Here is a 99,545-nt window from a genome sequence, read left to right as displayed (position 1 = left end):
CATCCTAAACTGGAATCGCGGGGAGAAGGCATTCGCCAAAGCAGATCAACTGCGCGCCCAAACTAACCTGGACCTGATCGTCAAGAAAACTACATCTGAGAGAGCCTTACAGCTCAAGCGCTACCAGGCCTCTCTCAAGGCTTTGCGTTCAACCCAACAGGTCAGTGGGTTGGCGGCTGAACATCAAAATATTGAGGACTTTTTTGAAAAAGGTCTCGTGACGAGCACCTTGGTGATTGAGACGCACCGACAGCTCTATGACATCACCCGCACCCGTAATGAACAAGAGCTAACGGGAGTGGACGCCCTCTGGCGGCTCTACATCCTCGACGGAACATTCATGGAGGGCAAGATATGATTATTCGAATTTTAACTTTCTTATGTGTTGTTTTAACGATCCAAGGTTTCGCTGTGGCTGAAGATCATCACGAACATGACGAAAAGTCGGAGCATGAACAAAAAGCGGGTAAAGAACATCAGGATGAACACCAAGACAAAGAGCATGAGGGCGAACATAAGGACAAAGAACATCAGCATGGCGATCATGGGGAGAAGGGATCCAAAGAAGAAGAACATGGTGACGATGAAGAAGAATCTACAGGCGGTGTTGGCCCCAACAACGCGGTCACCGCCGCTGATGAACATGAAGGAATCAAGCTATCACCAAAGGCAACGGAATTTATCGGACTCAAAACAGAAGCCTATGACGGGCAGATGATTCCAAAAGCCGCCTTGGTCTTTTATCAAGACAAGGTTGGTATCTACCGGTTACGGGATGGCTGGTTCAAGCTGGTGCCGGTCGCTTTCAGTTTATCTGAGTCATCTATCCCACAATCAGCCGACCTTCGTCCCGGGGACCAGATTGTGGTCCAGGGAACAGGTTTATTGCGAGTGGCGGAGCTGGACGCCTTCTCGGGAGAAGTTGGCCATAGCCATTAAAAAGGATTGAAACCATCATGATCAATAAAATTATCCATTTTTCCGTCTATCGAAGAAATATCGTGTTCTTTTTGGCCGCTGTGCTCGCCATCGCCGGCTGGGTCACCTTTGAAAACCTACCGATCGACGCTGTGCCGGATATCACCAACGTCCAGGTTCAGATCAATACCACGATTGAGGGCCTGGCTCCCGAGGAGATCGAACGAAACATCACGGTACCTGTCGAAACTACGATGAACGGCATTGCGGGAGTTACCCAAGTACGTTCGATCACTCGCTTCGGACTGTCGCAGGTCACGGTCGTCTTCGAAGACGACATGGATATCTATCGGGCAAGGCAGCTGATTTCGGAGCGATTGCAATCGATCAGTGGAGAACTGCCAGCGGGCGCGCAACCCAAACTGGGGCCCATTTCCACAGGTTTGGGAGAAATTTTTTATTACTCGGTAGAAGCCACCGATATCAAACAGGGCCCGGAACGCCTGGCCCAACTCATGGAGCTCAAGGCGATTCAGGATTGGTACGTGAAGCCCAGGCTTCTGACAGTCAAGGGCGTTGCCGAAGTCAACGCCATCGGAGGGTTTGAAAAGCAGTACCATATCCAGCCTATCCCAGAGCGGATGTCATTTTATGGTCTCCATTTCGACGATATCGAAGAAGCGATTGAAAACAGTCACAAAAACGTCGGGGGCGGTTACATCCAGCAAACCGGCGAGCAATTCGTCGTTCAGGCTGTGGGGCTCTTGCAGAATATCGACGATATCAAGGCAGTCACCGTTAAATCTCTTGAGAATTTCAAGACCGTCACGATCGGGGATATCGCTGACGTGGGACTTGCCACGGAATTACGCACCGGGGCCGCCCTGGTCAATGGCCGGGAGACAGTCGTCGGTATCGCGTTCATGCTCATGGGGGAAAACAGCCGGACCGTTTCTCAAAGAGTCGCCGAGAAACTGGAGGAGATCAAGAAGGGACTGCCGGAAGGAGTCATGATTCAAACCCTCTATGACCGTTCGGAGCTGGTCAATGCCACTTTGGGGACCGTTGAACACAATCTCCTCACGGGGGCCGCTTTAGTCGTGGTGGTCTTGTTGCTTTTAGTCGGTAACATCCGGGCCGCGCTGATCACGGCTGTGATGATCCCACTCTCCTTGCTTTTCACGTTCATTGTCATGAAGTGGTATGGCATTTCAGGGAACCTCATGAGCCTGGGAGCCTTGGATTTCGGTATCATTGTGGATGGCACAGTCATCGTGCTGGATAACTGCGTGCGGATCGTCCACGAGAAAACGCAACACCTCAAACGGGCTCTTTCAAAGGAGGAACTGAAAGCGACCATTGTCGATGCCACCATAGAGATTCGGAAGGCGGCCGGTTTTGGCGGGCTCATTATTATGGTTGTCTTCATCCCGATTTTTGCGCTGACCGGGATTGAGGGGAAGATGTTTATCCCAATGGCTGCGGCATTTGTTGCTGCACTTCTGGGTGCTTTGGTTTTTTCGTTTACCCTGGCTCCGGCACTGGCAAGCCTATTTCTCTCGGCGAAAACAGAAGATAAGGAACCCTGGCTGATGAGGAAAATCACCCGGTTCTATGTACCTATTTTAAATAAAAGTCTTGGAGCCAAAAGGATTGTTGTCGGCATCGCCGGTCTTGCCATCTTGATAGGGGGTATCCTGTTTTCCCTGCTGGGCGGTGAATTTCTTCCCCAGCTCAATGAAGGTTCCACAGCACTTCACATGATTCGTCCAGTCAACGTTAGCATTGATCAATCCGTCAAGATTCAGGAAATGTCCGAAAATCTCATTAAAACATTTCCCCAGGTGGACATTGTTTTCTCGCGTTTAGGCACAGCAGAAATCGCAACCGATCCTATGGGGGTCAATGTCTCGGATACCTACATCATGTTCAAGCCTTTTGATGAGTGGCCCCGTGAAAAGGGAAAAATGACCAAGGACGAACTGGTTCAAGAAATCGGTAAAGCGCTCGGATCGACAATACCCGGACAGCGCCTGGTCTTCAGCCAGCCCATCCAGATGCGCTTTAACGAACTCTTGGAGGGAACGCGCGCCGATGTCTCGGTTAAAGTCTTCGGGGATGATATGGATGAGTTGGCGCGCCTCACCCAGGAAATTCAGGAAGTCGTCAAAGGGGTCCGCGGGGCGGGTGACGTGGAAACCGAGATCAAAGGCACTTCCCCCATGCTCCGCATTCTTCCTCGTAAGGACGTCCTTCATCAATACGGTGTGACTAGCGAGGAAATCCTCCAAGTCGTTGGCAGTTCACTGGGAGGTGAGGAATTGGGGCATCTATATGAGGGAGTTAAAAAGTTTCCGATCGTCTTGCGGTTGAATGAAAAAAATCGCTCTGACCTGGAACAGATCCGAAAACTTCCGGTTGCCGTTGCTGCCAATCTCACCGTGCCTCTTTCGGAGCTCGCTGAGATCAAATTTGCGGAAGGTTATAGCTCCGTCTCCCGTGAAAATTCCAAACGCCGGGCCGCCGTTCTGATCAACCCGCGTGGACGGGACACCGAAAGTTTTGTGAATGAAGCCCAACAAGCGGTTGAAGCAAAGGTAAAAATGCCCTCCGGTTATTTTGTCGAATGGGGTGGCAATTTTAAGAATCTTCAACAAGCTCGGTCCCGCTTGATGATTCTGACTCCCTTGGCGTTGATTCTTGTTTTCTTGATGATCTATACGGCCTTCAAAAACGTCAAGGAAACCGTGTTGATCTTTTTGTGCGTGCCTTTGGCCTTGGTTGGCGGTGTTCTTGGTCTGATTCTTAACGGCTTGCCATTCAGCATCTCCGCCGGTTTAGGATTTATCGCTTTATCAGGCATCGCGGTTCTTAACGGCGTGGTACTCATCAGTTACTTTCATCAGCTTCAAAATGAAGGTCTTTACGGAACAGAGATGGTCAAAAAAGGATCTTTAATCCGTCTGAGGCCGGTGCTGATGACCGCTTTAGTGGATATTTTCGGCTTTCTTCCCATGATGCTTTCAGCGGGGATTGGCGCGGAAGTTCAGAAACCGCTGGCCTCCGTGGTCATCGGAGGGATCATATCGTCCACCTTATTGACCCTGGTGGTTTTGCCGACTATCTACAGTTGGTTTGTGCAGCAGAAGGAAAAAGATGTTGAACTCTAAAATGGAGGATCAAAATGAAAGAAATTAAAGCAATCATACAACCCTTTATGCTTTCCAAAGTCATCGATGCGCTCAAAGAAATCCCTCACATGCCCGGAGTAACCGCTTCAGAAATCAAGGGTTTTGGCCGGGGCCGAGCCGAGGGGATCGAAAACAGCGTGACCGAATGGGGTGTATTATTCGTTCCCAAGGTCAAGCTTGAAACCGTCGTTACCGACGATATGGCCGATCAGGTCGTTGAGACGATTCAAAAAAATGCCCACACAGGAAATATCGGGGATGGGAAGATCTTCGTTTACGAGGTCCAAAAAGTTGTCAAGATCCGAACCGGAGAGTCAGGGAAAGAGGCGATTTAGCGATGTCGACCATTCAGTTCTCGTTGGCGAAGCACAAGCAGCGGTTATGGGTAGTCTTCAGTCTTACGGCGATCTACATGACATAAATGGAAACTTTTTTAATAGGGAGGTGCCTTATGTGGGTAGAAGCTATGCAAAACATCATGTCAAATGGATCGCGTCTTAAAAAGAGAATCCTCGGAAGTATTCTGAATGCAAAAACCCCAATCCTAAAAGCCTTGGGTATTCCCTCCAAACAGCAGTTGGCTGGCTATGAGAGGAGAGTTCAGCAACTGGCACGTCGAATCAATTCCCTGGGAAGGCGTTTGAGAAGATGATCCTAAAAATTTTCTGGGACCAGCAGGCGATCAAGGTGGAGGACCTCAAGAAATATGTGCAGGGATTGAGGCTCAAGCCCAATCCATTAAGTAGATCATCGACGAATTGATGAGAAAATGAAGAGAAGCCCCCAATATTTTTTGGCTCTTCGCGTTTTCTTCGCGGGATCTGTCCTGATCGCTTTGGTGTTCATCGGATATGAGTGTCGCCGGATTATTAGACCCGAATCGACAATTTCTTCGGCCCTGAACGAGAGCCATCAGACCATCCAGAAATTTTTTGATGCTTGGCCCAAAGATCAGTCACTCCCTGAAGATAAGGAAAATAGACTCGCACATGACGAGGAGAGACATGAAGAAGAGTTAGAACTGGAACAAATGAAAGGCTTACAATCCTTGAAGAAAGCATTCATTTTTCTGGTCGTTGGAATCGTTGGGTTTTTATTACTTGGAAAAATCATGAAAAAAGAAAAAGCGAATGAATGAAATAGATAAAAAAGAAGGCTTTGAAGGAAAATGGTATCTCCATTCTCCCATGCGTTACGTGTTGATGGCGGGTTTGCTCACGGGAATCGCCTTTGGTCTGGCCCATCTTCAGATTATTCCTTTGATGGCCGAAAGTATCTTCTACGGCATCGCCATTTTGTTGGGAGGCTATCACTGGATTTGGGAAGGCATCGAGAAGGTTATCAAAGAAAAAGAAATTGGAATAGAGATCCTGATGATGGCGGCCACCATTGGATCCGTGATTCTAGGGATGTGGGATGAGGCGGCTCTTTTAGTTTTTCTTTACGGTGCCGCCGAAGGAATCGAGGAATACACCTACGCCCGAACCAGGCATTCCATTCGCAATCTCTTGGATCTCGCTCCCAAACAAGCCCTCCTGCTTCAGAATGGGGAGGAAATCTTGATTCCGGCAGAACAATTGAAAGTGGGTGATCTTTTCTTGGTTAAACCAGGAGAAACCATTGCGACTGACGGAATCATCGTTAAAGGAGCTTCAAGCATTAACGAGGCTCCTGTTACGGGCGAGTCGATGCCCATTGAAAAAAAAGAAGGGATGAAAGTCTTTGCCGCAACTTCCAATCAAGAAGGAGCATTGCAAATTCGCGTTACTGCCACTTTCGAAGATAATACTCTCTCTAAAATCATTCATCTCGTTGAGGAAGCCCAGGAACAAAAAGGCAAGGCCCAGCTTTTCATCGAGAAATTCGGGAAAAGATATTCCCCGCTCGTCCTGTTGAGTTCCCTTCTTTTGCTGGTCATTCCTTATTTTCTGGGGTGGAATTTTTCCGAATGGGCTGTAAGGGCCGTCGTCCTTTTAGTGGCCGCAGCCCCTTGTGCTCTTATCATGTCAACACCGGTTGCCATCGCCGCCGGAATCGGAAAGGCGGGCAAAAGCGGAATTCTGATCAAAGGTGGGGCTCATTTAGAGAGTCTTGGGAAGTTGAAGGTTGTTGCGTTTGATAAAACGGGCACGTTGACCCAAGGGACGCCCGTGGTGACGGATGTATTGCCTCTAAAAGGAGACGAAAAAGAACTCTTAACACTGGCATTAAGTCTTGAAAGATTTTCTCAGCATCCTTTGGCTCAAGCCATCGTTTCCAAGGCTCAATCCATGAAACTTGAAGCCAGAGAGGCAAGCGATTTTGAGTCCCTTACAGGATCGGGAGTTCGCGCTAAGATAGGAAATCAATTTTTATACGTCGGAAAGCCGGAGTTTTTCAGTGATCGATCTTACAATTTCCAGAACATGATCGATATTGAAAGATTGAGGGATCAGGGGAAAACCGTCATTTTGGTGGGCGATGAATCGGATATTTACGGTCTCATTGGGATACGGGATGAGATTCGGTCCCATGCCAAGGAAGTGATTGTAGAACTTCACCGGATGGGGATCAAAACGGCCATGCTCACGGGAGATAATGAAAGAACGGCCCAAGTCATTGCCACCGAACTAGGCTTAGACGATGTGAGAGCGGGCTTAAAGCCGGAAGACAAAACCGCAGCCATCTCGGAGTTAGAACGTCAATATGGCCCAGTGGCCATGATCGGAGATGGTGTCAATGATGCTCCCGCATTGGCCAGAGCGAGCGTGGGTATTGCTATGGGAACAGCGGGCACCGATGCTGCTATTGAAGCGGCGGATGTAGCATTGATGGCCGATGACCTCAGAAAGGCCGTTGAAGCGATTCAACTCGGGAAGCGAGCCAGGAGGATCGGTCTTCAAAACATCATTTTTTCTCTGGCCATATTGGTCATTCTGATTCCCGCCGCACTGGCCGGAGTCATGGGCATCACCATTGCCGTTTTTACACATGAATTCTCGGAGATCTTGGCGGTCCTCAACGGGCTTCGGATGCGAAATGTTAAATAGTAAATCCACGAAGAAGATTATTCCTGCCATTTTATCTCTCTCACTCCTGGGGTTGATTGTCTCCGTCCTCATAATCCGAATCCACTATCAGATCAGCCTCAATCCAGGAGAAAAGAGCTTTTGTTACTTTTCTGATATGTTCGATTGTGATGCTATCTTGGCAAGCCCCTACGCCAAGCTCGGCCCTTTTTTCAACGCCGAACTGGCTTTTGGCTACTACCTCATTCTCATCTGGGGGTTGGTCGAGTCTTGGGGGAAAAAGAAACCTTTGCCCGCCCTCTCTTATGTCTTCACCTGGACCATCTTCGCCGCTATTTACAGCGTAACTCTCAATCTTCTTTCCACCGTGAAATTAGGCGTCATTTGCCCTCTAGGACTGATCACCACTATTATTAACCTGATAGTTTTGGTCCTCTTGCCATTAGAGATGAAGGTCCCGCTTCCGCAATTGCCTAATACAATAAAAAAGAAGCTCTTTTTGGCCCCCAAATCGCTTTTATTTTACGGCGTCGGTACCCTCATAATCTTTGGTATGGGACTCTTGTTTGCCCGCAAACTTAATCCGCAGGCTCGCTATTCTTTTGGGATCTCACCAGAGGCTTATTTGAAGAGCTTTTACGCGCTGCCTCAAAAAGAGATCCCACTTCCGGAAAGACCAATTCGGGGAAGCCCCGATGCTTCCGTAACAATCCTCGTATTCTCCGATTTTCGATCTACTGCCTGTCGACGCGCTGAGAGCACTCTGAAGCCCGTCTTAGAACAATATAGAGATCGAATCCGGCAGATTTACCTAAACTATCCGCTTAACTCCTCCTGCAATCCGATGGTGCGCCAGACGAAATATCCGATGGCTTGCATCGACTCCAAGGCGGCTCTTTGCGCTTATCAGCAAGGGAAATTCTGGGAGTACCATGATTGGGTATTTCAAAATCGGTCCATAGACTACGAATCCTTAGCAGATGCATTGGAGATGGAACGGTCTTCTTTTGAAAATTGTGTTATTTCAGAAAAAACTGCCAAACTCCTAAAAGAGGATATCGCGGCCGCAACCCAGTTCAAAGTGGACAGAATTCCTACTCTATACATTAATGGCCGCCAATTTCGGGATTGGTCGAATGCAGAGAGGCTACGGTTGGTTTTGGAGTCTGAGCTGTCTCAAACGGCTTTGCATTGAGCTCTCCCTTACGATGATTCACCCTTTACCCTTAGTCGTTCAGGCAATAACTGATCAATCTCGTTTTCGGTAAATGTCATTTCTTGATTCTGATTTAAACCAGCATGGGCGGCCTTGTAGGCAGATGAGGAGGTATCCGGAGCATGTTCATAAATTAGGCATACCTCGCCCTGAAGTTGCTCAAGTTTCTCCCTTAATATCGTCACGTCAGAACTCGGTCCTAAAATTTTTTCGATCAGGAGCAAATACCGTTCTCTGAGAGCGAGGAGTTTCTTCGCCGCATGCCGATGCTCGGCTTCGTCTTTTTCATGGTTAAAATTCAACTGATAAACGACGAAGGCAGTACTCAATGCGGCGAAGATTCCTGAAGCTATTATTGCCCATCTCTCAGAGGTCACCCCTCCCAAAAAAGCAAAGAGTGTCGTCAGACAAGAGAGAATAACCGTCGTCCATTTTGTGCATCGAACACGATCATGCAGCAACTCACGGTCCTTTTCGTGGGTTTTGTGCGTGTAACAAACCCGCCCGTAAAATTCACGAGCGAGGGCCAAAATATTTTGAAGTTCTTGGCTAGCCATTTTTCCCTTTCATCCCAACATCGCCCTTAAAAGGCCTTCAATTGCAGAAAATTGCGTCCCAAAAATCTTCTGCCATTCCTCCCCGGCATGATCCCCTTGATCGTAATACTCATATTCACAAGCCTTGAGAGCCCGCGAGTAGGCCGATTCACAGCGAGAGTACCAAGCGTCCCCCAATGGGATAATTTCCCCGGTCCCAGGAACAGTAGCGGGTGCGTTCTTAAAATTCAGAAGCCACCCAAAAAAATCACGAATCATCCAATCATACCAGAAAAGGGATTGATGCTTATGCGGCCACTGACGAACAAAACTCCAAGCGGCAATTTCAAGCACGAAGGTTTTTATTTCTACGTTGCAGGTCTTCTTCCAGACCTTGAGCATTTTAATTAAATGAGTCGCTTTTCCGGAGGTAAGAGAGTCTGTATTTCGTATCTCAAAGATTTCTGAATTTGGATCTGTGATTTTCCAACGTCCGCCCGCATTGCTATCACAGATGACGTATTTTCCATCGTCCCTTAAAAATGAGGGCACGACTTCTACCGCATAGTCAGAGAAGGGTGCCTTTATAATCTGACCATCTGCGCTCAAATCGGTTTTTGGAAAGGTATTAATCAAGACCGATTTTACTTCTTGAAGGAATTGAGACTGGACGTTGCCCGTCCTTTGATTGATCCGTGTGAATTCAGAGCTAGGTAAAACAAATAAGATATCAATATCAGATGGCGGCCTGATCGCTGTACCTTTAGCGTGAGAGCCTACAATACGAATGGTTTTCTGATCAATAAAAGGGTGACCATAATAGTGCTTGTGAAGGCAGCTCCAAACATTGGCAACCTTCTCCAGAGCATCCTTTTTCTGTTTTTCGGTCAGTTCCAGATTGTCTAAAAAATTTTGGAAATGTGGGATAACAAATCGCCAGCTCATTTTTTTACCTGTTCCTTTTGATATTGATCCGTCAACCTCGGCATCCGATCATGTCCTGTTAAAGCTTTGAACTCCGGCGTCGCAGCCTCAGTGATCATGTAGACCCGTTCCATGCCGTCTTTTTGGATGAGGACCGCCTTGATGTCCTTATCCAGATCAAACCACACTTTCTTTTCGCAACCGCGCTGGGCCGGGATGAGCACCACCTTGGGTTTGAGCCTCTCCCATTTCTTAGCCAGCAATGATTCAAGCCGCGCCCAGCCGGTCTTCGGAAGAGGCACCTTATCATCTCGGTTGCCCCAATCAAGGATACGAATCGTGTTCCCTTGGCGTATAGGCAGCAGGGGCCGCTTATCCCAATAGGCGAATACGATCTCGCCGTTCCGTTCAAATTTCTTGATCTCGTCTTCAGAAAGGAACTTGATCAATTCCTCTCTGAGGGCAGGATCATACTGAATCGAAACGGCACCACACATTTAATCTCCCTTGAGCAATTTTTGCTTTTGTTCAATTAACTCTCGTTCATGCTCCAATTCTTCAATCCACTCCTGCTCAGTTGGGAGGTACAATTTATATTTGGATGCGAAGATCTGCTTACTATCCTGAAGCACTGAATATTTTGCTACGGCCTCATTTTTCTTGGAGCAAAGAATCAATCCGATCGTCGGGTTGTCTTGCTCCCCGCGGCAATGCTGTTCGAACATGCGCACATAGCTGTCCATTTGGCCGATATCCTGGTGAGTGAGCTTTCCGATTTTTAAATCGATGAGGACAAAACACTTGAGGATGTAATTGTAGAAAACCAAATCAACATAGAAATTTTCATCTTCAAATCGCATGCGCTTTTGCCTGGCCACGAAGGAAAAACCTTTGCCAAGCTCCAGTAAAAAATTTTGCAAGTTATCGATGATGGCTTTCTCCAATTCCGCTTCACGAAGGCCGGGGTAATCTTTCAGATTAAGGAATTCCAACACGTAGGGATCACGAATGAATTGTTCGGGCTCTACTTGTGCTAATTTTCCTGATGCTTCTTTGCGGACCGATTTTTTGTTTTTGCTGGCCAGAAGACGCTCGTAGTAAAGAGCATTAATCTGGCGCTCCAATTGACGTGTAGACCAATGCCCCTCGGCGGCTTCATTCATGTACCATGCACGCGCCTGTTTATTTTCTACCCGAAGCAACAAACGATAATGTGTCCAGCTCAATTCTGAACGCAGTGCGTTCAGAATCGGGAATCCTTCGTAGAAGGAGCGCATGTACCACAGGTTGCGTTCATCAAATCCTTGGCCGAACTCTTGAGTTAAGCGCTTGGCAAGTGATCCGATGAGAAAGGAGCCGTAATCCGCCCGTTTTTTTCCATGCTGTTCTTCTTCGAGAATTAACCGGCCTACGTTCCAATAAGCCTCAACCATAATGAGATTGACGGCCCTGTATGCCTTGCCCCTTGCGTCGTGAATTACACCCCGCACTTGGGAGTAAAATCCCTGTCGGAGTATCTGGGCATCTTTTTTAACAGTTAAAGTTGTATTCTTTTTTCTCATATTCTCAAAAATGAACGCACTGCGTTCAGTATCCTATTTCGGCTTAATCAAACACACCTTATGGATAAATCTGAATCCATCCGGAACCAAAATCAGCGGCTCATAGGCCGGATTTATGGATTGCAAAATCAACATCCCGTCTGACTTGCGCAGTTTTTTGATCATGACCTCGTCGCTTCTAAGCGCCACGACGACAAGATCCCCATTTTCATAACAGTGATTTGGGCACACATAAACGATCCAGCCTTTCTCCAACATCGGCGACATCGAATCGCCTTCCACCATCAGCGCGTAGGCGTTGGGATCCTTCACATCGATCGGTCGATGAACTTTCCGAAACCCTTCTCCCACCGGGAATCCCTGGTCATCGTAGAATCCGCCACGACCAGCCCTAGTGAGACCAATAACAGGAATATCTCGCGGGATATAATTGGGAGCATCAAAAGCCTCCCTCGGTCTCGCGGGAGTTTCTTTGGGATAAAGGATGTCCTCGGGATTTACACCGAGTGCTTCGGCAAGTTTCTGGATCGTCTCGAAGCGTGGGTTACGGGAATCATCTCGTTCGATCCGTCCGATATGTCCCGATGTCAGTCCACACTTCTCCGAAAGCTCATCAATCGTTAAGCCCTTTGATTCTCTGACTTTTCTCAGCCGTTCACCGATAGTATCTAACATATATGTCATGTCTACAATAACCTGATAATAAAGCAAGTGAATTTATATGTAACTTTTTGTTTGACAGCTCATCAGCAAGACGGCATATATGTAACCTAATGAAGAATCAAAAACTCGCCGAACAAATTAAGAAGATCCGAAATGAAAAGGGAATCACCCAGGAGATGCTGGCCCGCATGGCTGGCCTTTCTGCGGGGCACGTAATTCGCCTGGAAAGCCGGCGCAAGACCAATCCGACAATAGAAACCCTGAAAAAAATCTCCAAAGCACTGGGGGTTTCCTTCGAGTCGTTCATCGGGCTCGATCAGAAAGGTGGACCGGATGCAGCCTAAGCTCAGACCCGTCGGGATCTATTATTCCCCGAGGTCGAACCTCTGGAAGAAACGAGTGACCTGGTTCCTCTTGGGATCCACGGCCGTCATACTTTTTCAAACACTCAAAGCGTGGTTTTATGCCCATTACTGAAAAACAAAGAGAGCAGAGAAAAAATTATCTTGGCGGCAGCGATGCACCAGCTGTTGTTGGCGTTGATCCTTGGAAAACAGCTGCCGACGTTTATCTGTCCAAAGTCCAGAATCTTTCAGAGCCAAACCTCGGTGAGGCGGCTCAAATCGGAAACCTCTGTGAAGATGCCGTCCTTAAATGGTTTCGCAAAGAGACCGGATTCAAAATCACGCGCAATCAGTTCCGTGTCCATGAGAACGGTTTCATGGCCGCTCATCTCGATGCTGTCATCCATCATGAGCACGCTATTGTAGAAGCCAAGACAGCCGGCATCATCACTCCTTTTGATCGGGATCAATGGGGAGAAATCGGAACGGATCAAATTCCTGAAAAGTATATCGTTCAGTGCCAGCACCAGATGGCGGTGATGGGAGCCGAAATCAAAATCGTGTGGGTGCCCGTCCTTCTGGGCGGTGTCGGTTTCCGAATGTATCGGGTTGAGAGAAACGATGATCTCATTCAATCGCTCCAACACCTCGAAGAGCAATTCTGGAAGGAACACGTTCAGAAAAATATCCCGCCTCCGGATTCTTTGCCCAGCCTCGAAATTATAAAGAGGCTGCAAAGGATCCCTAAGAAAATCGTCCCGATTGAAGATTCCCTTATTCAGGGATGGCTCGATGCAAAGGCCACGGCGAGCGCCGCAAGCAAGCTCAAAGATGAGAGCGAGCGTAAAATCCTTGCCGCTTTGGAGGATGCGGAAGCGGCCGAGTGTGGTTTCGGAACACTCACTTATTTTGAGCAGCATAGATCAGCCTACACAGTGAAGGAACAAACCTTTCGCGTCCCGCGATTCAAAAAGAATGGAGACTCACATGGAGAAAACACAAGAAACGACAGAAGTCTTACCGCCAGCGCTCAGCATTCCGATTGTTGACCGATCGGATGTCGACATCCAGATCGCTACGGCACACCGTTACCCCAGGAGTATCAGCCGTTTCAAGCAGGCGGCCCTTGCAATGGCCACATCGGATGAAGATACGGCCGCATCTTGTTTCTACAAACTCTCGCGCGGAGGCAAAGAGATCGAAGGTCCGGGTGTGAGACTTGCCGAGATCGTCGGATCCGCCTGGAATAATCTCAGGTACGGATCACGTATTGTCGGCGAGGACGACAAATGGGTCACCGCCCAAGGCATGGCCCACGACCTGGAAACCAACGTCGCCATGACCATCGAGGTTCGCCGACGGATCACCGATAAGTACGGCAAGAAATATTCTGACGATATGGTTGCGGTCACTGCCAATGCCGCCTGCGCGATCGCTCTTCGGAATGCCATCTTCAAAGTCATCCCCAAAACTTTTATCGATTCCATTTATGAGGCCGCCAAAAATGTCGCTATCGGAGATGCGACAACTCTGGCTAGTCGTCGGCAAAAAGCTCTCGAGTATTTTCAAAAGATGAGTGTCTCGCTCGATCGCATCCTAGCGGTTCTAGGGAAGGCTGGCCTCGAAGATATTGATCTCAAGGATCTTGAAACGCTCACGGGTTTGAAAACTGCCATCAAGGACGGCGACACCACTATCGAAGCCGCTTTCCCCGCTGTGAACTCAACTCCTCAGACAAATAACAACGCTTCAAAAACAGAAAACTTGGCTGAAAATCTCAAGAAAAAGGCTGCAGCAAACGCTGCATGATAATTTGAAAATGACTGATCTGGAATCCACAATTTTAAGTCTCTTGCGAGGAAAGGAAATCTCCTCTCTCTCGCTGACACGGGATGCCCTCGTTTCCGTGACGGGTTATCCAGACAGAGCCAATCGGGACGCCATTGCATCTCTTCAGGCTCAAGGATTTCCGATTGTCTCTCTCAGCAAGGGTTATTGGTTGGGAACGCAGGAAGAAGTCGAAGCGTACAAGCGTCGCGAGTGGAAGCGTCTCCGTACGCTTGCAGAAAAACTCAAAGATCTCATGCCCCAGGTGAACGAGGCTTTGAAGCAGCTCGATCTGGGTTTTTTAAAGGAATGAACGTGGCAAGACTACCGTGGATGAAACTCTATTCGGATATCATCTATGACCACAAGATCCGCCGTCTCACGGTGGAGGAACGGTGGTTCTGGATTGTTCTGCTCTGCCTCGCTTCCGAAAGTGACGCGCGTCACGCGCACCCCGGTCGGGTCTGCGTGACGGAATCGATTCCGTTCGACAACGATGACTTTGTCACCCTCTGTGGATACTCGACACTCGATCAATGTTCCGACGGAACTGACCCAAAGGAGATGATCACAAGCGCTCTGGAAAAGTTTGAGAAGCTTCAAATGATCGAAAGGCAAGATGGGATCGTCATCATCAAAAACTTTGAAAAACGACAGGATAGCTATTTGAGCGATGCCGAACGCGCATCACGTTATCGTCAGAAGAAGGCAAGTGACTCTCACGTGACGAACGTCACGCAGCCATCCAAGAAAGTCACGCTAGAGAGAGATAGAGAGGGAGATAAAGATACAAATACATCTCCTACGGAGATGGCGGCACAGCCGCCATCCTCTCGAAAGACCCATCCCCGGTTGGATGTCTTTCGGGAAGAATACAAAAACTCCACCGGGCACGACTATGTCGTCGGTAATTTCAGAGAACACGGCGGTGCCGCCAAACGCACCGTGAGCCAAATCCCTGATGATTCCGTGTACCGTCAGGCCGTCCGAGCGTACCTCGCCGCCCACGACAAGCGCATTGTCGAAGCCAGTTTCCCATACCTGTGGTTTATCCGCGACCTGAACCGTTGGATCGGCGTCGCACAAGAGCGAGGAACGCATGGAACAGACAATTACGCCAGCTTTGCCGGAAAAGATTATTCCGAAGGGACCTGGTAGCTCTCCCACTTGCGAAAAGCATGGAGTGGAGAAACAGGCCGTCAATTTTGGCTGGTATGACTCCACGCCATCATGGCGATGGTTTTGCTTGAAATGCGGAGAAGATCAGCGAGAACGGGATCGTCGGGAAGAAACAAAAAAAGAGAATCTCAGGCGTCAGGAGAGGATCAACAAGAATCTCGAAAACGCCATGATCGCCCCGCGCTTTCAGTCAAAAACCTTCGAGAACTTTCAGGCAGAAACCGACAAGCAGGCTTATGCGATGCAACAGTCCCGGGAGCTTCTCGATCATTTCGGTGAATCCCCGGGAATGATCTTCACCGGCAAGCCCGGTACTGGAAAGAATCATCTCGCCTCTGCCATTACGAAAGAGGTTGTCACAACCAAAGGTAAAACGGCCCTCATCACAACGGCCATGAAGATCGTCCGGGCAATCAAGGCCTCGTGGTCCGGAGGAAACGAATCCGAAGCCATTCGGCGATTTATTGAGCCGGATCTTCTGGTGATTGACGAACTGGGGGTTCAATTCGGTTCGGACACTGAGCGGCTCTACCTCACCGAAATCATCAACGACCGCTACGAGTGGTTAAAACCAACACTCATCCTAACAAACCTCACCATGCCGGAATTGGCAAAAGTCCTAGGAGAACGGGTCATCGACCGTTTCCGGGAAGGTGGTCAGGTGTTGGTCTTTGATTGGAAATCATATCGAGGAAAAAATTTTAAAACGTGCGGAGGCTTAAATGCATGACAATTTACTGAAAGAAGGAACCCAGAAACCTAAGAAGGATGATAAAATTCGAACGTACCAAAACGGCGAAATCGTTTTGAATTCCGAGGAGTTTGAGGCCCTAGTGGACGTTTTTAGAACCCTTTTGGAGTGGTCAAACGACCTGGAGAGAGCTAAGAACAAGGCACCCGAACTACCTGCGAGCTAAGGCTAATTTTATGGACGCTGTTATCATCAATCGAGTTTCTGACCGAAGGCAGAAAGAAGGCTATTCTCTGGATGCCCAGCAAAGGCACGGGACAGAATACGCCCGAAGCAAGGGATACAATGTTTTGCATCAATTCACGTTTCAGGAAACGGCGAGCAAGCAGTCTCAGAGAAAAAAGTTCAACGAGGTTTTGAAATTCGTCGATGATTATCCCGATGAGAAAACGCTTGCCCTCGTGGTTGAAAAATCCGATCGCTTGGGACGTAATCATCGAGACAAAGAAATTATTCAGGAGCTGTATCAAGAGGGCAAGATTGAAGTCCACCTCTACAAGGAAGGACGTGTTTTCAGTCGAACCTCCAATGCCACGGATATCTTCATCGACGACATCATGACCTCGGTAGGGAAATATGCCTCCATGAATATTGCCAGAGAAGCAATCAAGGGGATGCGGGAGAAGTCAGAGCAAGGATGGTATCCGGTCAAAGCGCCTCTTGGCTATTTGAACCACAAACCCACTGGAGAAAGACACAGCATCATTGTTCCGGATTCCAATACGCGCCACATCGTGGTGAGTATTTTTGAAATGCGGGATCAAGGGATGAGCTACGAAGCGGTCCGTCTCAAAATTTTGGAATCGCCTTCTTTACCAACGAAACTCAAAGGTCGCTTCAGACATAAAAGCTCAATCGAACAGTTGCTCAAACTTCCCTTCTATGGCGGGAAGTTTTGTTGGAAGGGTGAATGGTATGAGGGAAAACACGAATTGATTGTTCCTCAAAACCTTTTTCGACGTGTGCAGAAAACATTCAGGGAGCCCGGCCGCAGAAAAAATCAGAAAATGGGATTGTTCACGGGATGGATTAAATGCGAGTGTGGTTGCTCAGTCACATATGACCCGAAAACCAAGCACGTCAAATCTACAGGTGAAACCAAGCAATACGATTACTATCGCTGCAGCAACGCCAAGCAAAGCCACTTGAAGCTGATCTATGTTGCCGAGGACAAAATGCTCAACGATCTTGGTAATGCCGTGGACAAGATTACGATCACTGACGATTTGGCAAAGGACATCGCCAATGCGCTTGATGTCGTTCATCACAGGGTTGGAGAGGCGCGTAAAAGGGATATTGTAAGCTACATGGCAGGTCTTAAAGCTCTCGAAAATGCAGAAGACCGAATTTACGACGACCATCGCAATGAATTACTTGATGTGGAAGGTTACAAGCGCCAGATTCAACGCATTCGGGAAGAGAGAGAACGGTTTACTCTCCTCATGGCACAAGCACAAAGGGACATTGATGGCGCTTATCTCACTACTGCGAAAAAAGTTTTAGAACTGGCTACAAGCGCGAAAACATTATGGATGTCTCGTACTGCAGAGGAGAAGCGAGACTTCCTAGAAAAGATACTTTCGAACCGAGTTTTTGACGCACCAAGTGTGCGATATGAAATGAAAAAGCCATTCCGGATTCTCTCCGAAATGGCCTCTTCGTCCAATTGGTGCGCCCGGCAGGACTCGAACCTGCTACCCTCGCCTTAGAAGGGCGATGCTCTATCCAAATGAGCTACGGGCGCCTATTAAATTTTTTTGGTTGCCCTCCGCTATCGCTATGGTTTGCGCCTCTCGGCTTGGAACCACTTCATCGCCCACCTGGAGTACCAGGTACCCGGGCTTAGTCGCGGGCGCTTATTAAGTTTTTGGTATGAAAATTATTCCCTGTAACTATCAGTCCCATTGTTTATAGAACCCATCTTTAATTTTCCAGTAATTTTAATGGGAGCATGTAAAGAAACGAGTTGGAAAAGGTCTAAAAAACCACTTTTCAAGCGATTTTGGCCATGCTAGCTGATTTTAAAAGGGCCCCTTTTAAATGTAAAAGGGGTTGGTTATTTTAAATTCAAATTATTTCATAAGGAGTTTTCATCATGTCTACAGACCAAGCTAAAAAGTTCTCTCTTGAAGATAATGGGATCAAAGGGACCCGGAAGATTTACTGGGATTTAAGCGCCCCCAGGCTTTATGAAGAAGCTGTGTGCCGTAACGAAGGCTTTATTGCTGCTGATGGCCCTTTCATTGTTCATACCGGAAAATACACCGGACGTTCCCCCAACGACAAATTCATCGTTAAAGAACCCTCCTCCAAAGTGTGGTGGGGGAAGGTCAATAAATCCATCGAGCCTGCCCAATTTGATGCCCTTTATGCCAAGGTTTTACAGTATCTGCAGGGGAAAGATGTTTTTGTTCAAGACTGCTATGCCGGTTGTGACCCCCAGTTTCGTGTGCCCATCCGTGTCATCACTGAATTTGCCTGGCACAGTCTTTTTGCACAAAACATGTTTGTGCCTATAAAAGACAAAGACCAACTCAAAAATCACAAGCCGGAATATATTCTCATCAATGTTCCCAATTTTAAGGCCGATCCAGCCGTTGATGGCACCAATTCCGAGGCTTTTATCCTTCCCAATTTTGGCAAAAAAATCATTTTGATTGGGGGAACCAATTATGCGGGTGAAACCAAAAAATCCATTTTCACTCTTTTGAATTATTTGCTTCCCCAAAAAGGGGTGATGTCCATGCATTGCTCGGCCAATATTGGCCCTCGTGGCGATGCCGCCGTGTTCTTTGGTTTGTCCGGCACAGGGAAAACAACCTTGTCAGCCGACCCCGAACGTAATCTGATCGGAGATGACGAGCATGGATGGAGCGACAATGGGGTGTTTAATTTTGAAGGCGGTTGTTATGCCAAGGTGATCAAATTATCAAAATCCGCTGAACCCGAAATTTATGCGACCACGCAGCGTTTTGGCACCGTGCTCGAAAACGTTGTCTTTGACCAAGCCACACGCAAGATTGATCTTGATAGTGAGGCCCTCACTGAAAATACACGGGCTTCTTATCCCATCGGTTTCATTCCGAACACGGTTGAAAGTGGAACCGGCGGGCACCCTAAAAATGTGATCATGCTCACCTGTGATGCCTTTGGCGTACTTCCCCCTGTAGCTCGCCTGACTTCAGCGCAAGCCATGTATCATTTTCTTTCAGGATACACGGCCAAAGTGGCCGGGACAGAACGCGGCATTAAAGAACCCCAGGCCACCTTTAGCCCCTGTTTTGGAGGCCCTTTCATGGCGCTTCATCCGGGAGTCTATGCAAAATTATTGGGTGAAAAAATTGCCAAGCACAAAGTCAATTGCTGGTTGGTCAATACAGGTTGGAGCGGCGGCCCTTATGGCGTCGGCAAACGCGTGTCCATCGCCGATTCCCGCGCCATCATTAAGGCAGCCTTAAGTGGGCAGCTTATGGAAGTTTCCTTCCAGAAAGATCCCTTCTTCGGGTTGGAAGTGCCTAGCCAATGTCCGGGCATTTCTTCTCCCACTATTTTAAATCCAAAAAACACATGGGCTGACAAAGCGGCCTATGATGCCAAAGCCAAGCATTTGGCCCAGTTGTTCCACGATAATTTCAAGCAATACGCTGATGGAGTGGCAGAAGAAATCCGTAAAGCGGGACCGGTTGTTTGATTTGTTAAGGCGGTGGCATCAAGTTCAGGAAATTTTTACCACGATTATTTGTTAAAATGGAATCTCTTCCACCCTGATTCCAAGAGCCCTGTTTGCGGGAGTGACCTCGAGGCTGGCTTGAACTTCGGCGCCATGGCTATCGGTGACGACAAGGGTTACCTCCATGGGGCCTTCACCGCCATCTTCATAGAAGGTGTGGATGATTTGGGCCTCTTGGACGTTATCAACGATGACTCCATCACTGAAAATCCATTGGTAGGTAAGGGGATCGGGGGGAGTGACATCATAATTGGGATCCCAGGAAGGCAATTGGTTGGGGTCGGTCACATCGGCATAGAACTGGATGGGCTGCCCGGGTTCGAGATTATTCCCCACAAAACGCAAGTGTGAGATTTGAGGAGGAGCGTTTGCAAAAACCAACTCCGTTTCCATATCATAGGGAACTACGGGCACGTTTTCAGTTTGTATCCGTATACTTTTTTCTCCCACAAAAATGCCGTAGCCATAGGTGTGAGTCACTTCTACTCCACGAGAATAGGTTTCATAAGGAATGAGTTCCGTCAGAACTTCCTGGCCATTGCCGCCAAATCTAATGACGAATTGGAGAGGTATGCGGAGGCGGTTTTCTGCGCTGAAGACAATGTTGAAAGCTTCTCCTTGGCGCACCGTGGGCGGGACTGAAGCCTCAAGGATTTCCGTGTGGTTGTCGAAATCCGAAATGCTGATGAAATAGGGGATTTCAAAAGACCGGGTGCGATTTCCATCTTGAACGCGGATCCTAAAAGGGTTGTCCCCTAGCTCTGAAAATCGGTGCCGGATGGTGCCTAAGTCGTAATCATAACGTTGATTGGCGTGATCTTTATTTCTCCTTTGCTCCAAGATTGTCCCATCGGGAAATATCCAAGAAACGATGATCTCCCCATCTTCCCCGATCTCTGAGTTGAGAATCACCCGCTCATAGGGATCATACATCTGGGCTTGCAATTCATAAACATATCCTGGCCCCTCACCCTCCAATTGGGAGGACTGAAGTTCGATAATGGGTTGTAAACTCACTTCGGGAAAATCCCCCACCGGCTCATCAAATTCAAACGCCGCCAAGGCCCCAAAGATGGATCTTGGCCCAGCCCATTGTCTCTGGCAGACCACCCTTCCACCCGAAACATGGAGGCTGGACTGATTGCAATGGAGCATACCTTTCATCCGGTCAAGGTGTGAATCATAAATCAGGGGATGGGGGGTGAAAGAGCCGTCACGATTAATTTTGATAAGAACCCGGTCGTAAGTCGGGAACTCATAGTTCCCTTCGTCAGGGGGCCAACTATATTGGCGCCCATTCACGATCATTTCAAAGACATGCCAATCATCATCATATAAAAAAGGCCGGGATGTCGTGTGTGTCGTGGGAATTTCAAAGACTTGTCTGAAATAGATATGATTCTCATTGTTAATGCTCATTTCAAATAAGCGCGAAATGAAGCCCCGTGGGTAATTGGGAATGCCGTCGATCCATAAATAAGTTCTGTTCCTGCCTTCTGCATGGACGATCTCCATTTTTTTTGAGTTTTGAATCTGTTCCCGGATAAATTGCGGGTAAGGGATGAGATTGTTTTCCGATACAATGGGCTGGTTTGAAAAATCACCGGAATGAATCCAATACCCCTCTTGCGTTAAAAAGCTGATCCTTCCATCGATGAAACTCGTAAAGCCTTCATCATCAAATAACGATCCCGTGGCGATGTCCTGCCAGGTTGGTTCTGCAGCATTGACGCGAAGGCGACGGAAAAAACTTCCGCCATCTCCTGCTGACTTTTGATGGAAGAGGAACCAATCCCCATCATAATCGGCAACGTTGCGGTACCAATAGTTTTTAGATGTTTCTGCCCAAATTCCCGTGTAATCGGAGGCGAAGAGTGTTGTTGGGTCACTGGTTGTTCGGATTGCTTCGGCTCCGTAATTGAAATCTTGGGGAAGGGGAAGGCTCACTTGTCTCCAAGGCTGGAGACCCTCTTGAGGGATGTGGATAATCAAGGATTCCCTAGAGGTTAAGGCAAAGGCGCCCTGGCTTAGCGGATGAAAGCGTTTTTGCGAAGCATTCTCTTCTTCCACACTCACGTTTTCTCCAGATACATACAGGTCATGGGGAGCGTCGATTTGAAAAGTGAAGGGCGCTACCAGATTGCTTTCGGGGTCATTAAGAAGGATCCGGGCAAACCATTGAGCCATTTGACAGGTGGACTCGTTACCAGAATGTTTAAGAATTCCTCCCAAAGGATTTGATATGACCTTGCTAAGAGCTTCTGCAAACTGTTCGTTGAGTCGGTCGCGATAATACTCAGTAACGATGGCAATGCAGTCCTCGGGTCTATCCGGGTTGATCCAACAAAGATAATCTTTTCCCAGCAAGTAGTGGTTTGTATTGATATCGACAGTAAGATCGACAATTTCAGGGTCGTCCCCCCTGGCTAGCGCTTCTTGCCTCCATTCTTCCCTTTCCCGAATTCCCTCCTGATATTCAGGAAGATCCATGGGCGTGTCATGCGATATGTAGTGGCTCAATTCATGGGCCCAAGCATGGAGGGTTTTGTCCACATAAGCATAATGCCCGTCATAATAACCCGCGATTCCCCGTGTGGCCCGGATGTCTTCAATCACCCATCCATCGAAATTGCAGAGAATATTGGGGTTTATCAGGCGCAATGAATCTTCAGCGCTTGTTAAAAAAGAGGTGATTCTTTGTTGTTCCTCGGGTGTTGTGTAGCCTTCCTGGAATTCGATTTGTGGTGGGCCCACGGGGCATGTGAAATCTGCTTGAGAAGGGAGAGATACCCAAACTTTTTCTATCCCCTTGATTCTTGGGGTATGACGCTTTCTTGCAAGTTCAAGAAGTTTGTTTTTGATTTGGGTATACCAAACCGGACGATATCTTGGTTTGTGTGGTTTGTCGGGTTTGGGAGTGAAGGTTTTTCCTGGTTTTGGAACTTTTCCTCTTCTTTCTGGTTTTGAAATATATTTTTGTTCCTTGGATGGAGTGATTTTGTTTGCCCTGTCAGGTTTTTTGTGTCGTGCAGAATCTTTTCGTGAATCCGAAATGGTTTTTCTTTCTTGAGGATGAGGGTGATGAGTTTGCGATGAAGCAAGGAAAGGAAAAACGAGAAACAAGATTAAAAAGCTATGAAGGATTAAAGTTTTATTTTGACGCATGGCATTATTTCTGAATGTCCCTCATGTCCCCTTACAGGGGATTTATCGGTTTTAATCCTGCCAAAGTTGTTTTTTATTTTTTTACAAATATTTCAAGTCGCAAAAATCAAGGCACTTGTTGGTGTCTGGGTCGCAGACCTGATGGGTGGGCGGGTTTTCAACCTCACATTCAGAAAAATCCAGATTGTTGTCACAAACATCCCCCTGACCATCATGATCAGAATCTTTTTGATCGGCGTTTGAAACGAAGGGGCAGTTGTCAGACTTGTCCTCAAGACCATCGCCGTCATCATCGGCATCAAAGAAGTCAACAGTTCCATCTTTGTCAATATCGGTTTGTTTGGCCGGCTGGTTTTCAGGGATAAGATCGACACCACCACCTAGGAATTGCATGATCAAGGCTTGGGGCCCCCCCTGATTTTCGCGGGCAACTTCACCCAAATTGATGCTAATGCCTTCATCTCCCACAAAGAAGGAATAGGTTTGGGGCATGTTCTGGTCATTTTGAACACGTAAAGGAGATTCACTTCCATCCTTAAATTTAAAGACAAGCGTATAAACCTTGTTTGCGGGGACATCCAAGCTGAAGTTGCAGTTATCATCGGGGCTAAAAGCCAAAAGATCCACTTCATCCCAGACAAAGATGGTTTCGACTTCACAATCATTGCCAGCAACATGGCCGATGACAAGGGCGTTCCCGATTTCAGAGCCGCCAAAATTGGCCCTTGATTTGCTGCCGCCTCCTCCACCGCACGAGGCAAGGATGAACAGGAAGAAAAACACATTGAGTATATTTAAAATTGTTTTCATAAAAGGTACCTTCGACCTGGCTTAAGTATGTCCTTTTTGTAAGGGCAATTCATGAATTGCCCTTACATGGAGATGAGCCTTGGTCAAACCATCAAATTTTTCCCTACGTCACTGGAAGAAGTTGGATATTCATCAAATATACTTCTTCGGTGGGGGCTTCATTGGCCACCAGTTTTAATATTTCTTTCCTAAACTCGCGGATTTTTTCCTTGAGTTTGGAAACCTCACTTTTTTGAATTCCCAAAACAAGTGTACTGATATCCCTTTTTTCAAGATCAATTTTAGACATCACTTCCCGGGTAATCAGCAAGAGGTTGCGATGATATTCATGAATGAGAAGCGATTGGACATCCGAGCCCGTTGTTGTGAGTGGAAAGGTTTGTTTCCACTTGTTCTTGCCGATTTTGGCAATAAAGCCCAAACGCTCCAGAATGTGAAGTGAGTTTTCAACATCGGCCACACTGATGTTGGGTTTGATGCGTTTGGCAATCCAGGCAGGGGTTCCATCAAAATCCTTGGCGATGACTAATTCCCGCACAATGGGATGGTACCATGCCGAATAAAAACTGTATTTTGACTCTTTGACGGGTTTGAGAAGATTGTATTTTTGGGAAAGAAGAAGTTTTTGATAATGGAAATTTTTCTCCTCGCTGTTTTCAGCCCTGGAATAGTTGACCAGGTTTTTAAAATAATCGGCCTCCTGAAAATTAAGCTTTAGGGCGCCAATGCATTTAGTCACACTTTCATCGGCCAGATTTCGTTCCCCATCGATAACCCGTTGAAGCATGCCGGGGGAACGAAAACCAGCCAGCCTTGAAAAGCTGCGGTAAGAAAAATGGGGCCTTTTCTTTTTAATCAAATCAAACCAATCTTTTAGAAAGAGTCGATAATCCAAATATTGGAAGATATTAATGGTATCACCTAAATTCACGTTAAGTATTTTCGGCATAAACCCCCTAAAAGTTGCCTTAAAAAAGGCTTTAAAATAATTACCTTAACCGGTTGATTTTATTAACATAAACAAGCTGGATGATAAGTAGATATTCTGCGATTCATTTTTCCCTTTCTTAAAGGAGGTGGGGGAGGGGCTAGAGCCCCTCCCCCGATAATTTCCACCCTTCAGCGAAGAATGGAAATCATGTTGGAGTCTAAGGTATGCCCGCTATGTAAGGGGTATGGGCTTGTCTTGCAATTTGAATGAGGTTGAAAACGAAGGTTTTGTTCCCTTGTGGGAACGGGCTCGCTTTTCGCTTTTCCTCGAAGAACATAGAATCTTTGAAGCAGGAGAAGCTCCCTACTTGGCCCGCATGGGACAAGCGACAGAGCGTATGAATGAAAGATTAAGAGCGGGTACCCTCATTTGGGGTGGGCCGATTCCTTAAATAATTAGGTTTCTCAAAAGTTCACATCCACCATCTGAATTTCGGTCGTGCATAGTCCGAAAATTGGACGGTTTTTTTAAAGCACTCTATTTTTCTCCTTAAAATTCAAGTCTAAAAAATGGCCTTACAATTGCATAGAATAAGTTCATGAACCAAGTTATTCCATCCGAGCGAATTGAAAGTCATATTTATCTCATTCGGGGACAAAAAGTTATGTTGAGTGTGCATTTGGCGGATCTCTATCAGGTAGAGCCAAAAGTACTCGTACAAGCTGTTAAACGGAATATTGAACGATTCCCTTCCGACTTTATGTTTCAACTTACTAATGAAGAGTTTGAAATCTTGAAGTCACAGATTGTGACTTCAAGTTGGGGAGGTTTGCGTCGCGCTCATCCTTACGCTTTTACCGAACAAGGTATCGCGATGTTATCAGCGGTTCTTCGGAGCCCACGAGCCATTAAGCTAAGTACTGAAATTGTGAGAGCCTTTGTCCGTCTCCGCACTGTGGTTAGCTCTCATAAGGTTTTAGCCCGTACTCTCCACCAATTCCATGCAGGTGATTTCAGGGAGGGAATTGAACCGCGCTTTAAAGATGTGGCCCAGGCCGCGGTTGGTGTAAATCCAGCGGTTGTGCACATGGTGCAAGCCGCGGCGCAAATGCCGGTGTTTTACAGGAACAGTCAGCGGGCCGATGAAGGGAAAATTGATTTGTCCCCCGTGCACATGGCCTGAAAGCATCAAATCAAAAAAATAATCTTTCAGTTCGTCAATGCTGTCCGGATTATGTGAAAGTAAAATGGTGGGATGATCTTGTTCGTGTTTCTTTTTCAAGACATCGGCCGGCTTGAAATGTTCCGTCCAAAAATCTCCCAGCCCCGCCACATTTATTTTGTGGCCATCTTTTTCCAGGATGATTTTTTTATTATGCAACACCTGAATTTTATGGGCCTCAAAGGCGTCAATGACTTCCTTGTGATTGACGGGGTCTGTGGCTGGATGCCCTTTGTGGCACACGCCATAGTCGTGGTTTCCCAAAATGGCAAACAGCCCGAAGGTGGATTTTATTTTTGAAAGAATCTGGGCCAGGGGTTTGGCGTGGTGTGAATCCCACTGCATAAAATCCCCCGTCATGGCCACAATATCGGGTTTTAGTTCATTCATTTTGCGGATGCATTTTTCAAGGAATGAAATGGATTTGTTGGTAGGGCCAAAATGAAGATCGCTAATCTGGATGATCTTGAACCGATGAAACGGTTTGGGAAGTTTTTTGATGGGAATTCTAAGTTTGGTAATGCTAATGCGGCGGGGTTCAACAAAATGAGCATAGGCCCCGGCAAAGGGAATCCCCAGAATCATCAGTGAATAAATGGCAAACCGAATCCCTTTTTTTTGATAAAGCTTGCGTAAGAATTCTTTTATCTTGATGAATTTTTTCATATTCTCATAACTCATAACTCATAACTCATAACTCATAACTGTTTTCAAAATAGGTGCCACTACTTCCATCGGTAACCCAATCACATTACTTAAAGACCCTTCAATTTTTTCGATGAATTGGCTGCCGATGCCTTGTGCCGCGTACGCCCCAGCCTTGTCCATGGGCTCGCCGGTTTGAATGTATTTTCCTATTTGATCATCATTTAAAATTTTAAAACTCACTTTGGATTCTTCCACGCCATGTGCCGCTATTGTACCAGAACCTTCCAGTATTGTGTACCCTGTTAAAACGCTGTGGGTCCGGCCTGAAAGCAGTTTGAGAAACTGGCTGGCTTCAGCTTTGTCTCTGGGTTTCTCGAGGATGCGAGTTCCCAAAACGACGATGGTGTCGGCAGCTAAGATAAGGGTAGATGGTTCGACCACCGCTACGCGGTGATCGAAGGGTCGAGGGGTTTTTCTTGCCACATCCGTTGCCTTCTCCAGCGCGATTTTCTTCACATTCTCTTCTGGTGAAAGCTTTGGGTCCCATTTTTCATCTATGGTTGAAGGGATGATTTCAAAGGTGAAACCAGCCTCTGCCAAAAGCTGGCTGCGGCGGGGCGAAGCCGAGGCCAATATAAGCCTTCGGGATTCCACAATTATCTTATTGTCGGGCATGGTCTGTTTCAGTTATCCTTTAAAACCTATGCTGACGATTTTGCGGAGGTTGGTAAAGTGCTTTTTTGTTTTTTTCTTGCTGCCTGCCTGTTTTGGAAAAGTGGACTCCTTGGGAAGTATTGCCCGCTACAACAATGGTTTGGTTCACACAGAGGGAAACGGCCTGTTTAGGGTGGGTGTTTTGCCAACTCCCTGGCAGAAACAAAGGTTTAAATATCGGGCCCTGCTGTTTCAAAATACACGGACAAACTCAAGTATTTCATTGGATGTTTTTTGCAATGGGGCTTTTGATGATGCCCCGCTTGCCGCATTAACCAGCCAGCTTTTCTATGGGTTTACTGAGTTTAAAAATTTGGAACAGAAAATTGTCGGTTTGGACCAACGGGAAGCGCTTTATACACGTGTCAGTGCCAAACTAGATGGGGTCTCGTTAGCCTTGGAAACGGTTGTTCTTAAGAAAGACTCCTGTGTCTATGATTTTGTTCATACATCCAAACCCGTAAATTTTGAAAAAGACAAAGTGGATTTCTCAAAATTCTGGAAAAATTTCCACACGCTTAAATCACCCGGTAAAAAGTGATAACAGGTAACCATGGATCAACTCCCACATTCTATCCCTGAGACATCGGCCCTTTTTGAAAAAAGGGCCGCCCGTTTTTTTCAGGGCATTGGGAAAACGGTGATGGTCTACATGAATTACATCGGTGGAGTGGCCATGCTGTCCTACCAGGCCTGCCTCTTGGCCTTAAGGGGAAAGATTGAATGGCGGTCGGTGTTAGACCAGATGAGTCAGTTGGGAGTCAAGTCGCTGGCTCTGACCAATATTGTGGCCCTTTTTACGGGTATGGTGCTGGCGTTGCAATTCATTGTGGGGTTAAGAAGATTTGGGATTGAGCTATACACCGGCCAGGTGGTGGGGATTGCCATTGTACGTGAGTTGGGGCCGGTGCTTACAGCCATCATGATTGCCGCAAGAGTGGGGTCCGGCATTGCGGCAGAGCTTGGATCGATGGCTGTTTCAGAACAGGTGATGGCCATTCAGGCCATGGGGGCAAACCCGATTATCAAGCTTGTCTTGCCCCGTATTTTGGTGACCACCCTTATCACCCCGTTACTCACCATTATTGCCGATGTTGTGGGCATTTTTGGAGGAATGATTGTTTCGTTTCTTGAGGCAGGGGTGGGGCCCAGTTTTTATTTGGATCAAGTATTAAAGACAGTGGGTTTCGATGATTTTTTCAATGGGCTGCTCAAGACATTTGTTTTTGGTTTTTTGATTGGGGGTATTGCCTGCTTTCAGGGTTTGTCAACGACTCGAGGCACCCAGGAAGTGGGGCAATCAACAACACGCTCCGTGGTTATTTCGGCTTTGGCCGTGTTTGTTGCGGATTATTTTTTAACCAAATTCCTTATTTTGATTTTGCAGGAATAACGAAGGCCACGGGGAAATATTCATGGCGTTGATCGAATTTAAAGATGTTTCAAAAAGGTTTGGCAAAAAGGAGGTTTTGAAAAATCTCAATCTATCAGTCAAACCCGGTGAAACTCTCACCATTATCGGAGGGAGTGGCACGGGGAAAAGTCTTACCTTAAAACTTCTTTTGGGTTTGATGGAACCGGATTCCGGGCATGTGCTTTTTAAAGGGGTAGATGTCACCCAGATGCAGGACGAAGAACTCATGAAGATGAGGTCTTCGGTTGGAATGTTGTTTCAGGGCGCCGCCCTGTTTGATTCCTTAAGTGTTTATGAAAATGTGGCCTATCCGATCAGGGAACATTTTGATTATCCGGAAGAAAAAATAACCCAAATTGTTAAAATCAAGTTGGAATTGGTGGGGTTGGATGGAATTGAAGATTTGTATCCCTCCGAATTGTCGGGGGGGATGAAAAAAAGGGTGGGATTGGCCCGGGCCATTGCAACGGATCCCGAGGTCGTCTTGTATGATGAGCCCACAGCGGGTTTGGACCCTGCCAATACCAACCGGATTGGCGAGCTTATCACCCATTTGCAAGAGGTTTTAAAAGTGACCTCGGTTGTGGTAAGCCATGACATGGAGTTTGCTTTTAAGATTTCCAATCGCATGGCTTTGTTGCATAATAAAAAAATTGAATTTATTGGGACGGTTGGGGAAGTAAAACATTCCACAAATTCTTTGGTTCAAAATTTTATTCTTGGGGAAATTGGCGAATGAAACAGTCAAGAGAAATGGTTCAGTTACAGGTAGGGGCCTTTGTGGGGATGGGGCTTCTGCTTTTTATGGTGATCATGTTCATGTTGGGGGGAGAAAAAAAACTTTTTGATCCCCAATATTATCTCTACTGCCAGTTTGAAGACATTAGCGGCATCAGGTCGGGGGCCCAGGTTTCTTTGGCCGGCATTATTGTGGGTTCGGTGGCCAATATTGAAGTCAATCCTGACGCAGCTGTTAATAAAATCACTTTAAAATTAATGATCAGTAAAAGATATCAGGACCGTATCCGCCAGGATTCAATGGCTAACACGGTGACTCAAGGGTTGTTGGGGGACAAGGTGGTTCTTATTACCATGGGGAATCCAGAAAAGCCGGCGCTTAAGGAAGGAGAATTTATTCCCACACTCAAACCCGTTGATTTTGGCAAAGTGGTTCAAAAAGGGGATGAAACTTTAGTAAGGGTCAATTCCATTCTTAAAGAAATAGAAACGGGGAAAGGTCTGGTCCATGAAATCATTTATGACCCCAAAGGGGAAAAAATTGTTGATGATGTTGACGAGCTTTCCCAAAACCTCAATGTGGCCAGCAAGGATTTTGGTGAAATTTTGGGGAAAATCAATCGGGGCGAGGGCACACTCGGGGCGCTTGTCAACGATGCCAGCGTGTTTAATGACATCAAAACCCTTTTGGGGAAAGCCAATCGCAACAAGCTTGTGAAGGCGGTCATTCGTTATACTTTGGGCACTAAAGAAGAAAAACTTATCGAAAATAAAAAGGAATAATCCAAAAATTTCCTTGCGTCACAGCCTTGGCCTGTTGCGTCAAATTTCACATAATTTTTTTAAGACTTAAACGTTGCCAGCCATTAAGGATAGCTGCTACAATTCTTAAAGCAGGTTAAAGATTGGTAAGGCCTTTAAATAACAAGCTCTTTCATAACTTCACGAGCCTTAAAACATCCAATAAATTTTAAAAGGGGAGGATACCATGATGGGTACCGAAGACTTAGTCAAATGGATCAAAGATTCTGACGAAATAAAAAACTTCAAGGAACTAAACTGGAAGGGAAGTTTTCAGGAATATCTGGAGATATTCCGAAAAAATCCCAAAGTGTCACGTAATGCGTTCCAGCGTGTTTACGACATGATCCTTTCCCACGGCACCGAAGAATACAAGGAACACAAAAAAAAGATCGTTCATTTCAAGTTTTTTGAAGATCCCTATGAACAGGGGCGTGATGCCATTTTTGGTCTGGATATTCATTTGATGAAATTGGTGAATGTTTTTAAGGCGGCCTCCAAGCACTATGGGACGGAAAAGCGTGTGCTTTTGTTGCACGGACCGGTGGGCAGTTCAAAATCGACGATTGCGCGCCTCTTAAAAAAGGGATTGGAAACTTATTCGCGTACACCGGAGGGCGCTCTTTATACTTTTACGTGGATGAAGGGGGATGAAAACAACAAGGGTTTGGCAAACATTTTTGGAAGTGCGGACCGTCTTCCCTGCCCCATGCACGAAGATCCCCTGCGCCTTGTTCCTATGGCCGCCCGAAAAAAATTGTTGATGGAAGCCAACAAGCATCTTGGACTGGATGAAAGAATTGTCATCGAAGGCCAGCTTTGCCCTGCCTGCCGTTTTATCTATAACTCCCTTTTTGATCTTTACGAAGGGGATTGGGATAAGCTTATTAAGCATATTGAAGTCAAAAGACTCCATCTTTCCGAACAGGATCGAATTGGTATTGGAACATTCCAACCCAAAGACGAGAAAAACCAGGATTCAACCGAACTCACGGGGGATATCAATTATCGGAAGATTGCCGAATACGGTTCAGAATCGGATCCTCGTGCTTTCAATTTTGATGGCGAATTCAATGTGGCCAACCGCGGCATCATTGAATTTATTGAAGTGCTTAAACTGGATGTGGCCTTTTTGTACGATTTGTTGGGGGCCAGCCAGGAACATAAAATCAAACCCAAAAAATTTGCACAAACCGATATTGACGAGGTGATTATCGGACACACAAACGAACCCGAATACCGTCGCCTACAAAACAACGAATACATGGAAGCCCTTCGGGATCGTACCGTTAAAATTGATGTGCCCTACATCACCAAACTCGGGGAAGAACAGAAAATTTACTACAAGGACTACAGTGTCGACAAAATTAAAGGGAAGCACATTGCCCCTCACACCATTGAAATGGCCTCCATGTGGGCGGTGCTCACCCGTCTGGAAGAACCCAAAAAAGCCAATCTCACCCTGATGCAAAAACTGAAATTATACCAAGGCAAAACCCTTCCTGGTTTTACCGAAGACAATGTCAAGGAGCTGCGTAAAGAAGCCAAACGTGAGGGAATGGAAGGCATTTCACCGCGCTATGTTCAGGATAAAATTTCAAATGCGCTGGTCAGTGAATTGGGAGAAGGGTGTGTCAATCCTTTCATGGTGATTAACGAGCTGGAATCAGGGTTAAGGCATCATTCGCTGATTAACAGTGATGAACAGAAGAAACGCTATATTGAATTGCTGACGGTGGTGAAGGAAGAATATGAGGACATCGTTAAAAACGAGGTTCAGCGTGCTATTGCAGCCGATGAAGACGCCATTTCAAGGCTGTGTTCCAATTATGTCGACAACATCAAGGCCTATACCCAAAAAGAAAGGGTGCGTAACAAATATACGGGGCAGGATGAAGAGCCCGATGAACGCCTGATGCGCGCCATTGAAGAAAAAATCGATATTCCTGAATCGCGAAAGGACGATTTTCGTCGGGAAATTATGAACTACATCGGAGCCCTTTCACTGGAAGGGAAAAAATTTGATTACCGCACCAATGAGCGTTTGCACAAAGCACTCGAATTGAAACTTTTTGAAGATCAAAAAGACACCATTAAACTGACAAGCCTTGTCAGTTCAGTGGTTGATAAAGATACCCAGGAAAAAATTGACGTGGTCAAGGCCCGCTTAACCAAGAATTACGGGTATTGCGATATTTGTGCCACCGATGTGCTTAACTATGTTGCCTCCATTTTTGCCAGGGGGGATATTCGGGAGAAACATTGATTTGAAATCATGTAGGGGCGAATCTTGTATTCGCCCCCGTGTAGAGGCACGGCATGCCGTGTCCCTACGTTAGGGCGATCATAAGGATCGAGGGCGATCACAAGGATCGCCCCTACTACAGGGGCATTGCTGTTGTGAAGCACCTTTGATCCTCAAAATCGAACAAGACCATAGCCGTTTCAAGCAGATTGTTCGCGGCAAAATAAAGAAAGAACTTCGCAAGTTCATTACTAGTGGCGAGCTGATCGGCAAGCAGGGTAAAAAGCTTATCAGCATTCCGCTCCCTCAAATTGACATCCCCCATTTCAAATTTTCAGACAAACAGCGTGGTGGTGTGGGTAATGGGGCAGGCGATGTAGGAACCCCTGTTTCTACAGGGGATGGAGATGAAGCAGGAACGGGACATCAAGGAGGGGACCAACCCGGGCAACATATTCTGGAAGTGGATGTGAGCATGGATGAAATTGCCGAGTTGCTGGGTGAAGAATTGGAACTCCCCAAGATTTTACCCAAGGATTCCGAAAAGATTATTTCCTCCAAATATGCTTATCGGGGAGTAAGGACGGCAGGCCCTGAATCACTGCGGCATTTCAAACGTACCTACAAACAGGCCCTCAAAAGACAGATTATTTCAGGCCAGTACAATCTGGCCAAACCCATCATCATCCCTTACGGGGAAGACAAGCGGTATCGCAGTTTCAAGATTGTGCGCGAACCCACAAGCCGCGCCATCATTCTTTACATGATGGATGTTTCCGGTTCCATGGGGCAGGAACAAAAGGAAATTGTGCGCATTGAATCATTCTGGATTGATACCTGGCTTAAGCACCATTACCAGGGGCTGGAAACCCGCTACATTATTCATGATGCCGTCGCCCGTGAGGTGGATGCCGACACTTTCTATCACACGCGTGAATCGGGGGGCACCATCATTTCATCGGCCTATAAATTAGCCCGCAAGATTATTTATGATCATTACGATCCGGCTGAATGGAATATTTATCTGTTCCATTTCTCCGATGGGGACAACTGGTCGGGAAGCGACACTCTTGAATGTCTTGACATGTTGGAGAAGGATTTTTTCCCGATGGCAAACATGTTTTGCTATGGCCAGGTGGAAAGCGAATATGGCAGCGGGCAATTTTATAAAGATTTAAAAGATCGTTTTGGTGAACCCAATGACAACCTCATCCTCTCAAAGATAGAAGGCAAGGACAAGATCATCGATTCGATCAAAACTTTTTTGGGGAAGGGGAAGTAAGGGCGGGTTTATACCGCTCATAATTCGGGCAGGTCATAGACCTGCCCCTACATTGAACACCTATGTTATCACCTGAACTCGAAAATTGGCGTGTACGTATTGAGGGATATGCCCGCGAATGTGGTTTGGATTTTTTTGAAACCATTTTCGAGATGCTCGACTTCAAGCAAATGAATGAAGTCGCTGCCTATGGGGGGTTTCCCAATCGTTATCCCCATTGGCGTTTTGGCATGGAATACGAGCAACTTTCCAAAAGTTATGCTTATGGGCTTTCCAAAATTTATGAAATGGTCATTAACAACGACCCTTGCTACGCCTATCTTTTATACAGTAACTCCGTTGTCGACCAAAAAATGGTGATGGCCCATGTGTTTGGGCATTGCGATTTTTTCAAGAACAACATCTTTTTTGCACATACCAACCGGCACATGGTGGACATCATGGCCAACCATAAGACGAAGATACAGCGCTATGTCAATAAATACGGGTATGAGCGGGTTGAGTCATTCATTGACGTATGCCTTTCTATCGACAATCTCATCGATATTTATTCCCCGCTGATCAAGCGTTTCGAGACTCCAAAACCGCCGGTTTTAAACGAGGATGGTGAGGAGGAAGACCCCGAAATCCCCATTACAAGGCTTCACACCGAACATCAGTACCTTGATAAATTTGTAAACCCGAAAGATTTTCTGGATGAACAAAAGAAAAATTTTCTCGAAAAATCGAAGAAAAACGAAAAAATTCCCCTGGAACCTTACCGGGATGTCATGTTGTTTTTGCTGCAATTTGGCCCCTTGGAACGTTGGCAACAGGATGTGTTGGCCATTATTCGTGATGAAGCCTATTACTTTGCCCCCCAGGCCCAGACCAAGATCATGAACGAAGGTTGGGCCAGCTACTGGCACAGCAAAATCATGACGGGCAAGGCGCTGACCGATGCCGAGGTGATTGATTTTGCCGACCATCATTCAGGCACGGTTTCCATGCAGCCGGGCCGGTTAAACCCTTATAAAATCGGGATTGAGCTTTTTCGTGATATTGAAGACCGATGGAACAAGGGGAAATTCGGGAAGGAATATGACGAGTGTGACAACATGGTTGAAAAAGCGCGCTGGAACAAAAATTTGGGGTTGGGGCGGCAGAAAATTTTTGAAGTAAGAAAAATCTACAATGATGTTACTTTTTTGGACACTTTTTTAACCCAAGAATTCTGTGAACAGTACAAACTTTTTGCCTTCGACTACAACAAACAAAATGCCAGGCACGAAATTTCCTCCCGAGACTTTAAAATAATCAAGGCGAAACTCCTTTCTCAACTTACCAATTTTGGCCAACCCATGATTGAAGTAGTCGATGCCAACCATTCCAATCGTACTGAGCTCATGCTCAAGCACAAATACGAGGGGGTTGAGCTAGATGAACCCTACGCCAAGGAGGTTTTAAAAAATCTCCATGTCCTCTGGAAACGTCCCGTCCTCATTGAAACCCGCGCTTCCGATCGTTTCAAAATCTACGCCTTCGACGGCAAGGAACACAAGGAATACGATACGGCTGAGGGGATATAATCCAAGCTCCCCCACCGTCCTATTTTCGGACGATTGTCTTGAAGTAAAATCTCGCACTGTTCCTTCTCCACCATATTTTTCAATAGCTTATCTTTAAATCTGCTTTGGCATCTTCTTTGCTTATCGAATGTTTGCGTGAAGTTTTAAAAATAACTTGTTGAGAAATAGTACCTAAAAAGGTACTATTTAAAAAAATGGGGAAGGTCAGGAAGGGTAATTATCTTTTTGTTGATTGGATCGGCGATCATGGACATCATGTTCATGTTTATAAGGATGAAAAACAGGTTTTGAAATGGGATCTTGATGAAGGCAAGGCCATTCAAGGAAAAATCACGAAGAGAATCCTTAAGCTCATAAGGATATTGAAAAAAGAAGGAAGATTATGAAGATCAAAAAAGTGCATTACAATAACCGTAAAAAAAGTTTCGAAATTGAAACCAAGGAAGGTAAGTTTGAATACCCGTATTCAAGGCTTTTGGTTAAGCCCACCTTCGCCAATAAAATTAAAAGCGTCTTTGTCGATCAAGAATTGGGGAGGGAAGGGTTCACCTATACCTTTGAAAAAGGAGGTGAACAGACGATTTTGATGGACCAAGTCTTGGAATACAACGGTGATACGGATTATTTAAAAAACATGCTCCTCTACAAATTGACCGTGAAAGCGCAAAAAGCGCTACACTCCAAAAAAATCAGCAAAAGGGAACTTGCCAGAAGGCTTGGCACATCGCCAACGCACTTGTATCGATTGCTGGACCAGACCTTTTATGGAAAAACCATCGATCAGATGGTGAAACTTCTTTCGATGCTCGATTGCCCCGTTGATGTTGTTTTCAAAAAGGCGGCTTGATACTTAGCCCCAGTCTCATCTTTTTCATTGTCACATAAAAAAACCTTGTGCTAGAAACCCATTCCCATGCAAGAAAAATACAATCCACAAGAACTTGAACCCCGGTGGCAAAAACACTGGGAAGAAAAACAGATTTTTACCGTCACTAAAGATTCCTCCAAAGAAAAATATTATCTGCTCGAAATGTTTCCTTATCCCTCTGGTCGCATTCATATGGGGCATGTGCGCAATTACACCATTGGGGATGTTGTGGCTCGCTACAAAAAAATGAAGGGCTTTAATGTGCTTCACCCCATGGGGTGGGATGCTTTTGGGATGCCGGCTGAAAACGCCGCCATCAAAAACAAAAGCCACCCTGCACGCTGGACGGATGAAAACGTGGCCACGATGCGTGAACAGCTTAAACGTATGGGATTTTCCTATGACTGGGCCCGTGAGGTCAATACGAGCAAGCCCGGCTATTATCGCTGGGAACAGCTTTTCTTTTTGCAAATGTGGGAAAAGGGGTTGGTTTATCGCAAAGAATCGCAAGTAAACTGGTGTGAAACTTGTGCCACGGTATTGGCTAATGAACAAGTCGTAGGTGGCAAATGCTGGCGATGCGACCAGGTGGTCGTCTTAAAACCCTTGGAGCAATGGTTTTTTAAAATTACAGCCTATGCCGATGAACTCCTAAAGGGTTTGGATGAACTCAAAAATGGATGGCCCGAACGCGTGCTTACCATGCAACGCGAATGGATTGGCCGTTCCGAGGGCGCCAGCATTGATTTTCCCATTGACGGGACGGACCTTAAACTAACCATTTTCACCACCCGTCCCGATACTCTTTTTGGAACCACTTTTGTTTCCATGGCTCCTGAACACCCCTGGCTTTCCCAGTTAATTGAAGGCAAACCCCAAGAATCCAAAGTCAAAGAATTTATTAGCCGCATGGCCCAGAAAAAGGTGGAAGAAAAATACAGTGCAGAGCAGGAAAAAGAAGGCGTTTTTACGGGGGCCTATTGCATCAATCCGGTCACGCACAGAAAAATTCCCATTTATGCGGCCAATTTTGTCGTGATGGGCTATGGAACGGGGGCCGTGATGGCCGTGCCCGCCCATGACCAGCGCGATTTTGAATTTGCCAGAAAATACAATCTGCCCATCAATGTGGTCATCCATCCTCCCGGAAAGTTACTAGATCCGCGGGGCATGGATCAGGCCTTTGAAGAAGAGGGTATTTTAATCAACTCGGGCCAGTTTAACGGCATGAAGAGTTCGGTGGCCAGGCTTGCCATTACCGATTTTTTGGAACGAAAAAGAATAGGGCAAAAAACCATTCATTACAAATTGCGTGACTGGGGTATTTCTCGCCAGCGTTATTGGGGTACTCCCATTCCAGCGGTGCATTGCCAGGTGTGCGGTGTGGTTCCGGCACGTGTTGAAGATCTGCCGATTGTTTTGCCTGAAGATGTTGAATTCACGGGAATGGCCGGTTCTCCCCTGGCCCGGCATGAATCTTTTTTAAAAACAATATGCCCCAAATGTGGGGCGCCGGCCCGTCGTGAAACCGATACCATGGACACCTTCGTTGAATCTTCCTGGTATTTTCTGCGGTACACCGATCCCATCAATAATCAGGCTCCCTTTGCCGAAGACCTTGTCTGTTACTGGAGTCCGGTCGACCAATACATTGGGGGCATTGAGCACGCCGTGTTGCATCTTTTATATTCCCGTTTTTTCACACGTGTATTGCGTGACTTGGGCTACCACCGTTTAAGCGAACCTTTTAGCCGCTTACTGACTCAAGGCATGGTGATTAAAGATGGGGCCAAAATGAGCAAGTCCAAAGGCAATGTGGTCGATCCCAATTATCTCATCGAAAAATACGGAGCCGATACGGCGCGTTTGTTTACCTTGTTTGCTTCGCCTCCGGAGCGCGATTTGGACTGGTCCGATCTTGGGGTTGAAGGGGCCTACCGGTTTTTAAATCGTGTATGGGCCCTGTGCTATGAAACGGTTTCCAATCGTTGGGCCGGAAATAGTCCCCATCCGGAAATGAATTTTTGGATTCACAAAACCATTAAAAAAGTGACTGAAGACATTGAAAATTTTCATTTTAACACCGCCATTGCGGCGATTATGGAATTTGTGAATTATCTGCACAAGGTGGCTCCTGAATCCGGCCTGTCCCCTTCTTTTAAAGAAGCACTCAAAACTCTTGTTGTCCTTTTGTTTCCTTTTGTCCCCCATTTTGCTGCGGAATTGGGGAACTCTTTGTCGCCAAATCAGGACCTTTTATCCATGTCGTGGCCTTCTTTTTTGGAAGCTGAATTGAACAAGAAAGAAATTGTGATAGTGGTTCAGGTAAATGGAAAAGTGCGGGCTCAGGTCATGGTTTCCCCCGAGGCCAGTCAGGAAGAAGTGATCACCTTGGTCAAAAAAAATGACAAGATTAAAACCTATTTGGAAGGTAAACCCATTCGCAAAGAAATTTTTGTCCCCGGAAAATTGGTTAGTTTTGTGGTGTAACGTACTTGGCCCTTCGATGATTCGGCTAGGCTCATCACAGGCTCCGCTCAGGGACCGTCGAGTGGTCACCGAGCGGAGTCGAGGTGATGGGTCAAATTTTGACATATTATGTCTTCTATCCCCCTCATCACCATCCTTGTCTCTGACGACGCCTATCTGGTTCAAAAAAGACGGGGCCAATTAAAAGAGCAGATTCTTGGAAGTCAAAAAGATGAATGGAACGAGAATTCTTTTTCACTTAAAGATCATTTGCTTCATGACGTCCTTCTTGCCTGCGCTCAATTGCCGATGATGGCTGGTTACCGTTTTGTGTGGGTTTCCGATGGCGATGATTTAAAGAAAAACGATCTGGATCTTTTGTTGTCTTACATGCAATTCCCATCGCCTTCCACGTGTTTGGTACTTCATGTTTCCAAAATCGACAAACGAATCAAGGTTTGGCAAAAAGCGGTCAAAGCCGGTTTTATTGAAGAGCTTAAAGCTCCTTATCCCCGACAAATGTCTGGGTGGCTTTTCCAGGAAGCCAAAGGGATGGACCTGGCCCTGACGCCACCGGCCCTTCAGGCCTTAGTTGATATTTTAGGAAACCATCTCATGGCCCAGGTTTCAGCCCTTGAAACACTTAAAACTTATTTGGGAAGCCGGAAAGAAGTGCAAGCTAGTGATGTTGAAGCGGTGGTGGGGCAATTTTTAAGCAAAAGCATTTTTGATCTCGTGGGGCAAATTGGGGCCAAAAAATGGGCCCAGGCCCAGAGTTTACTGGAAAATATTTTAATTCAAGGGGAACCCTTGGTTCGGCTTGTTTCGATGATGGCGCGTCACTTTAAACTTTTGCTTTTGGCGCAGGAAGCTTTAAGAAAAAAATCAAGTGAACAGGAAGCGGCCTCGCAGTTGGGAGTCCATCCCTTTTTTGTGAAAGATTATCTTGTTCAGGCCCGTCAATATTCTTCTTCCCAGCTCAAGGAAATTTACCAGCGGCTGCTTATCACCGATCGTTCGCTTAAAAGCAGCCCGGTGAATCACCGGTTCTATGTTGACAAACTCATGGCGGATATTTGTTTCGGAGGAAGGTAGTCTATTTCCCTTTTTCCATCATCTCAAAAACCTTATCCATGTTTCCCGTATTTTTGTGGCTGCTTATGAATTGGGCGGCTTCCTGATTTTGGGGATCTAATTTTAAAACGGATTCATAATAGGCAATCGCTTTGTCCGTGTTTTTACCATTGGCGAAACTTCGGGCCAGTTGAAGGTATAAATCGAGCTGTTCGGGGTAGGTAATTTGCCCTCCTCCCGTAGCCAGTAATTTTTCATAATAGAAAGACGCTTTTTGGATATCTCCGCGTGTCAAGGCATGTTGTCCCAAAAGCTGCAGAACCCACGGGCTTGTATTGTTTTTGAGCGCGGCTTTTTCAAGTAAGGGGACGGCCATATCCATTTGCCCCATCATATAAAGGGCTCGTCCGTAGTTTTCATCAAAACTTTCAGCATAACGATGTCCGGGATGGATTGATTTTATTTGTGAAGAAGCCAGCTCATAATATTGGGCGGCCGAATAATAACCACCTTGTACTTCATAGGCCAAGGCCAGTTTTACATAGACCAAAGGGGACTGGCACCCAATGTTGGTGGCCTTGCGTAAAAATTCAAGGGCCGTGGGCAAATCATTTTTGTCAAAAGCTTCAAACCCTTCACGAACAAAGGGATCCCAAGCCGGGTTGGAAAAGGAGGTTTTTTGGTATTCATCAAAATCGAATCCTCCCATGGTGGTAAACTCTTTTGGAGACTGAGCCCATGCAGAAAAAAGAATGAAAAATAGAAACCAAAAAGGAATAAAATTCTTCATCGTTTATTTGTATCTCTTAGAGGTCTTTGAAAACAAGATAAATTTATGGGGGGATCCGTGTCTGAGAAAGGGCGTGTATACCCATAAACTGCCGAAATAAATAAAAATTTTAGGTATTGTCATCCATAAACCGCTATGTTATCAAAACCGCCCTTTAACAAAGGCGGCCCTGGAAAAGGGGCTTTTTATTTTTTTATTCAGATTTAAAAAGGAGAAAGCATGTCTGATATCTTGATTGAAGAAATGTTGGATGCCGGTTGCCATTTTGGGCATCAAACACGTCGTTGGAACCCCAAAATGAAACCTTATATTTATGGTGTGCGTTCGGGGATCCATATTATTGATTTGCAGCAAACCCAAGGGCTGGCTCAAAAAGCATTCAATGCCCTTGAAAAAATTGTTTCTGAAGGCCGGGATGTCTTGTTTGTCGGAACCAAAGCCCAAGCTCAGGGCATTGTTGAACAGGAAGCCATTCGTGCCAAAATGCCCTTTGTGACCAAACGCTGGCTGGGTGGCATGTTGACCAATTTTTCCACCATTCGTCACAGTGTTGAACGTCTTATTGAACTGGAAACACGTCGTGAAAAAAATGATTTCACGGGATACACCAAAAAAGAACGTTTGGGTTTTGACCGTGAAATAGCAAAACTGCAGGAAGTTTTAAGCGGTATCAAAAAAATGAACGGTTTACCCGGAGCCATTTTTGTTGTTGACCCCCATGTAGAAAAAATTCCCGTTCATGAAGCCAATATTCTGGGGATTTCTGTCATTGCCATCACGGATACCAATTGCAATCCCGACCCCATTGACCATGTTATTCCCGCCAATGATGATGCTCAGCGCAGTATTCAGGTGTTTATTACCAAAGCAGCTGATGCGTGTTTGAGTGGCCTGGAAAAACGTGAAGCCATGGCTTTGAAGGCCGGTAACGATACCGATTCCAAAAAGCCGGAGGGCAAGCGTCGCCGTTCAACGGTGGTTGAAGGAACCGGCAAGGCCTATGTCGCCAAAAAAGATTCTTTTGAGGGCGGAGCTCAGGTTGATAGTTTTTCAGCAACTGTAGAACCCACTGCGGATGCTTCGTGAGGGATTGAGAATGTCCTTATGTAAGGGCAATTCAGTAAGGGCAATTCATGAATTGCCCTTACGCAAAGGCAAAATTACCATGGAAATTTCAGCACAACTCGTTAAAGATTTACGTGAACAAACCGGTGCCGGCATGATGGAATGTAAGAAAACCCTTACAGAAGTTAAGGGTGATATCCAGGCGGCAGTTGAATATTTGCGAAAACAGGGGTTGAATGCTTTGGCAAAAAAAGCGGCGCGCATTGCTGCAGATGGGCGTGTTGCCATTGAAATTTCTGCTGATGGTCGGGTGGCTAGTCTTGTTGAAGTGAATTCTGAAACCGATTTTGTGGCCAAAAGCGAAGATTTTAAAAATTTTGTTCAACGTTTAGCTCACCTGGTTGCAAGTTTAAATCCTTCCAATATTGAAGCGCTATCATCAGCCAAATATGGTGAAGAGGGTTTGGTGGCCGATCGTCTTTCCCAACTTGTGGCCAAAATTGGTGAAAAAATGAGCTTACGCCGTTTTGTACGATTGGAAAGTAAGGCTGGGGAAAAATTGGGGGGGTATATCCATTTAGGGGATAAAATTGGTGTGTTGGTTCATTTTCAGGGGGATGCTCCTGAAGCAGTGACAAAAGATGTGGCCATGCATATCGCTGCGATGAACCCCCGTTATTTGCAAACCAACCAAATTCCTGCCGAGGTTCTTGAAAAAGAGAAAGCCATTTTTCTGGAACAAATGAAAGATTCAGGAAAACCCAAGGAAATTCTGGAAAAAATTATAAAGGGTAAAATAGCCAAGTTTTCCTCCGAAGTTTGTTTGGTTGATCAGGTCTTTATTAAAGACCCCACGGGGAAAAAATCGGTGGCTCAAGTATTAAAAGAAATAAATTCCAGCCTCAAAGTTGTTGCGTTCCAGCGTTTTCAGGTGGGTGAAGGGATTGAGAGAAAGGCCGATGATTTTGCCGCTGAGGTGGCCAAAATGGCAAAGTAGGGGCATAATTTTTCAAATGAAACCCAAATATAAAAGAATTCTTTTAAAGATTGGTGGAGAATCTCTCTCGGGGCCTGCCGATTTTGGAATTTCCATAGAACATACCCGGAAAATTGCCAAAGAAATAAAAGAAGTTGCCGCCTTGGGTGTTGAGGTCGCTTTGGTGATTGGGGGGGGGAATATTTATCGTGGGATGAGTGATGCCGAAGGGGATATCGACCGTGCTACGGGTGACTACATGGGCATGTTGGCCACGGTGATGAATGCCCTGGCCCTTCAGGGGGCCCTTGAAAAAGAGGGTGTTTTTACCCGTGTTTTGTCCGCCATTGAAATGCACCAGGTGGTGGAACCTTACATTCGTCGGCGGGCGATGCGGCATTTGGAAAAAGGACGCGTTGTTATTTTTGCCGCTGGCACAGGGAATCCATTTTTTACAACCGATACCGCTGCCGCTCTTCGCGCCATGGAAATTCATGCGGATGTCATCATGAAGGCCACCAAAGTCGATGGCGTTTACGACAAAGATCCCATCAAAGATAAATCAGCCAAAAAATTTGAAAAACTTTCATTCTTAGACGTGTTGAATAAAGGTCTTAAAGTGATGGATTCAACTTCTATTTCATTGTGCATGGATCATGGTACACCGATTATCGTCTTCAATCTTTTCCAAGCCGGCAATATCAAAAAAGTGGTGTGTGGTGAAAAAATCGGGACTTTGGTTCAAGCCTCTTAAAATTTTTTATGAGCGACAAGATTTTTAAAGATGCCCAAGGTCACATGGAAAAAGCACTGGAAGCTTTTCAGCGGGAAGTGTCCAAAATGCGTACCGGTCGGGCTTCCTTGAATTTGTTGGATGATATTCGGGTTGAGTATTATGGCCAGTATTTACCTCTAAACCAGGTGGCCACTTTGGGAGTTCCGGAGCCACGCATGATCATGGTGACTCCTTGGGAATCCAACATTATTCCCGCCATTGAAAAAGCCATTGAAAAAGCCAATATAGGGTTAAACCCCGTCAATGATGGTAAGGCGATTCGTTTGCCCATCCCTACCCTTACAGAAGAGCGTCGCCGTGATTTCGTAAAAATGCTCAAGAGCCATGGGGAGGAATCCCGTGTGGCCATCCGCCAGTCGCGTCGTGAGGCCTTAGATGTTGCCAAAAAACTCGAAAAAGAAGGAAAAATGACGGAGGATGATTCCAAAAAACTTTCCACTCAAATTCAAAAATTGACAGATGATTTTGTGGCTAAAATAGATGCTGTGGTAGCCAACAAAGAAAAAGAAATCCTCCAAGTTTAATGGCTTGACGTGTCGTCAAGGTGTCCCTTTTGCATTCACCATATCCAGTAAGGGCAATTCATGAATTGCCCTTACAAAAACAGGATAACTTTTGGATTCTTTCGTCAATCTTATGTCCCCATTGACTCGAGTCAATCTTCCTAAACATATCGCCATCATCATGGACGGCAATGGGCGTTGGGCCAAGGCCCGGGGCTTGCACCGGGTTGAAGGGCATGCGCGTGGGGTGAAGGTGTCGGAGGATATTATTGAAGTTGCCCACGATGTGGGCATTGGTTATCTGACCCTTTATGCTTTTTCCAAGGAAAATTGGCAGCGTCCCCCTGAAGAGGTCCACGCTTTGATGGGGTTGCTTAAAGCTTTCCTCCTTGAGAAAAAACAGAAAATGCTCGACAAGGGGATTCGCTTTAATACCATTGGGGATATTTTAAAACTGCCCCAGGATGTGCAAGAGACCATTGCCATGGTGAAGAAGGAAACAGCCCACGGGGAAAAAATGATGCTCACCCTGGCTTTAAGTTATGGCTCACGCGATGAAATCATAAGAGCTGTGCGTGCCATGTTTAGTGCCGGTTTGGAGACAAGTAGTGTCAATGAAGAGATTTTGGCTTCTTTTTTAGACACAGCCTTAATGCCCGACCCCGATCTTATCATTCGTACCAGTGGAGAGTCCCGTATCAGCAATTTCTTGTTGTGGCAGGGAGCCTATGCCGAGTTTATTTTTGAGGAATGCTTGTGGCCCGATTTTGATCAGCATCATTTCATGGCTGCGATTGCAGAATATCAAAAACGGGAGAGACGGTATGGGAAGACCAGTGAACAATTAATGTAGGGGCGCCGCTTGGCTAGCGCCTGTAAATGGGAAACATCCAATGAGAAGGGCGCTAGCCAAGCGAGCTGCCCCTACGGGAGAATCAATGCTACGTTGGATTTCAGGAATCATCCTTGCTTTTTTTCTTGTTTGCCTCCTTTTGTGGGGTTCCCCTTTTCTTATCAAAGGCATTGTGGTGCTGGTGGCGGCTGTGGCCATGGATGAGTTTCTTTTAATTGCAGGTTCCCGAAGAAAATTTTTAAAACATTGGGTGCTTATCGGTATCGTTTTTATTGCCACCGGCTACTTTGTTTTCTTGGCTTATTCTGCCGAGGATGTGCTTCGGGTTTTGGCCGCATCGCTAGGTTCTCTTTTTATTCTTCAGTTTGGTGGGAAGGATCCTTTTGAAAAACGCGTTGTTGGTTTGGGATATCATTTTATCGGCTTTTTCTACATTGTTCTCCTTTTTACTCATGTAGGGTGGGCTCTAGGGCTTCCTCATTATCTTTTCTGGATTTTTTTACTGCTGGCTTGCACCTTTGCCAGTGACACCGGAGCTTATATAGCAGGGCATCAATGGGGAAGACACAAATTGGCACCCCTTCTTTCTCCTGGAAAAACAGTGGAAGGTTTTGTGGGAGGGCTTGTTGCTTCGATAGTGGCGGCGTTCATTGTGAGAGCTTTTTTCTATCCAGGGTACCCACTTTCTTTACTTGTGCTGGTGGCGCTGCTTGTGGGCATTATAGGACCCGTGGGAGATTTAAGTGAGTCCTTCTTAAAAAGAGGTTTTGGTGTGAAAGATTCAGGCAATCTTATTCCCGGCCACGGAGGTATTCTCGACCGTTTGGACGCCCTTTTGTTTGCGGCTCCTGCTGTCTATTATTTTGCCAGATATTTTGGTTGAAAAATCTCCAGAGAATTCATCCCCTACGCTCGTTGGCTTCGGGGACGCGCCTTGCTGGGTCAAAACCCTCCGCCTTAGGCGGAGAATCTTGGGTCCAGGGCTTGCCCTGGGGTTCATACCATTGATGATTAAAAAAATTTCAATTTTGGGTTCCACGGGTTCAGTCGGTGTTTCTACACTCGATTTTGTGGCCAGGCATCCTGACAAATTTCAGGTTGTTGGATTGGCGGCAGGTTCCAATATTGAAGTGTTGGCGCGACAGATCAACGCTTTTTCCCCTCGTGTTGTTTCTGTTAAATCAGAAGCTGAAGTTTACAAATTAAAGAAAATTTTGGGCCCAAAATCTCCGGAAATTTTATTTGGTTCGGATGGGGTGGTCAGCATTGCCACTTTGCCCGAGGTTCATACCGTGGTTTCGGCTATTGTCGGGGCTGCGGGGCTTTTGCCCACCTTGGCGGCGCTCCAAGCTTCAAAGACAGTGGCCTTAGCCAATAAAGAAAGCATGGTCATTGCCGGTGAACTGATGAGCCGTGAAAAAAAGAAATACGGTGGGACTATTTTCCCGGTTGATAGTGAGCATTCAGCCCTGTTTCAATGTTTGCAGGCAGGAAAAAAGGAAGATGTCCAAAAACTTGTTTTAACGGCGTCGGGGGGTCCTTTTTTAAATAAACCCCGTGAAGATTTTTCGAAAATTACAGTGGAGGAAGCGCTTAAACATCCCAATTGGAGTATGGGAGCCAAAATCACGATTGACTCGGCCAGCATGATGAACAAGGGGCTAGAGGTGATGGAAGCCCGATGGTTGTTTGATATGCCCCTGGATAAAATTGATGTGTGTGTGCATCCGCAAAGCATTATTCATTCAATGGTTTCCTACCAAGACGGCTCGGTCATGGCCCACATGGGTTTACCGGACATGCGTGTCCCCATTGCGTATGCCTTAAGTTTTCCGGAACGCTTCCAAACAGGGGTGGCTCCCCTTGATTTGGCAAGCTTGGGGCAATTGACTTTTTTAAAGCCTGACATGGAAAAATTTCCTTCCCTTAAACTTGCGTTTGAGGTGGCCAAGAAAGGAAAGACCTATCCCGCAGTTTTGAATGCAGCCAACGAAATTGTTGTTGCGGCTTTTTTAAAAAAGAAAATAGCTTTTCTGGAGATGATACGGCTGATAAGCTTGGTTCTTGATGCGCATATTCCCCAAGAAGTGGCCTCTTTGGAAGTCCTTTTGGAAGCAGACCGTTGGGCCAGGGAATATTGTGAGAATTTGATTTTTGGTACAAAATTATGACAATTATTTATTTTATTGTTGCCTTGGGTATTTTGGTGGTGGTCCACGAATGGGGCCATTTTATCATGGCTCGCAGGGCGGGTATCCGGGTGGATCAATTTTCAATCGGGTTTGGGCCCAAGCTTTTTTCTTACAAAAGCAAACAAACTGAATACCTATTTTCGCTTTTGCCTTTTGGGGGTTTTGTCCGGATTCATGGCCAGGATCCCGATGAAGAATCCGAGGGAGATCCCAAAAAAGCTGAAGCCATCAGAAAATCGCCTGATGCTTATGCCTCAAAAACGGTGCTACAGCGTTTGGGAGTTGTTTTGGGTGGGCCCGTGATGAATCTTGTTTTTTGCGTGCTGATCATGCCCGTTGTTTTTATGTTGGGGAAGACAGTTCCTGCTATTCTTGAAAAACCTCCCGTTATTTTAGGGGTTAAAGAAAATTCTCCGGGTGAAAAAGCGGGATTTAAAAAAGGGGATCTTATTTTGGAAATTGATGGGAAAAAATTCTCTGAATGGGATTCGGTTTTTCAATGGGTGTTGTTACATCCGCAGGAAAAAGCCCAGGTTCTCGTCGAGCGCCAGGGGCAAAATTTCAGTTTACTGCTTGAAACAACCACTTCTCCTTACATGAAGGAAACAGTGGGCTATGCCGGCTTTGAGCCCCTCTTTTTTGTCAATAATGAACCTGTTTTGGGCATGGTCTCTGCCAATGGACCGGCTTTTCAGGCGGGGTTAAAGGAAAAAGATCAAATCCAGGCCATCGATAACAAGCCCATTAATTCCTGGGAAGAACTGACGGCGATCATTCGTTCAAGCGAAGGTAAAAAAATGCTTGTTGATTACATGCGAGAGGGGCAAGCCTTAAAGGCCGAAATTACACCCCAATATCATGAAGGTATGAAAGCCTGGGTGATTGGCATCACCAAATATTTTGATCCTTCTTCTGTGGTGAAAAAACGGTATGGTTTTTTTGAAGCCTTTAAAGAGGGGACTCAGGAAAATTTAAAATTGTTGGGGATGACCTATGATGTTTTAAAAAGGCTTTTTAGTTTTCAATTGTCTTACAAAGCCTTGGGCGGGCCCATTCAAATAGCCCAAGCCAGCGCAGCTGCCGGGAGGCAGGGATTGAGCGATTTTCTGTATTTTTTGTCCTTCTTAAGCATGCAGCTGGGTATTTTAAATCTTTTGCCCATTCCCGTGGTGGATGGGGGGCATGTTTTATTTTTGGGGATAGAAGTACTTCGAGGCAAACCGCTTTCCTACCGCATACGCCATGCAGCGGCGATTTTGGGCATGGTTTTTTTGGTGGGGCTTATGCTTGTGGTTACAGCCAATGATATTGACCGTGTATGGGGGTTGACCCAAATTTGGGAATGGGTGCGCGGTGTTTTGAGGTAGTTTTTATGATTCTTTTGGCTGTTGAATGTTCCACCAAGGTTTTGAGTTTGGCCCTGTTTGAAAACAAGGTATTGCTGGAAGAAAAAATTGTTCTTCCTTCCACAATCACTCTGGCTGAAAAAATTCTTCCTGAAATAAGTCAGATTCTTTCCAGAAACAACCTTACCCTGGGCTCGCTGACGCACGTGGCCTTATCGACAGGTCCCGGTTCTTTTACGAGTTTGCGCATCGGTTTGGCCACCATCATGGGATTAAGTGCAGGGGCCTCTTTTACTGTTTTTGGATTGTCTTCTTTAGAAAGCATGGTCCACGGTTTAAGAGAAAAAGGAGGTATCCTGGCTCCTACTTTACTTGCCGGCAGGGGGCAGCTTTATGCGGCTTTTTACAACGCCACTCAGGAAGGGGTGAACCTTCTTGAAGGCCCCTTTGTATTAAGTGCCGAGAAATTTTCAGAAAAAATCAATTATTATCGAATAGTTAGCGCTTTTGGTCCGGGGCTGGAATTGATGGCCGGGGCAAAAACTGTCCCCGTGGGAGCGGATATTATTCCTTTAGCTCGTCATTTGGGGGAATTGGCGTTCACAGGGCGTTTTCAGCCAAGCGTTGTTGATGAACTTAAAATTTCCTACCTCCTTGATCCTGATCTGGGGATAAATAAGAATTAGAACTTATTTTGTAAGGGCGGTTCATGAACCGCCCTTACAACAAAACTTAAAACACCCTTGATTGCGGACCTTAAGATGGGATATGACTTTTTTCTTAATAGTTGGTCTCATAACGCATAACCCATAACTCATAACTTTTTATGAAACATACAATTTCTGCTTTAGTTGAAAACGAATTTGGCGTTCTTACCCGCATTGCCGGTCTTTTTTCAGGTCGCGGGTATAATATTCAAAGTTTAACGGTGGCTGAAACACTCGACCCCCATGTTTCGCGTATGACCATTGTGACTTCCGGTAATGATGCCGTCATTGACCAGATTAACAAGCAGTTAAGCAAGCTGGTCAATGTGATTAAAGTGCGTGACATGACTTCAGAGCGGGCCATCAACCGGATTTTGGCATTGGTCAAAGTAAAACTGAATGAAACAAACCGCAATGAAGTCATTAAAGCCGTTGAAACGATTGGGGGCGAAGTTTTGGATGTAGAAGAAACCTACTGCGTCGTTGAAGTGAGGGGCGATGAAGAAAAAATAGGATCGACCCTTAATCTGCTCAAACCCTACGGCATTCTCGATTTTGCACAAACGGGGAATATTTGTATCCCAAGGGGGAAGGAAGAGGAGTTTTGAGAAGTCAGGAGTCAGGAGAAATTTTTTTAATTCTGACTACTGGCTACTGAATACTGACTCCTGTATTCCGCTTTAATAAATAAATGCTTCAAACCACCAACAAAGATATAATTGCCCGTGAAGGCTTTCCTTTTATTGCCTTGGGATTTGGCTTGGTCCTTGTCGGGTGGTTGATTCATCCGATTTTGTTTGTTCTTTTTTTGGCATTAACTCTTTTTGTTGTTTCTTTTTTCAGAAACCCGAAAAGGGCTTGCCCGGAAGAGCATGGTATCCTTGTTGTTCCGGCTGATGGTAAAGTACTTTCCATTGATACCGTACAAGAAGACCGGTTTTTAAAAGACAGGGTTAAACGAGTGTGTATTTTTATGTCGCCCGCAAATGTACATGTTAATCGGGCCCCTGTTTCCGGGTTGGTGGAAAAAGTAAGTTACAACAAGGGGAAATTTTTCCCGGCTTACGCCCAAAAAGCCTCCCTTGATAATGAGCAAAATGCCGTGGTTGTGAGAAATGAGGGGGGTGAAAGAATTTTGTTTATCCAGATTGCAGGGTGGCTGGCCCGGCGTATTGTTTGTTATGCCAAGGAAGGGGATGTTTTAAAGGGCGGGGCTATTTATGGGTTGATCCGTTTTGGATCCCGCATGGATGTTTATTTTCCCATGCATTACGAAGTTAAAGTTTCGATCGGACAGAATGTGAAAGCAGGGGAAACGGTTTTGGCATCAAAATAGTGTAGGGGCGCCGCTTGCCGCGCCCATCAACGGTATGAACCCCAGGGCAAGCCCTGGAAGATTCTCCGCCTAAGGCGGAGGGTTTTGACCCGGCAAGGCGCGTCCCCGAAGCCAACGAGCGTAGGGGATAAAAAATTATGCAACGACAAGGCATCAAAAAGGGTATTTATTTATTGCCCAACATTATTACCACCGCGAACATGTTTTGCGGTTTTTTTGCCATTATTCGCACCATCAATGGTGACTATGTCACAGCAGCCTGGGTGCTTATGCTGGCGGGTGTGTTTGATTTGCTTGATGGTCGTGTGGCCCGCATGACCAAAACCCAGAGTGGTTTTGGTTTGGAATATGATTCCCTGGTTGATTTGACCTCGTTTGCCCTGGCTCCGGCTTTACTTGCTTACAAATGGTCCTTGTACGAATTTTATAAGGTGGGTTGGGTGGCCTGTTTTGTCTATTTTGCTTGTGGGGCCCTTCGTCTGGCCCGGTTTAATGTGCAGTCAACCAGTGTTGAAAAAAAACATTTCCAGGGGCTGCCAAGCCCGGGAGCGGCCAGTACCATTGTGACAGCCGTTGTGTTTAACCAGTACATGAATGGGGACGTGCCCCCTCCTGGTTATTTTATTTTGGGGCTGACAGTCCTTGTGGGGTTGCTTATGGTCAGCAATATCCCCTATCGGGGGTTGAAAGTTTTGGAATTTAACAGGCGGGCGCATTTTTTTGTGATGGTGTTGGTGGTATTGGTTTTGTTTGTCATTGCCGTTGAACCCCAGGTCACCTTGTTTACACTTTCGATGCTCTATGTTTCTTTTGGTCTCCTTAAAGGAATGTTTTTAGGGGTTAAAAAAATCCGTTCATTTGCCGATTTTATGAAACATTTTTTTCAGGCGGATCCCCATGAATTGGTCATTGCAGACAAGGAAAAAAACAAGGGGCAGTTATTGAAGGTGGTGGATAAAGAGTAGGGGCGCCGCTTGCCGCGCCCGTAATTTATGAAACCAGAAATAGTCAAAATTTTTGATACGACATTGCGTGATGGCGAGCAGTCACCTGGCTGCAGCATGAACGGCGATGAAAAGCTGCGCATGGCCCATCAGCTGGCCAAATTGAATATTGACATTATTGAAGGTGGTTTCCCCATTGTTTCCCAAGGGGACTTTGAATCGGTGAACCGGATTGCCCTGGAAGTAAAAGGCCCCATGATTGCCGGGTTGGCACGAGCCAACAAAATGGATATCGAGCGTTGTGCCCAAGCTTTAGAGCCTGCTGAAAAAAAGAGAATACACACCTTCATTTCCAGTTCGGACATCCATTTGCAATATCAGCTGAAGAAAACACGGGAAGAAGTGTTGCATGATGTGGAAATGGCCGTCAAATTGGCCAAGAAACTTTGTAACGATGTCGAGTTTTCAGCCATGGACGCTACCCGCAGCGACCGTGCTTATTTAGCCCAAATGTTTCAGGTGGCCATTGACCATGGTGCGTTAACCTTAAATGTGCCGGATACGGTGGGATACACCATTCCTTCCGAATTTTATGATCTTATTTCTTATTTGAAGTCGGTTCTTAAAATGCCCAAGGGTGTGTGCATCAGTGTGCATTGCCATAATGACCTTGGCTTGGCCGTTGCTAATTCACTGGCCGCCATTCAGGCCGGGGCCCGACAGGTGGAATGCACCGTCAATGGGATTGGGGAACGGGCCGGTAATGCTTCCATGGAAGAAATTGTGATGACCTTGAACGTGCGTCAGGACAGCCTCCCCTTTAAGACGAACATCAAGACGGAGCAGATTTATCCCTCTTCCAAATTGTTGTCGTTTATTACGGGCATTAGTGTGCAGCCCAATAAAGCCATTGTGGGGGATAATGCCTTTGCTCATGAATCGGGTATCCATCAGGATGGCGTTCTTAAATTTCAGCAGACTTATGAAATCATGCGGCCTGAATCGGTGGGTATTCCGCGCAACAAGCTTGTGTTGGGGAAACATTCGGGAAGGCATGCCTTTCGCGACCGGTTGGTAGCTTTGGGCATTCCCCTTGAGGGAGCCGCTCTTGAAGCTGCTTTCAAGGCGTTTAAAGATTTGTCTGACAGAAAAAAGAATGTTTATGACGAAGATATTTTTGCCCTGGTTGAAGGCCAGGTGGAACTCAAAGACCAGAAGTATGTTCTTGATTCTCTTTCGGTCAAAAGCGGCAACAAAGAAAAACCCGAGGCCAAAGTCAGTTTGTTTGTTGATGGCAAGCCCAAGGAAGTTGTTGAAAGCGGCAGTGGACCTGTGGATTCCGTTTTTAAGGCCATTCGCACGCTTACAGGGTTTAAGGGTAATTTGGAAAAATATGTGGTCACGGCCATTACCGGTGAAACCGATGCCCAAGGGGAAGTGGTGGTGACTCTTTCAGAAGGAGATAAAACAGTCAGGGGCAGTGGGGCCCACACCGATATCATCGTGGCCTCAGCCATGGCCTTTCTGGTGGCTGTAAATCGGCTGGAATATTATCAGACAAAAAAAGATGGGAGAGGGGTTTGAATTTGTAGGGACAACCCTAGGGTTGTCCCTACGTTGGTATGTTTTGTTTTTTCTGCAAAAAAGAAGACACGATTTCGGAAAAACCCGGCTTCCGCGACGTGTGTGACCATTGTGGGCGGGATGCCCACATTTGTCTTAATTGCGGTTTTTATGATCGTGCGGCCTACAATGAATGCCGTGAACCCCAGGCTGATCGTGTGGTGGATAAAGAAAAATTCAATTTTTGCGAATATTTCGTGGGGGCGCAGCAAGCAGCGCCCCTACAACAGGATCCTGTCTCTGAAGCCAGGAAAAAATTGGAGGCGTTTTTTAAAAAAACGTAGGGGCGGGGTTACCCCGCCCGTACGCTATGACGATACGCCCGTACGTAGGGACAATCCTAGGATTGTCCCTACAGAAATTATGTCCAACAAATCATACAAAATTGCTGTTCTTCCCGGTGATGGAATTGGTGTTGAAGTCACCCGGGAAGCCGTGAAAGTTTTAAAGGTTCTTGAAAAGGCCAGTTCCCTTTTATTTACTTTTGAAGAGGCTCTTGTGGGAGGTTGTGCTTACGACCAAACAGGGCATCCTTTACCCCCGGCTACCTTAAAATTGGCCAAGCAGGCTGACTCTGTTCTTTTAGGGGCTGTGGGGGGCCCTAAATGGGAACCCCTTGATTATTCGCTTCGCCCGGAACGTGCATTGTTGGGATTGCGCTCCGAGCTTAATCTGTTTGCCAATTTGCGCCCCGCGGTTATTTTTGATGCTCTTTTAGATGCTTCAACACTTAAGCGTGAAGTGGTGGAAGGCATTGACATGATGGTCGTGCGTGAACTGACGGGCGGTGCTTATTTTGGAAAACCGCGCGGAGTGACTAAGCTCCCCAATGGTGAAGAGCAGGGGGTCAACACTCTTGTTTACACCACCAGCGAAATCAAACGTATTGCCAAGGTGGCTTTTGAGCTGGCCACCAAGCGCCGTAAAAAACTTTGTTCCATTGATAAAGCCAATGTGCTTGAATGCACCGAATTGTGGCGTAAAGTGGTCACACAAATGCATAAAGATTATCCTGAAGTGGAACTTTCACACATGTATGTAGATAATTGTTCCATGCAACTTATTCGCAACCCCAAACAGTTTGATGTGATCCTGACTGAAAACATGTTTGGAGATATTTTAAGTGATGAAGCTTCCATGCTTACCGGTTCCATTGGCATGCTTCCTTCCGCTTCACTTAATGAAACTTCCAAGGGGATGTATGAACCCATTCATGGCTCGGCCCCCGACATTGCCGGGCAGAACAAGGCCAACCCCATTGCCACTATTTTATCGGCCGCCATGATGCTTGAATATTCCTTTGGACAAAAGGAAGCCGGCGGCAAAATTCGTGAGGCTGTAAAGAAAGTCTTAAATGAGGGCTATCGAACAGGAGATATTTATACCCCCGGAACAAAATTGTTGGGAACCAAAGAGATGGGGGATGTGATTTGCAAAAATATAACGTAGGGGCCCTACCTCCCCTAACCCCTCCTTACCCCGCAAACGGGATCCCGCTTCGCGGGACAAAGGAGGGGAGATTTTTTGTTGCCTCTCCCCCTTTGTTCCGCAAACGGAATCCCGCTACGCGGTGATAAGGGGGAGTTAGAGGGGGTAGATGAATTATGCAAAAAAAATCCAAATACAACATTGCCATTGCCGGAGCGACCGGTGCGGTGGGGGAAGAATTTTTACGTGTTTTAGCCAAAAGAAATTTTCCCATCGGGGAATTACGTCTTTTGGCTTCAAAAAAATCTGTTGGTAAAAAAATGAAATTCTGCGGGAAGGAATATCCCGTTTCTCTGCTGACCCACGATTCTTTCAAAAACATTGATATCGCTCTTTTTTCTGCAGGAGGGGCCAGAAGCCTTGAATTTGCTCCATCTGCGGTGAAGGCGGGAGCCGTGGTGGTTGATAATTCAAGTGTCTACCGTATGGATCCCAATGTTCCCTTGGTGGTGCCTGAAGTCAATCCGGAAGATATAGCCAAGCATAAGGGGATTATTGCCAACCCCAACTGCACCACCATTATCGCGGCCATGGCGATATGGCCCATTCATTGCCTGGCCCCCATCAAAAGAATGACCATTGCCACCTACCAGGCCGTGTCCGGTGCCGGGGCCAAGGCCATTGATGAGTTGGAAAGCCAAACCCGTGCTTATCTGGAAGGAAAACCCGTTGCAAGGGGCGCTATTTTCAAACATCCCATTGCCTTTAACTTATTTTCCCATGATTCTGCTGTTGGCGAAGAAGGGTATTCTCAGGAAGAAATGAAGGTGGTCCATGAAACCCGCAAGATTTTTCATGACAAGGAAATCCTTGTCTCGCCAACTTGCGTGCGCGTCCCCATTTTTAGGGCGCATGCCGAGGCCATTCATCTGGAATTGGGGAAACCCGTTTCCGTTGAAAAAGTAAGGCAGGCCCTGGCCAAAATGCCGGGAGTGAAGGTGGTGGATTCCCCCAAAGAAAATTATTTCCCCATGCCCGTTGACGTTTCCGGCAAGGACGAAGTTTATGTGGGCCGCATTCGCAAGGATTTATGGATTGAAAACGGGATCAATCTTTTTGTCTGTGGTGACCAAATTTTGAAAGGCGCCGCACTAAATGCCGTGCAGATTGCGGAGAAATTGATTTCGTAGGGGCGCCGCTTGCTGCGCCCTATGGGGCGGTACCATAAATAAGGGCGCAGCAAGCAGCGCCCCTACCTCCCATGCCACGCATCAAACTTACCCTCCAATACAAAGGAACCAACTATCTCGGTTGGCAAGTCCAACCCCAGGGCCCCACGGTTCAATCTGTTTTGGAAGAAAAACTTTCCGCCATTTTCAAAAAAAAAATAATAACCAATGTTTCTGGCCGTACCGATGCCGGAGTGCATGCGCTTTTCCAAGTGGCCCATTTTGATGTTGAGCCTTTTTCAATGAAGCCCATCAATTTGTTGATGGGGCTTAATTCCTCATTGCCCGCGGATATCTCTGTTTTGAAAGTTCAAATTGTTCCTTCAAGTTTTCATGCGCAAAGGTCCGTGAAGAAAAAAGTTTATCAATACACCATTTTTAATTCATCCATCCCTTCCCCCTTTTTAACCGAATATTCCTGGCGAGTTCCTTATCCGTTAAATATTCCTGCCATGAGGCGTGCGGCCAAGGTGTTGGTGGGCAGGCATGATTTCAAGTCCTTTTGTGCTTCTGACAGCAATGTAAAGACGACAGTGAGGAGGGTGGATAATATTTTGATCCGTACGGGCGAACCTTGTGTTCGCCCATACAGCACGGGTGGGGCCATCATCACCCTCACCTTCACCGGCCCCGGCTTTTTAAAACACATGGTGCGAAACATGGTGGGGACTCTTGTAGATGTGGGCCGGGGTAAACTCACCGAAAAAGACATTCAAAAAATCCTCAAAAGCCGCGACCGAAAAAAAGCCGGAATGACCGCGCCGGCGTATGGGTTGGTGTTGAAGAAGGTGATGTACTAAACAATCCCTTTAAGGATTCTGTTGTTCTGCCCAGCCTGTGACACGAATAATTCGATTGGGTTCCCTGTCTGAATTACTGGTAATGGAAATGGCGGTGTCATGGCGACCCCATGTTCGTGGGTTGAAACTAAGGCCAAAGGTTGTTTGACTATGGGCCTCAACAATCAGTGGCCATTGAATGGGCAGATCATAGAGCTGGTATTCGGCACGGGAATCACGTGCCCCGGCGTTTGGCGGGGCCAGGGTAATGTTGGAGATACTTAAGGGTCCCGGACCCGTGTTACCGATGGTGACGGTAAAAATGTCGCTGTCTGTGTTTACAGCACGACTCCCAAAATTGATTCTGTTTGTAGAAATTTCCATGACGGACCATACCTCGGAAACTGCGGTAATCGGAATGGAAAAATGGGGTTGGTCGGGATTATCGCTGACAATGTTCAAGCTTGTATTGTAATTTCCGACAGCTACCGGGGTAAAACTGACTATAAAAGCCACATCCCTGTCATGCCCTTGAAGGGCAAAACCATCAACGGGGTTATTGTTATCATCGTCTAAATGATTATAAATGTCGTCAACATGAAGCTGAAACTGGGCGTCATCAGGGTTTTCGAAGGTAATGCTCTGCACGTTCAATGTTGCTTCTCCTATGTTAGAGATATAAATTCTTTGGTTATGTGTATTTCCTGACGAAACTCGCCTAAAATTAATATTTTCAACGGGTCTTCTCCCTCTGCCAACGGTGTAACGGTAAGAATCATAAACAACAAGATTGGCGGGTAAAGCCGCTATGGCTGAGGCTGTAACAGGGATGGTAAAAGAGGGAAAGTCGTTATCATTACTTCGTATGATAATTCCCGTATTATGTTCACCAAGGTTTTGGGGATTGTAGCTCAGACGAAATCGAATGCTGCTTCTTCGATGTCCGTTTTCAAGAACCAGCGGCCAGCTTATTTCTTGAAGAGAAATTTCTTCATATCGATTATTGATGTACACCAATCTGTATTGATCATTGGCAGGATTCAGTGAGATTCTTTGCAAAAAGAGTGGGGCTTCTCCATAATTCTGAATGTAAAGATTGACATAGCGTCTATTTGTAAGGCGCACTTCCCCAAAATTGATATTGGGGATGCGGATTCCGGCGTTTATAGGGGTGTCACGGCTTGCATAACCATCCATTGATATCCCCAACATCAAACTGGTGGGGGGTGGGGGTGGCGGGCCGGGTGGTAAATGAACCTGCACAGGGCCTGGATCTTTAAGTTGAATTTGCTGAGGAAACTTTTGGGATGGAATGGGAATACGAGATTGCCCCACGGGGCTTATTCCCACAGCCAATAGAAAAAATCCTGTAAAAATTAAGAAGCTATTTTTTCTAGGCATAAATTTTATCCCCTACGCTCGTTGGCTTCGGGGACGAGCCTTGCTGGGTCAAAACCCTCCGCCTTAGGCGGAGAATCTTGGGTCCAGGGCTTGCCCTGGGGTGCATACCATTGATTTTTCCTACAGGCCTTAAATTACTGAGGCCCTGTATTCATCCTTGCATTTCCCGTGACAGGAATTGTGACAGTGGCTTCATCAACATCATCACTTGAAATGACAATGGAGGTTTGATGATTCCCCACGGCATTGGGTCGGTAATTAATTTGAAAAGAATATTCAATGCCCACTCCGGCAGCAAGCTCAAAAGGAAATGGGGGAAGCCCCGCCAATTGATATTGATTGCTTCCATCGGCAGCAGGAGCCGCCGGTGCCGCAAGCGCAATATTGTTTATATGCAGCGGCCCGTTTCCCTCGTTACGGAGGGTAACAATCCGCGTGGCAGAACGACCTGTTGGTATGGATACGAAGGCAATGCTTAAAGGAGATACCGTGATTTCGGGAGACCCTGCTTCTGGGGCAGGTGCTGGGACTAAAGGATTTTCAGCCTGTCCCAATCCTGAATTTTCGGATGTAATATTGATTCTGCTTGTACGGATCTCAGGGTCATTACTTTCGATAACAATGCTTGTACTGAAGCTGCCGTAATTGTCTTGCGTGTAGGTCACATCAAGAGAAGTGGATTGTTGGGCTTCAAGTTCAATCGGAAAATTTCTGTCGAGCGGTGGGTTTGAACATCGCGTGGGGGAATCGGCATTGTTTACATTGGCATCAAAAGAGAATCCGCAGGTAGCTCCGCTTAAATCGTCCATTGTAATGTTGGTGATAGTGAGGACTTCTTCCCCAATATTTCTGAGAGTAATGGATTCGGTATGTGTGTAATAGGGAGCTTCTCCGTTAAAATCAGGGGCTATGAAAACCAGATTGTTTGGCTGAATGGATAAAGTAGGAGGCGCTGGAGGAGGATTGGGTATAACGGCTTCGGCACAGCCGGTGGGTAAAACACCGTAGGCACAGCCGAGAAGGATAATCATGGGAGCAGAAAGGCTCGTGTACAATAATTTGGTTCTTTCAAGTTTTTTATCCATTTGATTTTTCCTTGTTTGTTGGGGGGTAAGTCGTTTTTGGAGGTTTGGTTTTTTCTGGGGGTGGCTTTTTAGAAGGTTCATCATTTTCCTGATCTTCTTTGGATGGCCCGGTTTGGATCCGACTTGTTCCTGTGACGGGTATGTTGATGATGGGCTCATCGATATCATTGCTTGAAATGGAAATGGAAGTTACATGTTCTCCCACGATGACGGGATCATAGCTTAAGCCAAAGATGAGCTGTCCGTGAGCCGGTAATACAACGGGCCATGCAGCAGGAATATTATGGATTGTGTACTGGTTATTAATGGGATCAGCTGCCGGGGCAAGAGAGATATTCTGAAGGATGAGTGGCAAATTCCCTTCATTTTGCACGGTAATGTTTTGAATGGGTGAGTTGGCCCCTTGGTTTACTTCGCCGAAGTCAATTTGATCGGTTGAAACACTAATTTCCCGGGCATTGGCACTTCCCGAAATGGGGATTCTGATTGTGCTTTCATTTTCATCATCACTTGAAATGACAAGGAAGGTATTATGGCTTCCATAAACCTGGGGAAGATAGGTAAGGTTTAATTCAAGCTCTGTTCTAGGGGCAAGGATCAGTGGCCACTCCAGCGGAATATTATCAAGCTGATATTGGTTGTTGTTGGGGGCTGGTGCCTCGGCGGTCAGGATTATATTTTGTAAGGTCAAGGGCCCGGGACCGTCACTTCGTATTCTAATAGTATAAGGGTCGCTTGCATTGCCAGGGGTTACATGGCCAAAATTGATGCGTTGGGTGTTCACAGAAATTTCCGGCCAAATGTCCGCGTTTCCTGTAACGGGGATGGTAAAGTTTTGTCCCAAGGGGTCATTACTTACAATGGTAAGAGAAGTATTGTGCTCACCAACAATTTGCGGCCGATATCGAATGCTGAAACGAACACTGCTATCTTCTTCCAAATTACGACAGGCATCGGGGGTATTGATGAGTTCATATTGCTCGTTAATTCCCTCACCTGCTGGTGCCAGGCTAATTTCTTGTATACTCAAAACGCCAGCATCTTGATTGCGGATTGTAATTTCAATAGTTCTTGTCCAACCCACGCCAATTTTTCCAAAAGAGACTTGTCTCGGATAAACATACATCTGAGGAGCAGGTTGAGGTGGTTGCGGGTTATCACGGACCCCGGTTCCCAATATGGGAAGTCTTAACAAAGGATTGATGGGGTCATCACTGACAATTTCGATGGCTGTATTATGATTTCCTACCACATTGGGGTGATATTGAATATCAATGGGACATCTTCCAGATCCCCATCCCTGTGGTGCTGGAATGACAGAGGGTATCCAATGTACATGGAGGAATTCATATTGATTGTTGGCACCTTCCCCTTCGGGTAAAAATCTGATGCCTAGTATATTTAAAGGAGCTTCCCCACGGTTGAAGATACAAACAAGTTGGTTAATTTGATTGCCTACAAGAACATGTCCAAAGTCAAGCTGATGGTGATTAAGTACCATTCTTGGGTGGGCTTGTCTGGGTGCCGGTTCTTCGGCTCTTAAGGGGCTTTCAGCCTGTCCCAACCCTGAATTTTCAGATGTGACATTAATAGTCTGAGTAGGAAAATCAGGGTCATTACTTTCAATAACAATGCTTGTGGAGAAATTTCCGAAATTGTCCTGGGTGTAGGTCACATCAAACGCAATGGATTGTCCCGCTTCAAGATGTTGAGGTAGGCCCATGTCAATGGGTGGGTTGGAACATCGTGTGACGGAATCAGCGTCATTAACATCAGGATTAAAAGAAAATTCGCATTTGGCTCCACTAAAATCGTCCATGGTGATGTTGTTGATGGTGAGGATTTCTTCCCCAATATTTCTTAAAACGATGGTTTCGGTATGTTTATAGTAAGGGGCCTCTCCGTTAAAATCAGGGGCTACAAAACTTAAAGTGTAGTCACTCACAGCTTCCCCACTAATATTTAAAGTAGGAGGGGCGGGGGGAGGGGTTGGAACAACAGCTTCAGCACACGCTGTCAGAAGACTGATAAAAATAATGAAAGGAGAGAATAAAGAAGAAAGGGAACTTTTCATTGCAACCTCATGTTTTTAATTGGTAATTTTAATCTCCTTGTCACAAAAGATATTTTTTCATGTCTTGATGACCGGGTCAAGGACCTTCAGCTTCCCGCTCATCTTCGGCACCTTCAATGGCTTCGGCTCCACGTGGTTCTGGGGGTGGGGCTTCTTCAGGAGGAGGAGTTTGGGAACCGCCCATATTTTCCTGAGAGCGGCGTGCAGCTTCCTCACGTTCCTTGTCCATGGCTTCTTGGTCAAGGGCGGTACGGGCCCGTCTTTGTGAATCTTCAATCAGTTTATTTTCCAGCACAAGGGCCTGGATAATGTTGATCATTTCAGGAGCCACTTTACCACCCAAAGTTTGTTCGAAGGGTAAATCGTTATCATAAGGTTCAACGGTTCTTAATATTACCTGAATATCACGGACAAAACTGGGGATGCGTAACAAAGCATTCAAAAATTGGGGCTTGGTGCCATACAAGGCTTTCAAAAGGATTCCTGCAGCAGCCCTCCGCACTCCATTTACCGAACAATCCACTTCCCGGCCTTTGTCGCGGCGATCCTTCACTGTTGTTAGGTCAGGAACTTTTTTCAAGTCTTCTGTGATTAATTTTGTGATTTCGGAAGCTGTTAAATTGCCTTCCAGGATTTTTTTAAGGAGGGGTTCCAGTATTTGTCTCATGAGGTCATTAAGTTCTCCGTGGGCGTAGTCTAGCTGGGAACTTAAGGCATCATGAGCGTACTGTTTTTCGTCTCCTGCCAAACCGATGTCTCCGCCGCCATTAATCATGGCGGTTTCAATGGTCAGGGCATCCTGCATATTGGCGCTGGGTTGTTCCAAAAACTTTTCTTTTTTGATTTTAAGATAAGCATTGATGGCTAAAAGATTGGTTTCGTGATTTTCCCATTGCCCCATCACATATTCAGTGCCTTGGGCATCGGCTTTGGCTTTCATCGATTGGCCAAAGAGATAAGCAAAATCAGAATCGGTTTGTCCAAGCCCCGTTTTCATGAACAGGAGGGCCGTTTTTATTTCAGGGCTGTTTTCAAAAAGGAGAGGATATCCGTTTGCGTTGATGTCTGCTTCTTTGGCCGGTATTTCAGTCAGGATGGTTTCAAATATTGAAGCGAGTTCATTTAATTTGGGAGCGTAAGAAGGGCTGTTAAAGAAAATGGAGTAAAATAAGACAATGACAAACTGCCCTTGGTCATAGGCATTAAGTCCTGCTTCCTCCATTAAAGGTTTTATCTTTTTATTCCACAAGTCAACCAGGTTGGTGATGCCGGGAATATCTCCATTGGCAAAGTCGATCATCAAGGCAACAGCCTGGTTTCTGATATCCTTCAGTTTGGCCTTTGTTGCATCACTGGTGTCTTGACCGCCGTTAATGCCCAGTTTTAAAGCTTCTTCAAAACTGGCATCACTGGTTGCCGTATCAAAGCCGGCATACAAACCATGTTTTTGATCGGAAGTGAGCGTAGAGGCTGTTTCAATGACCGGCTTTCCACCGGCACTCACTTTTTTCCATACTTCTTCAGGGTCACCGGGGTTGTTGTTGATTTTTACAGCATTGGTGTCTACAAGGATGGAGGCATATTTGAGATTGTCAAAAGTTTTAAAACACACTTCCCCCGATTCAATATTTTCAAAACGAAAAGTAACGGCACCCGTTGCGGCATCATAACTGGCCAAGCTCATCTCAATATAATGACGGTCCCCATTCACGGCGGCTTCGGCATTTTCTAAAGTCAGTTCTTCAGCAGTATATTTTTTTGGAGGGAAGGCAATATTGATCATTTGCAGCTGGGTTTGTTCATCCGAGCGGCGGGTTTCAAGGGCATTTTCATAATCTTTGACTGTTTTGCCGGGCATGAGGTGGCCGTTTTCATCCAAAATGCCGCGTTCTTTTAAATAATCTGTATCCGATTTTTCTGTCAGCAAGGGGTTGGTGGCAAAAGGGCGCAGTTGGATATTTTGGTCCCCCATGGTGTTAATGCTTGCTGTGGATCCATCTTTATAATCGGTGCGTGGGGCTTCGGGGGTGCTTTCGGCGGTACTTGTGTCAACGCCCAAGTTTTCACTATCATTACGCAAACCGTCAATGGCGGCATTCAAGTCTTCCAAAAAGGCTTCATCGGCGGCAATTATTTTTTCAATTTCATCAATCTTGCGCTCAATTTCGCTATTGTGTTCCAAGCGTTCCAAGTCGCGCTTGTATTTTTGAAGGTCTTTTTTGTCGTTTAAGGCTTCACGCTTGGCCGCACGTAATTCTTCACGCGTTTTTCCTTGCAGGTCAATACTGTCGGCCTGTTTATAGTCGACATTAAATGTTTCGTTTCGGTTGGATGTATTTTCGATGCCCATAATTTATTTTATTGATAGTTTCTGTTTAAAATTTCCATGACGGGGTTGTAGAACTGATATGAACTGTCAAAGCCCTCAAGCCAGCCTTTCACTTCTTCCTTAAAGCCAGGGACTTTCATTAGGCTGTTCAGTATTTGGGGTTTTGAGCCATCCATAATAATTAAAAACATGGCAGCCAGAACGCCCAAAGAAGTTTTTCCATCGGTTTGAACCAGAGCGCTCATGGCCGCTTCGAGTTTGGCCACAATATGGGCGGCGGGCATGGGTTCATCCGTGATGATTGCCTGCAGGAGACTATCTATTTTTGGTTCATAGTATTCCTGGAATTTTGCGATTTGTTCATTGTTGGCGCTGGCCACTGTGTCTTCGACATCATCTTTATCCCAGCAATAATTTGCGACGTAAAGGTCAAGGTTTTCGTAAACCGATTCGTAGTCTTTTTGGTCAAAATCAACCATTTCGGAACTGGCCATGGTGTCTTCCATGGCACTGACCTTGTTAATACTGTCAGGGATCTCGCTGCCTTTTTCCTTGAGCAAGTTCTTAAATTTATCGAGGGCTGCTTTATTGGTTTGGGTATCCCACCAACGACCTCGTTGTATTTCAGATTCAGGATGGATCGGATCATCCGAGCCCAAAATATTGGTGGTGAATAGCTCGTATGCGGCTAAGGCACCCCCAAATTGCCCGCCACCGGTTTGATATTCCAGAAGCAGGATGACGGTTTTATAGCTTGCCGACTCGTGATCTTTCCAATGACGCATGACAATATTTCCTTGGGCGTCCTTTTGAGCCTTGTTGGTTCTTCCATCAATTACTTCAAAATCGGCCATGAGTTGGTTTTCAAAAAGTTCAACAAGGGGTCCTGCAAAACTGCTGAACACTTCCTTGGAAGTGGAATGGAACATGGTCATCACCATGCTAATGATAAGGTTGTTTCTATCGGCACCCAAAAGACCGGCTTCGTCCCATTTCTTCAGTATTTTATCGGTGAATTCTTTTTTCCAGTCCCCCTTGGGATTGTTTGTGTAAAACTGGTAGAAAATTTCAATGGCTTCCTTCCAATAGGGTCTTAAATCTGTACGAGAGGCCATGGTCCACATGTTTCGGCTTGCATCAAAGGCCGCATCAGAGGTGGCTGCTTTGTAGCCGTTTGAACGAGTCACATCGAGTTCTTTGCCTTCACCTTCGGATTCTTCCACATTGGCGCTAATGGTGGTCGCCCCGTTATCAATGGACATAATTTTTTTCAGATTTTCAGGAAGGGCCAATAATTCGTCACGATCCACTTCGGCATTGGACCAGATAATGGAAGCTTTGTCATAATTGACAATGGTTTGAAAAGTAATGACTCCCGTTTCAAGGTTTTCAATTCGAACCGTTAGCTGTTTATTTCCCTCATCAATGGAAGCAATACTTAGTTTGGTTTTTCCACCGCCATCAAAAGTTATTTTTTGGCGTTGTTCGAGATTGGAATTTGTATCAAGGCTGTTTTTTGCTTTATATGCTTCGATGTCAGCTTCGGTAAGAACGCCATCTCCATTTACATCTTGAATCACTTCCTTTGTTTCAGGATCAATTACTCCATCATCAATAAGTCTTTGCTCCAGTGTTTTTTGAGCTTCTTGGGGATCTTCTCCAGGCACTGGGGCAGGATCGGCTGGATTTAAAATATAGGTCCTGTCTTCGGTTGAATCAGCGGCTGTTACATGGATATCATCCCCATTGGTAAAATCCTGGGCGATTTCCCCATTGGGGCCAACAGTCACGGGATATTTTTCTTCAGCTTCGGTGGTGGTTGTGTCCACTTCCGATGTGTCCACACCACTTTCACTTTCCCGATCAGCACGCGTGGCTTCGGTGAGTTCGTTAAGAAAAGTCTCGATATCTTTTTTTAATTCTTCCAGCGCTTCACGACGGGCTTGGTCGGCTGAATCCTTGTTTTCTAATTCACGGATGGCCCGGTTTACCGTGCGTAAATCCTGGCTGGCATCTCTTCGGGCCACACGTTTTTCATCGGTACCCAGGTTTTTGATACGCGCAGAATCTGTATGGGCGTAGTCGGAATCAGTGGCGGAGTTTCTGTTTGAATCATTGTGGATGGCTTGCGTCATAAAAAATTCCCCTTTTTTTAAAAAAAATACATGCGTCCGTTATGTTTAATAGCAAACCCAGTGCCAAAAACTTAGGGAGAATTCAAATCTAAATATATGTAATTATTAAGTATTTTTTTATTATAGGAAGCTTGGCTTGCCTGGGGTTGGGGGTTTTTTGACTTCGGGGGGTACTTATTGGGGGTTTGTCTCCCCATTTGGCAAGGACGCAAAAGTGCTGTATACAAACAAAGATATGAAATGGTTTTGGATCCTTTTTTTTGTTTGGTTTTGTGGGTGTGCCCGTCTCCAAGATTGGTGGTTTGATGAAGCTCAAAACACACATCAAAAACAGGCAGAGCCGATAAAAGAAACTCCTCAAACGGTATCCGATGAAAAAATAAAAACGGATCTTGCAGCAAAATTGTTCCGGCTCTTTGTTTTTGAATTATTCCCGCTTGAAGCAAAAATAATTTTGCAGGACTCTTTGATTTCCGAAGAAGATTTAAGAAAAATGGTTTTTGAGGCTGAAGGAATTTTGTTTCCCGCTTTGACTATCCATCGGGTTGTTTTTGAAAACAAGGGCCCCCAAGGGGAAGTGATTCATGTGATAGGATTAAGAAGTGATTATGCCGACTGGTCCAAAAAACTTATTTCACAACCTGAATTAAGCCGCCGCTTTGAAATAAAAATTGAAGAAACTCTTGATTCTCTTAAATCCAAAACAATTTTGGCCAGGGAAGCAGGGAAGAACGATCAGGCCTTGAATTATCTTGCCCAATGGATAGCGCATGCTCCCACAAATCTGCAAGTGTTGGGGCTTTTGGGGAACGTGTATCGCGATCTTCACCATTATCCCCAAGCGATCGAAGTTTATAAAAAAATGCGTGCCATGGGACAGGAGAATGTTTTTGTCCTGCATAATTTGGGTTTTTGTTATGAAAAAATGGGATTGTTGGTGGAAGCCAGTGAGTCTTACCGCAAAGCCTTGGAGATGGGGGGATACAATGAATTGCTCATGAAGCAGCTAGCCATGGTCTATGCCAAAAACAATGATACCAACGGGGCCTTATTTTGGATAAATAAGGCAAGAGCGGTAAGGGATTCAAGTGATTTGTGGCTGATCGAAGGCAATTTATATCGTAATTTAAAGCAATACGAAAAAGCGGAGAATGCTTATGCGAAAGTAAGCACCCTTAATTCGGAAGAGGCTCGGGGTCTCTATAATCAAATCCTTGTTGATTTTGACCAGAAGCAATGGGCTCAAGCCAAAGTTAAATGGAACAAGCTAAAAGAGAAAGATCCAAGCTTGGCCAAGGAATTGGAGAATGTGAAAATATTTCAGGAATCGTAGGGGCAATTCATGAATTGCCCTTACCGGGACAGGTCCGTCATGAATGAATCGATATTAAAAATTATAACATTCCTTTTATTTTTAAATGGAGTCGCTCACGCCCAAGACCTTGGTCCCGTGGGGCCGCAAACAACACCGCCTTCTTTGGAAGGTGAGACTGAAGACACATCTTCCAAACAGGTTTACGATTTGCCTTACAAACCTTCGGTGTCAAATGAATCTACAAATAATTCTGATGCGGGTAGGGACAATCCTAGGATTGTCCCTACGGATTCCAAACCAATAGAACCCATTGATCCCGTTTTGGTTTATCTTCCTTCTAAATCTCCTGAACCTGTGGGAGCGTTGGATCCGGTGATGTAGGGATGCCGCTGGCTAACGCGTAGATAGGGCGCACCAAGGGGCGCCCCTACGGAACGACCAATCAATAATCCCATTGCCTAGACAAACCCCATTTGTTAGCGTTTCGTTTCTTTAAATGGAAACATCAAAATTAATCAGTTTTATCCTGTTTTTTCCTGGGTTTCTTTTTTCGCTCAGCTTTCATGAAGCGGCTCATGGATGGGTGGCTTCCAAGTTTGGAGACAACACAGCCAAAGCCATGGGGCGCGTTACCTTAAATCCCTTGCCCCATATTGATATTTTGGGCACCGTTGTGTTGCCGGCTTTGGGATTTTTTCTTGGCGGATTTATCATCGGATGGGGGAAGCCGGTTCCGGTTGACTATCGAAACCTTAAAAATTGGAAAAAAGACGGCCTTTTTATCGCCGCCGCGGGGCCTTTGAGCAATTTTTTGTTGGCTCTGATCTTGGCAGGAGTCTTACATGTCATTGCTTTTCTTAAGCCTGAATGGATGCTGCCATTAAACTATAACGGGTTCACCATTATCGGAGCCATTGTCCAGATTTTTTATCTGAACCTGGCATTGCTCTTTTTTAATTTGATTCCCATTCATCCTTTAGACGGGGGCAAAGTCATGTTTGGATTGCTTCCCCAACCTTGGGCTTCCAAGTTTGATGCGTTTGTGGGTCAGTATGGGACTCTCATTTTGTTGATGTTGTTTTTTACGGGATTTTACCGTATTTTAGTGGGCGTTCCTTTGCAGATGGTTGCGAGAATATTGCTGTAGGGGCGCCCCTTGGCGCGCCCCCCATGAAAATTATGCAAAAACAAATTATCGTCTCTGGTATGCGCCCTACGGGCTTGCTCCATTTGGGGCATTATTTTGGGGTGCTGCGCAATTGGGTTGTACTGCAAAACAAGTATCAATGTTATTTTTTTGTGGCTGACTGGCATAGTTTGACCACGGAATACGACCATGTGGATATTGTCCAGAGCTCGCTTAAGGAAATGGTGCTTGATTGGCTGGCGTGTGATGTTTCTCCAGAGAAATGCGTTTTATTTGTTCAATCCAAGGTGCCCGAGCATGCCGAATTGCATCTGCTTTTTTCGATGATCACTCCACTTGGATGGCTTGAACGAGTCCCTAGTTACAAAGAAATTCAACAACAGTTGACAGGGAAGGATTTATCCACGTATGGATTTTTAGGGTACCCTCTTTTGCAAACGGCCGATGTGGCCATTTACAAGGCCCACAAAGTTCCTGTGGGTCAGGACCAGGTGGCGCATATCGAGCTTTCACGCGAGGTGGTGCGCCGGTTCAATCATTTGTACAAAGATATATTTCCCGAACCCGAAACTTTTTTGACAACGGTTCCCAAAGTTCCTGGAACCGACGGGCGAAAAATGTCAAAAAGTTATCAGAACTGTATTTATCTTTCCGATGATGAAAAAACATTCAACGACAAACTGCTTAAACATATAACCGACCCTGCCCGTCAAAGACGCACCGATCCTGGAAATCCCGATATTTGTCCCATTTATGCTTATCACAAGGAAGTGTCTTCAAAAGAGGAGATAGGACAGGTGAATCTTGATTGTCGCACAGCCAAAATAGGATGCATTGATTGCAAAAAAATTCTCATTAAAAATATGACGGAAACTTTTAAGCCTTTTCGTGAGAAAAGAAATGAATTGAAAAAAGATCCAAAAATAATTGGTGATATTTTGGCGGAAGGGGCTAAAAAGGCCCGCATGGTGGCGGGGCAAACATTAGCCGAAGCCAATGAGGCGATGGGATTATCGTAGGGGCGATCCTCGTGATCGCCCTGATGTATAGGGGCGAATACAAGATTCGCCCATACCAACACATGTCAACCGAAACACAAAACACACAGGACTACCGAATCAATCTCGATCTTTTTGAAGGGCCGCTGGACCTGCTTTTGCATTTAATCAAAAAGAACGATCTTGATATTGCCAATATCCCCATTGCTTTCATTCTTAAGGAATATTTGGGATATCTTGACTTGATGCAAGACCTCAACATTGATGTGGCGGGGGAGTTTATTTTGATAGCCGCCGAGCTAACACACATCAAGTCACGTTTGTTGGTTCGTCAAGATGACGAAGAAAAAGCAGAAGAACCCGATCCCCGGGCCGATTTGATGGTCCGTCTTTTGGAATATCAAAAATATAAGAGGGCGGCGGGATGGTTAAGCGGGCGTCCCATGCTTTTGCGCGATGTTTTTAAAAGACCCAAAATGGCACTTCCTGATGAAACCAAAGAAGACCAGGAATGGGTGGAAATTGAGCCCTTTCATTTATTAAAGGCCTTTGGTGAAATTTTAAAACGGGCTCCCAAACATACGGTCCATCAAATAGAGGTTGAACGGGTTTCAATCACCGATCGTATTTATCAGATTGTGGATAAACTGCAGAATGTTGAAAGTCTCCTGTTTGAAGAAATGTTTGAAGGAGAAATAACGCGTCATAGTATTGTGGTTACTTTTTTGGCCTTGCTTGAAATGGGTAGACTCAGGATGGTCCAGATTTTTCAGACCGATGAACGAGGCGTTATTCGTGTGCGCAGGAAAATGGAAGTTAGTGAGATTCCTGTAATGGATGCTGTAAATGGCGAGTGACCCTTCGACTATGCTCAGGGTGTCCATTAAAAAATAATGGACATGGTGAGCCCCGTCCCGCAAACGGGACCCCGCTACGCGGTGGTCGAACCATGACTTTAGTAAATAATTTATGGAAAAAACCCAAATCAAATCAATTATTGAAGCCCTTCTTTTTGTCTCGCCGGAACCTCTTTCGACTTCTGATTTAAGAAAATTACTTAAAACAGAACCCAAAGAAACAGCAAAAATTGAAGATTCCGTGGAGAAGGCTTCTGGTGAAGCAATCCCCGAGGCCGAAGGGATTGAACAAAATGCGGAAGAAAGGGAAGAAGCGGATCCTTTGGCGCAGTTAAAAGAAGCGCAAAGCCAGATGGAAATGGAAGTTTCCCTTGGGGATATCAAGGATGCGTTAAGTGAGCTTAGCTGCGAATACCAAATGTCTGCCGATCGTGGTTTTGAGTTGGTGGAAGTGGCAGGAGGTTTCCAATTTCGTACCAAGGCTCATGTGGGTTCTTTTTTAAAGAATCTCCAAAAGATTCCCAAAGCCCGCTTGTCCAATCCCAGCATGGAAACTTTAGCCATTGTGGCCTACCAACAACCTGCCACCCGCCAAAAGATTGAAGAGATTCGAGGCGTCGACAGTGGCGGTGTGATCAAGACATTGCTCGATCGTGATCTGGTGCGCATTGTGGGCCGCAGTGAAGAACTGGGTAAGCCCATCATGTATGGAACCACCAAAACATTCTTGGAAATTTTCAGCCTTAAATCGCTCTCGGATTTGCCTACACTTAAAGATTTGGAAACGATAGAGCCCCAAGCTTCTTCCGAAGAAAAATCGGTTCCTATAGAAGATGATTTTACGGCCGAAAGTACGGCTATGGAAGCTCTTGATTTGGAATCAAGTGCCCTTATTGATGAACTTGAATCTTCCATCAAAAGCATCCGTGATCTGGAAAAAGATATCTTTGTTGAAGATGAGAGTGACCCTTCGACTTAGCTCAGGGTGTCCTATTTTTGTAAGGGCAATTCATGAATTGCCCTTACATGGACATGAGCCCCGTCCCGTAAACGGGACCCCGCTATGCGGTGGTCGAACCATCTTACTATTTTCATGCCTCTTGAACGTCTTCAAAAACTGATTGGTCAAACAGGGCTGTATTCTCGTCGTGAAGCCGAAATGCTGATGAAGCAGGGGCATGTATTTGTAAACGGTAAAAAAGTAACCGTGCTCGGGACAAAAGTGGATTCCTCCACAGCCAAGATTTCTGTCAAAGGAGAAAAACTCAATCTTCACCAAACAGTCCAAATCATTCTTTTTCATAAACCCAAAAAATGTGTGGTGTCTTCAAATGATGAACTTGAACGCTCAGCTGTTTACGATTTTTTGCCCAAAAAATTTGCCTCTTTTAAGCCGCTGGGAAGGCTTGATTATGATGCCGAGGGGTTGGTGGTTTTAACCAATGATGCAAGCCTTGTTGCAAAATATCAAAATCCCCAAGCGGAGATAAGAAGGGTTTTTGATGTGAAAGTGACTCCTAAACCCAATGATCGCCAGCTTGCCCGCTTACAACAAGGGTTTGAATTGGATGGTCGCAGGACCCAACCTGTTTCCATAAAATTTGCCCAAGAAAATCCCCTTTCAACATGGTTTGAGTGGAGCATGATTGAATCACGCCAACGCCAGATAAGACGCATGTGTGAAAAAGTGGGGTTGACCACCAAAACAATTATTTGCACTCACTTTGGCCCCTATGCATTAGCGGGGATTCCCTTGCGTGGATGGCGCTTGATTGAAAAAGATTAGTTCTTATTTGGAGATAGTTGGATAATTGACATTAATAAAATAATGTCATGTTCCAATTGAGGCTTTTTGGTTAACATCCTAATTTTTGGTGATTTTTCTTGACTTGAAGGACAAGCAAAATTATAGGAATTTCCCCATGACAGAAAAAAAATCCTACGATCTAACCATTTTGAATCAAAAGTTTAACATCAAAAGTGAAGCCACTGAAAAGCATGTGAAAAAGGTTTCTGATTATGTAAACAGAAAAATGCATGAGATTGTTTCTCAGAACAAGGCTATCTCAACAGCCAATGTTGCCATTCTGGCTGCCTTAAATATTGCTGATGATTTTGTCAGTCTTAAAGAAAAACAGGCTGATAATTTAAATCAGTGGGCTTTGACGATTGATGATTTGATTCGACGTGTGGAAACTTCGTTGAGGTAAAATTTTAACAAACCCTGCCTGGTTCGTGGTGAACGTCATTATTTTTTGAACTTACAATGACAAAACGGGGTCCATCTCTTACCTTGGTGAGCATGCCTCCTTGTGAGGAAGCCTAAAGAGGTAATAACGGGTTCCACCTTAATTAGTTAAGGTTCAAGATAAGCTTCTCACGACTTATGGTGGGGTTTTTTCTAGCCACTAGTAGGACATGACCAAAGACCAACTCAGGAAGAAAATTCTCGAAGAAAGACTGGCCTTAAGCCTTGAGCGGGTTCACAGCCTCAGTTTGACTATCCAGGAAAAAATTGTATTGCTTCCCTTGTGGAAAAAGGCCCAGCGCGTGGGGCTTTATTCTCCTGTTAAAAATGAGGTCGAAACGCGTTTCCTGTTTACCAAGGCGCTGGAAGAAGCCAAAAATGTCTATTTCCCCCGTGTGGAACAAGGAGTTCAATATTATGAAGTTAATGACCCTGCTGATTTACAAAAAGGAGCGTGGGGGGTTTTGGAACCCAAACATGGTTGTGTGACTTTGCCTCCCAATACCCGTTTGGATTTGGTGATCATTCCCGGTATCGGGTTTAGTTCGCAAGGATTTCGTCTGGGTTATGGCCGGGGTTTTTATGACCGTTTTTTGACTTCATTTACAGGGGCCACCATGGGCCTGGCTTATGAATTTCAAATGATCCCAAGCATCCCCATTGATTTGTGGGATTGCCGATTGCAATATGTGATGACTGAAAAGAAGGAATATGTTTTTTGAAGAGGCTTTTTAGAGGATGCATTCCCCCTTTAAAAAAGGGGGGTAGGGGGGATTTGGGCCCATCTCCGTTTCCGGTTTATATTTAAAGGTTCGAAGGCAAGCACGCACGGGAACAAATCCCCCTTTGTCCCCCTTTTTTTCAGCCAAAGGACTGATCCGTCCTTCGGCGGAAAAGGGGGATGAATATTGGGAGAGAAATTATGTCCATTTCTGTTGAAAAACAATTAGAGGTTATTAAACGGGGAGTCGTTGAGCTTATTGAAGAAGAAGGGCTTATCGAAAAGCTTAAACTGGGGAAGCCCTTGCGTGTAAAAGCGGGCTTTGATCCAACAGCGCCCGATTTGCATTTGGGGCATACGGTGCTTTTGCATAAACTGCGGCAATTTCAGGAGCTGGGGCATCAGGTTGTTTTTCTGATCGGTGATTTTACGGCAACCATTGGGGATCCGACGGGGCGTTCTGAAACAAGGCCCGGATTGTCGAAAGAGGAAGTTCAGAAGAATTCTAAAACGTATCAAGATCAGGTTTTTAAGATTCTTGATCGGGCCAAAACCGAGGTGCGTTTCAACAGTGAATGGTTTGACAAAATGTCTTCCATGGAATTGACCATGCTTGGTTCCAAACAAACGGTGGCTCGCATGCTGGAACGGGATGATTTCAAAAAAAGATTCAAGGCGGGGCATGATATCTCCATTCTCGAATTTTACTATCCGCTCTTTCAAGCCCATGACTCGGTGGTACTCAAGGCAGATGTAGAATTGGGAGGGACGGACCAAAAATTTAACCTTCTCATGGGCCGTACCATTCAGAAAAGATCCGGCCAATCCCCGCAAATCGTTTTGACCATGCCGCTTCTTGTAGGCACTGACGGTGTGCAAAAGATGAGCAAGTCCTACAACAATTACATCGGCATCAAAGAATCGCCGAAAGATATTTTTGGCAAGGTCATGTCCATCACCGATGATCTGATGTGGTGCTATTATGAGTTGCTTAGCTCAAAGTCTTTGCAGGAAATACAGGGAATGAAACAGGCTGTAACCAGTGGGGGGCTTCATCCAAAAAAAGTAAAAACCGATTTGGCCAAAGAGATCGTGGCCCGTTTTCATAGCCGGTCCGAAGCTGATAAAGCGGAAGAGGAATTTGCCAAGGTTTTTTCTAAGCACGGGTTGCCTTCGGATATCGAAGAGGTGACTCTGCCCGTCTCTTCTGAGCCCAGGGGGCTTCAGACTCTTTTGACGGAACTTTCTCTTACCCCAAGCAATAGCGAAGCGCGACGCCTTGTCACCCAAGGGGGGGTGTCAGTCAACGAAAAGAAAATTTCCGATCCCATGATGAAGCTTGAATGCAAGGGCGAGTATCTTTTGCAGGTGGGGAAGAGGAAGTTTAAGAGGGTTTTTTTTAAATGACCCGTTTGTCATTCCCGCCACGTGACCCCGCCATGCGGGGTTCAGTTAGCGGGAATCCATTCTTTGAGCAATGTGGATTCCCGCTTTCGCGGGAATGACGGTGTAGTAGGAAACATCGAACCATGAAAGTAAACCAACCTAAAAAGAAAAATATCCAGAAAAGGCTTAAAGAACTTCGAAAGAAAGCCATCGTTGGGGACATAACTTCCCCCATTCGAGTAGAATGGGACGCATGCATCGAATTTAAATCCAGAGAGATCAAAAAGCGGAAGGATCAAAGTCGGACATCTTGAATTTGCCATACAAGTTTAAATGGGCCCTGCGTGTTTTATGACGCCTGATTTTTTGTTCAATCAGGGTTATTAAGTATTTGAACAGTTTGACCATCAATTCACCACCCACGTATTTTCACCATGGATAAGTTTTTCCAGGTTTCCCTTTCCTTTTGAATGGGCCCGTTCGACTTGTTGATGGATCATTGTCTCGTAAGTGGGTTTTTGGATGGACCGGAATATCCCCATGGGGATGGGGGCGGTGGGTCTTTCCATTTGGGCAAGAACATAGGCCAACGAGGAAGTGGGTAAAAATTCATCATGCACGACAAGATCTTTTTCGGTAATGCCGTTTTCACCAAGGGTGACCACTTCCAAATTCATCCCATTTTGTTTGATGCCCTTGTTTTTGGTTTTTCCAAAGATCATTGGGTTGCCGTGTTTAAGGATCAAGACATTGTCATCGCGGACTTCAGGGTTTGTGGCATCGTCAAAAGCGCCATCATTAAAAACAATACAGTTTTGAAGAATTTCAACAAACGCACTTCCTTTGTGATGGGCCATGCGTGTTAAAACTTCAGTTAAGTGTTTTGCATTGGAATCAACCGAACGGGCAACAAAAGTGGCTTCTGAAGCCAAAGCAATGGAAAGGGGATTTAAGGGATAGTCCACCGACCCATGGGGAGTCGACTTTGTCTTTTTCCCCTGCTCGGAGGTGGGGGAATATTGCCCTTTGGTCAGCCCATAAATGCGGTTGTTAAACAAGAGAATTTTCAAGTCTACATTCCGACGGAGCGCATGAATGAGGTGGTTTCCACCAATGGAAAGGCCATCCCCATCCCCTGTGACAACCCACACCTGCAGATCGGGGTTGGCCACCTTGATGCCTGTGGCAATGGCAGGGGCACGACCATGAATGGTGTGCATGCCATAGGTGTTCATATAATATGGAAAGCGGCTGGAACAACCAATGCCTGAAACAAACACAAACTTTTCGCGAGGAATACCCAAGGTTGGTAGAACGCGTTGCATGAAAGCCAAGATGGCATAGTCACCGCAACCGGGGCACCAACGCACATCCTGATCAGAGGTGAAATCTTTTTTGGTTAGTTGGACACTGCTTTTTTGAGTTTCCATTGATTGTTTCCTTCGTTGAGAATGGTACGAATCCCGTCGACAACTTCCTTCACATTAAACGGTCTTCCCTGAATTTTGGTAAGTGATTTTATATCAACGGTGAATTGACCACGTAATACCTGGGCTAGCTGTCCCGTATTGAGTTCGGCCACGATGATTTTTTTAAACCTTGAGAGAACATCCCCGAGATTGGCGGGGAAAGGATTTAAAAAGCGCAAATGAAGGCTTGAAATAGATAGGCCCTCTCTTTGAAGAGTTTCCACTGCGGTGGTAATGGCCCCAAAGGTCCCCCCCCAACCGATGACAAGAACGTCACCGGATTCTTTTCCAAAAACCTGGGCTAAAGGAATGCTTTGAGCGATACGCCCAATTTTTTCGGCACGTAAGTGCACCATGTGCTCGTGATTGACAGGATCATAACTGATATTCCCGGTGATATCCTGCTTTTCAATGCCGCCGATTCTGTGTTCCAAGCCGGGAGTACCGGGAATGGCCCAAGGACGTGCGAGGGTTTCCGGCTCGCGGAGGTAGGGTTGAAATTTGTCTGCCTGAGTGGGGTGTTTAATCACAATGGGATTAAGGGAAGCCAGGGGAGGAATATTCCAGGGTTCAGCACCATTGGCCAGATAGCCATCGGAAAGGAAAATAACGGGGGTCATGTATTGAATGGATAGACGAACGGCTTCGATGGCCAAGCTAAAACATTCGGCCGGTGTTGCTGGTGCAATAACCGCCAAGGGAGCTTCGCCATGTCTTCCATAAAGGGCCTGAAACAGATCGGCTTGTTCGGTTTTGGTTGGAAGCCCCGTTGATGGCCCCCCCCGTTGAACATTAATGACCACAAGGGGAAGTTCCATCATAATGGCCAAACTTAAGGCTTCACTTTTTAAGGCAAGCCCCGGGCCACTTGTGCCGGTAAGGCCCAAACCCCCGGCAAAGGCAACGCCCAAGGCCATGCCCATGGCGGCAATTTCATCTTCGGCCTGGCATGTTTTGATATCAAAATTTTTATGACGGGAGAGTTCATGTAAAATATCGGAAGCGGGTGTAATGGGATAACTACAATAGATAAGGGGTTTGTTGGCCAGTTGAGAAGCGGCAATAAACCCAAGAGCTGTGGCTTCGTTCCCGGTGATATTGCGATAAGTGCCTGGAGTGAGTTTGGCTTTGGAGACTTTATAGCAACATTTAAAAATTTCTGTGGTTTCGCCAAAATAATAACCACTTTTCAGAACTTTTTTATTGGCATCGACGATTTCGGGTTTTGATTTGAATTTTTTGTCAATCCAATCCAGGGTGATGTCCAAGGGGCGTTGATAGAGCCAATACATAAGCCCCAGGGCAAAGAAATTTTTGCAACGAGCCATGTCTTTTTTGGTAAGGCCGGAGTCTTTAAGTGCTTCTTCAGTAAGCAAGGTCATGGGGACTTTATAGAGTTCGTAATCGTTCAAGCTGCCGTCTTCGAGTGGGTTGGACGAATAATTGGCCAGCTTTAAATTATCTTCAGTGAAGGCATTCAAATTAAGGATGAGCATCCCCTTTTTTTTAAGATCTTTTAAGTTTGTTTTGAGGGCGGCGGGATTCATGGCCACCAAGACATCGGGGGCATCCCCTGCGGTACGAATTTCTTTGGAGGAAAAGTGGATTTGAAAGCCGGAAACACCGAACAGGCTCCCTGCAGGAGCCCTGATTTCAGCAGGATAGTCGGGGAAAGTGGCTAAATCGTTTCCCAGGACGGCGGATGTTTCAGTGAAACGGTTGCCGGTTATTTGCATACCGTCACCGGAGTCGCCACATAAACGAATGACGACCTCATCTTTTTCTTCCAAATGTTTATTTGTAGGAGTTGGATTCATATAAATTGAAATGAAAGGATTGTTAAATTATAAAGGGCTTTTTGTTTATAGAGAAGTGGCATTTTTTTATTTTAATGCGCTACAAAAATGAGTACTTTCACACTTTAAGAGTCAAAACTTTGAGAAAGTGGTAAGGCTCATAATCGATATGACGCACATTGTCAATACCCGGGCCATTTTTATTAACCTCTTGATTTTAATCATGTCTTTTAGTGCTCAGGCTTCAGAATTAAAACATGATGGGTTCTTGAGGCTTTATAACTTTCATTTAAACGAAACCTTAGAAATTGCCTATGAGAAAGATCATGTCCCCAATCCAGAGGCTGTTAAAAGGGTCAGCCAGTTTTTACGTTCCCGTGATAATGCAGAAGTGGCAGGAATGAACCTGGATTTGATTCATCTTTTGGACCATTTAGCAGATCACTTTGGAGTGGATACGCTTGAAATTATCAGCGGGTATCGGCGTCCTGAATTTAACGAGGCTCTTCGGGCGGAAGGCCGTAATGTTGCCAAAAACAGTTATCACACAAAGGGGATGGCCTCTGATATTCACATGGATGAAATCACCGAGAAAAAATTGGTGAATTATGTCCGCAGGCTTGGCCGGGGCGGGGTAGGGTATTATCCTGATCTTTTGATGGTGCATGTGGATGTGGGGCGTGTGCATACCTGGCAGGAAAATGAATTTACGGATCGAACTGATATTGGGGAGTTTAATAAGGAATGTTCCCTTGATTTGAAGACGGATTATTTATTTTATTTTGATGGGCAGATTCAGAACCTTACTGTCACCAATCCCGAACAAATTTCCGTGAGGGAAAAAATGGGGCTGGAACATTTTTTTAGGGGGAAATGGTTTCCCTCCGGCGATTTGGTTGTCAGAAATGGCCTGTCGCAAAATTTGGGTTTGGTGCAATCCCAATATACTCTTCCTATGAAAGCTTTGGGGCGTATGCAAGAAAGGGTTGATACGGTTTGGATGCACCCCACAGAGCTGGTTCTTCCCTACGGCAAATTTCGGTGGAAACTTGAAACCATTGATGGCAAGGTGCAGTACTCGAATGAATTTTATTTGAAACGGATGTAGATACAAGGGGCGAACACCCTCCTGAGGCGGGCAGGCAAGGTTCGCCCGTACGGGTACGGTTTTATGTTTTCTCTTACACTCCAAGAATTTCAAACATTAGCCAAAAAAGGGAATCTCATCCCTTTGTATGCCGAAATCCCGGCCGATCTTGATACTCCTGTGTCTGCTTTTTTAAAAATTCGTTCCGGAAAATATGATTTTTTGCTTGAAAGTGCCACAGGGGGAGAAAAATGGGGGCAGTACAGTTTTCTGGGAACTAATCCACGAATGGTTCTTAAGGTTCGTAACGACCAATTGACTCTTTTATCGGGGAAGAAAAAGACGGTTCAAACAATTTCTGGGGATCCCTTATCGGCAGTCAAAGAGGTGATGAAACCTTTTAAACCGGTTGAAGTTCCCGGTTTGCCCCGTTTTTTTGGGGGAGCGGTGGGTTTTTTGAGTTATGATGTTGTCCGTTCATTTGAAAAAATCAAAGAAGCAAGTTTAGATGACCTTGGCGTGGAAGAAGCTTTTTTTGTGATCGCAGATACGCTTTTAATGTTTGATAATTTTAAACAGACCATCAAAATTGTGGTGAATATTTATCTTGATGGGACTTCTGTTAAAGGCTTGTATCAAAAAGCCTGTGTAAAGATTGAAACCCTCGTTCGCCAATTAAGAAAGCCCATCCCTTCTGTTTCCAAAAAGAAGAAGACAACCCCGGAAACCCCGCGTGTCAGGCACACCGAAAAAGAGTTCATGGGCATGGTTGAAAAAGCGCGTGAGTATATCAAGGCAGGAGATGTTTTCCAGGTGGTGTTGTCTACGAGGTACGAAGCTAAAACGGACATTGATCCTTTTGAACTTTATCGCGTACTCAGGCGATTAAATCCTTCCCCTTACCTTTACTTTTTACATTTTGATGATCTGGCCGTGGTAGGGGCTTCTCCTGAAGTGATGGTGCGTCTTGAAGGAAAAAGAGCCGAACTCCGGCCCATTGCAGGTACGCGCAGACGTGGATATACCGAAAAAGAGGATCTCGAACTCGAAGAAGAATTAAGAGAAGATCCCAAAGAACGTGCCGAGCACATCATGCTGGTTGACCTTGGCCGCAATGATTTGGGACGGGTGTGTGAAATAGGCAGTGTCACCGTGGATGAGTTGGAAATTGTGGAGCGGTATTCGCATGTGATGCACTTGGTTTCGCATGTCTCAGGAATGCTAAAAAAAGGCAGGGATGCCTATGATCTTATCCGTGCCACCTTTCCTGCTGGGACACTGACAGGGGCGCCTAAAATAAGGGCCATGGAAATTATCGAAGAGCTTGAGGGCTTGCGTCGTGGGGTTTATGGGGGATGTGTTGGGTATATCGGGTTTAATGGAAATTGCGACACGGCCATTGCCATCCGCACGGCTTTTTTCAAGGGAAAGAAAGTTTATGTTCAAGCGGGCGCCGGTATTGTTTTTAATTCGGATGCGCGCCTGGAGTATAAGGAATGCCAGAACAAGGCCCGGGGGGTTTTAAAGGCTTTAGAAAACGTGTACGGGCGAACCTTGTGTTCGCCCGTGATGGGCCAATATTGATGGGCGAACACCCTCCTGAGGCGGGCAGGCAAGGTTCGTCCGTACAATTATGTTATTAATCATCGATAATTACGATTCGTTTACCTATAACCTGGTCCAGTATTTTGGGGAAATTTTACAGGATGCAGGACAAAACCCCGAAAAGGAGATTCGTGTTTTCAGAAATGACGAATGTACTCTGGCTGATATCCGGGGAATGAATCCAAAATGGATCGTCATTTCTCCCGGCCCATGTACCCCGAAAGAAGCGGGTATTTCTGTGCCGCTCATCAAAGAATTTACCGGGATGATTCCCATTTTGGGGGTTTGTTTGGGGCATCAGTCCATTGGCGCTGCTTTTGGAGGGGAAATTGTCCGTGCCGCGCGCGTGATGCATGGAAAAACGTCGCAAATAAAACACGACAATAAAACCATTTTTGAAGGAATTGAAAATCCCTTTGTGGCAACGAGATATCATTCTTTGGTGATTCGTCCGGAATCGATGCCCGATGTATTGGAAATTTCTGCCACCACCAAGGAAGGGGAAATTATGGCCGTGCGCCACAAGCAGCACCGTGTGGAAGGGGTGCAGTTTCATCCTGAATCCATTTTAACAAAGGTGGGGAAGGATATTTTGAGGAATTTTTTGAGGTAGGGGCGATCCTTGTGATCGCCCTTCAACGTGCCCCTACAAGGGCGAATACCCTCCAGAGGCGGGCAGGCAAGATTCGCCCCTACATAACCAATGTCCAATTACGCCATCATCCCCGCTGCAGGTTTGGGAATCCGTTTTGGCGGCCAAACACGCAAACAATTTTTGGAATTAAAAGGTAAACCCCTTTTTCAATGGTCGGTGGAAGCATTTGTGAAAACAGGGTTGTTTGAGAAGATTGTGGTGTGTTTGCCTGCCCAAGGGCGGGGCGACCCCGCCCCTACCGTAGGGGTCGGGTTTCCCGACCCATGTATTTTTATCACCGGTGGAGCCACCCGTGCCGAATCCGTCAAAAAGGGTTTTGAGTTTTTACATTCCCAAGACGATGATACTGTTCTTGTTCACGATGCCGTGAGGCCCTTGGTTTCGGTAGATCTCATCAAAAAAATTGTTGAGGCAACCAAAGTCAAATGGGCTGTGGTTCCGGTGGTTCCTATCAGTGACACTGTAAAAGAAATGGATGGGGACAAGGTTAAAAAAACCATCCCCAGAAATCAATTAAGGCTCACTCAAACCCCCCAGGGTTTTTCTTGCAGAATCCTTTCGGCATTGTATAAGTCCCATCCGGACCTAGGCCAGAATTCAACCGATGAAGCCATGATGGTTGAAGGGATGGGGACGGATGTGTTTGTTGTCGAAGGCGATCCCAAAAACATCAAGGTGACAACACCGGATGATTTGAAATTGGCGGAATATTATTTAAATTCATTGTAGGGGCGGCTCGCTTGCCGCGCCCATTACTCTGGCCCAATTACGGGCGCGGCAAGCGAGCGCCCCTACAGAAATTATGCGTACAGGAATTGGTTACGATGTCCACAAATTAGTGGAAGGCCGCAAGCTTGTTTTGGGTGGGGTTGAAATCCCGCACGAAAAGGGTTTACTTGGGCATTCAGATGCTGACGCTTTGTTGCATGCCATTACCGATGCGATTTTGGGAGCCGCAGGCTTAGGAGATATTGGTCAGCATTTTCCCGATTCAGATCCCCAATTTAAAGGGATGGACTCCCTTAAATTTCTGGAAATTACTTTTCAAAAAATAAAAGCCAAAGGTTTAAAAGTGAATAATATTGATTCGGTGATTATTGCCGAGTCCCCCAAACTTTCCCCCCATAAAGAAAAAATGAAGGCCAATATTGCAAAAGTATTACAAATGAATCCCGAAGACGTGAACGTGAAAGCCACAACTGAAGAGGGTTTGGGGTTTACCGGAAAAAAAGAAGGCATGGCCGCATGGGCCGTGGTGACGTTGGGGTAGGGGCGTTACTTGGCTGGTCATCGAGCGAAGTCGAGGTGGCCCTTCGACTCCGCTCAGGGACCACTCCCAAACAGTGCCCTACGAATATGTCTTTATTTATTTACAACACCCTTACTCGTAAGAAAGAAGAGTTCAAACCTATCCATCCCCCCAAAGTGGGTCTCTATGTGTGCGGGGTGACGGTTTATGATGAATGCCATTTGGGACACGCGCGGGCGCTCATCAATTTTGATGTCATATATCGTTATCTGAAATTTACGGGATACGATGTCACTTTTGTCCGCAATTTTACCGATGTGGATGACAAGATTATTGCCCGTGCCCAAAAAGAAAAAATTTCGTGGGAAGAAGTGGCCACAAAATACATCGCCACCTTCCATCGCGACACAAAAAATTTGGGTTTGGTGACTCCCAGTTTGGAACCAAAGGCCACCGAACATATTCCCGACATGCTTCACATTATCGAAGCTTTGGAAAAGAAAGGGATGGCTTATGCGGCCGGTGGGGATGTTTTTTATTCGGTGAGAAAAAAAGTGGATTATGGAAAACTTTCGGGGAAAAAAATAGAAGAGCTTGAGGTGGGAGCTCGTGTCGATGTTTTGGAGGCCAAAACCGATCCGCTCGATTTTGCGCTGTGGAAGGGGTCAAAACCCGGGGAGCCTACCTGGGATTCCCCATGGGGAAAGGGGAGGCCGGGTTGGCATATTGAATGCTCTGCCATGAGCATGAAGTATTTGGGAGAGACTTTTGACATTCATGGCGGGGGGCGCGATTTAAGTTTCCCCCATCATGAAAATGAAATTGCCCAATCAGAAGGCGCCACGGGTAAAACTTTTGCCAAGTATTGGGTGCATAACGGGTTTGTCAACATCAATGCCGAAAAGATGAGCAAGTCGCTCGGGAATTTTTTGACCATCGATAGCTTGCTTCAAAAATATCATCCGGAAGTGATCCGGTTATTCATTCTTGCCGCCCATTACCGGTCGCCCCTGGATTATACCGACCAAAACATTGAGAATGCCCGCCAGTCGCTTATTCGCTGGTACGGAACGTGTACCCGTGTGGAAGCGCTTAACCCCACCCAAGAGCATCTTTTGGGAGATCCCAGCATTGTTGAGTTAAATGAAAAACTTCATCAGTTTAAAACTTATTTTGTCCAGGCCATGGATGATGATTTTAATACGGCCAAAGTGGTGGGAGCCCTGTTTGATATAACACGCCTGTGGAATAAAGTGTTGGATGAAAATAAAAACGTTCCAGCCTTTTTGGTTGAAACTTTTAACGAGGTCGTCAAGCAAGTTCATGAGGTGCTGGGTATTTTTGGGTCATCTCCTGCCCGTTTTTTTGAAAAAGAAAAAACAGCAGCCATGCAAAAGTCAAATTTAACTCCCGAGGCCATTGAACAAAAAATAAAAGAGAGAAAGCAAGCCCGCATTGACAAAAACTTTGCCCTGGCAGATACCATCCGCAAAGAACTTACAGAGGCCAGCATTCAAATTAAAGACAACCCGGATGGAACGACGAGTTGGAGTATCTCCTGAAATGAGTAATATTTAGTTGCTGAAATTCGGGAACAAATCCCCCTGACCCCCTTTTTTAAAGGGGGATTAAGCGGGGGCATCAAGTTTCCCTTTTTTTTCTACTGTACTTTCCCCCTTTAAAAAAGGGGGATTAAGGGGGATTTTACCCGCTTCCGTTTTTACATTCGTTTCCGGATCAATATCTAATACCTTGTATCGTGGCTTGCCACGGAAGCTTGGGGCCAAGGCTTGCCCTGGGGTTGACACCCTTAACTTTTTTAAAAATCCACGTGATTGCTATTGGGCATCGCAATTATATCTATCACAGCTTAAAGAACTTATTTCTTGAAATGATATTCTATTTTATCCACGAGGAATTCAGCAAACGGGAGAGCACAGGTAAACGCAGGGGAAACGGCATTGAGAATGTGAAATGAGTTTCTGTCTCCTTCGTAATGAAAATCCATTTCAAGTTTTTTTGTCTGTTTGTTGTAAAGCTGGGCCCGGATGCCTGAAGGACCCCATTTTTTGAATTGGTCTTTTTTAACACCCTCCATCAATTCTGAAGCTAATCTCACCAAATGAGATTTCCATATTTTCTTTAATTCAGTAAAAGCAAGTTTTCTAAAATCAAGTGTATTGGTAAAAAAAAGTTTCGTCTCAATTCCAGCGATTTCCAGAAATTCATCATAATTAAAATTATGAAAGCCTTGATACTGTTCTCGCCAGAATGCAGGAATGGCGGTGGGGCCTATCTTAATGTGATTGTCGGCAGTTATTGTATAGTGAACCCCGAGGAATGGATAATTTAAATCCGGTACGGGGTATATATTGGTGCGTACCGATCCACTGGGTTCGTCCGAATACAGATACAATCCCTTAAATGGAAGGATGCACAAGTCTTTTGCAAATCCAAAATCATGGGCAATCTTGTCGGCATAAAGTCCTGCCGCATTGATGATATATCCCGCTTGAATAAGCCCCTTATTTGTCTTAATGCCATTTTTTGTTTTGCTGAGGTAAGCCGTGCCGTACATGATACGGATATTTTTGTCGGCGGCCTCTTTTGCCAAGTTTTTCATGACCTCGCCTGGATTGACCGAAGCTGTCAAAGGGGAGTAAAGGGCTTTTTCATGGGTTTTGACGCGTGGTTCGATTTCTTTTGCTTCATCCGATGAAATTGAATGCAATTCAACTCCGTTTGCTTTCCCTCTATTGAGTAATTCATTAAGCCTGCCCAGTTCCTGTTCATTTTTGGCGACAACAAGTTTTCCACATTCATTCACGGGGATTTTCTTTTCCTTGCAATAGGCTTTCCATCGCAAATTGCCTTCCCTTGTGAACTTGGCCTTTAAGCTATCGGCTGTATAATAAAACCCTGCATGAAGCACACCACTGTTGCGCCCACTGGCATGAAAGCCACAAAAATCCTCTTTTTCGATCAGGGTTATTTTGGCAGAAGGATGACGTTTTTGGAGCTCTAAAGCCATAGTCAGCCCAACAACGCCTCCTCCAATGATTAAAAAGTCGGTGGTTTCCATGAAGTTGTTTTTCTTCCTATTTTAATTCAACTTAAAAGACAAATTTTTTAAGGGCTTTGATCCTTGAAAAAAAATTGTCATTACTTGGCAAGATGTGTATGAACACGTACTTTCAGGTATAACAATGATGTTCTCGAATAGAAATATGAAATTTCCCCTATTTTTGATATTAAGTTTTTCTTTCTTGTTTGTTTTTCCATTGGCGGGATCTCCATACAGCTCTATCAATATTCCTGTTTCAGACCGTGTTTATGATCAACTAGACAAGCTTATCGGCCATGGTCTTATTAAAAATGTCATCATGGGGCAGCGTCCGTGGAGCCGTATGGAAATGGGCCGTATGGTCAAGGAGGCCAGAGATAATCTGAAGCAGATATGCAAGGAAGAAGATCGTGATATTAATTGTTTGGAAAAAGGTAATTTGGGTTTTGCCATTCTTAAAAACTTGGAAGGAGAATTTGCTGAGGAGATAGGTTTTCTTGACAATAAAAAATATTCCAAACCGGTCAGTTTCCATCCGCTAAGTAATCTCCAAGTTTCTTATACATTTTTGGATAGCCCTTCACGTATCATTCCATTTGATAACAATGTGGGAAAAATTCAGGCAGTCCTTAATCCTCTGGTTCAAAATAAAGAGGGCCGGCATTATGTGGATGGGTCCAATTTTGCCTTAGAGAGTCAGCATTGGTTCAGGTTGACCAAGTTTTTTTCCTTTAACGCGATACCTCGTTTCGAAGGATTGTTTCCCGATCAAGGGGCTAATGATGCAAATATCATTGCTCAAAATTTCTATGGGAAGTTTACTTTTCATAAGCTGGAATTGGAATTTGGCCGGGACAGTCTTGTATGGGGGCAGGGGAAGCATGGTGGGATTATATTGTCGGATAATGCACGCCCTTTAGACATGCTCAAGCTTTCCAATGACAGGCTTGTTCATATTCCTGTTCTTGGTAATTTTAAAGGGACACTTTACGTGGCAAATTTGGGGCCGGAACAGGAATTTAAAAAATCATTTTTTTCAGGGCTGAAACTTTCCTTTGAGCCTGCAAAATGGTTGGAATTGGGCTTTTCTCGTGCCTTAATTATAGGCGGTCAAGATGCCCCACAACCTAGTGCAGGGGATGTATTCAAAGAGTTCTTTTTTTCTCGTGGTGGTTTTTTATCTTCATCAGGAATTCAAGATCAAAATTTCTCTAATAGTATTTATGGATGGGAATTTCGCTTCCGTATTCCTCCTTGGCACAATACGGCTTTTTATTTTGAAATGTTTTCCGATGATTCTTTCTTTAGCCGATATCGTACCAACTGGGCCTATTACACGGGTTTTTATGTCCCTCGCATTGATTTTAACGGAAAATTTGATTTTCGTTTTGAATTTAAAAATTTTCCGGCCCTGTTCTATCGTCACGGGACCTTTTTATCGGGATGGACCTTAAATCAGCAAATTTTAGGGGATCCTTTAGGCCCTGATTCCCGCAGCTTTATGGCCGAGATTTTTTATACCGTGAACATAAAGCACCGTTTGGGATTAAAATTTGAACATGCTTCACGGGATAGTGATATTTGGATTGTTCCGGGGCCGAGTAAAGAGTTTGTGATCTCCAACGATAACCCTTCAGAAAAAAGGATGTCTTTTGTGATAACAGGAGACCATCAAGTGTAAGCGATCAGCAAACCCATCCCCTGTTTTTACTTTAAAATCTTAAAATCAATCTTGTGAGGCAGAAGTTTTGCGATTTGGTCGGCGGTTTGGCATTTGGGGAGTTCTGTCAGCAAGTGCCGCATGTAGGCGTAGGGGTCCAGCCCGTTGCCGCGGGAGGTTTGAAGGATACTGTAAATCATCCCACTGGCGTTGGCTCCGGCGACGGAGTCGCTAAACAGCCAGTTCTTTCGGCCTATCGCAAACGGCCGGATTCGATTCTCTGTAAAATTGTTGTCGATGGCGAGTTTGCCATATTTTAAATAGTTTATCACGTACGGCCACTGGTTTTGGGCGTACGTGATGGCTTTTCCCATCAGCCCTTGCGGCGGATACCTTTTTTCGTTTTCATCGAGCCAGGATTTAATTTCTTGGAGTATTGGCGCTGATTGCTCCTGCCGGATTTTAAATCGATCCTCGATTGTTTTTTCGCTGATCAGCTCTTCAATCTTGTACAACTTTTGAATCAGCAAAAGAACATCGTTTGCTGCGCTGCTTTGTTTTGGTGACGCTTTCCGTACATCATAAAAATACCGCCTTACATGCGCCATGCAGCCTACCCGAGTGACATCTGCTCCGTTACAAACTTCATCGTAACCCGCATAGCCATCCACTTGCAGATACCCCTTAAAATCTTTCAGCAGTTTATTGGGCACTGTTCCCGATCTTGTTGGATCGTAATCAAATAAAACAATCGGATTTATTTTCAGCCCTGCAATGGGTCCCTCTTGGGGCCCATGCCGTGATCTTACCCACATGTAACTCTTGCTCTGAGCCTTTTTCCCGGGCTCTTTTAAAACCTGAACCACCGTTTCATCGCAGCAAACATAATCCGAGGATAAAAGCTCTTCTTCCATCAGGTTGTAAATCGGCTGGAGTTTCTCAGACATTGCAATCATCCAGCCTGCCATCGTGTTGCGGGGGATGTCGATGTGGCTCCGTTTGAAAATATGCTCCAAACGATACAAAGGCAATGCATCCACGTATTTAGTGCCTGTCGGGAAACTCCCGCGTAATTTTCATGATTTTGTGTAAAATATCTTTGCAAAAAGACTTCGGATGTTGTGAAATACGAATCATTGGAAACGCTTGTAAACACTGGATCTCCAAAGTTTTCACTGATTCAAAACACCCACAATTCCGGAGGAAAATATGTCGACCATAATGGATGGAATCGAGCAACAGTCGCTGTTTGCGGACACCTCGCTGACGATGGACGTCATCGTAGGGCCTGGCAGCCGGTACCGGGTACTGGCCAAGATTTTGCCGTGGCGGGAGTTGGCGGAAGTCGCCAATCATTATCGCAAAATGAAGGTCCAGATTCACAATGGACGCCCTCTGAACCTACGCATGCATTTGGGCGTGTTGATCGCGCAGAGCATGAACCGATGGACGGATCGGGAGACCGAGGACATGGTGGCGCATCACGCGGGAGTGCGGTTTCTGTGTGGACTGGAATTTTCCAACGAGACAATCGATCACACGAGTATCGAGACATTTCGCAATCAATTGACTCCTGCCGGCGTGGAGGAGATCAACAAGGCGGTGGTGCAGGCAGCGAGCGTGTCCGGATTCACTGGGAGCGCGTTATGCTCGTCGGATACCACGGTGCAGGAAGCCCCGATCGCGTACCCGAAAATAGGAGAACATGATGCAAAATAATCTGACAACCCAAACTCTTCCTACACCAAAAGTTTCGCGGACCAGGAAACCCGATGATATGAGCCTTGAAGAGTGGCAAATTACTCTTCGACGTCAATTCGGCAGGGAACAGAATTTTTTGATCAAACATACCAGCTTCGTCTCCGAGTTCGTGATTATCAACCCACAAAGTGGTAAGCGCTATCGCGTGGCCCTTCGCGGCCCAAAACCCGGAGATAATTTTTGTTCATGCCCCGATTTTGCAGTGAATACTTTGGGCACCTGTAAGCACATCGAGTTTACCTTGGCTAAGCTTGAAAAAAAACGCACAGCCCGGACCCTATTATCAAAAGGCCTGTACCCTTCCTATTCCGAGGTTTACCTGCGTTATGGGCCAAAAAGAGAGGTGGTTTTCAAACCTGCTCCTTCGTGTTCCCCAACACTGATAAAACTATTTTCACGCTATTTTGATGCGGAAAGCATTTTAAACAGGAATGGAATTCTCAAGTTTGATCAGTTTCTTGAGGAAGTCAAAAACAGCGGGCATGAGATTCGAGCTTATGACGATACCCTTAATTTCATCAATTTTCAGCGTAACCAAGAACTCCTTGTGGAGCGAGTGAATGCCCTTTTTGATAAGGGAACTGCAAGCGCCGATTTCGAGAATCTTCTCAAAGTTCCTCTTTATCCTTACCAGTGTGAGGGTGCTTTGTTTGCAGCCCGAACGGGGCGCTGTCTCATTGCCGATGAGATGGGGCTTGGCAAAACTATCCAGGCCATTGCTGCCGCCGAAATTCTAGCCCGTACGGTGGATGTCAAACGGGTGCTGATTGTTTCTCCGACTTCCCTGAAACACCAGTGGGAAAATGAGATCGGAAAGTTTGCCAATCGAAGTGCCGAGGTCATCGAGGGATTGTTGGCAACCCGGAAGGTAAAGTATGCAACAGATACTTTCTATAAAATTACCAACTATGACGTGATTCATCGGGATTTGGAATTGATCCATCACTGGAAGCCGGATCTCATCATCCTTGACGAAGCCCAAAGAATTAAGAACTGGAAAACCCGCACGGCCCAGAGTGTTAAAAAACTTGTCTCCGACCACACCATTGTGTTGACTGGTACGCCCCTGGAAAACCGGCTCGAGGAACTGCATTCTATCGTGGAATTCGTGGACCGATTCCACTTGGGCCCCTTGTTCCGCTTTCTGGCCGAACATCAAGAAGTCGATGAAACGGGTAAGGTGGTTGGCTACAAGAATCTGCAAAAAATCAACCACACGCTTAAGTCCGTGATGATCCGAAGAACCAAAAAGGAAGTTTTGGGAGATTTGCCGGAGCGATTGGACAAAACATTTTTTGTAAGAATGACCCGTCAGCAACAGGATCATCATGATGAAAATTACGAGATGGTGTGCAAAATTGTGAAGAAATGGCGTAAGTTCAAATTTCTATCGGAAGGTGATCAGAAGCGATTGATGATTTTCCTGCAAAACATGCGCATGTCCTGCAATAGCACCTATTTGCTGGACCAAAAGACGGATTATGGGGTGAAGGCGGATGAGGTAACAACTCTCCTCAATGAAATCTTTGAGGAACCGGAAACCAAGGTGGTTATTTTCAGCCAGTGGGTGCGCACTCATGAGATTCTCATGCGAAGATTCAAAGCTAAAAAATGGGGACATGTTTTCTTCCATGGGGGTGTGCCCGGGCGTGAGAGGAAAAATCTGGTCAAACAATTTAGGGAGGATCCCTCTTGTAAAGTTTTTTTGTCGACGGATGCCGGGGGCGTAGGTTTGAATCTCCAGCATGCCTCGGTGGTTATCAATATGGATCAGCCCTAGAACCCGGCGGTATTGGAGCAACGCATCGGAAGGGTTCATCGGCTGGGGCAACAAAAACCGGTAAGAGTGATCCATTTTGTTTCGGAAGGGACGATTGAGGAAGGGATGCTCAAACTTTTATCCTTCAAGAAATCCCTTTTTTCGGGTGTTTTGGATGGGAGAGAAAATAATGTATTCTTTGGGGGTACAAGGCTTAAGAGATTCATGGAGTCAGTGGAACAGGCAACGAGCCCCATGCAAGAAGAAACTTTGCTAAGCTCAAACAATAATCAAACGGGCATTCAAGAAATCTCAGAAAAGATTCTTCAAGTTGGTACGTCATCAAAGTCAGATGAAAAAATTCCCCAGGAACCGACCCAAAACGTTTCTTCTCACGAAACTTGGGATGACATAATTAAAGTTGGCATGGGTTTGGCTTCCAAGCTTGGCAAACTGCTATCAGAGCAAGGCTCATCAAGGATCCTCACTTTCGATAAAGAGACCAATCAAATGCGTGTCAATTTGACTTTACCCAAGCCGGATACAATGCAAAAACTTTCACAAGTGATGAATGTTTTGGGCGAACTGGTGGAAGGACTATGACCTTGATATTATTATTTCAGAAGAGTTGGATCGTCGAATTTCGCACAGCGGGCTAATATGCATTTCCAGCCATTTCGGGCTTCCAAGGCCTCACGTAAAATATCGAGATACTCGTTGATGTCGACACGTTTATCAGTTGGCATCGGCCCGCTGGTTAACTCTCCAAGCAAATTTTTTCGAGATGCAAGGGAATTGCCAAGTTCAAGAATGCGGCTATAGGCCTCGCAAGCATAAGCAAAAGTTTCACGTTTTTGGTACTTTATATCGAGCAACCACTCACACCGGCGTTTCTCTGGGAGCCCAACTGTGTAGCGCTTGCAGTTGTGGAAGATGTGGGCCACCTCATGGATAACAAAGTCAGCAAACTTGTCATCCTCGTGAAAATATTCCATTGAAACATAACAAGTGGGCCCCTCGCTCAGACCTACGATTTGAGGGGCGTCGGCACCGAGAAGTTCTGCACCGATGCTGGCGAGATAGAGATTTGCCAAGACCCATCTTGTATATGGCCAGTCGATGTTTTGCAGAACGTCGCAGATGTTAGTTGATGTGAGAAATATGACAGAATGCTCAAGAACGCCGAGCAACATTTCTTGTTCATGCCGATTAAAAAGACCCCGCACCATAGGGGTAACTTTATTGCGCGTGAATGTAACAGGATCGGCGGGTATCAGTGTCGGAGAAGAAGTCGATTGATTGCGACGTTTAACCTCTAAAATCAGGGCATTTTTTAGTTCAGCGCCAGCTCTATCAAAATAGCCGCCTTCAGACCATGCCGTCAAATCTGCATCATAGTCGCCAGTTTGAAGATATTTTTGAATTTCATTTTTGGGAGCTACACTCATAAACTTGATGCAAATCTCCGATTTGTTTGCGTGATAATAGAAAACCTGACTACCAATAGGATGTCTTTTGCTGGCCTGTTACGCCAAATTTTTGAGCAACTTTGACGAATTGAGAACATTTTTCAATTCTTGCTTGAAAGCTGGAAACCGATTGTATTTTCTCTCACGGTGTTCCCATAAAAGAGCGACCGCTCTACTTGGGTCTTTTTGAACAATATAATACTCAGCAAGGGCTCCGAGTACTTCGGCGGCACGTCCGTAGGCCCTGCGATGTTTATTGGTTAGGATATGATCGATGCGTCTTTCAGCAATACCAGTGGCCCACGATAGCCATTTTTGTTGTTGCTCTTGTGTTGCCGAAATTTTTTGTAAGCTTTTCCTGATTTCGTGGGTCACACCAAAACTGTTTTTATATTTTTCGTCTGGGTCAGGCCAATCATTCCGTGAATCTTGATCCGCATATTGCTGCAAAACGGTCTTTATAACTTGAGCGTTATCTGCCTGCTTGGTTAATACTGTTAAAAGGCTTCCAAAGAGGATGCCAGTTCCGCTTTCATCAATAGACCACCCAATGGCCTTGCTGTTTTTTATTCTTTCAAAAGCCTCATCCAGTTTTCCAGAAATGATGAGGATCAATGTTTGGAGTGCCTTTGGTTTCTCCAAATTGAGAAGATGCTCCAAAATGATTTTGATCTCAGAATCACGTAGGTTTTGAGTAGAGGCCTCAGTAAGACAATCAACCAGATCGTTTCGTTTTAAGCTCGCAAAGAACTTTTTACGCCTACCGGTCAGCATCATTTTTTTGTCATCCATCGTTTGCGCGGCTTCAATCAAATATTTGGCCACCTGAACTTTAAACGTGTCCTGAGAAATACTTTGAAGGGCCTCCTGACAGGCACTTATTGCTATTTTCCAGTTCGAATTTTTGCACAATTCCTGAATCCAGTACAAATAACCCCGCGGTTGTTTCTCTCCAAAGCGTTTGGCAAGGCTGGCAAGGGCCTCAAGCCCTTCTGTCAACAGGGTAACTTCCATCAACAAAAGATGAGCCCGATCGGTATCATTTTGTTTGAGAAGTTTTTTCCATTCCTCCAGAAACAAATTCCAGTTGGGCAAGTCACCAAGTTTAGCAACCATCACATCTTGGAGCATTGGATATTTTTCTTCAGATAGTTCCAAGTGGCAAGAATTGACAGGCGCTTGGAGATTCATTGCTGCAAGCATTTCCTGGGCTAACTTCTTTGGCTCATTTTGAGTTTCAGCAAGACACCGGCAATATCTAGCTCTGACTTCCCGGCAATCAATGTCCATGTGATAATCAATGGGGCCAGATCCAAAAAATGAATTCTCCGACTCTTCCATAAAATGCAAAAGGGCGTGATAAAGGTTTTTGGCTTCGGAATAAAGGCTCGCCCAAAAAATCTTATCGACTTCACGGAAATATAACTCCAATTCAGTCTTCATCTCTTCTGTCAAAAATGGTGGACTTTCATCATCGTATTCATCCCAAGCATCATTTTCATCGTAGTAAGATCCGTCTTCAATAGATTTTATCCTGGTTTGGACCTCAGCCTTAAGATCAAGGATTTGGGTAAGCAGATCGCGGCTGGTAGTCTTTGAAAAAACAGTCTGTTTTAAAAGGTGAGGAAAATTATCAAGAAATTTGGCACGCTGATTTTGAGGAATATCCTGCGCAATGCCAATGATGACATCGAGCAATTCTTCTTTTGTTAGTTTCTGACAATACTCGGCAATCGTTTCTAAATAGGGTCGAAGAGAAAGGGTTTTATTTGATATTGTCATTTTGAGTTTTGTTTTTGCCACCGCCTATAGGTTCCCAAAGCCTCTTCAGCGGAACGTCCCCAAAGTACTTTAGTTCCTCTCGGAATGTCCTTCAGCCCGCACTCTTCCGCCGCTTCGGTTACATCGCCGCCGGAAAATGAGATTGCCTCTTCCCATATCTCCCTCTCGGCCGCTCCCAGGCATCGAGTAAATTGCGGATCAAAAAGAAACGGCCTTTCGTTGCGTCTTTGGCGTAACAATCGCTGCCTCTCTGATTTGTTTTGCTTGAATCGGGGCATTTTTAGCAATTCCTCAAGATAAATCTCATCAGAATGATGAAATCAATAAAATTTTATTGGGTGTCATCGCGTAAATAAATTGGAGCTTTGGGTGAATTTAGATTTCCTTCCTTCAAAGAGTACCCAATGGTTTTGTAACCTTGGAGTCTCCGTAAAAACATCCTTCGGAGCATCGGCACTTCCTGATCCACATAATCGTAAACTTGCAGCACCTTTTTGCCCGCATGGGAACGGTGAAGGCGTCCCACATATTGTTGCAATGTGCCCTTCCATGAAATGGGGATGACCAGAAATAAAGTGTCCAAGCGGCTGTCATCAAATCCTTCACCAATATACCGGCCTGTCGCGAGGATAACCCGTTCCTCGGAGTCGGGCAGTTTATGGATTTCATCCATGAGAGTTGTTCGTTGCTTTTTGCTCATTCCGCCCCGAAGGACAAAAACGTTTTTGGCAAAACCCTTCAATCGTTTCTCTATTTCTTCAAGATGTTCTGTGCGTTCCGTGAGAATGAGCGGGGATCGCCCTGTCTCCAAGGCCTTCATAAGGTCGTCAAAAATGAGGTCGTTTCTGGATTTGTTTTGAATCAGTGCCGAATAGATTTCTTGGATACTGAGACGTGCACTGAATTCGGGCAATCTAAATGAGGTGTATCGTGGAATCACCCCGTGTTCAAAACCTGTCAATTCCTGATGCTGTTTGGGCGTGACCTTGAAACGGATGGGTCCACACTGCATCGTAATGATGGGGTGATGGCCATCTTTCCTCACAGGTGTAGCCGTCAGCCCCAACACATATTTGGCTTTTACCTGCTTAAGAACCTGTTCAAAACTAAAAGCCGAAATGTGATGGCATTCATCAATGATCACATGGCCATAATCGGCAACAATTGGTTTTACTTCACCCTCGCGGCAGAGGGTCTGCATGGTGGCAATATCAATGAAGCCTGTGGCTTTGGAGCGACCACCGCCGATTTCTCCGATAGATTTTGCCGGCATTTCAAGAAATAGGGAGAGGCGTTCCTTCCACTGATCCATCAATTGTTTCCGATGAACAAGGATGAGCGTGTTTGTTTTTCTCTTCGCAATCATCCAAGCTGCCACGACTGTTTTACCAAAGGCGGTGGTTGCAGATAAAACTCCCATATCATGTTTCATGAGCTCAGAAACCGACTGCTTTTGGAGTTCTCTTAACTTCCCAATAAAACGGGCCTGAATGGGCTTACCCATGAATCGCTCATCCGAAACTTCCTGTTTGATACCGTATTCATTCAGCAGCTCTATAACTTCTTTCAGACAACCTCTAGGAATGGCCACATGGTCAGGGAATTCATTCCCACAAGAAATGATCCGGGGCTTATCGTACGTGGAAAGCCGCATGGCTTGGGTTTTATAGAATTCAGGATTTTGAAAGGCGGCCAAGCGAAGGATGCGATTCAACATGGCCGATGGCAACCCGCTCTTTTCCACATAAACCATGTTTGCCAAAGTAATCCTGACTTTTTCAGGAAAAGGTCCTTTGACCTTATGAGATTTCTGTTTCTGCTTTTCCCATGGCTTGATGGGTTTTTCGTCCTCATCGGAAATGAGCGGGATCTCCCCAACTTCCGCATGAAAGTCCACAGAGGAAAGAAGGTCGTGAATCCGGTTCTGATTTATTTTTTTGATTCCGGAAAGAACTGACCATTGGTTTTCGTGAAGATTGCCATTTTCATCAATGAAAGCGCTATTGCCCCGGCTTCTGGGTTCCCTTTGCAGTGGCAACGCGATCAAATTGCCAAACCCTCCTTTGGGCATGGTGTCTTGATTGGGAAACAACCGGTCATAGGAATCAAGCCCCACTTGATGCCGCTTCTCCATGGCTTTTGTCAGTAAAAAACTCCCAAGCCGCCGTGCTTGGGATGCAGCAATCGGTTTTTCAAAAAAGATCCAAACATGCCCACCTTTGCCGGAACGTGACCGCTCCAAAATGCAATCAATCTCCTGTTCACGGCATGCTTGAAGAAACGAGCGCGTATCCTCCAGCCAATTCTCTTTATCAAAATCAGCGGCAAGAAGGTGACAGGTTTCATCCGGAAGCAACGGATAAATGCCGATAGTTCTTTTGCCGATCAGGTGATCATGAATAATCTGATCGGTCATGGGTAGAAATTTTTGATTGGGGCAATCGGAACATTTGATCCGCGGTTTTTCACAAATACCGGGAACCCATTCATTGCCACAAGCAGGCGAGTAACCCGACTTACCTCCTTTGCCTTCCCAACGAAAAGCAAACACGTTTTCTTGTCCGCGAAAAAAGGAACGGAACAAGGATATTTTTTGAATTGTCGATAAAAGGTTGGAATTCGTGGCCTGCTTCACTATAGGAATTTGCTCGATGGTTGGCTCCGACAGGCTCAGCTTGTGACGTAAAACTTTATTCTCATCACGAAGCCGTTCGCATTCTTCTAAGGCTGTTTTTAATTTTGTAGCAATATCGTTACTCATAGCCAATGCCAGCTTTCAAAACATGAACGTAATTTAAACTCAAATCCTCTTTCGATCCTTGCCAAACAATTTTTCCATTTTCTCATGGGTCTTTTTGAGGATTTGGCCATTTCGCTCGAGAAAAGATTCGCGCAACAGAAACAAAATTTCAATAACAGCCAAATCAATCTCGGAAGGTGGCTTGGTCGTATCTTCTTCTTTGCGCTCTTCCCCTGCCGGGTCGTCATCGTACAAAAGAAGGGAATCGTCCTTCATCAGTTGCTGCCGGAGAATATCCGAAACCGACATTCGGAGCTCCGAAGCCTCGACACGGAATTTTTCAAAAACATCAAAAGGTAAAAATATCGATACTTTTTTCATGCGCATTTTGTCCTCCTTTGGGTGACAAAAAAAGACATACATCACAGTCACTTGTCTGTCAGGATGACAAAAGATGACAAATTGAACACCCCTCTAAAGTGAAGAAATTACCGAATAAACAAATAATTTCAAATAGATGACTCCGCAACTGAGGTTGCGTCAGGTGTGTATCCATAAACGGGTGGGCGGAGCCCAACGGGTTGAACATCTGGGAATTCAAAATCGAAGGAGAAAGTGTGGGATGGCTCTATTGCGGGGTACGGACAACTTCAACATGATGAGTTGGCAAGCAGTACTGAAAAAATCTTGGAACGTAAAAAATTAGGGGGTTTTCTTTGCTTCACGCTTTTTGATGTCCACCAAAATGCGGGCGATGTCGGGAGGGATGAACCGCTGATTATTTTCTGATCTTATTTTACCCATCATTGAGTGAGGCATTTCAGCCATTTCCATATCTTTCATCTTGTCCTGATTTTTTTCGTCAAAATAAGGGTTGGGTGCGGTGAATATTTTTTGCGGACGACTGCCGATGAATCCAGTCCAACGTCCTTTGAAGGCTGCATCGTATTTCCCATCACGGTTCATTTTTAGGAATACACGGCTGAGTTCTGGGGTCCATCGGCTTGGAAGCCTATCCTGTTGGCGTAAAATCAAAGTATCAGATAAAATTAGCTCAATCATGGTTTCCGGTTTGATAGTATATTTGCTTGTCTGCTCCACTTGCAGAGTGCCTTTGGAAACTTTTTGTCCTGGAACTTCTTTGCGGTTTTCTAAACCGATTTTGGCTTGAGCAAAGGCTTTTTGTACATCTGGCGGTAAATGCGAAATATCAACAACCTCCACTTCGATCGGTGAATTGTATGGAACAGGAGGAAGTTCAATTGGAGCACCGTTTGCGGATTGAGCTTTCCGCTCTGCTTCAAAGCCAGCTTTCTTGCCAAAGCCAAAGATCTTGGGATTTTCTAGTTTTGCAATTGGCTCATCAAAGCCATCAAATTCATCAGCTAACATCACTTTTTCTACTGATAATATTTTGGTGGCGTTATCCATTTTTTTAAGAAATTCGAGTTGTGTGCGACGATGAAAATTTTTATCCAGCCACATCACAAAGAACTCGGGTTTGGTTTTCATTTTATTTGTAAAAACAGTGTAGCGGCGTAAGAATGTTTCAAGATGGGGAGCTGCCGTTCGGGCTTTCGTTCTGAAAATTCTTTGATATTCATTCTCATCAACTCCAAGACTCCTGTGTGGGTGGTATGGAACTTTTTCAATGTTGGACGCCTCTTCTAGCCGGGCTTTTATATCCTCAAGTTTCTTATCATCAAATGCGGCTAATTGTTCCGGGGCCTCTAAGGCGCTTGCTAATTGTTGGAAGAGGCCATCATAGGCAGCCATTTTTTTCAAAGCAAGATCGGTAAGAAAGTCGACTTTTTCTTCAGTAGTTTCCAACTTATTATAAACTTCTGCATCTTCAGTTTTGATAAAAATAATTGATTGATTTTTTTGATAATCACTCATGAAGAGGCCAAACCGGTTTCCCCACTCTGCATATCCGGTTCGTACCACGCTTTGGAAGTCTGCGTCTCCGCGTCTTTGCTTAAATTCCTCAATAGTGGTTCCCATGAAAGAGTTCTCATTTGAGCCGTTGCCATTTTTGCTATTCTCCCCCAATTGTTCTTTGGGCTGATTCAAAATGTAGTTTACAGTAATACTGCTACCATAAGTGAGCCGAGCGGTGAGGGGAACTTTGCCGTCATAATAGACCCCTTTTTCTCCGCGGTAAACGCTGCTGGTATTGGTGGATCTGGTGTCGCCATTTTCTTCATTCATACCGCCATCCACGATAAGCAATTCACCTATGCTTGTGGGGGAATCCTTTCCTTGTCCTTGTAAATATCCATCCAACAAATAATACGGATGATAAATGGGCGCTCGAACGTATTTTTCAATATGACCTGTGAGCAGTTCTTGAACTTCGCCAGTATCTTTGTTGTAACCAACAGCTTGAATATGATCTGTGAAACTCTGCACGCCAAGTTGCCATCCAGGCGGTAATTGTGTGCCAGTTCTAGAAATAGAGGCGATAATCATTTTGGTTTCAGCTTCACAATTTCCACCGAAGCCCTTCATAAAATCTGCAAGTTGTGCGTATCCTCGGCTGTAGTTTTTCAGGTACTTATCAAAAAGGTGATTCTTCACCAGATCTTCAACTGAAGAAATTCCGCTCGTTGGTTTGTATTCAGAAATCATGCCGTTCCATTTTTCGACCAGTTCGCCATCTTCAGGATTGGTTATTTCTGTTTTTAGAAAAAAATCTCCCAAGTGTGGGTCGAGAGGAATGTTATGATTTTGCTGGTAGCTTGTTAAATGTTCTTTCGCCCAAGCGATGAGTTCTTCTTTATTGGGAAGTGAATATTTTTTTGCCGTGGCTCGAATTTCACGACGGATTTGGCGTTGAAGTTCTAGTTCTGCTTTTTCTTCTTCGGTGGGGCCGTTTCCTTTGATGTCGGCAGATTTGGAAATATCCGGTTTCTTCTGATCCTCATTATTTTTCCCAGTTTCGGGTAATGAAGGCATTGGAGTTGGTGCAGGTGCCATTTCATAAGGAACATCGGGTAGAGAACTTGTTTCATTCGTATTTTCTGTTCCAGAAATAGGTGGTGCTGCATTGTCTTTTTCCTCCTCCCCCGAAAAAAGAGCAAAGCCCCCGAAATGAGTGCCAACCGCAAGACCACCCGCAGCGGCTCCTGCAAAAGTTCCAAACAGTACTCCACCCGTTACAATTCCTCCGCAAGTACCGGCAACCACCAATGATGTGTTCGCGCCACGTTGGGCGCCTTTTTCCAACTGGCCATGATAAGCCATCCATGTTTGTTCACTGTCCAAAATCCACGCCTCGGCCAAACTGAGGAATTGTTCCGCTTTGGCTGTTTCACCTGATTGTAAATTAATTTTTGCGCGATCCAGTGCTTGGTCAACAGAGGTAAGAGTCAGCCAATATTTTTGC

The 99,545-nt window shown here is 45.6% G+C and carries 93 protein-coding genes, 1 tRNA gene, 1 other RNA gene and 1 pseudogene (1 of these 96 running past the window's edge); 67 read left to right on the top strand and 29 right to left on the bottom strand.

Annotation, left to right across the window (positions count from 1 at the left end; translation table 11 throughout):
- The 8 genes and pseudogenes from A2048_01300 to A2048_01265 all read left to right on the top strand — a co-directional run.
- Positions 1-358 (top strand): annotated as a pseudogene (locus tag A2048_01300) (hypothetical protein); it begins 911 nt to the left of the window's first position.
- On the top strand, positions 355-939 hold the full coding sequence (locus tag A2048_01295) for a hypothetical protein (GenBank protein OGP10427.1): 585 nt from the start codon (positions 355-357) through the stop codon (positions 937-939). The pseudogene A2048_01300 and the gene A2048_01295 overlap by 4 nt, the downstream one beginning before the upstream one ends.
- 17 nt (positions 940-956) lie before the next feature.
- Positions 957-4,088: a hypothetical protein gene (locus A2048_01290; GenBank protein OGP10426.1), complete on the top strand. Its 3,132-nt coding sequence runs from the start codon at positions 957-959 to the stop codon at positions 4,086-4,088.
- A gap of 14 nt (positions 4,089-4,102) precedes the next feature.
- Positions 4,103-4,444 (top strand): transcriptional regulator, encoded by a 342-nt coding sequence (locus A2048_01285; protein OGP10425.1) that lies wholly within the window; start codon positions 4,103-4,105, stop codon positions 4,442-4,444.
- A 116-nt stretch (positions 4,445-4,560) separates the two neighbouring features.
- Positions 4,561-4,761, top strand: a complete 201-nt coding sequence (locus A2048_01280) for a hypothetical protein (GenBank protein OGP10424.1) — start codon at positions 4,561-4,563, stop codon at positions 4,759-4,761.
- Positions 4,762-4,878: 117 nt separating this feature from the next.
- Positions 4,879-5,247 (top strand): hypothetical protein, encoded by a 369-nt coding sequence (locus tag A2048_01275; protein OGP10423.1) that lies wholly within the window; start codon positions 4,879-4,881, stop codon positions 5,245-5,247.
- Positions 5,240-7,138: an ATPase gene (locus A2048_01270; GenBank protein ID OGP10422.1), complete on the top strand. Its 1,899-nt coding sequence runs from the start codon at positions 5,240-5,242 to the stop codon at positions 7,136-7,138. Before A2048_01275 ends, A2048_01270 begins: the two co-directional genes overlap by 8 nt.
- Positions 7,128-8,312 carry a hypothetical protein gene (locus tag A2048_01265; protein ID OGP10421.1) on the top strand — a complete coding sequence of 395 codons (1,185 nt, stop codon included), beginning with the start codon at positions 7,128-7,130 and terminating at the stop codon, positions 8,310-8,312. The genes A2048_01270 and A2048_01265 overlap by 11 nt, the downstream gene beginning before the upstream one ends.
- A gap of 8 nt (positions 8,313-8,320) precedes the next feature.
- On the opposite strand, the gene A2048_01260 is transcribed toward A2048_01265, so the two are convergent.
- The 5 genes from A2048_01260 to A2048_01240 are packed head-to-tail and all read right to left on the bottom strand — an operon-like array spanning position 8,321 to position 12,039.
- Positions 8,321-8,890: a hypothetical protein gene (locus tag A2048_01260; GenBank protein OGP10420.1), complete on the bottom strand. Its 570-nt coding sequence runs from the start codon at positions 8,888-8,890 to the stop codon at positions 8,321-8,323.
- 9 nt (positions 8,891-8,899) lie between these two features.
- Positions 8,900-9,814 (bottom strand): hypothetical protein, encoded by a 915-nt coding sequence (locus A2048_01255; protein ID OGP10419.1) that lies wholly within the window; start codon positions 9,812-9,814, stop codon positions 8,900-8,902.
- Positions 9,811-10,290, bottom strand: a complete 480-nt coding sequence (locus tag A2048_01250; GenBank protein OGP10418.1) for a hypothetical protein — start codon at positions 10,288-10,290, stop codon at positions 9,811-9,813. The genes A2048_01255 and A2048_01250 overlap by 4 nt, the downstream gene beginning before the upstream one ends.
- The gene (locus tag A2048_01245) at positions 10,291-11,355 is read right to left on the bottom strand and encodes a hypothetical protein (protein OGP10417.1); all 1,065 of its coding nucleotides are present in this window, start codon (positions 11,353-11,355) and stop codon (positions 10,291-10,293) included.
- 33 nt (positions 11,356-11,388) lie between these two features.
- Positions 11,389-12,039 carry a hypothetical protein gene (locus A2048_01240; protein ID OGP10416.1) on the bottom strand — a complete coding sequence of 217 codons (651 nt, stop codon included), beginning with the start codon at positions 12,037-12,039 and terminating at the stop codon, positions 11,389-11,391.
- Positions 12,040-12,128: 89 nt separating this feature from the next.
- Between A2048_01240 and A2048_01235 the strand changes: the two genes are divergently transcribed.
- The 7 genes from A2048_01235 (at position 12,129) to A2048_01205 (ending at position 16,285) form a co-directional block, all read left to right on the top strand.
- Entirely contained in the window at positions 12,129-12,362 is a 234-nt protein-coding gene (locus tag A2048_01235; GenBank protein ID OGP10415.1) for a hypothetical protein, read from the top strand.
- Positions 12,363-12,481: 119 nt separating this feature from the next.
- Positions 12,482-13,411, top strand: coding sequence for a hypothetical protein (locus tag A2048_01230; GenBank protein OGP10414.1), 930 nt, complete (start codon positions 12,482-12,484; stop codon positions 13,409-13,411).
- Positions 13,350-14,171 carry a hypothetical protein gene (locus tag A2048_01225; protein ID OGP10413.1) on the top strand — a complete coding sequence of 274 codons (822 nt, stop codon included), beginning with the start codon at positions 13,350-13,352 and terminating at the stop codon, positions 14,169-14,171. The genes A2048_01230 and A2048_01225 overlap by 62 nt, the downstream gene beginning before the upstream one ends.
- A 10-nt stretch (positions 14,172-14,181) precedes the next feature.
- Positions 14,182-14,502: a hypothetical protein gene (locus tag A2048_01220; GenBank protein OGP10412.1), complete on the top strand. Its 321-nt coding sequence runs from the start codon at positions 14,182-14,184 to the stop codon at positions 14,500-14,502.
- Complete coding sequence (locus A2048_01215) at positions 14,499-15,347, top strand: hypothetical protein (protein OGP10411.1); 849 nt, start codon at positions 14,499-14,501, stop codon at positions 15,345-15,347. The genes A2048_01220 and A2048_01215 overlap by 4 nt, the downstream gene beginning before the upstream one ends.
- Entirely contained in the window at positions 15,289-16,098 is an 810-nt protein-coding gene (locus A2048_01210; protein ID OGP10410.1) for a hypothetical protein, read from the top strand. Before A2048_01215 ends, A2048_01210 begins: the two co-directional genes overlap by 59 nt.
- The gene (locus A2048_01205) at positions 16,091-16,285 is read left to right on the top strand and encodes a hypothetical protein (GenBank protein ID OGP10409.1); all 195 of its coding nucleotides are present in this window, start codon (positions 16,091-16,093) and stop codon (positions 16,283-16,285) included. Before A2048_01210 ends, A2048_01205 begins: the two co-directional genes overlap by 8 nt.
- Positions 16,286-17,168: 883 nt before the next feature.
- Here the strand turns inward: A2048_01205 and A2048_01200 are convergent.
- Entirely contained in the window at positions 17,169-17,480 is a 312-nt protein-coding gene (locus A2048_01200) for a hypothetical protein (GenBank protein OGP10408.1), read from the bottom strand.
- 306 nt (positions 17,481-17,786) lie between these two features.
- Positions 17,787-17,863: transfer RNA gene (locus A2048_01195), tRNA-Arg, on the bottom strand.
- A 351-nt stretch (positions 17,864-18,214) separates the two neighbouring features.
- Here A2048_01195 and A2048_01190 point away from each other — a divergent pair.
- Positions 18,215-19,810, top strand: a complete 1,596-nt coding sequence (locus tag A2048_01190) for a phosphoenolpyruvate carboxykinase (ATP) (protein OGP10407.1) — start codon at positions 18,215-18,217, stop codon at positions 19,808-19,810.
- Between the two features lie 51 nt (positions 19,811-19,861).
- Here the strand turns inward: A2048_01190 and A2048_01185 are convergent, their stop codons facing one another.
- The 3 genes from A2048_01185 to A2048_01175 form a co-directional block, all read right to left on the bottom strand.
- Positions 19,862-23,014, bottom strand: a complete 3,153-nt coding sequence (locus A2048_01185; protein ID OGP10406.1) for a hypothetical protein — start codon at positions 23,012-23,014, stop codon at positions 19,862-19,864.
- A gap of 81 nt (positions 23,015-23,095) precedes the next feature.
- The gene (locus tag A2048_01180; GenBank protein OGP10405.1) at positions 23,096-23,824 is read right to left on the bottom strand and encodes a hypothetical protein; all 729 of its coding nucleotides are present in this window, start codon (positions 23,822-23,824) and stop codon (positions 23,096-23,098) included.
- 103 nt (positions 23,825-23,927) lie between these two features.
- Positions 23,928-24,773 carry a hypothetical protein gene (locus A2048_01175; GenBank protein OGP10404.1) on the bottom strand — a complete coding sequence of 282 codons (846 nt, stop codon included), beginning with the start codon at positions 24,771-24,773 and terminating at the stop codon, positions 23,928-23,930.
- A gap of 226 nt (positions 24,774-24,999) precedes the next feature.
- Between A2048_01175 and A2048_01170 the strand changes: the two genes are divergently transcribed.
- Positions 25,000-25,206, top strand: coding sequence for a hypothetical protein (locus A2048_01170; GenBank protein ID OGP10403.1), 207 nt, complete (start codon positions 25,000-25,002; stop codon positions 25,204-25,206).
- A 525-nt stretch (positions 25,207-25,731) separates the two neighbouring features.
- On the opposite strand, the gene A2048_01165 is transcribed toward A2048_01170, so the two are convergent.
- On the bottom strand, positions 25,732-26,643 hold the full coding sequence (locus A2048_01165) for a hypothetical protein (GenBank protein OGP10402.1): 912 nt from the start codon (positions 26,641-26,643) through the stop codon (positions 25,732-25,734).
- Between the two features lie 18 nt (positions 26,644-26,661).
- Positions 26,662-27,300 carry a septum formation protein Maf gene (locus tag A2048_01160; protein OGP10401.1) on the bottom strand — a complete coding sequence of 213 codons (639 nt, stop codon included), beginning with the start codon at positions 27,298-27,300 and terminating at the stop codon, positions 26,662-26,664.
- A gap of 139 nt (positions 27,301-27,439) precedes the next feature.
- Between A2048_01160 and A2048_01155 the strand changes: the two genes are divergently transcribed.
- From A2048_01155 to A2048_01105, 11 genes are all read left to right on the top strand, one after another.
- Positions 27,440-27,880 (top strand): hypothetical protein, encoded by a 441-nt coding sequence (locus tag A2048_01155; GenBank protein ID OGP10480.1) that lies wholly within the window; start codon positions 27,440-27,442, stop codon positions 27,878-27,880.
- Positions 27,881-27,982: 102 nt separating this feature from the next.
- Complete coding sequence (locus A2048_01150; GenBank protein ID OGP10479.1) at positions 27,983-28,732, top strand: hypothetical protein; 750 nt, start codon at positions 27,983-27,985, stop codon at positions 28,730-28,732.
- 22 nt (positions 28,733-28,754) lie between these two features.
- Positions 28,755-29,492 (top strand): ABC transporter ATP-binding protein, encoded by a 738-nt coding sequence (locus A2048_01145; protein ID OGP10400.1) that lies wholly within the window; start codon positions 28,755-28,757, stop codon positions 29,490-29,492.
- Positions 29,489-30,274, top strand: a complete 786-nt coding sequence (locus A2048_01140) for a hypothetical protein (GenBank protein ID OGP10399.1) — start codon at positions 29,489-29,491, stop codon at positions 30,272-30,274. Before A2048_01145 ends, A2048_01140 begins: the two co-directional genes overlap by 4 nt.
- Positions 30,275-30,479: 205 nt before the next feature.
- Positions 30,480-32,558: a serine protein kinase gene (locus tag A2048_01135; protein OGP10398.1), complete on the top strand. Its 2,079-nt coding sequence runs from the start codon at positions 30,480-30,482 to the stop codon at positions 32,556-32,558.
- 145 nt (positions 32,559-32,703) lie between these two features.
- On the top strand, positions 32,704-33,819 hold the full coding sequence (locus A2048_01130; protein ID OGP10397.1) for a hypothetical protein: 1,116 nt from the start codon (positions 32,704-32,706) through the stop codon (positions 33,817-33,819).
- Between the two features lie 62 nt (positions 33,820-33,881).
- The gene (locus A2048_01125; protein OGP10396.1) at positions 33,882-35,387 is read left to right on the top strand and encodes a SpoVR family protein; all 1,506 of its coding nucleotides are present in this window, start codon (positions 33,882-33,884) and stop codon (positions 35,385-35,387) included.
- 194 nt (positions 35,388-35,581) lie between these two features.
- Positions 35,582-35,773, top strand: a complete 192-nt coding sequence (locus A2048_01120; GenBank protein ID OGP10395.1) for a hypothetical protein — start codon at positions 35,582-35,584, stop codon at positions 35,771-35,773.
- Complete coding sequence (locus A2048_01115; GenBank protein ID OGP10394.1) at positions 35,770-36,234, top strand: hypothetical protein; 465 nt, start codon at positions 35,770-35,772, stop codon at positions 36,232-36,234. Before A2048_01120 ends, A2048_01115 begins: the two co-directional genes overlap by 4 nt.
- Positions 36,235-36,300: 66 nt before the next feature.
- The gene (locus tag A2048_01110; protein OGP10393.1) at positions 36,301-38,745 is read left to right on the top strand and encodes a leucine--tRNA ligase; all 2,445 of its coding nucleotides are present in this window, start codon (positions 36,301-36,303) and stop codon (positions 38,743-38,745) included.
- A gap of 108 nt (positions 38,746-38,853) precedes the next feature.
- Positions 38,854-39,819 carry a DNA polymerase III subunit delta gene (locus A2048_01105; protein OGP10392.1) on the top strand — a complete coding sequence of 322 codons (966 nt, stop codon included), beginning with the start codon at positions 38,854-38,856 and terminating at the stop codon, positions 39,817-39,819.
- A 1-nt stretch (position 39,820) separates the two neighbouring features.
- On the opposite strand, the gene A2048_01100 is transcribed toward A2048_01105, so the two are convergent.
- Positions 39,821-40,588: a hypothetical protein gene (locus A2048_01100; protein OGP10391.1), complete on the bottom strand. Its 768-nt coding sequence runs from the start codon at positions 40,586-40,588 to the stop codon at positions 39,821-39,823.
- Positions 40,589-40,807: 219 nt separating this feature from the next.
- Here A2048_01100 and A2048_01095 point away from each other — a divergent pair, with 219 nt between their 5' ends.
- The 17 genes from A2048_01095 to A2048_01015 all read left to right on the top strand — a co-directional run bounded on the left by A2048_01095 (position 40,808) and on the right by A2048_01015 (position 56,386).
- The gene (locus A2048_01095) at positions 40,808-41,674 is read left to right on the top strand and encodes a 30S ribosomal protein S2 (GenBank protein OGP10390.1); all 867 of its coding nucleotides are present in this window, start codon (positions 40,808-40,810) and stop codon (positions 41,672-41,674) included.
- Positions 41,675-41,753: 79 nt separating this feature from the next.
- Positions 41,754-42,650: a translation elongation factor Ts gene (locus A2048_01090; GenBank protein OGP10478.1), complete on the top strand. Its 897-nt coding sequence runs from the start codon at positions 41,754-41,756 to the stop codon at positions 42,648-42,650.
- Positions 42,651-42,666: 16 nt separating this feature from the next.
- Complete coding sequence (locus tag A2048_01085) at positions 42,667-43,383, top strand: UMP kinase (protein OGP10389.1); 717 nt, start codon at positions 42,667-42,669, stop codon at positions 43,381-43,383.
- Positions 43,384-43,391: 8 nt separating this feature from the next.
- Positions 43,392-43,949 carry a ribosome recycling factor gene (locus A2048_01080; GenBank protein OGP10388.1) on the top strand — a complete coding sequence of 186 codons (558 nt, stop codon included), beginning with the start codon at positions 43,392-43,394 and terminating at the stop codon, positions 43,947-43,949.
- A gap of 112 nt (positions 43,950-44,061) precedes the next feature.
- A complete protein-coding gene (locus A2048_01075) occupies positions 44,062-44,781 on the top strand; it encodes a di-trans,poly-cis-decaprenylcistransferase (protein ID OGP10387.1) in 720 nt (239 codons plus the stop codon).
- Between the two features lie 139 nt (positions 44,782-44,920).
- Positions 44,921-45,664, top strand: coding sequence for a hypothetical protein (locus tag A2048_01070; protein ID OGP10477.1), 744 nt, complete (start codon positions 44,921-44,923; stop codon positions 45,662-45,664).
- Positions 45,665-45,791: 127 nt separating this feature from the next.
- Entirely contained in the window at positions 45,792-46,952 is a 1,161-nt protein-coding gene (locus A2048_01065) for a 1-deoxy-D-xylulose-5-phosphate reductoisomerase (GenBank protein ID OGP10476.1), read from the top strand.
- Positions 46,949-48,340 carry an RIP metalloprotease RseP gene (locus A2048_01060; GenBank protein OGP10386.1) on the top strand — a complete coding sequence of 464 codons (1,392 nt, stop codon included), beginning with the start codon at positions 46,949-46,951 and terminating at the stop codon, positions 48,338-48,340. Before A2048_01065 ends, A2048_01060 begins: the two co-directional genes overlap by 4 nt.
- A 5-nt stretch (positions 48,341-48,345) precedes the next feature.
- Positions 48,346-49,005, top strand: a complete 660-nt coding sequence (locus A2048_01055) for a tRNA (adenosine(37)-N6)-threonylcarbamoyltransferase complex dimerization subunit type 1 TsaB (GenBank protein ID OGP10385.1) — start codon at positions 48,346-48,348, stop codon at positions 49,003-49,005.
- 140 nt (positions 49,006-49,145) lie between these two features.
- Positions 49,146-49,634, top strand: coding sequence for an acetolactate synthase small subunit (locus A2048_01050; protein ID OGP10384.1), 489 nt, complete (start codon positions 49,146-49,148; stop codon positions 49,632-49,634).
- Between the two features lie 83 nt (positions 49,635-49,717).
- A complete protein-coding gene (locus A2048_01045; protein ID OGP10383.1) occupies positions 49,718-50,362 on the top strand; it encodes a phosphatidylserine decarboxylase in 645 nt (214 codons plus the stop codon).
- 137 nt (positions 50,363-50,499) lie between these two features.
- A complete protein-coding gene (locus A2048_01040) occupies positions 50,500-51,327 on the top strand; it encodes a CDP-diacylglycerol--serine O-phosphatidyltransferase (protein OGP10382.1) in 828 nt (275 codons plus the stop codon).
- A gap of 27 nt (positions 51,328-51,354) precedes the next feature.
- Entirely contained in the window at positions 51,355-52,890 is a 1,536-nt protein-coding gene (locus A2048_01035) for a 2-isopropylmalate synthase (GenBank protein OGP10381.1), read from the top strand.
- A 38-nt stretch (positions 52,891-52,928) separates the two neighbouring features.
- On the top strand, positions 52,929-53,213 hold the full coding sequence (locus A2048_01030; GenBank protein ID OGP10380.1) for a hypothetical protein: 285 nt from the start codon (positions 52,929-52,931) through the stop codon (positions 53,211-53,213).
- A 79-nt stretch (positions 53,214-53,292) separates the two neighbouring features.
- Positions 53,293-54,378, top strand: a complete 1,086-nt coding sequence (locus A2048_01025; GenBank protein ID OGP10379.1) for a 3-isopropylmalate dehydrogenase — start codon at positions 53,293-53,295, stop codon at positions 54,376-54,378.
- Between the two features lie 155 nt (positions 54,379-54,533).
- Positions 54,534-55,547 carry an aspartate-semialdehyde dehydrogenase gene (locus tag A2048_01020; protein ID OGP10378.1) on the top strand — a complete coding sequence of 338 codons (1,014 nt, stop codon included), beginning with the start codon at positions 54,534-54,536 and terminating at the stop codon, positions 55,545-55,547.
- Between the two features lie 71 nt (positions 55,548-55,618).
- Positions 55,619-56,386: a tRNA pseudouridine(38-40) synthase TruA gene (locus A2048_01015; protein OGP10377.1), complete on the top strand. Its 768-nt coding sequence runs from the start codon at positions 55,619-55,621 to the stop codon at positions 56,384-56,386.
- Between the two features lie 9 nt (positions 56,387-56,395).
- On the opposite strand, the gene A2048_01010 is transcribed toward A2048_01015, so the two are convergent.
- The 5 genes from A2048_01010 to A2048_00990 form a co-directional block, all read right to left on the bottom strand.
- Positions 56,396-57,766 carry a hypothetical protein gene (locus A2048_01010; GenBank protein OGP10376.1) on the bottom strand — a complete coding sequence of 457 codons (1,371 nt, stop codon included), beginning with the start codon at positions 57,764-57,766 and terminating at the stop codon, positions 56,396-56,398.
- 134 nt (positions 57,767-57,900) lie between these two features.
- Entirely contained in the window at positions 57,901-58,851 is a 951-nt protein-coding gene (locus A2048_01005) for a hypothetical protein (GenBank protein ID OGP10375.1), read from the bottom strand.
- A complete protein-coding gene (locus A2048_01000; GenBank protein ID OGP10374.1) occupies positions 58,844-60,925 on the bottom strand; it encodes a hypothetical protein in 2,082 nt (693 codons plus the stop codon). Before A2048_01000 ends, A2048_01005 begins: the two co-directional genes overlap by 8 nt.
- Positions 60,926-61,001: 76 nt before the next feature.
- Complete coding sequence (locus tag A2048_00995; GenBank protein ID OGP10373.1) at positions 61,002-63,275, bottom strand: hypothetical protein; 2,274 nt, start codon at positions 63,273-63,275, stop codon at positions 61,002-61,004.
- Between the two features lie 8 nt (positions 63,276-63,283).
- Entirely contained in the window at positions 63,284-65,389 is a 2,106-nt protein-coding gene (locus A2048_00990) for a hypothetical protein (protein OGP10372.1), read from the bottom strand.
- 136 nt (positions 65,390-65,525) lie between these two features.
- On the opposite strand from A2048_00990, the gene A2048_00985 reads away from it, so the two are divergent.
- From A2048_00985 to A2048_00935, 11 genes are all read left to right on the top strand, one after another.
- A complete protein-coding gene (locus A2048_00985; GenBank protein OGP10371.1) occupies positions 65,526-66,722 on the top strand; it encodes a hypothetical protein in 1,197 nt (398 codons plus the stop codon).
- 9 nt (positions 66,723-66,731) lie between these two features.
- On the top strand, positions 66,732-67,085 hold the full coding sequence (locus A2048_00980) for a hypothetical protein (protein ID OGP10370.1): 354 nt from the start codon (positions 66,732-66,734) through the stop codon (positions 67,083-67,085).
- Positions 67,086-67,200: 115 nt separating this feature from the next.
- The gene (locus tag A2048_00975; protein ID OGP10369.1) at positions 67,201-67,851 is read left to right on the top strand and encodes a hypothetical protein; all 651 of its coding nucleotides are present in this window, start codon (positions 67,201-67,203) and stop codon (positions 67,849-67,851) included.
- 32 nt (positions 67,852-67,883) lie between these two features.
- Complete coding sequence (locus A2048_00970) at positions 67,884-68,870, top strand: tryptophan--tRNA ligase (protein ID OGP10475.1); 987 nt, start codon at positions 67,884-67,886, stop codon at positions 68,868-68,870.
- A 62-nt stretch (positions 68,871-68,932) separates the two neighbouring features.
- Entirely contained in the window at positions 68,933-69,706 is a 774-nt protein-coding gene (locus tag A2048_00965; GenBank protein OGP10368.1) for a hypothetical protein, read from the top strand.
- A gap of 112 nt (positions 69,707-69,818) precedes the next feature.
- Positions 69,819-70,685 carry an SMC-Scp complex subunit ScpB gene (locus tag A2048_00960; GenBank protein OGP10367.1) on the top strand — a complete coding sequence of 289 codons (867 nt, stop codon included), beginning with the start codon at positions 69,819-69,821 and terminating at the stop codon, positions 70,683-70,685.
- 84 nt (positions 70,686-70,769) lie between these two features.
- Positions 70,770-71,492 carry a hypothetical protein gene (locus tag A2048_00955; protein ID OGP10366.1) on the top strand — a complete coding sequence of 241 codons (723 nt, stop codon included), beginning with the start codon at positions 70,770-70,772 and terminating at the stop codon, positions 71,490-71,492.
- Positions 71,493-71,577: 85 nt separating this feature from the next.
- Positions 71,578-71,916 (top strand): hypothetical protein, encoded by a 339-nt coding sequence (locus tag A2048_00950; protein OGP10365.1) that lies wholly within the window; start codon positions 71,578-71,580, stop codon positions 71,914-71,916.
- 8 nt (positions 71,917-71,924) lie between these two features.
- A non-coding RNA gene (gene ssrS / locus A2048_00945) (6S RNA) lies at positions 71,925-72,106 on the top strand.
- A gap of 18 nt (positions 72,107-72,124) precedes the next feature.
- Complete coding sequence (locus A2048_00940; protein OGP10364.1) at positions 72,125-72,676, top strand: 5-formyltetrahydrofolate cyclo-ligase; 552 nt, start codon at positions 72,125-72,127, stop codon at positions 72,674-72,676.
- 179 nt (positions 72,677-72,855) lie between these two features.
- Entirely contained in the window at positions 72,856-74,082 is a 1,227-nt protein-coding gene (locus tag A2048_00935; GenBank protein OGP10363.1) for a tyrosine--tRNA ligase, read from the top strand.
- 386 nt (positions 74,083-74,468) lie between these two features.
- On the opposite strand, the gene A2048_00930 is transcribed toward A2048_00935, so the two are convergent.
- Together A2048_00930 and A2048_00925 are read right to left on the bottom strand one after the other, a co-directional pair.
- Positions 74,469-75,491 carry a 2-oxoacid:ferredoxin oxidoreductase subunit beta gene (locus A2048_00930; protein ID OGP10362.1) on the bottom strand — a complete coding sequence of 341 codons (1,023 nt, stop codon included), beginning with the start codon at positions 75,489-75,491 and terminating at the stop codon, positions 74,469-74,471.
- Positions 75,461-77,347, bottom strand: coding sequence for a 2-oxoglutarate ferredoxin oxidoreductase subunit alpha (locus tag A2048_00925; GenBank protein ID OGP10361.1), 1,887 nt, complete (start codon positions 77,345-77,347; stop codon positions 75,461-75,463). Before A2048_00925 ends, A2048_00930 begins: the two co-directional genes overlap by 31 nt.
- Before the next feature lie 148 nt (positions 77,348-77,495).
- Here A2048_00925 and A2048_00920 point away from each other — a divergent pair, with 148 nt between their 5' ends.
- The 6 genes from A2048_00920 (at position 77,496) to A2048_00895 (ending at position 83,484) form a co-directional block, all read left to right on the top strand.
- Positions 77,496-78,434 (top strand): hypothetical protein, encoded by a 939-nt coding sequence (locus A2048_00920; protein OGP10360.1) that lies wholly within the window; start codon positions 77,496-77,498, stop codon positions 78,432-78,434.
- Between the two features lie 63 nt (positions 78,435-78,497).
- Positions 78,498-79,997: an anthranilate synthase component I gene (locus tag A2048_00915; GenBank protein ID OGP10359.1), complete on the top strand. Its 1,500-nt coding sequence runs from the start codon at positions 78,498-78,500 to the stop codon at positions 79,995-79,997.
- Between the two features lie 49 nt (positions 79,998-80,046).
- Positions 80,047-80,631, top strand: a complete 585-nt coding sequence (locus A2048_00910) for an anthranilate/aminodeoxychorismate synthase component II (protein OGP10358.1) — start codon at positions 80,047-80,049, stop codon at positions 80,629-80,631.
- 90 nt (positions 80,632-80,721) lie between these two features.
- Complete coding sequence (locus A2048_00905) at positions 80,722-81,402, top strand: 2-C-methyl-D-erythritol 4-phosphate cytidylyltransferase (protein ID OGP10357.1); 681 nt, start codon at positions 80,722-80,724, stop codon at positions 81,400-81,402.
- A gap of 73 nt (positions 81,403-81,475) precedes the next feature.
- Positions 81,476-81,943, top strand: coding sequence for a 2-C-methyl-D-erythritol 2,4-cyclodiphosphate synthase (locus tag A2048_00900; protein OGP10356.1), 468 nt, complete (start codon positions 81,476-81,478; stop codon positions 81,941-81,943).
- Positions 81,944-82,029: 86 nt separating this feature from the next.
- A complete protein-coding gene (locus tag A2048_00895; GenBank protein OGP10355.1) occupies positions 82,030-83,484 on the top strand; it encodes a cysteine--tRNA ligase in 1,455 nt (484 codons plus the stop codon).
- A 66-nt stretch (positions 83,485-83,550) separates the two neighbouring features.
- On the opposite strand, the gene A2048_00890 is transcribed toward A2048_00895, so the two are convergent.
- Positions 83,551-83,730: a hypothetical protein gene (locus A2048_00890; protein OGP10354.1), complete on the bottom strand. Its 180-nt coding sequence runs from the start codon at positions 83,728-83,730 to the stop codon at positions 83,551-83,553.
- A 71-nt stretch (positions 83,731-83,801) separates the two neighbouring features.
- Entirely contained in the window at positions 83,802-85,004 is a 1,203-nt protein-coding gene (locus tag A2048_00885) for an FAD-dependent oxidoreductase (GenBank protein ID OGP10353.1), read from the bottom strand.
- 145 nt (positions 85,005-85,149) lie between these two features.
- Here A2048_00885 and A2048_00880 point away from each other — a divergent pair, with 145 nt between their 5' ends.
- Complete coding sequence (locus A2048_00880) at positions 85,150-86,667, top strand: hypothetical protein (protein ID OGP10352.1); 1,518 nt, start codon at positions 85,150-85,152, stop codon at positions 86,665-86,667.
- 26 nt (positions 86,668-86,693) lie between these two features.
- On the opposite strand, the gene A2048_00875 is transcribed toward A2048_00880, so the two are convergent.
- On the bottom strand, positions 86,694-87,686 hold the full coding sequence (locus tag A2048_00875) for a hypothetical protein (protein ID OGP10351.1): 993 nt from the start codon (positions 87,684-87,686) through the stop codon (positions 86,694-86,696).
- A gap of 169 nt (positions 87,687-87,855) precedes the next feature.
- On the opposite strand from A2048_00875, the gene A2048_00870 reads away from it, so the two are divergent.
- Genes A2048_00870 through A2048_00860 form a run of 3 tightly spaced genes read left to right on the top strand, consistent with a single transcriptional unit; the run spans position 87,856 to position 90,769 of the window.
- Positions 87,856-88,365 carry a hypothetical protein gene (locus A2048_00870; protein ID OGP10350.1) on the top strand — a complete coding sequence of 170 codons (510 nt, stop codon included), beginning with the start codon at positions 87,856-87,858 and terminating at the stop codon, positions 88,363-88,365.
- Positions 88,355-90,187 carry a hypothetical protein gene (locus A2048_00865; protein ID OGP10349.1) on the top strand — a complete coding sequence of 611 codons (1,833 nt, stop codon included), beginning with the start codon at positions 88,355-88,357 and terminating at the stop codon, positions 90,185-90,187. The genes A2048_00870 and A2048_00865 overlap by 11 nt, the downstream gene beginning before the upstream one ends.
- Positions 90,188-90,199: 12 nt before the next feature.
- Positions 90,200-90,769 carry a hypothetical protein gene (locus A2048_00860; GenBank protein OGP10348.1) on the top strand — a complete coding sequence of 190 codons (570 nt, stop codon included), beginning with the start codon at positions 90,200-90,202 and terminating at the stop codon, positions 90,767-90,769.
- An 11-nt stretch (positions 90,770-90,780) separates the two neighbouring features.
- Here the strand turns inward: A2048_00860 and A2048_00855 are convergent, their stop codons facing one another.
- The 5 genes from A2048_00855 to A2048_00835 all read right to left on the bottom strand — a co-directional run bounded on the left by A2048_00855 (position 90,781) and on the right by A2048_00835 (position 96,544).
- Positions 90,781-91,614: a hypothetical protein gene (locus A2048_00855; protein ID OGP10347.1), complete on the bottom strand. Its 834-nt coding sequence runs from the start codon at positions 91,612-91,614 to the stop codon at positions 90,781-90,783.
- Positions 91,615-91,692: 78 nt separating this feature from the next.
- On the bottom strand, positions 91,693-93,417 hold the full coding sequence (locus A2048_00850) for a hypothetical protein (GenBank protein OGP10346.1): 1,725 nt from the start codon (positions 93,415-93,417) through the stop codon (positions 91,693-91,695).
- Complete coding sequence (locus tag A2048_00845) at positions 93,414-93,695, bottom strand: hypothetical protein (GenBank protein ID OGP10345.1); 282 nt, start codon at positions 93,693-93,695, stop codon at positions 93,414-93,416. Before A2048_00845 ends, A2048_00850 begins: the two co-directional genes overlap by 4 nt.
- A gap of 53 nt (positions 93,696-93,748) precedes the next feature.
- The gene (locus A2048_00840) at positions 93,749-96,178 is read right to left on the bottom strand and encodes a restriction endonuclease subunit R (GenBank protein ID OGP10344.1); all 2,430 of its coding nucleotides are present in this window, start codon (positions 96,176-96,178) and stop codon (positions 93,749-93,751) included.
- Between the two features lie 39 nt (positions 96,179-96,217).
- Entirely contained in the window at positions 96,218-96,544 is a 327-nt protein-coding gene (locus tag A2048_00835) for a hypothetical protein (protein ID OGP10343.1), read from the bottom strand.
- Between the two features lie 130 nt (positions 96,545-96,674).
- Here A2048_00835 and A2048_00830 point away from each other — a divergent pair, with 130 nt between their 5' ends.
- Entirely contained in the window at positions 96,675-96,863 is a 189-nt protein-coding gene (locus tag A2048_00830) for a hypothetical protein (protein OGP10342.1), read from the top strand.
- On the opposite strand, the gene A2048_00825 is transcribed toward A2048_00830, so the two are convergent.
- On the bottom strand, positions 96,860-99,442 hold the full coding sequence (locus tag A2048_00825) for a hypothetical protein (GenBank protein OGP10341.1): 2,583 nt from the start codon (positions 99,440-99,442) through the stop codon (positions 96,860-96,862). The two genes, A2048_00830 and A2048_00825, sit on opposite strands and share 4 nt — an antisense overlap.
- Positions 99,443-99,545: the final 103 nt, after the last annotated feature.

It is taken from the genome of Deltaproteobacteria bacterium GWA2_45_12, from assembly GCA_001797365.1.
GTDB lineage: Bacteria > UBA10199 > UBA10199 > UBA10199 > UBA10199 > UBA10199.
The sequence above is the reverse complement of the archived record's forward strand: the minus strand, read 5'-3'. Positions and strand labels throughout refer to the sequence as shown.

Bases quoted from the DNA above. Each gene is read 5' to 3' on its own strand.
- A2048_01295 (OGP10427.1), top strand. From the start codon at position 355: ATGATTATTCGAATTTTAACTTTCTTATGTGTTGTTTTAACGATCCAA.
- A2048_01290 (OGP10426.1), top strand. From the start codon at position 957: ATGATCAATAAAATTATCCATTTTTCCGTCTATCGAAGAAATATCGTG.
- A2048_01285 (OGP10425.1), top strand. From the start codon at position 4,103: ATGAAAGAAATTAAAGCAATCATACAACCCTTTATGCTTTCCAAAGTC.
- A2048_01280 (OGP10424.1), top strand. From the start codon at position 4,561: ATGTGGGTAGAAGCTATGCAAAACATCATGTCAAATGGATCGCGTCTT.
- A2048_01275 (OGP10423.1), top strand. From the start codon at position 4,879: ATGAAGAGAAGCCCCCAATATTTTTTGGCTCTTCGCGTTTTCTTCGCG.
- A2048_01270 (OGP10422.1), top strand. From the start codon at position 5,240: ATGAATGAAATAGATAAAAAAGAAGGCTTTGAAGGAAAATGGTATCTC.
- A2048_01265 (OGP10421.1), top strand. From the start codon at position 7,128: ATGTTAAATAGTAAATCCACGAAGAAGATTATTCCTGCCATTTTATCT.
- A2048_01260 (OGP10420.1), bottom strand. From the start codon at position 8,890: ATGGCTAGCCAAGAACTTCAAAATATTTTGGCCCTCGCTCGTGAATTT.
- A2048_01255 (OGP10419.1), bottom strand. From the start codon at position 9,814: ATGAGCTGGCGATTTGTTATCCCACATTTCCAAAATTTTTTAGACAAT.
- A2048_01250 (OGP10418.1), bottom strand. From the start codon at position 10,290: ATGTGTGGTGCCGTTTCGATTCAGTATGATCCTGCCCTCAGAGAGGAA.
- A2048_01245 (OGP10417.1), bottom strand. From the start codon at position 11,355: ATGAGAAAAAAGAATACAACTTTAACTGTTAAAAAAGATGCCCAGATA.
- A2048_01240 (OGP10416.1), bottom strand. From the start codon at position 12,039: ATGACATATATGTTAGATACTATCGGTGAACGGCTGAGAAAAGTCAGA.
- A2048_01235 (OGP10415.1), top strand. From the start codon at position 12,129: ATGAAGAATCAAAAACTCGCCGAACAAATTAAGAAGATCCGAAATGAA.
- A2048_01230 (OGP10414.1), top strand. From the start codon at position 12,482: ATGCCCATTACTGAAAAACAAAGAGAGCAGAGAAAAAATTATCTTGGC.
- A2048_01225 (OGP10413.1), top strand. From the start codon at position 13,350: ATGGAGAAAACACAAGAAACGACAGAAGTCTTACCGCCAGCGCTCAGC.
- A2048_01220 (OGP10412.1), top strand. From the start codon at position 14,182: ATGACTGATCTGGAATCCACAATTTTAAGTCTCTTGCGAGGAAAGGAA.
- A2048_01215 (OGP10411.1), top strand. From the start codon at position 14,499: ATGAACGTGGCAAGACTACCGTGGATGAAACTCTATTCGGATATCATC.
- A2048_01210 (OGP10410.1), top strand. From the start codon at position 15,289: ATGGAACAGACAATTACGCCAGCTTTGCCGGAAAAGATTATTCCGAAG.
- A2048_01205 (OGP10409.1), top strand. From the start codon at position 16,091: ATGCATGACAATTTACTGAAAGAAGGAACCCAGAAACCTAAGAAGGAT.
- A2048_01200 (OGP10408.1), bottom strand. From the start codon at position 17,480: ATGGTCGTCGTAAATTCGGTCTTCTGCATTTTCGAGAGCTTTAAGACC.
- A2048_01190 (OGP10407.1), top strand. From the start codon at position 18,215: ATGTCTACAGACCAAGCTAAAAAGTTCTCTCTTGAAGATAATGGGATC.
- A2048_01185 (OGP10406.1), bottom strand. From the start codon at position 23,014: ATGCGTCAAAATAAAACTTTAATCCTTCATAGCTTTTTAATCTTGTTT.
- A2048_01180 (OGP10405.1), bottom strand. From the start codon at position 23,824: ATGAAAACAATTTTAAATATACTCAATGTGTTTTTCTTCCTGTTCATC.
- A2048_01175 (OGP10404.1), bottom strand. From the start codon at position 24,773: ATGCCGAAAATACTTAACGTGAATTTAGGTGATACCATTAATATCTTC.
- A2048_01170 (OGP10403.1), top strand. From the start codon at position 25,000: ATGGGCTTGTCTTGCAATTTGAATGAGGTTGAAAACGAAGGTTTTGTT.
- A2048_01165 (OGP10402.1), bottom strand. From the start codon at position 26,643: ATGAAAAAATTCATCAAGATAAAAGAATTCTTACGCAAGCTTTATCAA.
- A2048_01160 (OGP10401.1), bottom strand. From the start codon at position 27,300: ATGCCCGACAATAAGATAATTGTGGAATCCCGAAGGCTTATATTGGCC.
- A2048_01150 (OGP10479.1), top strand. From the start codon at position 27,983: ATGGTCTACATGAATTACATCGGTGGAGTGGCCATGCTGTCCTACCAG.
- A2048_01145 (OGP10400.1), top strand. From the start codon at position 28,755: ATGGCGTTGATCGAATTTAAAGATGTTTCAAAAAGGTTTGGCAAAAAG.
- A2048_01140 (OGP10399.1), top strand. From the start codon at position 29,489: ATGAAACAGTCAAGAGAAATGGTTCAGTTACAGGTAGGGGCCTTTGTG.
- A2048_01135 (OGP10398.1), top strand. From the start codon at position 30,480: ATGATGGGTACCGAAGACTTAGTCAAATGGATCAAAGATTCTGACGAA.
- A2048_01125 (OGP10396.1), top strand. From the start codon at position 33,882: ATGTTATCACCTGAACTCGAAAATTGGCGTGTACGTATTGAGGGATAT.
- A2048_01120 (OGP10395.1), top strand. From the start codon at position 35,582: ATGGGGAAGGTCAGGAAGGGTAATTATCTTTTTGTTGATTGGATCGGC.
- A2048_01115 (OGP10394.1), top strand. From the start codon at position 35,770: ATGAAGATCAAAAAAGTGCATTACAATAACCGTAAAAAAAGTTTCGAA.
- A2048_01110 (OGP10393.1), top strand. From the start codon at position 36,301: ATGCAAGAAAAATACAATCCACAAGAACTTGAACCCCGGTGGCAAAAA.
- A2048_01105 (OGP10392.1), top strand. From the start codon at position 38,854: ATGTCTTCTATCCCCCTCATCACCATCCTTGTCTCTGACGACGCCTAT.
- A2048_01100 (OGP10391.1), bottom strand. From the start codon at position 40,588: ATGAAGAATTTTATTCCTTTTTGGTTTCTATTTTTCATTCTTTTTTCT.
- A2048_01095 (OGP10390.1), top strand. From the start codon at position 40,808: ATGTCTGATATCTTGATTGAAGAAATGTTGGATGCCGGTTGCCATTTT.
- A2048_01090 (OGP10478.1), top strand. From the start codon at position 41,754: ATGGAAATTTCAGCACAACTCGTTAAAGATTTACGTGAACAAACCGGT.
- A2048_01085 (OGP10389.1), top strand. From the start codon at position 42,667: ATGAAACCCAAATATAAAAGAATTCTTTTAAAGATTGGTGGAGAATCT.
- A2048_01080 (OGP10388.1), top strand. From the start codon at position 43,392: ATGAGCGACAAGATTTTTAAAGATGCCCAAGGTCACATGGAAAAAGCA.
- A2048_01075 (OGP10387.1), top strand. From the start codon at position 44,062: ATGTCCCCATTGACTCGAGTCAATCTTCCTAAACATATCGCCATCATC.
- A2048_01060 (OGP10386.1), top strand. From the start codon at position 46,949: ATGACAATTATTTATTTTATTGTTGCCTTGGGTATTTTGGTGGTGGTC.
- A2048_01055 (OGP10385.1), top strand. From the start codon at position 48,346: ATGATTCTTTTGGCTGTTGAATGTTCCACCAAGGTTTTGAGTTTGGCC.
- A2048_01050 (OGP10384.1), top strand. From the start codon at position 49,146: ATGAAACATACAATTTCTGCTTTAGTTGAAAACGAATTTGGCGTTCTT.
- A2048_01045 (OGP10383.1), top strand. From the start codon at position 49,718: ATGCTTCAAACCACCAACAAAGATATAATTGCCCGTGAAGGCTTTCCT.
- A2048_01040 (OGP10382.1), top strand. From the start codon at position 50,500: ATGCAACGACAAGGCATCAAAAAGGGTATTTATTTATTGCCCAACATT.
- A2048_01035 (OGP10381.1), top strand. From the start codon at position 51,355: ATGAAACCAGAAATAGTCAAAATTTTTGATACGACATTGCGTGATGGC.
- A2048_01030 (OGP10380.1), top strand. From the start codon at position 52,929: ATGTTTTGTTTTTTCTGCAAAAAAGAAGACACGATTTCGGAAAAACCC.
- A2048_01025 (OGP10379.1), top strand. From the start codon at position 53,293: ATGTCCAACAAATCATACAAAATTGCTGTTCTTCCCGGTGATGGAATT.
- A2048_01020 (OGP10378.1), top strand. From the start codon at position 54,534: ATGCAAAAAAAATCCAAATACAACATTGCCATTGCCGGAGCGACCGGT.
- A2048_01015 (OGP10377.1), top strand. From the start codon at position 55,619: ATGCCACGCATCAAACTTACCCTCCAATACAAAGGAACCAACTATCTC.
- A2048_01010 (OGP10376.1), bottom strand. From the start codon at position 57,766: ATGCCTAGAAAAAATAGCTTCTTAATTTTTACAGGATTTTTTCTATTG.
- A2048_01005 (OGP10375.1), bottom strand. From the start codon at position 58,851: ATGGATAAAAAACTTGAAAGAACCAAATTATTGTACACGAGCCTTTCT.
- A2048_01000 (OGP10374.1), bottom strand. From the start codon at position 60,925: ATGAAAAGTTCCCTTTCTTCTTTATTCTCTCCTTTCATTATTTTTATC.
- A2048_00995 (OGP10373.1), bottom strand. From the start codon at position 63,275: ATGGGCATCGAAAATACATCCAACCGAAACGAAACATTTAATGTCGAC.
- A2048_00990 (OGP10372.1), bottom strand. From the start codon at position 65,389: ATGACGCAAGCCATCCACAATGATTCAAACAGAAACTCCGCCACTGAT.
- A2048_00980 (OGP10370.1), top strand. From the start codon at position 66,732: ATGAATTGCCCTTACCGGGACAGGTCCGTCATGAATGAATCGATATTA.
- A2048_00975 (OGP10369.1), top strand. From the start codon at position 67,201: ATGGAAACATCAAAATTAATCAGTTTTATCCTGTTTTTTCCTGGGTTT.
- A2048_00970 (OGP10475.1), top strand. From the start codon at position 67,884: ATGCAAAAACAAATTATCGTCTCTGGTATGCGCCCTACGGGCTTGCTC.
- A2048_00965 (OGP10368.1), top strand. From the start codon at position 68,933: ATGTCAACCGAAACACAAAACACACAGGACTACCGAATCAATCTCGAT.
- A2048_00960 (OGP10367.1), top strand. From the start codon at position 69,819: ATGGAAAAAACCCAAATCAAATCAATTATTGAAGCCCTTCTTTTTGTC.
- A2048_00955 (OGP10366.1), top strand. From the start codon at position 70,770: ATGCGGTGGTCGAACCATCTTACTATTTTCATGCCTCTTGAACGTCTT.
- A2048_00940 (OGP10364.1), top strand. From the start codon at position 72,125: ATGACCAAAGACCAACTCAGGAAGAAAATTCTCGAAGAAAGACTGGCC.
- A2048_00935 (OGP10363.1), top strand. From the start codon at position 72,856: ATGAATATTGGGAGAGAAATTATGTCCATTTCTGTTGAAAAACAATTA.
- A2048_00930 (OGP10362.1), bottom strand. From the start codon at position 75,491: ATGGAAACTCAAAAAAGCAGTGTCCAACTAACCAAAAAAGATTTCACC.
- A2048_00925 (OGP10361.1), bottom strand. From the start codon at position 77,347: ATGAATCCAACTCCTACAAATAAACATTTGGAAGAAAAAGATGAGGTC.
- A2048_00920 (OGP10360.1), top strand. From the start codon at position 77,496: ATGACGCACATTGTCAATACCCGGGCCATTTTTATTAACCTCTTGATT.
- A2048_00915 (OGP10359.1), top strand. From the start codon at position 78,498: ATGTTTTCTCTTACACTCCAAGAATTTCAAACATTAGCCAAAAAAGGG.
- A2048_00910 (OGP10358.1), top strand. From the start codon at position 80,047: ATGTTATTAATCATCGATAATTACGATTCGTTTACCTATAACCTGGTC.
- A2048_00905 (OGP10357.1), top strand. From the start codon at position 80,722: ATGTCCAATTACGCCATCATCCCCGCTGCAGGTTTGGGAATCCGTTTT.
- A2048_00900 (OGP10356.1), top strand. From the start codon at position 81,476: ATGCGTACAGGAATTGGTTACGATGTCCACAAATTAGTGGAAGGCCGC.
- A2048_00895 (OGP10355.1), top strand. From the start codon at position 82,030: ATGTCTTTATTTATTTACAACACCCTTACTCGTAAGAAAGAAGAGTTC.
- A2048_00885 (OGP10353.1), bottom strand. From the start codon at position 85,004: ATGGAAACCACCGACTTTTTAATCATTGGAGGAGGCGTTGTTGGGCTG.
- A2048_00880 (OGP10352.1), top strand. From the start codon at position 85,150: ATGAAATTTCCCCTATTTTTGATATTAAGTTTTTCTTTCTTGTTTGTT.
- A2048_00870 (OGP10350.1), top strand. From the start codon at position 87,856: ATGTCGACCATAATGGATGGAATCGAGCAACAGTCGCTGTTTGCGGAC.
- A2048_00865 (OGP10349.1), top strand. From the start codon at position 88,355: ATGCAAAATAATCTGACAACCCAAACTCTTCCTACACCAAAAGTTTCG.
- A2048_00855 (OGP10347.1), bottom strand. From the start codon at position 91,614: ATGAGTGTAGCTCCCAAAAATGAAATTCAAAAATATCTTCAAACTGGC.
- A2048_00850 (OGP10346.1), bottom strand. From the start codon at position 93,417: ATGACAATATCAAATAAAACCCTTTCTCTTCGACCCTATTTAGAAACG.
- A2048_00845 (OGP10345.1), bottom strand. From the start codon at position 93,695: ATGCCCCGATTCAAGCAAAACAAATCAGAGAGGCAGCGATTGTTACGC.
- A2048_00840 (OGP10344.1), bottom strand. From the start codon at position 96,178: ATGAGTAACGATATTGCTACAAAATTAAAAACAGCCTTAGAAGAATGC.
- A2048_00835 (OGP10343.1), bottom strand. From the start codon at position 96,544: ATGCGCATGAAAAAAGTATCGATATTTTTACCTTTTGATGTTTTTGAA.
- A2048_00830 (OGP10342.1), top strand. From the start codon at position 96,675: ATGACTCCGCAACTGAGGTTGCGTCAGGTGTGTATCCATAAACGGGTG.